Here is a 90,814-nt window from a genome sequence, read left to right as displayed (position 1 = left end):
TTATTTTTCTTATCACGGGCGGGCCTTCCGTTGCCTAGGGTTAGTTCATGCCTCATATTCTATACCGGCTGTCAATGCGTAAGTTCTAAAACATTATATACTGATCCTCTTATCCTAAAGACAAGATAGCCGATCAAAAAAAAGGCGACTCTCAGACTCCTGAGCGCCGCCTTTTTAGCTAAATAAAACTATCGACCGAATTTACAGGTCAAGATAACCGGTTTCTTCATGAAGGACTGTATCCAGGCCTTGAACTTCTTCATCTAGCGTCACCCGTAAGCCTATCCATTTATCCAATCCTTTCAAGATCAGGTAACTGAATAATCCGCTCCAGGCCGCAGTTACTATAATCGCCAACGCCTGAACGCCGACTTGATCCACGATTGAAACGCCCTCCGCCAAACCGAGGCCGCCCAAACTGCTGGCCGCGAATATGCCGGTCATCAATGAACCGGTCACGCCGCCCACACCGTGAACTGAAAACACGTCCAGAGAATCGTCGATTTGCAACGTGCGTTTAGCATATTGAGTCGCATAAAAACACACGGTACCGGCGGTAACGCCGATCACCAGCGCACCGAAAGGACCGACGAAACCGGAAGCCGGAGTGATCGTGCCTAAACCGGCAACCATACCGGTCACAATACCTAAAACACTGGGTTTGCTGAAACGTTTCCATTCGATGAACATCCAGGTCAACGCGCCTGAAGCCGCACCGATATGGGTCACCAGCATCGCCATGCCGGCGCGTCCGTCCGAAGTCAACGCGCTGCCGGCGTTGAAACCGAACCAGCCGACCCACAACATTCCCGCGCCGGTGACGACCATGGTCATGTTATGCGGCGGCATGGCCGTATTCGGAAAGCCTTTTCTTTTACCCAATACCAAGGCCGATACCAACGCTGCGACACCGGCATTCACGTGAATGACAATACCGCCGGCAAAATCCATCGCGCCCAAATCGGCTAACCAGCCACCACCCCACATCCAATGGCAGATCGGCAGATAGACCACAATCAACCATAAGCCGCTGAACCACAGCATCGCCGAAAATTTCATCCGCTCGGCAAAACCGCCGACGATCAGCGCCGGGCTAATAATCGCAAAAGTCATCTGAAACATAAAAAACAAGGTTTCAGGAATAGTTCCTTTTAACGATGCGGTATTTATATCGGGTAAAAATACCTTGGAAGCACCGCCGATGATTTTTTGCAGCTCACCGCCGTCGGCGAAAATAAAGCTGTAAACCCCAGCCAGCCAAAGAATGGAAACCAAGCAGGTAATCGCGAAACACTGCATTAATACCGACAAAACGTTCTTGCTTCTAACCAATCCGGCATAAAACAACGACAGCCCCGGTATGGTCATGAACAAAACCAAGGCCGTCGACGTTAAGATCCAAGCCGTATCGGCTTGATTTAACTGATCCGCAAAAGCCAGACCAGGGAACAGCAGGAAGCCTAAAACCAGCTTTCTATTTATTATTTTTAATGACATTTTTTTCCTTGTGCCTAAATGGCATCTTCTCCGGTTTCACCCGTCCTGATACGGATGACTTGTTCTAAGTTTGATACAAATATTTTTCCGTCGCCGATCTTGCCGGTATTAGCCGCATTAACAATCGTTTCAATAGCCTTATCCAGCACACTATCGGCAACAGCTATTTCTAGTTTTACTTTAGGCAAAAAGTCGACTACATACTCAGCCCCCCTGTACAGCTCGGTGTGACCTTTTTGGCGGCCAAAGCCTTTAACTTCGGTTGCTGTAACGCCTGCAACGCCAATTTCAGATAATGCTTCTCGTACATCATCCATTTTGAACGGTTTAATGATCGCTGTTATTAATTTCATGTTATCTCTCAGTCAAGTTGCAAAAAGTATTAAAAATATCCGCCGCAATCATAGTGAATTATCTATCAACATACAATTAAAGCTGAGTTGAGCAGCTGATCTGCTCAAACCCTACTTATGCCCTTGGTATAACAAGCCTGATAAAAACACGGGTCGAGGTATTTGTTTCCAGATTTTTTCATTTTTCTTCAAACGCAAAAACGGGCGCACTGAACAGTGCGCCCGTTTGTCTGAAGGATTTGTTTTTTAGGAACGTTACCTTATATTAAATGTGATACGCGGTTTCGCCATGCTCGGAAACATCAAGCCCTTCGCGCTCGACTTCTTCAGTGACACGAAGCCCGATTACCATGTCCACAATTTTATAAGAGATAAAAGAGACTACCGCCGACCAAATAATACAGGTTCCTACGCCCCATGCCTGACTGCCGATTTGGCCGAGCATGCTGTATTCGGCAACGCCATTGGCAACATAATCCCAAACGCCGGTGCCGCCAAGCGATGGACTGGCAACAATGCCGGTTCCAAGAGCGCCGACAATTCCACCAACACCGTGAACGCCGAATGCATCCAGCGAATCGTCATAGCCCAGAGCGCCTTTCAACATTGTGACCGACCAGAAACAAATCGCACCGACAGCCAATCCCAGAAAAATAGATCCCATAGGGCCGGCCCAGCCGCATGCGGGCGTAATCGCGACCAAACCTGCAACAGCACCGGAGGCACCGCCTAACATGCTGGGTTTACCACGCAGCAACCATTCAGCCCCGATCCATGAAAGCGTAGCGGCAGAACTAGCCAATAAAGTGTTTACGAAAACCAAAGCCGCAAGACCGTTAGCTTCCAGGTTTGAACCAACATTAAAACCAAACCAGCCTACCCATAATAAAGAAGCGCCGATCATCGTCATCGTCACACTGTGCGGTGCAAGCGATTCTTTTCTATAACCGATACGCTTGCCTATCAACAAGCAGCCCACCAGACCCGCAACACCGGCGTTGATATGCACGACTGTACCGCCGGCAAAATCCAATGCACCTTTTTGGAATAAGAAGCCTGCTGTAGCTCCGGCTGCTTCTGCGGCTGCGGCATCGGTATAAGCATCGGGACCGGCCCAATACCAAACCATATGCGCCATCGGCAGATAAGAGAAAGTGAACCACAAGAACATGAACAACAATACCGCAGAAAATTTAACCCGCTCGGCAAAAGCACCGACAATCAAAGCCGGCGTAATAGCCGCGAACGTCAGCTGGAATGAGACATAGATATACTCGGGCACGTAAACGGCTTTACTAAAAGTAGTCGCCAGCGAATCCGGGGTTATACCTTTAAGGAACATCTTGCTCAGTCCGCCAAAGAACGCATTACCTTCGGTAAATGCGACGCTGTAGCCGTAAATCGCCCACAATACCGCCATCATCGAAAAGATCACGAATACCTGCATCAACATGGACAACATGTTCTTCGCGCGCACCATGCCGCCATAGAACAATGCCAAGCCGGGAATAACCATTAGGATAACCAGCACAGTGGCGACGATCATCCACGCAGTATCGCCTTTGTTGGCGGCCGGAGGAACCGGAACCGTAGTTTCGGCAAAAGAGAATCCTGCATAGCCCAATAGAGCAAACAGGGCAAAGGTAGTTAAAAGTTGTTTCATAATTCCCCCTTGATATTAAAGCGCTTCTTCGCCTGTTTCCCCGGTACGAATCCGGACAACCTGCTCTAAATTGGTTACAAATATTTTTCCGTCGCCGATTTTGCTGGTATTGGCCGCTTTAGTGATAGCATCGACAGCCTGCTCCAGCATATTGTCAGCCACAGCCACTTCAATTTTGGCCTTGGGTAAGAAATCAACCACATATTCAGCGCCGCGGTACAGCTCGGTATGGCCTTTTTGACGACCGAAACCTTTGACTTCAGTAACGGTGACCCCGGAAACCCCTATATCCGAAAGCGCCTCGCGAACATCGTCGAGCTTAAAGGGTTTAACAACAGCAGTTATCAGTTTCATTTGAGCCTCTTATATAAATTCAATATCCAGTACGATCAAAAAATTCAGTAGGTTGCCGACTTGGTGATTACACCTGCATAAACCACGGCACGGAAAGGGTGAATGCAGGTATTGCCTGGAGCAAATTCGACTACCGTGGAAGACATCTATTTTTGCTCCTTTCATTAAGCTAGATTAAAAGTTGATGCCAAAATCAGTAGAGAACAAAAATTGATCCTGCTTGTTATTACCGAATGGACGATATTGACCGCCGGTTGCGGCATTCGTTCCATCCACCCAGTCATAGCGCACATTCGGGCGAATATTCAGCCATTTCAGTGGTTTCCAGTTCACACCCACAGTAATTCCGTAATAACTGGCGCCATTGCCGGCATTACAAGTCGAAGTAAAGTTACCGGCGGCAGCAAAACTACTACCCGCGCCATTGGTTGCGGCACCTACACGGCCCGGCGAACAAACCCTGAAACCGTTTTGATCGCGAAACCATTCCGCCCTAACACCCGCTGTCAGGTTGTCTTTAATATCGTAAGTCAAATGCGAATTGACGCCATACCATTCGGCATCGACATTTGGAACGGATGTCAACACACCATTGGCATAACCATGATCATGCTGCAAAACCAGATGGGTTTTATCGGTGATATTGTGTTTCAGCACCAAGCTATAAAGTCCCCAAGACTGGCTGCTGTGCTCGGATGTACCGCCGTATGTACCGCTGACATTGGCTGAAGTATTCTTATCATTGCTTGTCCAGGTAGCACCTGCCAAACCGGCCCAATTGCCCAACTGTTTATCCCAACCACCGTCCCAACCGCCAGTGGCGCTGCCTGTGGTCACACCGCCCATAACCGACCAATTTTGATCCACCGTATAATTTCCCATCACCCCTGTATGAGTAAACGGTTCGCCATATTGCATGGTATAAGCATGGGTATAGAAAAAATTATCAGGAGCAGGAACCGTCTCGTAACCGATCGGCGTATAAAAGTGACCGGCCTTGATATTCAAACCATTGCCGATAGGGACATAAGCTTCGGCATATGCTTGAGGCAATGCAATATCGTAGAAACGATTATCGTTGCTGCCGAGCATATTGAGATCCCAATGATTCCGGTTCAACGGTAGACCGGTATTTACGTCAAATGCAGGAACACCATAGGCTTGAGTAAAAATAGCATCCGTACCGAACATTACGTCAAAACGTCCGCCGAAATCCCACGCATCGCCTTCCGTTGCGACTGCACGTTGTACGAATAGATTTAATTGATTTAACTGAAATTCGCCGGAACGATCACCGAAAGTTACCGGACCATTAAAGTTATTATCCGGGCTTGCTGCGTTATAAGTAATACCGGCATTAGCCCAACCGCCAACTTTTAATCCAAGATTTTTCATGAATTGGCTTTCGTTAGGATCTCCTACCGTTTCAAGTAAGGTCGTAGCCTCAGTCAAGCTCTTTGCCTGCACAGCACCAAAAACAGAAATCAACGCCATTCCTAAAACCAGTGGCTTTAGCTTAAAACGATTATTGTTTAGATGGTTCTTCATAATTAAATCCTTAAGAATTGATTAAACTTAAAGCAAAATGCCCTCTAAACAGTCAAAAGCAAATAAAGTGCCAACTATATTTTCACGGTAAACATTTAGGCCATAAGACTCAAACACAGCAGGTTTATTTCTTTATTTTTCAGCATTATAAAACGCTCTCAACAAAAACAAGCCCTGCCAATTCCCTTTATATCCTTAGGTTTTTTATCAGCGAGTAAAAATAATCCGCACAGACATTGGGCAATATCGATTATTAAGGCACCATAATTGGGCATTGTCCGATTTATCCTTTTCCCTTGAGTCGTCATTTATTCCGTCTTGTTTTTTTAGTGGCTAATTCATCAAAAAAAATGGTATCGTTATACTGTTTGGCATAAAAAAATATTCTATACAACCTCCGAGGAGACGAAATAAATGTCTGCAGCAAAAGTACTTAAAATGATCAAAGAAAACGACGTAAAATTCGTCGATTTTCGTTTTTGTGACACACGCGGCAAAGAGCAGCATGTAACATTCCCTGCTCATACTATCGATGAAGATACCTTTGAAGAAGGCAACATGTTTGACGGTTCTTCAGTTGCAGGCTGGAAACATATCAATGAATCAGACATGATTTTGATGCCTGATCCATCCACTGCGGTTATGGATCCGTTCTTTGATGACAACACACTGATCTTGCGTTGCGACATCATCGAACCAAAGAACATGCAAGGTTACGAACGCGACCCACGCTCTATCGCCAAACGCGCAGAAGCTTATCTAAAATCAACCGGTATTGCGGACACAGCATTCTTCGGTCCTGAAAACGAATTCTTCATTTTTGACGACGTTCGTTGGGGCACCGATATGAGCGGCTCTTTCTATAAAGTCGACTCAGAAGAAGCCGGCTGGAACTCAGAAAAAGTTTACCCAGACGGTAACACCGGTCACCGTCCAAGCGTTAAAGGCGGCTATTTCCCAGTACCTCCAGTTGATTCTTTCCAAGACATGCGTTCAGCAATGTGCTTGACACTGGAAGAAATGGGCATGACTACTGAAGTTCACCACCACGAAGTAGCAACTGCTGGTCAGTGCGAAATCGGCGTGAAATTCAATACCCTGGTTAAAAAAGCAGACGAAGTTCTGGAACTGAAATACGTTGTTGCCAACATCGCACACGCATACGGCAAAACAGCGACTTTCATGCCTAAACCACTGGTTGGCGACAACGGTAGCGGCATGCACGTACACCAATCTCTGTCTAAAGACGGCGTTAACCTGTTCACTGGCGATTTGTACGGCGGTTTATCCGAAACTGCTCTGTTCTACATCGGCGGCATCATTAAGCACGCTAAAGCATTGAACGCTTTCACCAACTCATCAACCAACAGCTACAAACGTCTGGTTCCTGGTTTTGAAGCGCCTGTTATGCTGGCTTACTCAGCACGTAACCGTTCAGCTTCCATCCGTATTCCTTTTGTTAACAATCCAAAAGGCCGTCGTATCGAAGTTCGTTTCCCTGACTCAACCGCTAACCCATACTTAGCTTTCTCAGCAATGATGATGGCTGGTTTGGATGGTATTCAAAACAAAATCCATCCTGGCGATGCTATGGATAAAGACTTGTATGATTTACCGGCTGAAGAAGCGAAAAACATTCCACAAGTCTGCCACTCATTCGACCAAGCTCTGGAAGCTCTGGACGCTGACCGCGAGTTCCTGACACGCGGCGGTGTTTTCACTGACGATGCGATTGACGGTTTTATTGCATTGAAAATGGAAGAAGTAACTCGTATTCGTATGAGCACTCACCCAGCCGAGTACGACATGTACTACAGCTTGTAACGGTTAAGCCTGTTTCAAGCAGGCTCAGAGTTACCCAAGACCCCGCAAGTTATCCGGCTTCGCGGGGTTTTTTATATCCAGCCTCACCGTTTCATATAAAATAGTTTTCCGGTTTATTCATAACCGTTCTATCACTAAATGCCATTTCGGCAGTTAACCACTTAAAATCATTTACTTTAAGGTATATGCAATGAAAAATAGCGCCGCGTGGATCTTAGTTTTAAGCTTATGCTGCTTCAATACTGCATTCGCGATGAGATGCGGACATGACTTAGTCGGTATGGGCGATCGCAAACAAGATGTACTGGATCGTTGCGGCCAACCGGACTCAATTGAAACGCATACTGAAATAATAGGCAAGACAACGCGTTTCCCGTACAGAACCATCGATATACAAGAATATGAAGAGGTTCAGGTAGAAGAATGGGTATACAACCTCGGTTCTTTACGCTTACAACAATATCTTCGATTCGAAAATGGAGTATTAAAAGAAGTTAAAAGCTTAGGTCGAGGCCATTAAAAAAACGTGCCTGAACTGAACAGCCTCTGTCTTAGACTTGGCTCCGTTTTACTTTAAACAGATAGGCGACTGATTATAAGCGCTTGTCAAAACCGGACAATTGCAAGGATATTGAACGGGTCATCGCCCACTTTTCCAAATGGAAGCCATTAACCAGATTCCGCATGCGGTAGCAAAAGAATATCCCAGAAACCCGAACGCAGGCAGGCCGAATAATTTCGGCCCGCCTTCCACGGTCATAATAATCGATGAACCGATAATCAACGCGGCTGTAACGATACCCATCGTTAACCGGCTAATCGCAATATCGATATGATTAACATACTGGCCAAGACGCTTGACGTTAATATCAATCTGAAAAGCGCCTTTTCTCGATGCGCGCAGCAGTTTACGCAAGTCCCTGGGCAGGCTCGATAACAGATCGATAACGTTGATCAGGTTACGCCTGCCCCGTTTAACAATAGCTTCCGGCCTGTAGCGTTCCATCATGATTCTTCGAACATACGGAGCGGTAAAAACCAAGGTATTGAATTCAGGATTAAGGTGCCTGCCCAGGCCGTCCATCGTGATATAAGCTTTGATTAACAAAGCCAGATCGGCAGGCAAGATCAATTTATGATCCCTTAATATCGCCATTAAATCGCTCATCATGTTAGTCAGACTTAAGTCTTTTAACGACAACGAGCTGTATTGGTCGACGAAAGCTTCAATATCGATAATCAACACCTGCTCGTCGGTATAAATATTGTCCGACCAGTCTTCAAGTATCTCGGCAACTTGAAGCGGTAGATGATTGGTCATGCCGTACAGCAAGCTGATAACCTGGTCCCGGCGGTCTTCGGTCAGCCGGCCGATCATGCCGAAATCGATAAAGGCCAATTTATTATCCGACAAATAAAATACATTGCCGGCATGCGGGTCGGCATGAAAAAAGCCGTCTTCCATAATCATCTTCATGACTGCATTGGTACCTCGATCGGCCAGCAGCTTTCTATCAAGTCCGGCTTTATCCAGCGTATTAATATCTCTGCCCTGGATACCGTCAATATATTCCTGGACATTGAGCCTTTCGCTGGTCCATTGCCAATAGACCTTGGGAATCTTGATGTTAGGATCATCGACCAAATTGGCGGCTACCCGTTCCGCATTCCTGCATTCGGCGGCGAGATCAAGTTCCCGGTTCAACGATTGGTTAAACTGGCGCAGGACTTCTTTCGGATGAAACCGGCGAATCTCCGTCGATTCGGATTGCGCAATCTCGACAATGCGGGTTAAAAGCCGTAAATCGGCATCGATAATTTTAGACAGGCCGGGCCTGCGGATTTTTAAAACAACCGGCGATCCGTCTTTCAGCACGGCTTTATGGACCTGGGCAATTGAGGCTGCCGCAAGCGGTTGTACATCAACCTCTGCAAAAAATTCACCGATGCTGCCGCCAAGATCTTCTTCAAGCTGGGGTAGCAGTTCCTCAAAAGGCATCGGAGGAACCTGATCCTGGAGTTTTTCAAATTCGGCAATATAAGCGGGAGAGAATAAATCAACGCGTGTTGCAAGGATTTGCCCCAACTTGATGAATGTAGGCCCCAGCTCTTCCAGTACGCGGCGCAGCCGTTGCGGCGTATCAAGGCTGGAATAGTTTTCCGCATTCTGCCAATGCAGCACCCTGCCCGCCCTCTCCAAGGCCTTGCCGACGCCCAGACCGCGAACAAAGCTGCCGAAACCATAACGTATCAGAACGGTTGCAATTTCTTGAACCCTGCCCATATCCCTGGTTGCGCTTAGCATTTCCCATAACATGTATTTGCTAAATTTTATTTTTTAGAATCGGATGGTTGCAGGCTTTCGGCGATACCTGACAAAATACCGCTGGCTATGTTTGCTAACGTTGAAGCAGAAGTCACCGTACCGGAAATGATCGCGCCGGGGCTTATAGCCGACAGGTTGCCAAGCGCTTTCAAGGCGCTTACCGTTTGTTTGCCGACAGCCGTTCCGCTTTTATGAGCATGATCGATAAAATCGTTAACAATGTCGGCAGTGACCTGAGTGCTGCCTTTGGCGACTTTCTCCAATGTATCGATAAACAATCGTTCCATGCCCTGTATGTCTTTAATCGCATCCATAAAGTCATGTTGCTCGCTCACTTTGACAGCCGCCTCTTGAATAGCCAACGTCGATGCTTCCGTCGCAATCGCCAACGCATCGTCCAATGCCGTGACCGCACGGGTAAAATTGCCTTTGGCATGCTCATCCTGGCCCGATATGCCCTCATCAATCCCTCTGGCGACCGCTTCAGCCACATTTTTGATGTTTTTCATATCCAGTTCGCCTTTTGTCAGCGCTTTTAGGGTTATCTCCTTAACCCGCCGATGAACATCGTCTCCCGATTCAACCGCTTCCCGGACTGCATCTGTAACGTCTTGTTGTTGGTCTACTTCAGCCATGGCCGCTCTCCGGATCAGTAAAAAATTGTAACTACTCAACCTATGCCCAATAGAATCAGCGCAAAATGAATTGCCTGATCTGTAATAACTTTAATCCAGTCGCTTGGATTAAACAAAATCCGTGTCCAACACGATGCGATAACGCGCTTTACCCGCAGCCAAATGCTCAAGCGCATCGTTTACTTTGCTCATCGGGAAATGTTCGACTTGAGGTGCAATATGATGCCGCGCTGCAAACTCAAGCATCGTTGCAATTGCCGAAGGACTCCCGGTCGGCGATGCCGATACGCTCTTTTGCCCGAACATCAGGTCAAAAACAGAAATCTGCATCGGCTCAAGCACTGCACCTACGACATGCAGACGCCCATTGGGTTTTAACGTCTTCAACATCGCAGCCCAATCCAATGGCCTATTGACCGTGACGATCAATATATCCAGCGAATTTGCGATTTGCTGCATGGCCGCGCCGTCATGGCTCGATACGACATGATCAGCGCCGAATCCTCTGGCTTCGTCGGCCTTGGACGGGTTAGAGGTGAAAGCCGTCACTTCACAACCCCAAGCCTTGGCAAATTTGAGCCCCATATGACCCAGGCCGCCGATACCGACGATGCCGACGCGGTCGGCGGGTTTGACGCCGAACGTCAACAGTGGCGAGAATACGGTAACGCCGCCGCACAAAAGCGGGCCTGCGCTGCTAATATCGAGCGCCTCAGGCAGAGGGATTGCCCAAGCCCAATGCGCTCTAACCCTGTCCGCAAAACCGCCTTGATGGCCGACTATCGTCGGCACGGCTTCCGCACAGAGATTATTATTACCGGTCATGCATTCGCGGCAGTGCATGCAACTGCCGGCGGTCCATCCAAGCCCGACTTTTTGCCCGACCCGCAAGCCTTTAACATAATTGCCAACGGCAACGATGCGCCCGACCGCCTCATGTCCCAAAATAACCGGATACTGAGACAATCCCCATTCGTTATTGAGGATAGACAGGTCGGAATGGCAAAGGCCGCAATATTGGACCGCGATTTCAACCTCTTCCGGCCCGAGCGGCCCGGCATTATAGGTAAAAGGCTCAAGCTTCTGCTTCGCGCCGCGCGAAGCCCACCCACGAATTTCAGTCATTGCGATTCCCCTTTTTGGCTGCCAAAACACTTAATACTCATGTACCTTCTTTCCACGATGACAGGTAATTCTGCTGCTCCCTGCTTAATTTATCGATACTCAAGCGCATAGCCGCCAGTTTCATCTTGGCGACTTGCCGGTCAATATCGCTGGGTACCGGGTAAACAGCGTTTTTAAGGTCGGCGCCATGCTGCCATAAATAAGCAATGCTCAAGGCCTGGTTGGCAAAACTCATATCCATCACAGTTGCCGGATGGCCTTCCGCCGCGGCCAAATTAACCAACCGGCCTTCGGACAACAGCCGAACGGTGCGCCCGTTCTTAAGCCGGTAAGCTTCAACGCCTTTGCGCGGACGATGTTTTTTTACCGATAATTTCTCCAGCGCCGGAATGTTGATTTCAACGTTAAAATGACCGGCATTGGCGATCACGCAGTGGTCTTTGACCACTTCAAAATGCGTTTTATCCAACACATGCTTGTCGCCGGTCGCGGTAACAATAAAATCCGAGATTATTGCAGCCTCAAGCATCGGCATCACGCGATAACCATCCATGGCCGCTTCCAATGCTCTCTGCGGATCGACTTCGGTGATAATGACTTGCGCGCCATGTCCACGAGCCCGCATCGCAATGCCGCGGCCGCACCAGCCGTAGCCTGCAACGGTAAACGTCTTTCCGGCCAACAATATATTGGTTGAGCGGATAATTCCATCCAGCGTGCTTTGGCCGGTACCGTAGCGGTTATCGAACAGGTGCTTGGTCATCGCGTCGTTGACCGCAATCACCGGGAATCTCAATGCGCGGTCTTCGGCCATCGCGCGCAGGCGCATGACGCCGGTCGTGGTTTCCTCGGTCCCGCCTATAACCTCCGCCAACAGTGCGCTACGATTTTTGTGCAGTTCGCTGACCAGATCCGCGCCATCATCCAGCGTGAGCTGTGGTTTATGATCCAACGCTTGACCGATATGGCGGTAGTAAGCGCTGCCGTCTTCGCCGCAAATCGCAAAGGTAGGAATATGATAATGCTGTACCAGCACGGCGGTGACATCGTCCTGGGTGCTAAGGGGATTGCTGGCGCACAACACGACCTCCGCCCCGCCCGCTTTCAGCGTGCGCGCCAGATTGGCGGTCTCAGTCGTGATATGCAGACAGCCGCTGATCCGCGCTCCCGCCAACGGCCGCTCTTTAACAAAGCGGTCATGAATAGCGCTCAGCACCGGCATCTCGGTCAAGGCCCACTCGACACGCTCGCGCCCCTGACCGGCCAACGATAAGTCTTTTATGTCGAAAGATTTATCTATCATGAACATCACCCGAGGCTTTGGTTCCGTTGCCGTGCCTGCCGACAAGCGGCACGAAATTGACGTCAAGAATATTGCGGGACTCAATGCCGCCATTGGCTTTCTTTTCTATAAGCGTCAATTCCTGGTAGCTATAAGCCAGGCCTACCGGTATGACCAGCCGGGCGCCAATGGCCAACTGTTCAAGCAAGGCTTCGGGAACGTAAGATGTTGCCGCAGTAACAATAATGCCGTTGTAAGGCGCATGCTCAAGCCAACCGGAATGACCGTCTCCAGTCTTAACCGTTACGTTGTCATAGCCCATTTTCTTAAGCCTGAGGCGCGCTTTGTCGGCCAACTCGCCGATCACTTCAAGCGAATAAACCTGTTTAACCAGCTTGGAAAGAATAGCCGCCTGATAGCCGGAACCGGTGCCGATTTCAAGGATGGTATCGGTAGGCTTGGGATTCAATAAATCGGTCATCAGCGCGACAATATAAGGCTGGGAAATAGTTTGTCCCCACCCGATCGGTGCGGGGCTGTTATCGTAGGCAAGAGAACGAAAACCTTCGGGCAAAAACTTATGCCTCGGCACCTGTTTCATAGCCTCCATGACCCTGCCGTCCAGGGCATGCTTGCCAATCAAGTGCCGGGTCAGGTTAACTTCCATTTCAATATCGTCCAGCATGCGTTGCAAATTGCTCATCAATTGTACTCCCGAAATGCTTTTATCGTTCCGGCGGTATGGGTAGGAATGGGCTATAACAATTCACGGCATGGATAATTATTTCCAGCAACACGAACAATAATTCGAACATGACGCCCAAGAAGTTACAATTAGTTACATTACTTATAGCTTTGCCTGAAATGCAATAGCACAATCGAACAAGCTATTAGCCTGAACACGATTTAGAAAGATGATAAAGGCAGAGTTGGGCAGTCTCTTGAATAGATGGAGTCACAATCATGAAAGCCATGGTATTAAAAACGCTCTGCAACCTGAAAGAACATCCAATGCCGCTGAAACTAATGGACCTGCCGATTCCGATTCCCGGCGAACGGGAAATCCTGTTGAAAGTTTCCGCCTGCGCTGTCTGCCATACCGAATTGGATGAAATAGAAGGACGCACGCCGCCGCCCTATTTACCGATCATTCCCGGCCACCAAGTCGTCGGCCGCGTCGAAGCGGTCGGCAACAAGGCCGGCGCTTTTAAATTGGGCGACAGGGCCGGCGTTGCGTGGATTTTCTCCAGTTGCGGCACCTGTAAATTTTGCCTGGCAGGGCATGAAAATCTGTGTCCGCATTTCGCGGCGACAGGCCGCGACGCGAACGGCGGCTATGCCCAGTATATGACCGTCGCCGAAGATTTCGCCTATGCAATCCCGGAAACTTTCTCGGACCTGCACGCAGCCCCACTGCTTTGCGCCGGCGCCATCGGCTACCGTTCGCTGCATTTGTCGGGCCTCAAAGACGATCAACGGTTGGGGCTGACCGGCTTTGGCGCATCGGCGCACCTGGTGTTAAAGATGGTGCAACACCAATATCCGAACTCCGAAATTTATGTTTTTGCCCGTAGCGCCAAAGAAAGAGCGTTCGCCGAAGAACTCGGCGCAAAATGGACTGGCGATACGATCGAACGGGCGCCTCATAAACTGGATACTATCATCGACACCACGCCGGCCTGGCAGCCCGTTGTCGAGGCCCTGGCAAACTTGGAAGCCGGCGGCAGGCTGGTCATTAATGCGATTCGCAAGGAAGGCGACAAGCGCAGTCTGCTGAACCTGGATTATCCCGTGCATATTTGGCAGGAAAAAGAGCTAAAGAGCGTCGCCAATGTCGCCCGCAACGATGTGAAGGAGTTTTTAGACCTGGCCGCAAAAATGAATCTCCAGCCCGAAGTCCAGCTATTTGCGTTGGAACAAGCCAATGACGCATTGCTTGAACTGAAAGCCGGCCAAATTCGCGGAGCCAAGGTGTTGAAAATCGTTTGATCGAGGTTTTAACTCAATAATACCGCCCTGAAAGGCCGCCGTATTTGCTCGAACTCGTACAGAAAAGATTCGACATCAGGAGGCAAATATCTGTGCAGTGGAAAGATCATTTCCGAGTCCTAATTTTTCCATCAGCAATCAAAGGCGATATTGAATGGGCCCATTAAAATCAATCTTTGATATGACGAGGCTCTTATTGTCCTATTCATTTTTCTTCGGAACAAAATATCTACATTTTCTCAATACGAAAATAGCGCCATATCCCCTTATCACGGTCTTTGCCCATGAATTCCCCCACGATCATCCATCGTGATGACTTCGGCGTCGCTCAGCTTGGGCGTAACTTCCCGGCTGGTTGACAATGGTTCGGCGAATATCTTCTACACAGCAATAAACATAAAGGATAAAGTCTTCTACTGACACGGCCCTTCTCCTCATAAAATTGCTTTTGGTAAAACAACTCTACGGGAGTCGAGGCCTTGTCTTCAATTCATTTAAAGTCGGGCATCGCGTTTACAATGTAATTGCATGCAATTGTCTGCGGAGTGTCACTTAAGTGAATGAAAATGAGCTTGCTCGCTTTAAAATTTACATAGGGACCTGTGTATTTTTGTCTCCGCCTTGGTGATGTTTCCGTTGTTTTTTCAGATGCCGTTCCTTTTTCAACTCGTTGTATTTCGCTATTTGTTCGCTGGTAAGAACGCCTTCCATCAGTTTATGTTTTTCCTCGCGCAGTGCTTTTAATTTTTCGTGGTGTTGCTGGAAAATAGTTTCCAGCCGGGATTGTTGCTCAGCAGATAAACCAAGTTCCTTGGTCAATTGTTTTATTTTTTCGCCGCGCCGCCCTTCATGATTGCCGGTTTCGTTTCCAGCAGCCATTGCGGTAAATGGAAGTAGTACCGCCAGCGCTATGATTATGATTTTTTTATTCATGAGTCATTCCTTAAATATTGAGGGAAAAAAGAATAGAAATTTCTGTTATTGCGAAGACTTTAGCAATAAAAAATGCAAACAGTTTGAAAAAATTAGGGAAGAAATACTCCAATTTCCGATTCACATCTTTGCGCGTCAGAAACAGGCAAAATGCTAATGGCATTTCGCTTTAAATAATCGTTATTAATGGGTAATAATTTTTCCGTTTTGTAGGACTACATTTACCATTTTCCAATCGCCACCAAGAGCAACAAATAAAATGTGGGAATACCTCAGAATCTAATCTCGTTGATCTGTGATTTGTGGCGACACAACCCTGCTTCCTCCCTCGCGGCGTCAACCATCGTTTTGGCCCTCTGTACCAGCCTATCTCTATCGCCAATAGACGATAACATGTCGGCAGCGGCGTTGCCCAGTTCGGCTATCTCGGCCCAGTCGATTCCGTTGGCATTAACATCCGCTGCCGCTTGTCCCTCTCGTGCATCGGCGAAATTCAACGCAAGGCCGGTGCGTTGCCATAGCTCATGCTCGGCATGTGCCCGATAGCTTTGCTCACGAGCCAGTCTGGTCATATCCAGTACTAAATCTACAGTCTGCCAAGCGTGGAGATAAAGATAGAGATGCAAGCCCATAAACAGCCCAAAAGCTTCATGCTCCGGCAGGGAAAGCAGGGCGTCATAGCTGTCTTGTGTGCCGATCCAGTGATCGAGATTTCCCTCATTGCGGAATCGTTCGCTACGCGGCAAATAACGGTTGCATAGATAATTCATGAACGGTTCATTACTCCGGTTGGTCAGTAATGCCACGGTCTCGTAAAAAAATTCTTCTTTGCGATTTCTTAGCGATACATAAGATGCCCAATGTAGCCATAAGTTCCGATAAAGCATGATGTGGCAGCCGCCAAATGTTGATTTCAACGGCCAAACACGGCCAAGAGACCGGCAGAAGCCCAGGACCGGCTGACGCCCCCTACGTTGCGCTTCTTTCAGTAACAAAGCGACATATCGTTTCTCCTCTGTTCTCAAATCGCCACGCAAGCCCTGTGGCGGAAAAAACCATTTATAGGGTATGGAGGGGTGAAACCGTTTCATACCGCCTGACTGCCGGATCAGAGGCAGATATTCCAGGTAATACGGGTCTGTCGCGGAATGACCGGAACCCCAACTGGTGTAAGCGAACGAGGCCGCTTGCTGACGAGTCATATGATGCAGGAACATTGAGAATGGCTCGTAGAAAGCCTGTGTCTCAGGCAACTGGCGAAACTTCGCCCAGATCCAGGTACTCGATGTCCGCCAACTGGCATGAAGAAAAACGGAGGGGGCAGCAACAGTATCGTTATCTCGTTTGACTCGCGTCGTAGCGCAATCCGCTTTTCTGGAAGCGATCGCGACAGACTCGCCTAATAGCTGAATCGAAGGGGCTATCTGTTCATCCAAGGTTAAGTAACCGTAAATGTCGCGATTATCAAGGTATTGCGGTACTCCAGACTGGCGGGCGCTGTCGGAAAAAATCACATATTCGTGACGGTCGCTGCCGTCGGCATAGTGCAATTGAGGAATCACATCGCGACGGATCAAATAGGTGCAATGCACCACCGGGACTTCGATCAAACCCTTGACTTGCTGAAACAGGAGCCAGTTATAGGCTTCGCTGTTTAAGAAGTAACCATGGGCATCAACCTGCTGATGGTAGTTGGAGTACAGCCGCAGCATGTCCTGATAACGCAACAGCGGCGCCACGATAGGAAGGTTCGTTGCCAGCAGCGACCGCAAGGTATGCGGTTTTAGAAAATTATCGACATCGGCCACGAAGTAAAAATCGCAATCGTGACGCAGTGTCGCTTGTAAGCTGTCTTGCCGGATGGCTGCGAGTACCCGAAAGCGCATCGCATTCCATTCATGGACGTCAAACTGTTCTACCGGTTCGGGCGCATCAGCGGTTTCGTATTCCACATGGGCGTACGCATGGCCGACCCGTTTCAGCCAACTGCTGAGAATTTGCTCGGTCCTGTCGGTATTGTTATTCGTACGAACATAGAGAACGATTGAGGACTTCGGGTAATCGAGCGCATCAATACAGCTCAGATAAAAAGGCAGCACCGCCTCTTTTTGTTTTGCAAGAATCGCAATCAGCACACGAGGGACAGACTTTCCCCGCCGCCACTGCGCTATAGGCTGCATCAGTTTGCTGGGCGTTGCCGAAGCCTGGGATTGCGCTGACAGCCTATCGCTCGCGAATTTGGCATTCGTGGCGATCCGTTGTGCGTCTGCCTCCGAAAGATTGCCTGCCGTCAGAATTTTCAGGCACGCATCCAGACAGTCCTGAAAATGTCCCGACCAATAAGCATTGATCGCATACTCATCCAGTAAGCCTTGACTATAGATCCAGCGTTCGATAAACAGGCCGTCTTCGGGAATCGAAAGCGCTAAACCGCGTCCGGCAATCCGGTAGCCTTGCTCATAGCGTTCATGCAACCGGCAAAAACGGCTCGCGCCGTGCAAGGCTTCCGCCCGCGCCGGCAGTACGTCAGCAGCCCGAAGATAAGTGTCGATCACTTCCTGTTCGGGATGAGCAAGCTGATCCTTTAGCCGCGCCGCTTGATACAGGCTGATATAAATTTCTTCCTGCCAGAAACCAAGCTCCGACCGAGCCAAGTAATGTTTTAAGGCTTTTTCGGACTCGCCGCAGTCACGGCAACTCTGGGCCAAGTAGAATTGATACCGGGCTCGAAGGAACGGATCGGTTTCCTGCGATAACGCTGTTTCCAGCACCTCGGCGTCCCTATAATATTTTTCCGGGTCGCTACTCCTGGCGCCTTCCGTACCGGCCACAATCTTAATCGATTTGACGGAGCCGGGTGTTAATCGCTCACTGGGTACTTCGATATATTCATGCAGAACACCACGATAACGGTAAGGCTGCCGGGTGCTGCACAGTAAAATTCGTGCATAATAGACATCGTTTAATCTGATGGATACAAAATAGTGGTCTGCAGTCAGACCGGTTTTGAATTGCTCCGGATTAAAATCTTCTTCATATTCTATAAAATCATCGGCATCCATCATCATGGAATAATCGATGTTAGGGATACGTTGTAGCCTACTCAGTATGACGTTACGGTTATGGGCAAAATCGACCCATGGGTCGTCAAACACTGTCCCCGGTATTCCTGTATCCGTCAACCAGCCGCGAATCATGTCCTGCGTACCGTCGGTTGAGCCGGTATCGGAGACAAGTACATAATCAACAAGACTGCGTACACTATCCAGGCATCGCATAATCAGCGCAGCCTCGTTCTTCACAATCATGCACAGACCGATAGTTTTCACGCAGGAGTTCTTTTCCATATTCCGGTCAGCGAGATTGTCACGGGCAAGCTACCTGTGACGAGTAATCAATAAAACGCAACGTCGATGAGAAGGCGTCAAAGATCAGCCGTCTCTGCTCAATACTGGCCATAACCTCTGAGAATGGCGGCACTCCATATCGAAACCCTGATTTTTCTTGCGCAGACAGTGGCGCGTAGGGCATACCCGTCCTTGCCGATATATCCACCAACGAAGAAGCAAGTTCTTCATACCGGTAAATCTTATCGACCAGCAGAGTACCTTGCTGATCAACATACAAGGCGGTATCGACAGGAAAGAATCCTCGCTCCAGATAAGCTTCCCATGTGGCCGGATGTTCTGCTTTGCGATGCAACGGGGAGTTACGCAGCATCGCGAAATGCGAGAGGCACTTATCCACCGGATGCCGCTCGAAGCAGAACCGGAATGAGTTTGAGAAAGTCTCAGGACTAAGCTCACGGATACGGCTAGCCGGCATATGATTGAAGAAAGATGAAATATTTGCTTTGCCCTGATAGTTGCGAGGTGTGTGCCCTACAACCGGTGGATAGAGCGGCGTCACAATGTCTTCGTCCGCACATTGGTTGGCTAGATGCACTTCGACGGAAGTACCGGCCGTTTTCCGGGTTTTAATGAAAATAAAACGGTGCTTGAACGAGACAATCGTCATACTTCTTTTCTGATCATCAACCTAAGCACATTGCGACAGAGTTTCTATCTGTAAACAGCTGAAATTTGTAACGCCCGTTAACAAGCCATATTTTAAAAATGGATTCACGGCAACACTATCTTAAAGCCTTGAGCCTTGTTCAGGTCGGGATAATACACAAACAAGCGGCCATCGTCACCAAACCACCAAGCCTTGATTTTTTGGCTTTCTGCAACTTCCACCAACTCATAATCCGGAAACAAGTTGAAATGCTCTCCGTTGAGCGTCATCGATAAACTCCCGTTAGCATTTCCACGCAGCAGGGCCTTGCTGTCCAGCTTCTTTACTTCAGCCTCCAATATCGCAAAATCGGCCGCCACCGGATATAGCGTCTGCTGCTGTCCGCTGTCATCAGTCCAAGTAACGTAGCCATCAGACCCTGTGCCAAAACCTGCCGGGGGTTGATTTAAACGCAGTTCATACCCGGCCTGTCCGGCAAATATTTTACCTGTCAGCATCACCAGGTAAGTGCCGTCAGCCTGTTGTTTGACGCTACCTTGCATGGAACGGATGAATTGGGCAAAGGAAGCCGGATCTCGAAGCGTAGGCGCCACACGGAAGCTCAGAGGCCCTTCGTTTAACTCAAAATCCCCATTGCCCGGCGGCGCGAGCAGCTCCCGGCTGGTCTGGTTTGGGCGTACTTCAATCACCCCAACGGGTTCGACGTTAAAGTTCTGCTCTGCCATCTTCAGATACAGGCTGCCAAATTGCGTTGCGCTGCCGCTTAACTTAAGGCCGTGTTGCTTCAATCCGTTGAACAGCGTGGCTTCCACATCCTGCCCTGTTCGGGTGCTGATACCTTTTAAAATTGGCCCCGACTGATCCACTGCCATGCCATCCACGTTAGGCAGTACGAGCGTATCGCCGGCAACGCCGGCTCTACGCTCGACAGAACCCAAGCGAATCCGCTGCAATTCGCCCTGTAAGGTAAATTCCGCAGTTTCACCAGCGAGCACTTTGACGACAGCAGTACTTTTGGTGCTTCGAACATTGCTATTGTTGCACACGCCCAGCAGCCCTTCGCCTTGGAGCAAGCCCATGCTTATTAAGTTATCCTGACGGACGGTATTAAGCTGCGTGTTATCTGCACCAGAGGACACCGGCGTATGATTCACGGCCACCATCGGAGCGCAGGCGTTGTTGCTCTTGATACTGAGCATTCCTTCCTTCGGACTGGGCAGAGGAATGCTGACGCCGTTGACGACGACCGTATCGAGGCTGAAACGGACTTGCGTTGCCTCTGATGGGTGAGCTGCAACAAGCAAGGTATAGTCGCCAACCTTGAGTATGATTTGGGCCGAGGTATTATCAGTAGCCAACGGCAGAACGAGTTCCACGTTTTGGGTATCGGCACCGGGTTGGATAGTAATCGTGCTGTTGCCTTGAAGTGTGATGGTCGTCTGGCCGTTCTTCACGCTTGCGGTGGCTTGAGCACCGGCTTGGTTTGCTGTGACCACAAGGGAAGGAGTGTTGCTTCCGGCGTTGGCGGTAGCAAGGAGGTTCTGATTCGGAGCCGTAGCGGTAACGATCGTGGAGCCGGTTTCAACCACGGTAACGGGCCGGCCATCTACGATGACGGTTGTGCTGGTATTTCCCGTGCCATTTTCATAAGTAACCACCGGTTCAAGAACGGTTCCCGACGTCGAGGTGGAAGTTGGGTTATCGACACTACTCGACGTAGGGGTGGGAGTTTGGTTATCGACACTACTTGCTACTAACGATGCTTCAGGCCAGAAACCCGCAGTGAGTTCATATCCCCCGCCCAACATTGTACCAACTGCCGCTTGGCCAATTGTGGCAGTCAAAGTACTCGAGCCCAACGTAGCGCTGCTACCACCGGCTGCAACGACTTGATTCTTTATGGAAAACGCAAAAGCTTGGCTGGAATTAACCATCAGGAAACTAACAGAAAACAGTACTGAACAAAGAGGCTTTAAGATGCTTACCTGTGTTGGGGTTTGCAAGGCATAAGCCGTCATTCGCTCCCTTTGATAGCCTGTTGAGAACAGGTTGTTTTTCATGTTGGCCCCTTCATTCTGGCAATTCCGCACTAGATCACTTTAATCAAAACCGAAATCAAATCATGACAGCGTTTTTTAGCTGCCGAACTTTAACGCAAGTAATCAAGGCCCTGCAGGGCCTGTGGGTCCTGTAACACCTGTAGCTCCTGTTGCTCCTGTCGCTCCCTTAGGACCTGTAGGCCCTGCAGCGCCTGTGGATCCTGCAGCACCTGTAGGTCCTACAGCACCTGCCGGCCCTACAGCGCCAGCAGGACCTGTTGCGCCTTTTTCACCTGCCGCGCCGGTAGCACCTTTAGGACCTTGCAAACTAACGCCCGCTGGCCAGACACCATTTGATTTTGGGCCAAAGAGCATTTGACTGGTGCTTTGGTAATAGAAATCGCCATCTTGGCCTATGCTGTTTATTGGATCAGCAGCACCGGTAAGCATCGCTGCTGGAAAATCGGCGCAAACCCAACCATTAGCCGATTTTTTTAAAATCTGGTTATTTTCGCACTCAATTGCAATTTTTTTCGTTGTAGTCAGGCCACCGTCCGCGAGCGAACCCGCCGTCATCGCATAAGGGCTAGAGACCAATGGTTGAAGAGGGCTCAATATAGCACTACCATCGATAGAAACCCCTAAATAGTAGGGTTTATCAAATGGTAAATTAAGTTGGTTAACTGCTCCCAGTAATACTGAATAAACACCGTTGGAAATACTGACTTGCTGCACTTCTTGCCAAAGAACCGTATTTTGTTCATCATACAAAGTGAACGTCATCATGCGGCTACCTTCCACAGCAACACCGTTTTGTATCAAGCGCCCTTGCCAAGAAATCTTAGGAACCGGCGAAGCAGCATTGGCGTCAGAAAGCATAGTGCTATAACTAACGACGCCAGCCAGCAACAAAGCGGACAGACCTGTTTTTTGGACTCTAATTTTTTTCTTGTTTAATTTAACAAACGGTTTAGATTCTTCGTTCTTTTTTATTAGATTGTCTTTTAAGTGAGACATATTTAATATCCTTAGATAGCTAGTTTTAAATATAACCTAAACTAGGTTAATAATTTTTTTATATTAAAAGTCATAGCCAGCCTATCTGTCGGACAAAGACAAAGTTATCCTAATAAGAGCCACGAATAAAAAGTTGTTAAATTAATTTTTCTTGGATTAATTCTATTGCCATCGCAATTGTCGGCATATCCATTTTTCTGACATTTCATTACACCAAGTAAGATGGCAAAAATTCTTAAACTTTTATGCCAGTTGTGATCGAAGCAATTAATTCATAAAACATCTTTAAGATTTAATAATTTGTTGCAATAACTCAACGTTTGCCGTTATCAATAAAGAACCGTTTTTTATGGGCGGATTAAAACGCTCAATATTAAAAGTGTTTGGTGTTTTTCTTTGAAACTGGCTTAAGCTACTTGATGATCAGGCTAATTTTTACTTATTTTTTAGTGCTTTGCAAGCAAACACAATTGATAATCAGGGCGATCGCATTTGACTTTTAAATATTAATTATTCAAATACCTACATTTTAACTAAGTTTAATAAAAAAATAGTTTGCATTGATTCATAAGGTATTTTTGCTATAGCGCGATTACACTAAATTGATAAGTACTCATTCAAAAATAATCCGGCAAAATGTTAATTTGTGATTTTACCCAGGGAGATGGTCATGAAACAAATAGCCCCCTGACAAAATGAAGAGCAAAGAACACTACTCGACCCGTCCCGTTATGCGCCCGAATCCCGTTTTCGCCAACGGGCTCATGCCGTTTACCAGAACAGAAAAGGTTACCGAATTAACCAATTGGCCGATATTTTTGTGGTGAATAGAGATACCGTTTCGGGCTGGTTAGCCGCGTGGGAAGAAAAAGGCCTGCTGGGACTACGTGACCATAAGCGCCCAGCGCGTCCTCGACGGATTAACGAAACGGAATGGTTGCCCCCCCTTCGCGCTCGATTGCTTCCAGCGCAGCTTCATGAACGAACCGGAAAAACCGTAGCCTTTTCGACGATCGAGCGTTGGCTGAAAAAACGTTATTGGATTTGGAGCTGTCGGCAAAGTCTCAAGACCAAGCAAGATCCTGTTGCCTTCAAGGAAGGGCGGCGTGTACTAATAGCTCTGAAAACCAAAGAGGTCGGCGACGAGATTAATTTGTTTTTTCTGGACGAAAGCGGTTTCAGTGCTAATGCCTGTATCCCTTACGCATGGCAACCCCAAGGAAAAACGCTTGCGTTACCGGTGCATAGTCCAGACCGTGTGAACGCCATTGGATTGGTTAGCCGGCAAGGCGCCAGTTATTTTCATACGGTCGAAACCACAGTAACTTCGGCGGCTATCACCGAGGCCATGGCCGGTTTTATACGTTTCCGACCTGCTGAAAAATTGACGGCTGTGGTCATGGACAACCCGCCTATTCATCGCAAGGCTGAGCGGGAAAATCAAGCACTTTGATTGTTAAGTGGCGTGTGGGTCTGGTTTTTGCCGCCATTCGCCGGAGTCAAATCTTATTGAATTTTATGGAAGAAAATCAAATATGAATGGCTGCCCTGGAAGGCTTATACCTGTTTTCAAGCGCTTCGTTCCGCCTTGCTGGAGGTCTTGCATAACTATGGCCAAAAATACCGGGTTAATTTTGCATGAGCGCTTAACAACCCGCATGGATAGTGGCTCCACCTTGTCATAATCTTCTCATTTATCAGTAACAATTATGGCCCCCCTCTGTAGTGCTCAAAGTCGAAAAGCAGCCCAACCGTAAGGCGCTGTTGCAAGCCCCCCCCTTGGCGATTGATGTTTTGGAGCAACCTATCGGAACGCCCTGTCAAAAACCAGAAAGCCTACTACTCAGGAAAAAACGTCACACGATTAAGGCTCAGCTCGTAATCTGCCTGCTGACGCTAACCATCTTCTCCGTCGTTGTTGATAAAGGCGGACAACATGATTTTTCAATCTTCAAAAGCCGTTGCTTATTATTACATCCCGATACGTTGCTGTTGGCAGATTCGGGATATCAAGGGATGCACAAACATCATCAGAATTCGACCCTGCCGATCAAAAAGAAAAAAGGCCAGCGACTTTCCACTGAAGACAAAGCCCATAATAAGGCATTATCCAAACAGCGTATTTTCGTTGAGCATGTCAATCGCCGATGCAAAATTTTCAGGATTGTTAAAGAGGTTTATTGAGCAAGCACAAGAATTACTCGCTGACATGGCATTGAGTGGCTGCTCTGGTTAATTTGCGCAATGGCTGTATTTAGGAACGATGTCTATTCCTCTCTGGTTTGAGATTCAGTTCTTCCAACGCCGGAGTGCAGGCTTTGCCTGCATGAATGTAGGTAAGGGGCAGGAGCGGAAGCTTTGCATGCCTTTCAAACGGAGCTTGCACTCCAAACTTTAGTTAAAATTGGGTTAACCTCCGGTTTTGTTACCGTCACGCCGCATTAGCGCAATTCGAAATTTAAGATTTTAAATCATACAAAAACTCCACCCGACCACGGATGAATCCATGATTTCGTTTTCTGCGTAAGTCTTCAAACACCTCACGCAATTCTTTTTCCACTTCATACCAGGCATTTCTTTGCGGTTTAGTATCGCGTATCGGCTTGCCTTTCCTCGGCAAGCCATTGAGTTTACAGAATACTTCCTTTTCCCAGCCGCATTGCTCAAGAATAATTGGTATGACTTGCGCTTTCCCGGCATTCGACAGTTCAACCGCACGCTGGATTTCAACGCCACGGATATAGTCGGATGCCAAGAACTGGGCGCTAACCAACAGCAAAATGACGTCGGCCTGCTCAAGTTGTTTCTTGATTTCTCCGTCCCACTCCTCGCCGGGCGTAATCAGCCGGTCATGCCAACATTCGATTAATCCTGCACTTTCCCGCATCGGCTTAAGTCGAATCATCAATTGATCCTTCAGCTTGGCATCTTTGCTGGAATAGCTGATAAATACCCGCGCCCGCCATTGCTCATCGTCGCGGGCAGCGGGCTCGGACAAGCGGTTCAATTCAATGCTGGGATTAACGCTGATAGTGCCTTGGCGCGTCGATGCGGATGAATTTTGCTTTTTCGCTTCATCGGCTAACCTAAAATGCCGGGTATCTCAGTGAGCTGATTGCGCGAAACGTCGAGCTTCTGCAACTGAGTCAGCTGGCCCAAACTATCGGGCAACGCAGTAAGTTGATTATTCGAAACGTCGAGCAACTGCAACTGGGTCAGTTGGCCCAGACTGTCTGGTAAATATGCGAATTGATTACCCGAAACATAAAACCTCTTCAACCGGGTCAGTTGGCTCAAAGTATCAGGCAGTGTGGTGAGCAGATTGTGTCCAACGTAGATCATCTGTAACTGAGTTAGCTTCCCCAGACTATCGGGTAACACCTTCAGCCGGTTTATTCCAATCCAGAGAGCTTGCAACTGGGTCAATTGGCTCAAGCAATCGGGTAATGTGGTGAACAGATTTTGCGAAAGATCAATAGATTCCAACATCCCCAATTCCCTCAACCACTCCGGCAGCTGTGTCAGTCGATTTCCCTCAAGTTCCAACTGCCTAAGCTGAGGCAATTCCCGCAGTTGCTCCGGCAGGGTTTCCAAGCCTAGTCCTGATAAATCGAGCTTCTTGTCCCTCGTCGCCTTGGCTTCAGCTATCCGTTTCAATGCTATTTCATTCATAAATTTCCACCTATCCCAATTCCCATATATCCAACCACGCTACTTGGCCTTTCGCTTCCTCTACCATAGGCCATGTTCCTCGCGGCCCATAGCCATCACCCCACAACAAAACGCACTTTCTTCTACCCATCAGCTAGGGCCGTGCTATGCGGCCAAGGCTTAAATAACTTTCCAAGCCTCGCTAGACCCGCAACAGGACACTACCATTAAGTTAACCGCCAAAAGTTGTTGTAGTTGTAGGGTGGATAAGCGTAGCGCATCCACCCTACGCTTTTCTCTTAACTTAAGGTAGTGTTGCAACGAAGCAAACGTTCCTGTGCAAGCAGAGGCTTAACGCCATAGCAACGGTAGTTTAACGCGGACCTTACACAACCCAGATACTCAGCACATGCCGAACGCCACCTCGCCGATATTCGGCAAACCAACATAGGGCATCGCCTACCTAACTATTCAATAATACACCCTAAACGACCTTTGTATCTGCTCGAACTCGTACAGATACGGCTTAGCCACTTCGTAATTGGCCGCGACGATCAGCAAGTCGTGGGAGAAAACCGAGGTGTTGTACCAGTTGAAGCTGCCTTCAATAACGATATAGTCGTCGATAATGCAGTATTTGGAATGGATAGGGGAATACGGCACCGGATGATCGTCTTGTCCGTAAACTAAACCCACTCCAATACCGGCATGTTTTAAACGATCAACAGTCGGCAGCAACGGCCGGTTCAGTTCATCGTGCATCGACCGTTCGATGCCGACGCGTCCTTGTCTGGCAAGATGGCCGTTCAGCAACATATGCACGTGAACGCCGCGGTTCTTCGCGTTGATCAGCGCATTGACGACGCTGTCGTGATGATCGCCCAACAAATCGCCGATCAGGAACAACGACACCTTGATCGAATGCCGGGCGCGGTTAATTTCGGCCAATATCGCGTGATGCGGCCGATAAGACTTGCCGTTCAACATCACGTGTCGGCCGAACGTGTACAGCAGGTTGAAATGGCTCAGCGGGTCGATGCCGTATTTCTGGATCACGCCGCCGCGCTGGCTTTGGAAGATATTGTCCAGCAACCGGCAAATGCCTTTGGAGTGAAAGGTCATGCCGGATTCCCAATTAGCCCACCAACGGTCGAAGGTGATATTGAACGAACCCAGTATGCTGTCCTCATCGTTAAAAATGATGAATTTGGTGTGCATGTCCGGCTCGACTTCGATCAGGTGATGCTTGGGGCTGCAAAATACGCCGATCAATTCGATCCGCGAGCGCTTCAAGCGCGCATAGTTCTGGCTGTTGGTCAGCGTCATTTTGCGCCAATCGACGATGCACTGCACCAGTACGCCTTGGTCGCTGGCGCTGATTAAATGGGTCGTGAAATCATGGTCGTCAATGCAGTCCACGCTGACCTTGATCGTGCATAAGCGGCCGGGATTTTGATGCTTGCAGCGGATAACCTTGTCGATCAGGTCGTGGATATAACGTTTCGGATGATAAGGATGATGCTGCTGGCCTTTGGTAAATTTTGGCACCAGTTGCAGCGCTTCAAAATGATGGTTATACCAGTCGACGTCGTTCTGCAATTCGCCGGCATTCAATTCGTAAGCGCGATAGTGATTAGCCGTCGACCAATCCCCGCTTATTCTGCGGTATTGCGGCTGGTCGCCCTGAAGCTGGTGCCAATCCATGAAGATATATTCGTTCTCTGAAGCAATCGAGCGCTCATCCAGATGCACAATAAAGGCAAACTTAACGCAATTGATTTGACCGAAATTGCTTGAAAACGGATGAATATAAAAATCCCGCGTGCAGCGTTTGTGCCTATCCCAATGAATATCGTAAGCGTCGGTATCGACGATGTAGGTTTCGCAGATATGCTCGCGGTAGACTCTTAAAATAACCTTTACATTAGCCTGAACGCCGTGAAATACGTCAAAATCTATTTTTCCCCAGCGGACAAAGAATTTGTCGTTGAAATCGTTGACTCTTTGAAAGGAACCTCCCAGGTTTCCATGAGTGGGCGTGGCATAGTGTTCAGCTATCTGCATAGGTTTTGCTCCATAATAAAGAGAAGTTGCCGGAGTGCAGGCTTCGCCTGCTTGTAGCAGGCGAAGCCTGCACTCCTATCTTAAGTTTTAGGCTCAAAGACCATAAAATAACCGCAATGATCGGAAACCCTTCCATAATCCTGCTCGGTAAACAAAACTCTTGCCGACGCAACCTGTAGTTCGCCGGTTTTATTCAGGAAAATATAGTCGATACGATAATCGTCGCTGAGATAGTTTTGCCAATGCGGATCGTTGACCCTGAAGATTTTTTCAAACACGCCCTGCGAATTGGCCGCTAAATACTGGTCTTCGTATTCGTGACCATCAACCACCAGATGATAGCCGGTCGATCCGGCCGCAATATTAAAGTCGCCGCACAACAGCGTCGTCCTGACTTGGGACGATTGTTTAGAATCGGCCCACTCGCATAAACGATGAAACTGGTCGGCAAAGCCATCCTCCCACCAGCTTAAATGCGCCGAAAACACATTCACCCGGCCGATATAAGGCACCTTGACTTGCGCCATGACCACTTTTCTGGAGTGAATGCTGTAAACATCGTCGCTGTCCGACACATACTTCGCATCCTGCGTAATAAAAGGATATTTGCTTAAAATCGCAACGCCTTCGCGGTACTTGTCAAAGCCCAGATGCGACCAGTCGGTATGTAGGTAATAAGGAGCAGCGAGCCTGTCATTGATGATTTTGGCCGAATTGCTCTGCCAGTCCCCTGCCCCGCCGTTCCAGAGCTCGGCCACTTCCTGAAAACAAACCACGTCCGCATCCAGATCGTTAATCGCTTTCGCGATTTGGGAAAACTTGTAGTCCTGGTTGTCTTCCTGGTAACAGTGCAGGTTAAGAATCAACATTTTGAGCGGCTCGCGGCTAAGCGAATAGTTGTTGCCGTAATTATTGTCCCAAAAAACCTGGCCGTCGCGTTCGACGCAAATACTGTATTGCACGCGAAACGCCGCGCCGATCCGAAGCCAGCTTTTCCAGATTGCAACGCCGTACTGGTTTGGGTTCCTGGCATTGCTGAGCGCCACTTTGTCCCAATAGTCTCTTTTGAAATGACAAGGCGTTTTGCGGGTATGCCGCCAGTTGTCGGTTGTCCAATGCACGGTCACTTTGTCGGCATCGTTATATTTGTCGACCGCAACGGTGATCGGCACGTTTTTTTGTCCGTCGTCCAACTTGCTCGCAAAATCGATATTCAACACTGGCGCCGCACAAGCGACCATAACGCCCGAATCTGCCTGGCTGGAATAATTTGAACCGTTGTTGTTATCCCAATACTCGGCGTTAGCAGCCCGATAGCGCAAGCCGAAGCGAATATTGCCGGGCAGCGATTGCTCCGCAGTCAACTGAAACTGCATACGCGCCTGCCAATACTCCTTATCGTGTTCCAGCCGGCAGTGATAGTTTGCCGGCAGCGTCTGCCATACGCCGTCTTCGCCGGACCAAACCACATCGATCTGTTTATCGTAACTGACGTTTGCCGCCTGCATAAAAAAACTCAACGTCTGCTGGACGCCGGTTTTCTTTCGGGTAATCACATTTTCAACATACAGCAGTTCGATTTTGTTCATCCGTTGTCTCCGGTGATTACTATCCTGAAATACAGGTCAGAAGGAACGATAGGTCATTTCCATGAAATGAGCATAGCCAAATTATGCATTTTTTCTCACCACGAAGACACGAAGAGCCCGAAGAAAAAACGCATCTACTCAGCGTATGCTCAATAGAACACGGATGACACGAATTAAACGGATAAACACGGATTTAAAACTTGGCTTGGGCTAAAAATCCGTGTAAATCCGCCTTATCCGTGTCATCCGTGTTCCAGTTTTCTATGTACTGAATCGTTACGAAAAACATAAACTTCGTGCCCTTCGTGTCTTCGTGGTGAATAAAAAATCCAACATGCGGAGCTTTATTGGACATCACCATAAATCCTCTTGCTTATCTTTTGGGACGGCTGGGTTTGACTTTGGCAGCCGCATAATCGCGAAAATCAAGATCCGGAAAAATGTTGTCCATGATCTCCAGCGCCGTCAGGTAACGCTCATTAATCCTGTTCTTGCGAATACTGTCGTGCAAGTAGTTAAACCTGGCCAGATAATCGGTAACGCGTTTGCCGGCATAATCGATAGTCGTGCCCGATTTCAAAATGAACGGCCAATCGGAAGCCTGAGCCAGCAAGATTGAGCGTGCAGCCTGGTTTAAGGCGCGCTTCTGTAACGCGCTAAGCGCTAATCCCTGCAGATCCTGCGCCAATTTTTCCATCTCCCGCTCGGCTTTATGCAGCAATGGATAAATCCAGTCGTTCGTATCATTGATCCAATAAGCGGAATAGCCCTGATCGCCCCAGGTTGATGCGGAAGGCGTAGCGACCTGAGCCGGTGGCTGCTGTTGCAGATATTCGCCGCAACCGCTCAGCCGGACGCCGTTGGTCTTTTCGCCGGCCAATCTCAGTACGCATTCGAGCCAGTGCGTTCCTTCACACCACCAATGCCCGAACAACTCGGCATCGTAAGGCGCGACAATAATCGGCGCGCTATCCATGGCCGCGCCAAGGCGGTTGATTTGCTGCTGCTTCTTATCGATAAAATCCAGCGCATGTTGATAGGCTTTGGCCCTTGCCTGCCTTGGATCATAGATGTCCTTCGGCAGATTCCGGCCGGTCACGCGGTGGTATTTGATACCGGTATTGATGCGGGTTTTCCGGTCGAGAATATAAGGCGCAATATAATCCAGGTCGCGCTCGAAACCGATATCGCTATAGTATTCGCGGTAATCGTAATCTCCGGGATAGCCTTCCGTTGCGCTCCAGACCTGGTGCGACGACTCGGGATCGCGTGCAAAAGCGGCGACGCCGTTGCCGCAATCGATCGGCGCATAAACGCCGTCGCGAGGCCTTGGCACGGCATCGGTAACGCCGTGGCTGTCGACGAAGAAATACCGGATCCCGGCATCGGCCAATAGCGTTTCCAAGCCCGGATAATAGCCGCATTCCGGCAGCCAAAAACCGGCCGGCGCGTCATCGAAATTGGCTTTAAACGTTGCAATGCCGGTGTTGATTTGGTTGCGGACCGCAGTTTCGCTGACGTTCAGCAAAGGCAGGAAGCCGTGAGTCGCGGCCGTGGTTATCAATTCCAGCTTACCGGTGGCCTGGTGTTTCTTAAACGCCGCCAATAAATCGCCTTGGTAGCGGTCTTGATAGATATTTAACGCGTTCAGGAAAAAACGCCGGTAAAGCCGGGCCAGTTTTTGATATTCGGGTTGCCGACGCGTTTTGGCGATTTCTTTTTCAGCCAGTTCCAAGCGGCTGTGCAGATATTTCAGGTAACGCGTTTGCAGCAAGCTGTCGCGCAACATGGTCATCAAGGTCGGCGACAACGACAGCGTCAGTCGGTAATCGACATTATCGGACTGTAGCCGGTCAAGCACGCCGATCAGCGGCAGATAGCATTCGGTGATGGCTTCGAACAGCCAGTTTTCCTCAAAAAAACTGTCGTGTTCGGGATGGCGCACATAAGGAAGATGCGCGTGCAGAACAATGCTCAGGAAGCCTTGCCGATAAGAAGAGTGCTTTGTTGTCACGCTTGTTTGCTGATTCCTTGGCCTGAGGCGTTTTTACCCTGGCAATAGGTGGAGTTTTGATGAATTCGCTGCCGTGCCGCTCCGCCGTGAGGGGCATGAATAATGTTCGAATGCGCGAAAACAATAAAGCCGTCGTCTTCGCGGTATTTACCAATCGCAGCGGAATAAACCGAATCATCAACCGGAGCGGGCAAGGAAACCTGCTGCCCGGCATTGGGGCTGTCAATTGCAACGTCAAACCATGATGCGGCTTCGCTTGCAGGCGTATCTTCATCGGTTTGCGAATAGATTCTTAACGTGAGCCGGTCTTCATCGGGCCTGGAAATACCCGGCTTGTCGCCAAGGCTCCAGTAAGCATAAAGATGTCCGGGATCAACCGGTAACAGCGTAACTTCAGCATCGTTAAAAGACGCTTTCGGAGCAAAATCCCGGCCGATCCGTTCAACAATATCCAATAGTTCGTTTGCCGAGAGCCTGATTTTTTTGACAAGCTCCGGCATTCCGCTTGAAAAACAGGGCGTGAAATTCCGGCTAATTTCCTGACTTATTTCCAGCATTTCTTCCGCCGACAAATTGATTTTAGAATTGTTTCCCGAATGCAAAAACGTCATTACCAGCCTTAAATGCTACGATTGCCCTATCCAAATTTCCGCTAAAAATGACCTGAAAAAACAAGTCCATCCAAGTATACGTAGTAAATTCCGCAGGGTCTAGCCGCGGATTTAATTACTAGGGAAAGCAGCGGCATTTGCCGAGCGATATGTCGACATTTTTCCCGGCAAGCGCCTAAATTTTTATATTGCGATTCCTAGGTGACACCCGCGGCAGAAAGATCGTCACGATAGGTCGGCTCCCCGCTCGCCGGTACTGATATGCCCGCCTTCATCGACATTAATGATGTAAACCTTACCGGCGCCATGCTGATGAGTATTGGCGACGGTCATGATCGCATTGAAAATAATGCCGACCAATTCATCCCTGGCAAAAATCTCGATACGTTTTTTCGGCATAAACGGCGAGTAGTCTTGCCGTTCGATAACTTTCTCGCTGCCAAAGCCTTCGCAATCGGATACGCTCATGCCTGGAAAGTTGGGTATTTCGAGCAAGGTTTGAGTCAGTTTAGCTAACATAAAGGGCTGAATATAAGCCCGAATTTCTTTCATGGCATGCCTCAAATTTCATGTTGTTCTTCAAAATGACGGTACAGCGCCGGTAACATCGTTAACGTTAATAATGTTGCGGTAATAAGTCCGCCGATAATAACCACCGCAAAAGGTTTTGCGGTTTCCGAACCGACGCTGGTTGACAGCGCCGCCGGTAACAGGCCCAGTATAGCCATTAACGCCGTCATCACCACCGGCCGCAATCGGCTGACGGAACCTTGCAGGATAGCGTCTCGCAACGGAATGCCTTCGCGCCTGAGATGGTTAATCTGGGTTAACAGGATAACACCGTTTTGCACCGCAATCCCGAACAACGCGATAAAACCGACCGCCGCCGATACGCTCAAGTGGATGCCGGTCAACAGCAAGGCTACCAAGCCGCCAATCATTGAGAAAGGCACATTCATCACAATCAGCGACGCATTTTTGAGCGACTGGAAAGTCCAGAACAGCAGGACAAAAATAAGCGCCAAACTGATCGGCACGATGAACGAAAGCCGCTTCATCGCGCGTTGCTGATTCTCGAACTGCCCGCTCCAAACAATCCGGTAACCGGGCTCCAACACAACTTGTTCATTAACTTTTTGCTGCGCCTCGTCGACAAAACTGCCTTGATCGCGCCCGATCAGGTTGCACTTAATCGCGATGCGGCGCATGTTATCTTCGCGGCTGATACGCGAAGCGCCCTGATTGATCTTGATCTCGGCCAGTTCCGCCAACGGAATGCGGCTACCGTCCGGAGACAGCACGGTAATATCCTCTATCGCTCCAACCGAATCGCGCGCCTGCCCGGCTAGCCGGATCGTAATATCGAAACGGCGCTCGCCTTCCAACATTTGCGTCGCGGACTTACCGCCCACGGCCATTGTAATGATATCTTCCACGTCATTGATATTGATACCGTAACGGGCGATTTTAGCGCGGTCGATCGCAATAACCATCTGCGCGAGCCCCGATTGCTGTTCGGCTGCCACATCGGTAGCACCTTCTATCGAGCGGAGAATACGGGTGATCTGGTTGGCCTTATCTTGCAAAACTTTCAGGTCTTCGCCGAAAATCTTGATCGCAATCTCGCCTTTAACGCCGGAGATTGCTTCTTCGACGTTATCCTGGATGACCTGGGAAAAGTTGAACTGCAAACCGGGAAATACCGCCAAGCGTTTCTGCATCGCTCCAACCAGTTCGTCCTTGTTTTTATAATGCCAAGTGTCCTTGGGCTTAAGATCGATAAGGACTTCCAAATTATTGAAACCTTTCGGATCGGTACCGTCCTCCGGACGTCCCAATTGGGTCAGTATCGATTTGGCTTCGCTAAACTCGCGCAAGTGCCCGCGTATATCCTGTTCCAGCACTTTGGCTTTAGCCAACGAGACCGGCGTCGGCAGCGTAATAGTCAACCAGATGTTGCCCTCGTCCAGCTTGGGCATAAATTCGGTACCGATCAATGGCGTTGAAGCCAACGATAAAGCCAAGGTCAATCCTGCACCGATGAACAATTTGCGAGGATGGCGCAACACGGCTTCCAAAGCCGAGCGGTAGCGCCGCTCCATACCTTCCACCAGCGGATTGTGCGATTCGATCAAGCGGGGGCCGATCAAGTAACTGAGCAGCACCGGCACCAGCGTTAAACTGATGATCAACGAGCCCAACAGCGCGAAACTGAGCGTAAACGCCATCGGTGAAAATATTTTCGCCTCGACCCGCTGAAAGGTAAAAATCGGCAGAAAAGCAATGATGATAATAGCCTTCGAAAACAGGATAGGCCGCGCCAGATCCACAGCCGTCATCAGCATGGATTGACGCATATGGGCGACGCTGGCCTTTTGCGCCATCTCTAAAGTCACTTTGACCATGATCGCCTCGACCAGCACCACGGCACTGTCGACGATAATACCGAAGTCAATCGCACCCAGCGAAATCAGGTTCGCGGAAACATGCTCGGCATCGATCAAAATAAACGCGAACATCAGCGACAGCGGGATAACGGTAATAACAACGGCCGACGCCAGCGCCCGGCGCAGGAAGATAACCAGGATGGCCAGAATCAGCGCCGCGCCTTCCAGCATGTTGTGCTCGACGGTATGAACGGTATGCTGCACCAGTTCGGTGCGGTCGTAGATAGGAATTATCTTGACGCCGGACGGTAGGATATGGCCGTTCAGATCGCCGATTTTTTCCTTCACGCCCTGCAACACATCGATCGCATCCCTGCCCTTAATCAGCAAAACCACGCCTTCAACGACATCGTCGCGCTCGTTGTAACCGACGATACCGTTGCGCGGTTGCGGCCCCACCGCGACCGTAGCGATATTTTTGACCAACACCGGCACACCGTCCCGGCTGGCAACAACGATGTCGCCGATTTCATCGGCGGTCTTTAACAAGCCCGCCCCACGCACTACCAGCGCCTCGTAGCCGTGCTCGATATAACCGCCGCCGGTATTGGCATTATTGGCGGCAACGGCTTGGTAAACTTCGGGCAACGTTAATTTGTAATCCCTCAACTTGTCCGGGTCGACCTCGATCTGATATTGCTTAACACCGCCGCCGAAAGCCACGACATCGGCCACGCCCTGCACGGAACGCAACGTCCGTTCGATGACCCAATCCTGCAAAGCGCGCTGTTCTATCAACGGATAAGTAGGCGCTTCAATACGGTAACGGTAAATTTCACCTACGCCGGTGGTCAACGGCCCCATCACAGGCTGCGCTCCATCCGGCAAGCTGCTGCTGACAGCTCTTAGCCGCTCAACAACTTGCTGCCGCGAGAAATAGTCCTCCGCCTCATCATCGAAGGTTAACGTGACCACGGACAAACCGAAAATGGACACCGAACGCATATTGATCAAATGCGGCAAGCCGTTCATTTCTTTCTCAATCGGCAAACTGATCAGCTTTTCCACTTCTTCCGGAGCTTGACCGGGATACTGGGTCACCACTTGCACGAAAACATTCTGTACATCCGGAAAAGCCTGCACCGGCAGGCGTTCGAACGATATGACGCCGATCACGGCCAATACTACCGACGCGCCGATAATTAACAGGCGTTGCTGTAGACAAAACGCGATAATTTTATGAATCACAATCCGCCTTCCCCACTTTGCTGCTCGGAGTCTTGTTCAGTGCGTAACAGCAAGGCGCCATCAAGCACCAAATGCTCACCCGGCTTTAAACCTTCAAGAATCACCGCCCTGTCTTTAAGGCGCAGACCGGCTTTAACAGGCCGCTTTTGATAATGGTAATCGCCAACATCGACATACACCCAATCGGATTCCTCTTCGGTAAATAGCGCCGTTAACGGCACCACCACAGCATCGTCATTCGGGGCGCTTTGCACCTCGATCGCCGTATACATCGCAGGCAGCAAACGGAAATCGTCATTAGACAGCGTGCAGCGAACTTTAACGGTGCGCGTTGTCTCTTCGACGACTTGTCCAATGTAACTGACCGTAGCGGTAAAAATCTCGCCGGGATAGGCGGGTACTCGCACCAACACCTGCGCTCCGGCATGAATTAAGCCGATATCCTTTTCGAAAATATCCATCTGTACCCATAACTTGCTCAAATCGGAGATCACGAACAGCGGCGAATCCAGATCGGACCTGACTTCCATGCCGGGATTAATATTACGCTCGGTGATTGTTCCGGCAATCGGCGCATGCAGTCTAAAACGGTTATCGGTTCCTCCAGTACGAATACCCAGATTCGCCAGCCTAAGCCGCGCCCGCTCCGCTTCGCTACGGGCACGGGCCAAATTATCTTGCGCCTGTTCATGATCCTTGCGTGGAACGATGCCGTTTGCATAAAGCTCCTGCATACGCTGGAAAGCCCGGTTTGCCAAATTCAGGTCGGCCTGTGCGCCGGCATAATCCGATTGCGCCTGCCCCAGTTCAGGACTATCCAGTTCTGCCAACGCGTCCCCAGCCTTAACATGGGCGCCCAATGCCGAAATACTGCCGATCACCCGCCCGGCAATCGGTGAGGACACGCGGGCCGTGCGGGTTTCGTCATAAGCGATCGTACCCGTTACCGGATCCATTAACGGCCGTCGCACTAATTCGACGACGGCTTCCTTGATATAGTTACGCTTGGGCGAGTCGGGACTGAGTATCACATCATTTTTAGGAAGTGCCGCGGCTTGCTGTTTCGGCGCATCGTTGTGCGGCTGACAGGCCAGCAAAAATAAACCCAGCAGGCCGGCAGCCAAACGAACCGGGGCAAAAAACTTTATATTCATAATTTGACTTCTTCTCCATAAGCCATCAACAAATCCGCCCAAGCATTGCTGCGATTCGCCAAGGCGGTGTAATAATCCAGCATCATTGCCCTGTAGTTACGCTCTGCGTCAATCAAATCCAGCAGACCTACGGCGCCTTTCTGGTAAGCAATTTCCTGCGCTTTACGCAACGTTTCAATGCGATTCACCACTGCTGTTTCAAAACGCAGCGCAATCGCATTTGCGCTTTGCCACGCGGCCAAGGCCTTCATTACTTCCGCCTGTACACCTTGTTCAGTCTGTTTCAGCGCCAGTTCGGCCGAACTTAAGCCGACACGCGCCTTGGATATTTCACCTTCCTGGCGATAGAACAACGGCAACGGCACACTGATGCCGACGCCGCCGCTATCGGTAAAAAAGTTGCCGGGGTCGCGCTGGTAAAAAGCGCTGACGGTCACGTCGGGAATGGCCAGCCGGTTCGCCAAGGTCAGCATTTTCCCGGCTTGTTCAATACGCACCCGGGCCGCTTGCAAGTCCGGCCTCCGCACCAGCGCTTGTTCGGCCAATTGGTTCTGCCCTGCTTTTGCGATTTCGGGTTTTGCTTCGGGCCATGTCTCAACGGCGGAAATTTCCAGGCTGTTTTCAGGCCAGCCCAGCAATAGCAGCAGATCGGCACGCGCCTGGTTTAACGCCGACTTGGCCTGGTCTTGATCGCCTTGAGTCTTAAGGCTTTCAACTTCAATACGGGTAAAGTCTGTCGCGGAAATATCTCCCACTTTAAGCCTGATCGCATTGACCCGCAGGATTTCACGGAAGCGCTCGAAATTGTCGCTTGCGACCTGCGCGACTTTTTGCGCCAACAGCAGACTGTAATAACTGCGCCGAACCGCATTGGTCAGCACTCGCGCGGTATCTTTTAAGTCCAGACTTACCGCTTCGGTCGCCAGCTCGCTGCTTTCTATCCGTAGCCGCCGTTTACCGGCCGTCTCGATCAATTGCTGAATCTGCGGCGATACCGCCGGCAGCGGCGCATTGTTGTACGGCTGACGGGCCATATTCGGATTCAGCGACGAAACGGTAAAACTGAACACCGGATTCGGAATCGCGGCCGCAATAATTTCTTGCGCCTGAGCGTCGTTAATATTGAAATTTGCCGCGATCAAATTGAGGTTTCGCTGGTAAAACAACGCGATGGCTTGCTGTTCCGTAACCTCCAGCCCGGTCCCGGCTTCCGCCCGTAACGCCATTGCCGATAACGAAAAAACCAAGCACATCAAGGCCTTAAAATTTAACATTTTCATAATCTTTCGCTAAGAAAGTAAGTCTCAACGATTTATTCTTCGTCGAGTGGATTTACATTTTTTGTGTTTTTATAAAATGGTGTTTCAAGATATTTGTCGCTTGCGGAACAATACCTTCGATGCATAGTTTCGATTCAGTTTCGGCTTAATCTCCGGTATTAATTTTTAGCGATTTCGGCACAGTTGCGACGAAGTTCAGATATCGTCTACCTGGAATTAGGCTTAAATAACCGTTAAGCGCCCAATGTTTGGGCAAACCGTAAAACGCAAGCAATTCTCAAGCCAGAATCCACACATCAAAATAATATCTATAAAAATCAGATGGCAATATAAATAAGCAGGCTATTAACACGGGTGAAAAAGCTGCTAAAGGGTTAAATGAACCATATCTAAAGGGTTCATTTCCTAAGCCTAACGTAAGCTATTGAGACGCTGATCCCGCCTAGCAAGAACTGCAAATGATACCAGCCTGGAATGGTCTGGATTATTACAGGACGCCATTTGATTGCGTTTTTTAATATAAGTTTCTTAAAAAAAAGCGTCCTGTTTTGATTGCCGATTACAACGGAACCCGGTTGAATTATTCAATCAAGTTCATTCTCAAAAACCACTACTGTCCGGGAATTTACCGGATAACTGTTGCCGCGCACCTTTTTTTGATCCTGCGGAAGCGCAATATCCTGCTGCGATTGCAGCGACGTATCAACAGCCAGGCACCATGTACGGCCGGGAATAACCGGCAATTCAATCACCACAGGCCGGTCCGACATGTTCATTGCAACGTGCAAATCCGCTTCATCGATCTCTATGCCTGCCAGCGTAAAAGCCAGAAACCGCGCCTCATAATCATCCCATAACGGCTTATCGATTTCGGTGCCGTGCCATTGAATCTCGGGTATGCCTCGGGTATTGGTCGGCTTTCCGGTCAAAAAACGCCGTCGCATGATCGACGGATGCCTTTTGCGCAACGCTATCATCAGGCGCACAAAACGCAGCATGTCGGCATTTTGCTTTGTCATGCTCCAATCGATCCAGGACAATTCGTTATTCTGGCAGTAACAGTTATTATTGCCGTGTTGGCTGTTTAATAACTCGTCGCCCGCCAATAACATCGGCACGCCGTGGCTGAGCAGCAACATCGCGAAAGCGTTCTTCACTTGTTTTCTGCGCAACGCCAAAATGCTTAAATCGTCGGTTTCTCCCTCAATGCCGCAGTTGAAACTGAGATTATTATTGCAACCGTCCTGGTTGTATTCGCCGTTGGCGTAATTATGCTTTTCGTTGTAACTGAACAGATCGTACAACGTCAAACCATCGTGGCAGGTTACGAAGTTGACGCTGTTAATCGGCAAGCGGCCTTTGTGTTCGTACAAATCGCTACTGCCGCAAAGACGGGTTGCCAACTCGCTAACCAGTCCCTTATCGCCGCGCACAAAACGCCGGATTACGTCGCGGTATCTGCCGTTCCATTCGGCCCAGCGGTAACCGGGAAAGCTGCCGACCTGATAAAGTCCGGCCGCGTCCCACGCTTCGGCAATCAATTTGGTTTTGGCCAGCTGTTCCGAAAGTTCGATGCCCCACAGCAACGGCGGGTCTTGCAGCACTTCGCCATCCTCCCCGCGCGCCAATGCACTGGCCAGGTCAAAGCGAAAACCGTCGACATGCATTTCCCTGACCCAATATTCCAAACAGCTGATAATAAAATTGGCGACCAAAGGATGATTGGCGTTTACGGTATTACCGCAACCGGTATAGTCGTGAAGAATGCTCTTATCGAACTTGTCGTGATGATAAAAAATATCGTCGCCGATGCCCCTGAAATTAATGATCGGGCCGTCCGCGCCGGCCTCTGCGGTATGGTTGAACACCACATCCATAATCACGCCGATGCCGGCCCGGTGCAACGCTTTAACCAAGTCGCGAAACTCCTGCACATGCGTACCCTGCTCCGGCGTTACGCAATAGCCCGGATGCGGACTGAAAAAACTGTGCGTGCTGTAACCCCAATAGTTCCTCAAACCCAGATCGGCGGTATGCCTGGGCACATCCTGCTCGTCGAACGCCATGACCGGCAACAGCTCAACATGGGTAATGCCGAGTTCTTTCAGATAAGGGATTTTTTCGATTAATCCGGCAAAAGTGCCAGGATTAACTACGTTTGCAGAAGAATGACGGGTAAAGCCGCCGACATGCAGCTCATATACGATGGCTCTCTCGCTACGGATACGCAGCGGCACATCGCCTTCCCAATCGTAATTATCGTCAACGACCACGCAACGCATCGCGGTGTCTTTATTATCGCCCGGTGCACACGCCGCCTTGCGGCTCCAACGTTTATGGCTAACTGCACGCGCGCAAGGATCAATCAGTTGCTTGTTTTTATCGAAGTGCAATCCTGCTTCGCGGACATGATTAGGTCCGTCCATGCGCCACGCATACCATGTGCCGACCGGCAAGCCGACCACATAAACATGCCATGAAAAAAACGTACGGTTAATGTCCGGCTGCAACACGATGGTTTGAAAAGGTTCATCGCAATCCGACGTTTCAAAAAGCAACAGTTCAACATGGGTTGCGTAACGGCTGAAAATGGAGAAATTAATCCCTTTCATTTTAGCCCTGGCGCCGGAGGGATAGGGATTTCCCGGCCTTAACTGGTATTTGTTCTGCATATCCTCGTCTCACGCTTTGCTATCGCAAAGCATCATTAAATAACCATGCGTGTCTTCAATTGAAAACAGGAAAACTTATAGTCGTTATTATCCTCTGAATTAATGACAGAGAAGTTTAAAAATTTACTCATAAACACTATTTGAAGGCATTACCGATATTAAGCGTTTAAATTGAACCCAATAGAACATTTTCTAAAACAGGCGCCATGCTTTCCAGCCTCTAAAACTTAAAGAAGGCGCAATAAAAGTCTTACATTTCCGCAACAATATCCAACGCTTCGGAAAGCGTGGCGACGCCGTGAATCTCCAAGCCATCAATCGCTTTTTTAGGCGCATTGGCCTTCGGAATGACCGCCTTTTTGAAACCGTGTTTCGCGGCGTCGTTCAGCCGCGCATGACCGTTCGCAACCGGCCTGATTTCGCCGCTCAAACCGATTTCCCCGAAAAAGAAAGCATCGTGCGGAATGATCTTGTCCCGCAAGCTGGAGACAATGCCGACCACGATTGCCAAATCGGAACTGGTTTCGGTCACCTTGATGCCGCCGACCACGTTCGCGTAAATTTCATCGTTTGCAGTAAAAATGCCGCCATGCCTGGACAGTACTGCCAGCAACATTGCCAGGCGGTTCTGGTCGAAGCCCACCGCCAACCGGCGCGGATTGCCGTATTGGCATTCGGTCACCAGCGCTTGAATTTCCACCAGCAACGGCCGCGTTCCTTCCCACAGCACGGTCACCACGCTGCCTGACGACGGTTTATCGGGCCGGTTTAAAAACATCGCCGACGGATTTTTAACCTCTTTCAGCCCCAAGCTGTCCATCGCAAAAAAGCCCAGCTCGCCGACGCTGCCGAAGCGGTTTTTGTCCGCCCTCAGCACCCTGAAGCGGGCATCGTCGGTCGATCCCAGCATCACTTGCGTATCGACAATATGGCTCAAGGTCATCGGTCCCGCCAGCGATTGATCCTTGGTGACGTGGCCGACCATGAAAATCGATACGCCGTGTTTTTTCGCATATTGGGTCAAATAACTGGCCGACTCCCTGACTTGCGAAACTGAGCCCGGCGCCGATTCCGCCTCCTGGGTATGCATGACCTGAATCGAGTCGATGACCAGAATTTGCGGTTTGACGTCATCCAATACATCGCAGATGCGTTGCACCGACGTTTCGGCCAGCATCATGATTTTGTCCGCCGGCAGTTTCAGCCGGTGCGCCCGTTCGGCAATCTGTTGCAGCGACTCCTCGCCGGACACATACAGCACACTGACGCCGCGCGCGGCAATATTGGCGATAGCCTGCAGCAACAGCGTACTCTTACCCGCACCGGGCGCGCCGCCGATCAGCACCACGCTGCCGCAAACAATGCCGCCGCCTAAAACGCGGTCGAACTCTGAAATCCCGCTGGAAATCCGCTCCGCCTGGGAAAGATTGACATCCGATAATAATTTGACCTCGGAGCGGCTGCCTGCATAACCGGCCGAGCGGCTATTGCGCTCCGCTCCGCCCAGCCTGACTTCCTTAATCGTGTTCCATTCGCCGCAACTGGTACATTGGCCGGTCCAGCGAGGATAATCGGCGCCGCATCGATCGCAGACAAACGCGATCTTGGTTTTCTTACTCATACACTCTGAAAAATATCGTCAACCATTGTTAAATCGCCTGGAGTGTCCTGCATCGGCAAATGCCGGTATTGAACCGCGTTAGGCCGCCCCTGTAAATACGACGCACCCGGATTGATAATGAACTGTTTATCCATCGCCGTGCGTCCCAACAACATACGAAAACTCATACTGTCCCGATTGGTCAGCGTCATTTCGGCCGTGATGACCGACTGCCCCAGAACGATCTGCGTTTCTATCACATAACGGCGCTGTTTGTGTCCGCCGGAATCCATAACCAGCCTACGGTCTTTAACTTGTGCATGACATTCGACCACCACATCGCAATTTTTCTGCAACGGATGAATCGCAAACATCACCCAACGCTGGCCGCCTTTTCGATACGGATCGATAGCAAACGCATGCAATGCCGACGACCTCGCCCCGGTATCGATTTTTGCCTTAATCTCGGCCAGCTTGAGCTCCGGCAAAGCCACCCATTCGCGCCAGCCCAATATTGGTTTGTGTATCATCAGCGTAACGCCTTAATCCCAAATTTATACTTCGATGCCGACTAAACTGCCGGAACACCTGTAAAATGTCCGCCATTATCCTTGAATCCGGCAAGGGGATAAAAATATTTATAACCTTTCAACAATTAACTTGAATAATAGAACGCAGATGACGCTGATTTGGATCGATATAAGCTAATTTGGTAACTAAAAATAGAACACGGATGATACGGATAGGACGGATTTACACGGATTTTTTAGTCCGACCTTAGTTTATTTGCACTTTTAAATCCGTGTTTATCCGTCCTATCCGTGTCATCCGTGTTCTATATAGTTACCGGGTTTGCTAAGCATCTGCCCCCCGTATGCCCCTTTTCTTAACCAAGGATAAACCATGTCTGAATCGCTAAGTTCCGCTTCCGAAAAATCGGGGCTTCCGCCCGGCTCGCTGGTGCATGTCGGCGAGGTGCATAAACACGAACATAAAATCACCGTCATCGATTACAACAAATCGACGCTGACCAGGCGCACGATCAAGAACATTGAGGAACTTCCGCCCTACCAAACCACCGATACAGTTACCTGGGTGATTATCGACGGCCTGAAAGACGTGTCGATTATCGATGCGATCGGACAACATTTCGATATTCATGCACTGGTGCTGGAAGACATTCTTAACACCCATCAGCGCCCGAAATTCGAGGAGTTTGACGATTACTTATATATCGTCATCAAAGCGATTTCGCTGGCCGCAGATGAATTCAATATCGAGTATGAACAAGTCAGTCTATTGCTGTTGGATAAATTCGTTTTTACGTTCAAGGAAAAACCGGATGCGCTATTCGACCCGATCTTCAGCCGATTAAACAACGATAAAAGCCATCTCAGGAATCTCGGCGCCGATTACCTGACCTATATCATCATGGATACCATCGTCGACGAGTATTTCTCGTTGCAGGATACTTTCGACGAGTTGATTGAAAGTGTTGAAGATGAGTTGCTGAACAATCCGTCGGCGCAAACCCTGAACACTATCCAGAAAATCAAACGCGAACTGATTTTCCTGCGCCGCAGCGTATCGCCGTTGCGGGAACTGTTGGCCGCCGTTCAACGTAGCGAATCGCCGCTGCTGAATGAAAAAACCAAGCGCTACTTCCGCGATATTTACGACCACGTCATCCGCGTCAGTGAAGCGATGGAATCCTACCGGGATTTGATCGCCGGCATGCTGGACATTTATTTGTCCAGCGTCAGCAACAAAATGAACGAAACGATGAAAATCCTGACCGTGTTTGCGTCGATCTTTATCCCGTTAACGTTTATCGCCGGCGTCTACGGCATGAATTTCGCGTACATGCCGGAACTGCAATGGAAATGGGGCTACCCGGCGTTATGGGGCGTGTTTATCGGCGTATCGGTATTTTTGCTCAGGTTTTTTAAGAAAAAGAAATGGATTTAGTCAATGGCATCGACGGCTTCAAGCCAAGGCGGCCAAGAACGTCCAAAGATGCACGGCGACCAGCGCTCGCCACGGCGAAAATGGGGCCAACCATTGCCGGGCTTGCTGCTCGCCGACCGGTTCGGCAATGGCCAGCAGCTTTTGCAAACCGCGCCGCACGGCAATATCGCCGTGCAGCGATCCGTCCAGCCAGCCGAAACCGCGCAACAACGCATAATTGACAGTCCAAGGGCCGATGCCGCGTATACGCAGTAGCTGTTCGCATACCCGGTCAACCGGCAATTCATCGACGCTATATTCCAGCTCCAAATCGCCGGCGGCGATCATCCGGCTCACCGCCAGCAAGCATCGAGCCTTGCTTTGTGAAAATCCGGCTTGGCGCAAATCGCTTTCGCTAAAATCAGCCACATGCCGTGCGTCCGGATAACAATATAAACCGCCTGAATAGCGCAACGCCGCCAATTGAATCAATTTGCGCCGTATCGCTACCGCGGCCCTGACGCTGATTTGCTGGCAGATAATTGCCCAGCTCAACGCTTCGAAAATCGACGCCGTGACCGGCACCCGCAAACCGGACTGGCCGGCGATTAAGATGCCCAACTGCGGATGATCGCGATAACGCTGTTCGAATTCCTCTATCGACTGATCCAAACCCAGCATGCGTTGCCCCAACTTACGCAATGTTTCGGCATCGCCGGCAACCGCTATGCCGTTAATCGCCAATTCCACCTGAGCGCAGGACGTTTCAAAACGTATGCTCAAACAAGCCGGTGAACCGTTCCAAAGTATGCCTTTGCTCAAGCTACCGGCATCTACACGTTCGGCAACCGCCAATACATCGCGCTGATGAAACTTCAACATATCGTCGGGACGGAAATCATCCGGCAACGGTAACGAACAATTGACTGTATTCATACTTTGCTTTCCCGCCGCAGCAATTCGGCCTTGCGTTCAATGCCCCAACGGTAACCCGATAAATTGCCGTTCAATCGCACCACGCGATGACAAGGAATCGCCACCGCCAAACTATTGGCCGCACAGGCGCTTGCTACGGCCCGCACTGCTTTAGGCGCTCCGATGCGTTGCGCAATGTCGGTGTAACTCGCGGTTTGGCCGATCGGAATTTGCCTCAGAGCCTGCCATACCTTGCGCTGAAATTCGGTACCGCGAATATCCAACGGTAAATCAAGCTCCAGCACCGGAGCTTCGACAAAACTGACGACTTGAGCGAGCCATTGTTCGCACTCGCTATCATCAATTATTAATTCAGTTTGCGGAAAGCGGTCTTGTAAATCGAGGATCAGCGCCTCAGGGTTATCGCCCAGTAAAATCGCACAAACGCCCTTTTTGCTGAGAGCAAGCAAAATCGCCCCCATTGAACATTTACCCAAAGCAAAGCCGATCCGGCCGCTAACAGCCGGTTTGGATCGAGCGCGCGAATCGGCCATTGTTTGCAATCTTAATACGGTTCATGTTGGCTCCTGAAAGGATAGTCATGCCGGATATTTTACCGATTCGTAGGATTAGTCAACTGCGGATATTGCTTTCGACCCCGGACGTTCGGCGTAAATTACTGGCTTTTAACTTATATTTATCGACTTCGGTTTTTACGGCAAGTAAAGCCTAAACCTGGCGCCGCCAAGCCGGCTGTTATTATCGGTTTCAATAAAACCTTGCTTGCCGGCATTCGCATGAAGTCGCGCAATGGTTCTGGTAAAAAACAATCCCAAGCCTGTATTGCCGGTCCCCAGATCAACCTGAGGAAGTTGTTGTTGCCCATCGGACGACATCAGGCTTTCCGGATAACCCGCGCCATCGTCTTCAATGCTGAAAACTACATAATCCTGTTCCTGGGACGCGGAAATCAGGACTTTGCTTTGGCAATAGCGATGCGCATTATTGACTATCGTACAAAGCGCATTGCTGATCATCGCGCTGTCGCAATAGCACATCAAATCGCTATCGCATTCGGTAATGAGTTCAACATTGCCTAAAGACAGTAATGTGGAATGCTGGTCGACAATATCTTCCAATATGTCAACGGCGTAATTCTCGTCTATGGTTGGAGTACATTGCGATAAACCTATTTTATAAAGCGTCAGCAACTGCATGAGATTGTTGTTCATCCGGTTCGCTTCAAAATTTAACTGTTTTAATTCGTCAGGCTTTTGCTCCGGAAAGAAACTCTCAAGCTGGCAAATAAGCTCCCTAAGGGCATGCAATGAGTTCTTCAGGTCATGCACTGAGGACGCCAGAAGCGCGGAAAAATCGATAGGCTGCATAGGAGTATTAGACATTTTGACGATGTATTAGTTGATTGTAGAGAGAATAGCGTCCAGCTCTGTCTGGATTACACTGACTTTATTGTGCGGGATGCCTAATTGAATGGCTTTGTTGATATAGGATTGAGCATGCATGACTTTTTCCTGGTCGGGCTTGGATGTTTTCATTTCATATATCAACGTTTTTACCAAATTCAAAATAATCGTGTGATTATCCGGCATTAACGTTAACGCTTTTTCGAACAACGCAATAGCTTTCCGGATGTTGCCTTCCTGGAACAGGCTAACGCCTTTATTGTTGATGTTGACGAGGTCTCTTTTTACTTTCTGGACCAATATTTCCGCATGATTGTCACCGACAAAATCGCCGCACATTGTTAACAAATCTTTGATAAAAAGCTTGTCATCGATATTAGCGGTGACTAAATCGTTAAGCATCTCATTGCTGGTTTCCGTATCGCCGCTCAAGTAACACTCTCTTACCATTTCCATGCGCAGCTCCCTGGATAGCTGCTTATTGAATTGCTTATTTAATTTAAAAGCTTTTTCCTGGGCTTGCAGGGCCAACTCCATATGGCCTTTGGTTTGATAAATATCGGCTTCCAACAAGGCAGACCTGATCATTGCTTCAGGATCATTATGAAATTGTTGATTTAGCTCGCGCACCACTTGCAGCGCTTTGTCGCTGAAATCGGTTTTTAAATAAATATTGGCCAAACCGGAGTAATCGGTCGGCGATTTGTGTATGGAGTTTTTACCCAGTTTAATAGTGGCCATATAGGCTTTTTTGGCGATAAACAGATTGTCGGTTTTGTCGGCCAGCACAGCCAATTTTTTTTGTCGCAAAATAGACCTGGGCGACAATTCAACCGCCGAATTAACCGACGATAAAGCCTGCTCATCGTCGCCGATCAATTCATAGGATTTTGCCAGCAAGTCATAAGCCTCCAACATCATCGGATGCTGCTCGATAACCTCATCAAGAATTTTAATCGCCCGAACATAATCGCCACGATGAAAAGCGACCACTCCTAGCCCCAATTTAGCCCAGGGAAATTCTCTTTGCTGTTTAACGTCGAGGTAAATTTGCTCGGCCTTATTAAGATCGCCGACTTTAACCAACAATTCCGCCTGCATTTTCAACAGTTGCATGTGCATTTTCTTGTCGTCTTGCCGAAGCAATTTTTCGCACTGATGAATGGCTTGATAAAGGTTGCCTTTATCTATCTCGTTTTCAACGCAGGCCAAGTAATCTTTGCGGACTTGGCATTTTTCAATACGGCTTGATAATTGTTTTGCGCTAAAAGGTTTAATTAAATATTCGTCGGGTTTATTGTCGACAGCGCTCAACACTAATTCCAGGCGATGTTCGCCTGTAGCCATGATAAAGATGGAGCTGAGCGGCAATAATTTAAGGTAGCGGGCCTCTTCCAGAACTTGCTGCCCGGTTTTCTCGCCAAGCAGGTTGTAATCGCAAAGCACAATATCGAATTTGTGATTTCGCATCGCGACTATCGCATTGCTGCCGGATTCTTCAGTAACAATAAACCGCGCTCCCAATGAACCCACTATCTGCTTGATAGCATCGCGCATAGGCGCTTGATCTTCGATGATCAATACTTTTTTCGAAGAGAGGTCTACTGCCATAAGCGGATTAACTTTAACCTTGTCTTTATTTGTGTGCCGGGGCTCGAAAAAGCCGAAATTCCTAGTTTCAACGCTAATCTTATACTTAAAGCTTGTGCTTAGATAGTAATAAAAGCCAAGCATGTAGTTGAAAAATATAGAAAATTAACGACCAAGCTAATTCAAAAACTAACATTGCCAAATCCGTGTTTTGTATATTTTCAATTGCCTACCGCGATTGTTCGCCCGAATTCACGCATCATCTCGAGCATAAAAAATCGCTATAATTTTTAATGAGCAGCGCTGCCATTTATCCGGCTGATGTCGAGAACAGGATGCATTGCTTGCGATAGGCTGGTATTTTATAAGCGCGCTAATTCGTTAAGGTACACGGATAGGCGGCTAAAAGAGAACACGGATGCCACGGATAAGTACCTGAATATCAGCTTCCAATCCTCGTTCAAAACCGGAGTGCAGGCTCTGCCTGCTTTGCAAGCAGAGCTTGCACTCCAAAATACCGGAAAACTTTAGCGAGATAAATTAAGAAATGAACACCGTAAAAATCCGTGTCAACCCGTGTTCTATCGTTAAGATCATTGCCGCCTGCCATTATTGATGCCGCTTAATTAGATTAGGCTTTTAAGTAACTTTTATAAAGATTCGTTGGAGTACGCGCCATTGGAAAATTTGCAGATACAACAAAATTACGGTCAAGTTATCGGCACCATCGTGGAAGTGCATGGGCCGGTCGTGATTATCGACTGCAGTTCTCTGCCGCCGCTACATCAGGCATTATGTACCAGCTTCGACCACTCGCTGTATCTTTTCGAAGTCCATCAACATCTTGACGAACGCCATATCCGCGCTATTACGCTGCACGGTACGGCCGGCTTAAGCCGCGGCATGACCGTCTACGATACCTGCGCGCCGTTGCACATCCCGGTATCGGAGCAATGCCTGGGACGCTTACTGAACATATTCGGCGAACCGTTGGACGGACAGGCCTCTTTGCCTAAAACCGAATTCCGTAATATTCACGCCAAACCGCTGCCCTTATCCGAAGCGATCGGTATCAGCGGCATTTTGGAAACCGGCATTAAAGTCATCGACCTGCTCTGCCCTTTTGTAAAAGGCGGCAAAACCGGGTTATTCGGCGGCGCAGGCGTCGGCAAAACCGTGCTGGTCATGGAATTTATCCATGCGGTTTCTGCGATCCACAAAGGCGTTTCGGTGTTCGGCGGCGTCGGCGAGCGCATCCGCGAAGCGCATGAATTATGGCGGGAAATGCAGCAGGCCGGCGTCATGAAAGACACGCTGATGGTGTTCGGGCAAATGGACGAATCGCCCGGCGTGCGTTTCCGGGTTGCGCTATCGGCGCTGACTTACGCCGAATACCTGCGCGACAGCCTGCGTAAAGAAGTGCTTTTTGTCGTCGACAACGTGTTCCGCTTCGTCCAGGCCGGCAGCGAAATCTCCAGTTTATTGGGCCGGATGCCCGCGACGGTGGGTTACCAGCCGACCTTAACCTCGGAAGTCGCCGAGTTGCAGGATCGTATCCTGTCTACCCGGCAAGGTGCGATTACCTCGGTGCAAGCGGTCTACGTACCGGCCGACGACATGACCGACCCGGCGGTCAGCGCAATCCTGAGCCATCTGGATACTACGGTCATCCTGTCCCGCGACCAAGCCAGCAAAGGTATTTACCCGGCCGTCGACCCGTTGCGCTCCAGCAGCAAACTGATGGATAAACATACCTTGGGCGAGCGCCACTATACGGTTGCCAAAGGCGTTCGCGAACATCTGGCGCGCTATCATGAACTGGAGGATATTATCGCGATGCTCGGCATTGAAGAGTTGGCCGAAGCCGACCGTAAAATCGTCACCCGCGCCCGTAAATTGCAACGCTACCTGACGCAGCCGTTTTCGGTTTTGTCCGAGCATACCAAGCAAACCGGCGTTTCAGTGCCGCTGGAACAAACCTTGACCGACTGCGAAGACTTCCTGGCCGGAAAATATGACGATCTAAGCGAACAGCAATGCTACATGCGCGGCTCGATGCGGGATAGCGCATGAACCTGGAAACGGCAATTTGTCCGCGAAACCAATCATTCAGGCTTTAGATAAGAGCCTACGATGTCCATGAATCCGACAACGTTTCGGCCTGCTTCATGATCAATTCAACCGCTTCCGCCGCCTTGTCCGGCGGATACTTGTAGCGTTGCAACGTGCGCCGGACCAATATCTTTAGCTGGGCGCGCACGCTGTCGCGCACCTGCCAATCGACGGTCGTTGATTTACGCAGCTTTTCGGTGATCTCGACCGCTATTTTCTTTAACGTCTCGTCGCCCAATTCGCGCACCGCGCTTTCGTTATTCGCCAGCGCGTCGTAAAAAGCCACTTCATCCGGCGTTAAACCCAGCTCGGCTTCACGCGCCATCTCGGCCTGGAAATCCTTCGCCATCTGGATCAGCTCTTCAATGACCTGCGCCGTTTCAATCGCCCTGTTATTGTACTTGCGTAATGTTTCCTGCAAGCGCTCGGCGTACTTTTTCTGTTGCACAACGTTATTGCGGGTCTTGGCTTGAATACCGTCTTTCAGCAGTTTTTCCAACAGCTCCACAGCAAAATTGCGTTGCGGCATGCGCCGGACATCCTCCAAAAACTCATCCGACAATAATCCGATATTCGGCTTATCCAGACCGCACAATGCGAACACATCAGCCACGCCTTCGGCAATAACCGCGTTATCCAGAATTTGCTTAAGCGCGGAATTCTTCTCTTCCTGCGTGCGCTTTCTGTCGACGCTGGTGAATTTAGCGATAGCTGCCTTCAGCGCCGCATAAAACGCGATTTCCTTGCGCAACACCTTTGCTTCATCGAGCGTGCCGCATAACGAATAAGCTTTCGTTGCGGCCAATACCAAATCAAGAAAGCGCTTCTTGCCGTCGTTCAAGCCCAGTATGTAGTTGGCCGCAGGCACCAACAGCCTGTGCGCCTGGGTTTCAAAACCGCCGATGTCCAAACCGTCGGCTTGCGCCGTCTTCGCAAACAGGCCGCGCAGCGCATCCATTTTTTCGGCCAGAACCGCATAAGCTTCTTCGGCGCGCAAAGCCGGTTCGCCTTTGCCTTTCGCGTCGGTATAGATTTTCAGCGCTTGCTTCAGTTCATTGGCAATGCCGATGTAATCGACGACCAAACCGCCCGGCTTGTTTTTAAACACCCGGTTGACCCGCGCAATTGCCTGCATCAGGTTATGGCCTTTCATCGGCTTGTCGACGTACATGGTATGGCAACACGGCGCATCGAAGCCGGTCAGCCACATATCGCGCACGATAACCAACTTCATCGGGTCGTTCGGATCCTTAAAACGTTTTTCCAAGCGCTTCTTGGTCTGCTTGTTGTAGATATGCGGCTGCAACAACGGCTTGTCCGACGCCGAACCGGTCATCACGATTTTGATTACGCCTTTCTCCGGATCGGGATCATGCCAGCCGGGACGCAGAGCGACAATTTCATTGTACAAATGCGCGCAAATATCGCGGCTCATGCCGACGATCATCGCTTTGCCGTCCATGCTCTCGGTGCGGGTTTCAAAATGCGCGACCAAGTCGGCGGCAACCTGTTTCAGCCTCGGCGTTGCGCCGACCAGCTTTTCCAGGCGGCTCCATTCGCCTTTGGTTTTTTCGCGCGCACCGATGTCTTCGTCGTCTTCGACCAGTTCTTCGACTTGTTCGGACAGCGCGTTAATTTCGGCATGATTCAAGTCCAGCTTCGCCAAGCGGGACTCGTAATAAATCGGCACCGTCGCGCCGTCCTCGACCGCATCCTGAATGTCGTAAACGGACACGTATTCGCCGAATACCGCGCGGGTATCTTTATCTTCCTGCGCAATCGGCGTGCCGGTAAAACCGATAAACGACGCATTCTTCAGCGCATCGCGCATATGCTTCGCGTAGCCGAATTTATACGCGCCCTCTTTGGTTAACACGGCTTTCAAACCGTATTGGCTGCGGTGCGCTTCATCGGACATCACCACAATGTTATGGCGGCCGTTCAGCAACGGATGTTCGGATTCGCCATCAAGCAACGCGAACTTTTGCACGGTGGTGAAAATAATGCCGCCCGATTCGCGTTCCGCCAGCAAGCGGCGCAGTTCGTCGCGGTCGTTGGCCTGCACCGGCGTTTGCTTTAACAGCTCCTGCGCATTGCAGAACGTTGCGTACAGTTGCCCGTCCAGATCGTTGCGGTCGGTGACTACCACCAAAGTTGGGTTGTTCATTTCCGCTTGCTGCAATAATTTACCGGCATAACAGCACATCGAAATACTCTTACCTGAGCCTTGCGTATGCCAAACGACACCGGCTTTTTTGCTGCCGGACACTACTTCGTCGCCGTAAGTCGCGCGCTTTTCGGTGACGCCCTGAACCTCCCGCGCGGCAATCACCGTGGCTTTGACAGCTTCGCGCACCGCATGGAACTGGTGGTAACCGGCGATTTTCTTGATGATGGTCTCGCCATCGCTTTCAAACAGGATAAAAAAACGCAGGTAATCAAGGAATAATTCGCGATCGAAAAAACCGCGCACTAAGGTTTCCAATTGCCACTCCAACCGCGGCTTGTCGTCTTCATGCTTGATCGTGCGCCAAGGCAGGAAACGCTCTTGATTGGCGGTCAGCGAGCCCACCCGCGCCGTGAAACCGTCGCTGACCACCAAGGCTTCGTTACAAACAAACAGGTCCGGGATTTCATCTTTATAAGTTTGCAATTGGTTGAACGCATCCCCAATATCGGCGTTCTCATTGCTTGGGCTTTTCAGCTCCAGCACCGCGAACGGCAAACCGTTGATAAAACACACCACGTCGGGGCGGCGCGGCTGCTTGCTGCCGGTCACGGTAAATTGGTTAACCGCCAAAAAGCGGTTTTGCCCGACTTTATCGAAATCCAGCAAAAACGCATGATCGTAGACCGGCCCATCATCGCGCTTGAATTCGACCGGAATCCCTTGCAACAAAAAACGGTGAAAAGCGCGGTTATTGGTCAGCAAATCCAAGCTTCCCGGCTTATTCAGCTTAGCCAAAACCTGCTCGAAACAACCGGCCGGCAAATGCGGATTAATGCGGGTAAAAGCCGCTTCCAACTCGGCTTCCAGCAACACCTCGCGGTAATCGCTGCGCATCGGGTTATCGCTGTCCGGGGCTATGTCCGGGCCGTAAACCGTCTCCCAGCCAATATCCCTGAACCATTCCAGACAAAGCTTTTCCAGTTGTTCTTCGTTCATTGTTTTTATTCCGTTTTGTTTAATTCTCTGCATAGCAGCGCATTAGCCGATATGGCTGTAATTTGCTTTGGCGTTAATCAAAAGCTTAACAACTTGGGGGGTATCTTGTGGGCTCTCATGGGGGGTATCGCATGAAATCCGCACTACCTCGTTTTACTCATCGGTCTGTCCTGTAACGTTTAAGACTTGCCAATAGCCGCCCTTGTCAGCGCCGACCCGCACTATCACGCCGACCTGCTGCAAGCGCTGCAAATGGTATTTCACGCCATCGGCGGTAAGGTCTCCCAACGCGTCGGCAATCTCTACCCTGGACGCATGAGGATTGTTTTGTATTACTTCCAGAATCGCCTGCTGCCTAGCGATAGTTTTCTGGGTAGTCTTTTTCTGGGCAGTTTTTTTCTGGGTAGTTTTTTTCTGGGTAGTTTTGGCTGGGCCTGCTCGCTCAATCCGTAACAGCGTCTGGTCGTAAGGTTCGAAGGTATCGGTTATATCGACCTTAAAACCGGCATTCTCCCAAGCCGCCCGTACTTTCGGCAACCCCGAACCCGCGCGCTCGCCCAAACCCAGCATCAAAAACATCTGGTGCAGCGTACGGTTGCGGCAATCGCTTTCGCCCCGTTGCCGTCCTGCCCCGCTGCCAGCTTGCATTCCAGATCGACAGATTCGGACAGTGCGGCAATGTCTTCCAGCGTATTAATCATGGTTGGGTTCGGATGATACATTTTCGGCTTGGGGTAGGGTTAGTTCGCCGGATAGGAGTTTGGGAAGGAGAGTGTCTCGCAAGTTAGATAAAATACGGGAGTCAATACAATTTGATTTCATATTCTCAAGAATGCTGGCCACTGATTTTGTAAATGTCTCAATAACTTTAAGGCTAGGAACTAAAACTATCTGATTTCGTAGAATATCTGTTTTTAAATTCGTGAAAACACTTCCATTTCCTTGAGCAATCAATTCCCCCCTAATCTTTAAAAATAAAAAATATAAGTACGCGTCTGAAAAAACTCTCTTTTCAGGGAAATAAAGCCAACCATCATGTATACAAGCATCTAGTTCAAGAAATTTAGGTAATCCTGGAGTTGCACTATTTGTAAGAATTAGCGCTCCTTTTTTAAGGTAAACCGTTTTTTTCAATCCTTTCTCTTTTATAAACTCTTTGGTTTCAAATAAAAAAGGACTTTTGTCAGCAGTCGCATCTGCAATTTTTACCCATGGATAACCTGTAGGCACCATAAAGTCTTGAATAGGCCGAGGTGATCCGCCACGTTTTATCTCCAAAAAGTACCCCAAAGCTTTGGCTTCCCAGCCCTCCGGTATCTCGCCCAATTCCGAATCCTGCATCTCGGCGGGGAATAAGCCGGCGGTTTGGGCGAGTTCGGCGTAGGCGTCAGGTTGTTCGGTTTGCAGTTGGCTTAGCGCGGCTTCGTCTTTACCGGAAATCGCAGACATCGCGGCGCGTTCGGCATCGACAGCCGCGCCGCCCGCTTCCAACACCGCCATTTTGGCTTTGACCGGCTCAAAATCGACAAACCAGCTTTTAAAGATCGCTTGGGCAATGGCTTCCAGGGTTTGGTTGGTTTGGGTGTTGAGGGCGATTTTGTCGTCTATAGATTTTAGAAAAGCGCCTATCTGCCTACGAGTTTCTTTAGGCGGAAAATCAAACTTAAACTCAGCAAGTGATTGCCATGATACACGTTGCCTACCTGATGTGCCTTCCATCCGCGCCTGAGCATAAGAACGAAACTCGGGTAATCTGGCTAAGTAATAGACATAATCTTCATCGTAAATTGGGTCTTTTGCTGCCATCACAATAAATTCAGTTGATCCATGTGCGATAGCTTTATCTGATAAACCTGATATTTTTGCAGTTTTACCGTTTTCTAAACAAGGGGTAATACGAGCAAATAATGTGTCACCATTTTTAAATTTTGCCCCGCCACCATTAAACTGTCTTTCATCAATTACACTGATGTCCCGACTATCAACTGACAATGCAGCCATGTCAACAAAAGGTGCAATATGCCCTTTCTGAATTAATCTCTTGGGATTGAAGTCAACAAGATCCGTTATTTTCTCTGACCTATCGATGCTCATAGCCCCCCCCTCTCGAATTCTTTACCCAAGCCGGACGAGGCATGCTGCCCCGTCCACAACGTTTGCGCTAGTTCCCAAGCTTCAGCTTGGGAATTCAGTGCAGGAAGCTCCAGCTTCCCGTCTCGCAAAGCTGAAGCTTCGCCACCTGGGTTCCCAAGCTGGAGCTTGGGAACCAGCGTGAAGAAGTCTCGCACCAAGCCGAACTGGGCATGTTCTCTCGTTCCCACGCGTTGCGTGGGAATGCCGTGCCGGACGTGCTGCGTCCTGTATACACAAGATGTTGGGCGTGACTCGCGGCGTAGCGCACCTTGACTGCATTCCCGCGCAACGCGTGGGAACGAGGTGGAATATTCTTTTAATCTGCCGGTTAACCACGCCATTTTTTCGGATGTCATTGCTTTACCTCCCAGTAGCCGCGTGTACCGCCGATACGACGGATATAACCGGCCTCTTTCAGCTTGTTAAGGTGCTTTTTTAAGGCGGATTCATTGATCCCCATACACTCAGCCATTTTGCGGTAAGGCATTTGGCTATCTGCTTTGATCAAGGCTAATACCTGTTGTTGCCGTTCGGTTAAATCGGCCTCATCGGGTATTGAGCCACCTATTGAGCCACCTATTGAGCCACCTATTGAGCCACCTTTCTCTACCTTTAGACCGGCTTCAGAAATCGCATTGTCAAAATGCTCTAAGCGATAAAACTCCCAATCGACAAAATCGCCGCGTTCCTGAATCTTCGGCTCCGCGTTGCCCGCTTCCCGGCACATCGCTTTAATCCGGCCAATACCGCTGCCCCATTGCTCAATATATCCCAGTTCCTTGAATACTCGGGCCAAGACGCGGTTGCGGATTTCGGAACGGCCTTGTTGCAGGTCGGCTTCTGTCAGGCCGTTGGGCAGGCCGCCGGGGGATACGACATTCAGCATGTCGTCATAAATCCCTACTTTTATATCGCGGCCGAAATTGCTGTAATCGCGATGCAGCACGGCATTGACCAAGGCTTCGCGAATTGCCGGCATCGGGATTTCGTAACTTTCAGTGCGTTGCAGGCCAAGAATTTCGGCTTTAAGGTGCAGGTGGTTTTTGATAAACAGCTCGGTTTGCTCAAGCTGATAAAAGAGGTCGCCGCGATACTCTTTTTTATCGAGGAACACGGCCATGGTGTTGCCTTTAAATCGGCTGCACTTGGTTTCTACATGTTCATAACGGCCCAACAAGATCAACAAACCGTGCGTTGGATAATCCCGGCCTTGTTCACGCCGGATCAGGCGCAAGTTCAGTAGTTTGTCATCGTTTAATACTTTACCGGTTTGGCTAAATCGCACTTGCAGCGACGTGAGGTCCAAACTTGCCAAGGACTGGCTGTAATCGATCTGTTCGTCGAAGCTAATGTTAAGCCTCTGGCGTTCCAGTTCCTGGATGTAGTCCAACGAGGCCTGCCTGTTGGTTGCACCTAAACGGATATAGGTGCCTTGCTCGCGCCCTTTGGGCTTTAGGTAATACGGCAACAACGCGCCGCGGGACACTTCGACGACCAACAGTTCTGTGCCGGTTACATTTTCAATGTAGATTTCGGGCAACAGATTAGGACTGCAAAGCTCATGGACTATTGAGGCTATTTTGTCTTGCAAGTCAAAGATGTCCGCATTACGCAAGCCTACCAGTTGCTGGTTGTTATCGACGCCGATGACCAGTTTCCCTCCGCTGGTATTGGCAAAGGCAATCAGCGTTTTAGCCAGTTGATCGCCTTTGGGCAGTTCCGCTTTGAACTCCAGGATTTTGCTTTCGCCTTGCAAAATTTCCGCCAGCAGCGGATGCTTAGAGCTCATAACCCAATCCCGCCAGATTCTTTTTGATCTCCGCTTCCAGACGATCGCTTTCGGCAAACTGGGTTTTCAACTGTGCGGTTAAGCGCGCCATTTTTTCAGCAAACGGTTCGCCGTCGTCTTCTTGCTCGGCCGCGCCGACATAGCGGCCCGGCGTCAGCACGAAGTCGTGTTTTTGGACGTCTTTTAGTTCGGCCGAAAAGCAGAACCCGGGTTGATCCTGATAGCCTGAACCGCGCTGCCAGGCATGGAAAGTCTCGGCAATTTTTGCAATGTCGACTTGGGTGAAGTCGCGCAACACGCGGTCTTTCATATAACCGAGGCTGCGGGCATCGATAAACAAGGTACGGCCGCGACGGTCCGCTTTACTGCTTTTGTCTTTGGTCAAAAACCAGATACAGGCCGGGATTTGGGTGTTGGTAAACAATTGCCCCGGCAATGCGACCATGCATTCGACTAAATCGGCTTCGATCAAGGCTTTGCGGATTTCGCCTTCGTTGTTGGTGTTCGAGCTCATCGAGCCGTTCGCCAGCAGCAAGGCCATGCTGCCGGTCGGTGCCAGATGATGCAGCATGTGCTGCATCCAGCCGAAGTTGGCGTTGCCTTGCGGCGGCGTGCCGTATTTCCAGCGTACGTCGCCTTCCAATTTGGCGTGCCACCAGTCTTTGATGTTGAACGGCGGGTTAGCCATCACGAAGTCGGCGCGAAGATCGGGGTGCTGGTCGTCCAAGAAGGTGTCGGCATTCTTTTTGCCGAAGTTAAAGTCGATGCCGCGAATCGCCATGTTCATCGCCGCCAATTTCCAGGTGGTCGGGTTGCTTTCCTGGCCGTACACAGAGATATGTTTTTTCTGCTCGGCCGGGTTGTAGTGTTTTTCCTTCGCGTGTTCTTCGATGAATTTGTCGCTGGAAACAAAAAAGCCGCCGGAGCCCATCGCCGGATCGTAGACACGGCCTTTGTAGGGCTCGAGCATTTCGACGATCAGTGTGACGATGCTTTTCGGGGTGTAATATTGGCCGCCTTGCTTGCCTTCGGCCAATGCAAACTGGCCCAAGAAGTATTCGTAGACATGGCCGAGAATGTCCTTGCTGTGCAGTTCCAGTTTTTGGCCGCGGTATTCCGGGGTACGGAAGCTGGTGTCGGAAAAGCTGTTGATCAGGCCGATCAGTTTGTCGTTGTCCAGTTGGTACTGGCCGATGCGGTTCAGGATGCCTTTCAGCTTACTGTTGGCTTTTTCGATTTCATCCAGCGCGTTATCGACCAGCCAGGAGATAGAGCGTAGCTTGACGTCTTCGCCCTGCTCGTTTTGCCAAACGACCGAACCTATCGGCAAAGCGGCGGCGCTTTTTAACGTGCTCCAGCGGGCCGTTTTCGGCACCCAGAAAACGTTTTTTTCCTGGTAGTAATCCAGCAGCTCCAGCTCGTCGGCGATGGCTTGTTGGTAGTCTTCGTCGGAATCGTAATCTTCGCGCGGCATGAAGTAGATGTTGTCGTCGCGGTCTTTTTGAAACAACTCTTTCAACTCGTTTTGTCGCTCTTCAAACGCGTCGGAAACGTATTTCAAGAAAATAAGGCCAAGCACGACATGCTTATAGTTGGCTGCATCCAGGTTGCTGCGCAGTTTGTCGGCGGCTTTCCAAAGCTTATCGTCAAGCGCGTTTAAAAATTGCTGTTCTGAGGTATTCATGGTTTTCTTGATTGTTAAGCAAACGAAACAAGTCGTATCATATCATTTCATACCATACCTTTCCCTGAGGCGTTGATTTGCAATACCGGCCCACTCTCTAAATCATCCGAATTGTTTGCTATACGGGCACATTTTAAGTAAATTTCTATCAAGACTCGTTCCGATACGTTGGAGTAGCTTCTTTTGAACAGTTTGCAGATACAACCAAAACACGGTCAAGCCACCGGAATAATTACCGAAACGCATAACCCGAAGAGGGTTATCGTCCACATCTTCTTCCTGTCTCGATGAACCGATTCGTACTCAACCTGTTTGACGCCAGCCATGAACGGCGCATCAACGGCGTGACTTCATTTGTCGGCGAGGATGCTTCAGGCAGTTTCGGTATTAAAGCCCACCATGCGCGCTTCATGACGACGCTGGTTTTCGGCTTGGCGCGCTTTCGCCTGGACTCCGACGATTGGCAATATCTGGCTCTGCCGGGCGCGGTCGCCTATTTCAATAACAACGAGTTGACAATCAGCACCCGGCATTTCCTGGTCGATACCGACCTCGAGCGAATCAGTACCTTATTGGAAGAGCAATTGATCGCCGAAGAGGAAAATCTGCGTGCGACAAGGGAAAGCCTGCATCGAATGGAGCAGGCTATGATAAAACGCATGCTGACGCTAAAACGTAAAACCGGATGGCAGTTATGAACAGTCAACAACTCAAAAACAAGATTGAACGCCAGGTCAAACGCATCAGGAAGGCAGAGCGTAATCATCGCCAGAGCCTGCCGTCGGTTGGCACATTAGGCTTGGTAATGATATTGCCTATTATCGGCGCCGTATATTTAGGCCATTGGTTGGACGATAAGGTGGAAGGTTATTCGACGCACTGGACAATCAGTTTATTGTTTGCCGGCTTAGTGATTGGGATTTTTAACGTGTATTTTCTAATTAAAGAGTAAGGTCTCGGTTGAATCATGGAAAACCAATTTACTTTTGCTATCGGCCCAATAATCATAAGCGCATCAGTCATTACCACCTGGGGCATCATGCTGGTCATTGCTGTATTAGCCTGGCTTTCAACCCGGCATCTGGAGATGCTGCCGGGTAAGTTGCAAGCCACTGTTGAAGGCATTGTCGTGACGATTGACAAGGCCATCCTCGCTGTCGCACCGGAACACGGACGAAAAATTCTGCCTTTTATCGCGACGGTTTGGCTGTTCCTGATCGTTGCCAACCTGCTCAGCTTAATACCGGGCTTGCATTCGCCAACCCGCGATCTTTCGGTGACCTCGGCATTGGCAATCTTGGTATTCTTCTCGGTACACTGGTACGGCATCAGAACCCAGGGCTTTAAAAATTATCTGCGCCATTATTTGCATCCCAGCCCGATTTTGCTGCCTTTCCATATTATCAGCGAGTTTACCCGCACTTTGGCGCTGGCTATTCGTTTATTCGGCAACATGATGAGCCTGGAAATGGCGGCAATGTTGATATTATTGGTAGCGGGATTCCTGGCGCCGATTCCGATTTTAATGCTGCATATCATTGAAGCGCTGGTACAGGCCTATATTTTCGGCATGCTGGCGCTGATTTACTTAGCCAGCGCCATACAATCCCAACATTTAAATTCACAGGAGTAACTTATGTCAGACATTGCCTCGATTGTCCTTGGATCCAGCATCGCTGCCATTATCGGCATTGCGTTGGGGGTCATGCTGCCCGCGCTGGCGATGGGCAAAGCCATCGCCAGCGCGTTGGAAGCCTTGTCGCGGCAGCCGGAATCGGAGCAGTCGATCATGCGCACCTTGTTTATCGGACTGGCGATGATCGAGTCATTGGCTATTTATTGTCTGGTTATTATTTTGATCGTGCTATTCCGGAATCCGTTGCTTGAATATATTGTTAAGTGATTGGGATGGAACACGGATGACGCGGATTTGACTGATAATCACAGCTAATCGGGGATTTTTTCAGTTTCAAAGCAGCACTAAAATTCATACCCTTATTGAAAAACCCGTGTAAATCCGTCCTATCCGTATCATTCGTGTTCTATTTATCACCGACTAACCAAACAAGCCAATAAAGCGCATATGGAATTCAACCTGTCGACATTTTTTTTTGAAATCATCAATTTCCTGGTCCTGATCTGGATTTTGCAGCGGCTTTTTTATAAGCCGTTGCTGGAAGTCATTGCCAAGCGTAAGCAGTTCATCGATCAATCGCTTAACGATGCAAAAAGCCTGAAACAACAAGCGGAGCAACAATGCAGCCTGTATGAAAACCGGCAAAAATTATGGGAACAAGAAAAACAGGCTGCAATCACCGCCCTGCACCGCCAACTCGAGGCCGAAAGGAAAGCCCATCAGGAAAAGCTGAATGCCGATTTCGAACAGGAACGGCAAAGGGCCAATGTGTTGCTGTCAAAACAACAACGGGAGTTGCAAGAACAAAGCGAAAAACAGGCCTTGCTGAACGGCGCCAAATTTGCCGCGATGTTGCTGAGCCAGTCTGCAGGGCCTGAATTGGAAGCCCGTTTATTTACGCTGCTGTTGGACAACCTGACAACCTTGCCGGAAGCGTGCAGGCAATGTTTGACTGCGCAGGGAAACAAAAAATCGGTAGCTGTCAAGATCACCAGCGCCTATCCGCTGTCTGCCGAAATGGGCCAACAACTGGAACAAAAGCTCGGCGCATTAACCGGCAACTCCCTCAATTTTCAATATCATCAAGATAATGCACTGATCGCGGGCCTGCGTATCGACATCGGCGCTTGGGTATTGAATGCTAACTTGCAACACGAACTGACAGGCTTTGCCGAGATTGCCAATGGACAGGATTGAAAACGCGCCTACCAGCCTACTGGACAAACAGGCCGAGTGGCTGGCCAATTATCAACCGGGGCTGCGCATTGCCGAACAAGGCACGGTCGTTTCGGTCGGCGACGGCATCAGTTGGATCAAAGGCTTGCCCTCCGCGGCTATCGAAGACATCCTGGATTTTGCCGACGGCAGCCGGGGCATGGTTTTCGACCTTAACCGCGACCGGATCGGCGCAATTTTACTGTACGAAACCGAAGCGCTGACAGCAGGCACGACGGTTCATCTTTCCCGGCACTCGCTTAGCATACCGGTCGGCGATGAATTTTTAGGCCGGATTATCGACCCGCTGGGAACCCCGCTGGACGGACAGCTTCCGCCCGTGCAGACAGCACGCGAAAGCATGGAAAAAGGCTCGCCGCCGATCATCACTCGCGATTTCGTCCATAAGCCGCTGTATACCGGCATAAAAATTATCGACACGCTGATTCCGATAGGCAAAGGGCAACGGCAGCTGATCGTCGGAGATGAAGGTCTGGGCAGAACGTCAATCGCTATCGACACGGTCGTCAACCAAAAAGGCAAAAACGTATTGTGCATCTATGTGCTGATCGGCCAGAAGCGCTCTGCCGTTGTCAACACGATTGAAACATTGAAAAATCACGGCGCATTGGACTATACCGTTTGCGTGGTCGCCGAGGCCAGCACCCTGCCCGGCTTGCAATATATCGCCCCGTTTGCCGGCTGCGCGCTGGCCGAATATTGGATGGCGCAGGGCCGGGATACGCTGATTATTTACGACGATTTATCGACGCATGCCAGGACTTACCGGGAATTGTCGCTATTGCTGCGAAGGCCGCCCGGACGCGAGGCTTATCCTGGCGATATTTTCTTTGTCCACTCGCGCCTGCTCGAGCGTTCGACCAGCTTGAATGCCGAAAACGGCGGCGGCAGCATGACCGCATTGCCGATCATCGAAACCAAACAGGGAGAAATTGCGGCTTATATTCCGACCAACCTGATTTCGATTACCGACGGGCAAATCTATCTGGATAACGACTTGTTCGTATCGGGATTCCGCCCGGCCATCGACATTACCCGCTCTGTATCGCGAATAGGCGGAAAAGCCCAGGATATGAGCATTCGCGATCAAGCCGGACAGATGAAATTGGATTACCTGCAATTTTTGGAATTGGAAGTCTTCACCCGTTTCGGCCAGCGCCTGGAAGCGTCGATGGAAGCAAGAATCAAACGAGGCCGGTTGCTGCGGGAAATACTGAAACAGGACCGGCTGACACCGCTCAGCAACCTGTTTCAACTGGCTTGGCTGACCGCATTTAACGCCGGACTGTTTAACCAAGCCGTTCCTGAAGACATTCCCAAGATGCTGGCTAGCATTGATGAAAACATTAATAGCACTGCACTGACCTTGGACAGCAGCCCCGAACAATGGCAACAGGCCGTCAACGAATGGCTTAATACTAAAGCTGAGTTAAGCGGCTGGTCCGCTCAAACGAAACTTATGCCCTTTGGGTATAAAACGCTATGAGCCTGAGCCGCGAACTGCAACTGCATATCGGCCAGTTGAAAGAGATACGCAGTATTCTAAATTCGATGAAAATGCTGGCTTTCATGGAAACGCATAAATTACAGCGTTTTAAAACCATGCAAAGCCAGGTTGTGGCTAATATCGAACATGCTGCGCTGGATTTTCTGAACTTTTATCCAGGACTTGAAACGCCGAGCGATCATGCCGCGAAGTTTTGTATTCTGCTGGGCTCGGAACGCGGATTTTGCGGCGATTTTAACGAAAGCCTGATTAATGCCGTCTCAGATCAAGCTTATACCGGCATCATTGCGATCGGCAGCCGGCTTTGCAGCCGGCTCGAAGACGGCCTAAACACCAAGACCGTCGCAACCCTCGAAGGCGCGAATGTGGCCGAAGAAGTCCCTACGATCATTAATCGGCTGATCGACACGATCGGCACGTTACACGGCAAATCCACATTACAACTGACTATTGTTTATCACGATAACGGCGCCAATCAGATCCGCCGGCGGCAGATCTTTCCGCCTTTTACCGAACGGGATAAAAATACCGTTCATTACCGCAACCCGCCGGTACTGAATCTGGAACCCGGCGGATTCTTCGCAGACTTGATCGAGCATTATCTGTTTGCCGCGCTGCATCAGATCTTTTATATCTCGCTGATGGCCGAAAACAATAGCCGTCTGCAACATTTGGAAGGCGCGGTGAATCATCTGGACGATCAAACAGTAAAGCTGCAAAGAAAATCGCAAATTTATCGCCAGGAAGAAATTACCGAAGAAATTGAAGTTATTTTGCTGAACACGGAAAATCTGTAGCTTACGGCATAATAGTCCGCCGCCCCGCTCCGGTGAAACGCCATAATAAATGTTGTCTTCCTGAAAAAATAGGCAGATAATAGTTTCGTATCGCTATCTTTTTCCAACCAACGTTCTTTTGCAGGCGGGCAATCCATGAAGATGAAAAGCATATTAACTTACCTGGCCGTATTAACCTTGTCGTTTAACGCTTTCGCTGCTGAAGTTCAGGAAGAACCGAAGATTACTACGCAGGACAAAATAGAGCTGAATCCGCAACATTCACCGCTAACTCGTCTGGCTACCGAAAGCGTCAACAGCCATACGATTCCTCAAGCTTCAGCCGAGAAACCCAGTGAATTGATGACGGCTCTCAGCGTCTATTTAATTATCATCGTTGTTTATTCGATTTATGGAATGCGAGCTAACGCGAAAAATGCCGGAAACTGATAGGTCGATACAAGCAAAATATAGCTATTTACAGATAACCTTCATCGTTGATAAACGATGAAGGTTTTTTTAAGCATCGGCAGTCAATGGCTATGATCCTATATTTTGGCTATGTAAAAAAACTCTTGTTTTAGCCTCCCGCTGCTGTTCGCGCGGAGCGACTTTCGCCAACTCATTCATCTCCTCTGCCAGAAGATCCAGAATATCATCCGCCGATACAATACCTACCAGTCCTTTTTCCTCATTAACCACAAGAACACGACGGATTCCATTGGTCCGCATCAAACGAATGGTTTCAAACACACCTTCCTGCTCCTGTACGCTGACCAGTTGCGGGCCCATAATATCTCCGACGCAGAACTCGTTAACATCCAGGGATTGTGCAATAACGCCGACAACCATATCGCGATCGGTAATAATGCCGACCGGCACCCGTTGACTATCAAGCTCGTCGACTATCACAAGATCGCCGACATGATACTCGCGCATCAGTTTCGCCGCTTCGGGTAAATTCATCTCTCTGGTCGCGAACACGACTTCGCGATTGCAAAACTCACCAATAGACATCGTCATATCCTCTGCTGAGTTAAGATAGAAGTGTTCAAACAAAACGGCGTCCGGAATAGGCGTGCCGCCCTCTTTCTTTCCAACTGCGCCTAATTTCCGGCAGGGGCATTCTATTTTAAAATCCGCGCCGCCAGAATCGGCAATTGTACGTAAGAAGCCGGTTTTATTAGAAAATCAGGTATCTACTCCCCTATCAAAATTTATACCCAAAGCGCATAAGTAGGATTTGAGCAGACAAGCTGCCCAACTCAGCTTTAATGGATGTAGGCGGTTGATTGAAAAGGCTTCTGTAACAGGGATATATTCACGCGCCCGTTGTAATTAATGACCTATACCCCATTTCAAAACGGAATCAGGGAATCTTGAGCCCATTCCGCAACGGGCGCGTCAGCTGTGGTTTGCGGCTATTTTCTGTAAGCGATAAACCAGCGTGCCGTATATTGCAATATTGATCAAAACGACCAAGCCAGCCATCCCGAATTGAATGTCTCTGGTGAGTCCGGCCTGATAGATGACGGGTAAAACGTAGTGCTCAATAAAACTGCCGGAATAGCCGGTATCGCCGGCAATCCGCCTGAGCCTGACTTCCACCGCCGTAAGCGGGCACAGTCCTCCGGCCAATTCGATATACGCTCCCCAAAGGGCCGCCGGTATGTGGGCTAATACAAGCCAGCGGCAACGAAACGCAAGCAAGCCGCCAAAAATAACAAATACAATAAACAGGAGATGAAAAACAAGGACAAAATCCGCCAGGAACCGATAGATCATTTGGAATATAGAAATATATTTGGCTTACGCAGTCAAGGCGTTCTATTTTAAACAGAATTCGCGTTATCATAATAGATAATTGTACTTATTCGGACAGGTTTTACTATGGAATTGCTTTGGGTTGGGACTGCTTATCTGGCCGGTTTAATCGCCAGCCGATTATATTTACCGCCATTGGTCGGCTACCTAATGGCCGGGTATATTTTGAATATTGTCGGCGTTGAAGCTAACGAAACGCTAACGCATTTAGCGGATATTGGGATTGAGTTGCTGCTGTTTACAGTCGGGCTGAAATTAAAACCGTCCTCACTATTACGGCGTGAAGTGCTAAGTGTCGGCAGCTTGCACTTGCTTATCGTAACCGCAGTTTCGGCACTGGTTTTCTTTGGCTTTAACGGACAAATTACCGGAGGGCTGGTAATCGGCGTGAGTTTGGCTTTCTCCAGTACAATACTTGCAATAAAGGTATTGGAAGATAGCGGCGAACTTTCCACCTTGTACGGCCGGGATGTTCTGAGCATATTGATTTTACAAGATATTGTTGCCATCGGCCTACTGGCTGTCGCCAATAACAAACAACCCTCACCCTGGGCGCTGTGCCTGTTATTATTGCCTTTTCTTCGCCCTTTAGCGTATCGCTTGCTTAGCGCCAGCCGCGACAATGAGTTGAAATTATTATTGGGCGTAACACTGGCGCTGGCGGGTGGCTTGTTGGCGGTAAAGGTCGGCATTTCCAGCGATATCGGTGCATTGCTGATGGGGGTTATGTTGGCCGGACATACCAACATAGACGAACTTTCCCATAAACTGTGGGGATTAAAGGAAACATTTTTAGCTGCATTTTTCCTTCAAATCGGCTTGGCCGATTTGCCGGGTTATGACGAACTTTTGCAGGTGTTGGAGCTACTATCCCTATTGCCATTGCAAGGCATACTTTTCTTTGTGTTGTTTTTGCTGGTCGGGTTACGGGCGCGGACGGCTTTCGTTTCTTCGCTGGCTTTGACGACCTACAGCGAGTTTGCGTTGATTACCTCGAATGTCGTCGTCGAGGCAAATCTGCTCCCCCCCGTTTGGGAATCTATCATCGGTCTGGCGGTAGCGCTTTCCTTGGCTGTTGCAGCCCCCTTAAACCGATTTTCCCACCGTTTGTTTTCCTTGCTGGAACCCGCCTTGGTGCGTTTTGAAAGAAAGGTCGAACATCTGGACAGACTACCCAGCAGTATCGGGGGCGCGGAATGGTTGGTGGTAGGCATGGGACGCACCGGTATTTCCGCCTATCGCTCTTTTAACCAACAAAATATTCGCGTATTGGGCTTGGACGCCGACCCTACTGTGTTGCAAAACTTGCTTGCCGACGGAAAAAGAGTAATTTACGGCGATGCCGAAGATTCCGAGCTATGGGAAAAACTACCGTTGGCAAAAGTTAAAGGGATTATCCTGACCATGCCTGGCTTCGAAGCCAGATCTTCATCGATAAAACAACTGAAAAACCTGCAATTCAACGGCTGTATCGGTACGCTCTGTTTTCATAGCCATGAGGAAAGCGAGCTTTATCGATTGGGAGCTACTTTTGTAATTCATCCGTTCATCGAAGCGGGAAAACAATTGGCCGAACATATGTTGGACTCAACCTATGAGCTTGACTTGAGTGAATTAAAGCTGGAATCAATATCTTCAATGGAAGCGGAAAATATTAAATAGCGCTGTTCTTTTCACCCTTTCAGGTGTCTTTTTCATACGGAAAAGAGGTTTCATCTACCCCCATTATTGGGCTTACGGAGCGGGGTTACCGGCAGTTAATCACCCGTGAAATGTTTGACGGAACCCATATAAGCAGTACGCCCAGCACCTGTGCTTCATCAATATGCAATTAGGCTTTGGGAATAGCCCATTGAGCAACGCCGGCAAGCGCATCGATAATTAAATTTACCGACAGCGCGGCAAGAATTATTCCCATAATACGCTCCAATATCGCCGCTCCATTCGTCCCGATAATGCGCAATAGATGCTCTGAGAGAAGCATTAATACGCAGGTAACCGCCAGAATGCAAAGCATTACAGCAGCGGTTATCGCCTGTGCGGCAATGGAGTGAAGATGGTTATCAGTGAGCAAAATTACAACCATGATAGTCTCCGGCCCCACAATGGAAGGTATTGCCAACGGAAACACCGCAATATCATGTCCAGCCTCAGGCTGACTGAAGGTAGCCGCCATCCGGCCGAAAACCATTTGGAGGCCGAACAGAAACAGAATAATGCCGCCGGCGATTTGCAATGAAACAAGCCTAATACCCATCGCCGTAAGGATGATTTGCCCGACAACGATTGCGCAGAGCAAGATGATAGCCGAATAAACCGTCGCCATTATTGCAGTTCTTCTGCGTTCTTTTGACGAAAGCCCGGCAGTAAGCGCCGCAAAAAGCGCAACGCTTCCAATCGGTTCGATAGTGACCCAAATCACGATTGCGTCGTAGATTATCTTATTAATCACATGCCCTCCTTTATTGCCTTAATATCTACGTCCGAATATAAAATGCCCCCCGATTACTTACAATCGCGTCATGGTATAGTCCATTTTTCGCAGCAGTTATATATGTTTGTTTTATTGCATTATCGATTCAAGCTGTTTTTGGGAAAGAAGCAACTTATACAATTGCTTATTTTTGCCAGGCAGGACAAACATCAATGCAAACAGGATTTTTTGCCCGCTGCTTATAATTTGACCCCATATAATAGTGCCGCGGCAACGATTATAAACCTTTATCCTTATTTATCAGTGACTACGGCATAGACGACATAAGCGACAAAGATTACTGTTGAAATATAAATGATTGCAGACATGTTTTATCACCTTAAAATGAATTGTTTATAATTTCTTTTAGGGAAGCGCTGAGCAAGTTGATTCCATTCATTATTTAACAAATAGAATCAAAAGCTTACCATTCACCCCGAACCTGTCGAAGAATCTAATCAGCACTTCTTTAAACAACCGGTACGAATTTATTAAGAATATACCACAAGTCATTTGAAGCTATTATCCAACATCGAAAATAAACGGCGGCAACATGCATGCACATATTGCCCTTATCAAATTACCCAAATCAATCCGTAACTGTCTGCGTTTTATTGCCTTTAATTGAGGACTAAGCTTATGCCTACCGATAATCGCCTGAGAATTATGTTGGCCGTAATTGTTGCCGCCATAATCGCTGTTTTTAACGTCGATCCGATTGCCCAAAATCCAGCTTATCATGACTTTGCCGACCAACGCCGAATCTTTAACATAGACAACTTCTTCAATGTGCTGACTAACTTGCCGCTTGTCATTGCCGGCATTATCGGAATCCGGCTGGTTGCTTCCGGCCAGGCGCGCGGAGGCTTAGCCGAATTGAAGACGATGTATCTGGCGTTTTTTATTGGGGTATTTTTAAGCGGCCTTGGCTCCGCGTATTACCATTATCAACCCGACAATCAAACCCTCTTTTGGGATCGCCTGCCGATGACGATAATCTTCATGGCTTTGTTCGCTGTTATTATTGGCGAATATATCTCGACTCAACTGGCACGAAAACTATTCGTCCCGTTACTGATATTGGGCATTACATCAGTCGTTTATTGGCAAATAACGGAACTGAACGGTCACGGTGACTTGCGCGCTTACGGGCTGGTGCAATTTTTACCGGTTTTGCTGATACCGCTGATTTTGCGACTGTTTGACTCGAAATTGGATAACGATAAGTCTATTTGGGGCGTACTCGGCATTTATGCTTTAGCAAAACTGATGGAGTTGCTCGACATCCAAATTTATAACATTGCAGGCTTTAGCGGACACTCGCTAAAACATTTAACGGTTGCGTTCGCAGCGTTAATCTTTTATTGGGCATTACAGGAACGCACAACGACCAAAAAAGACTAAGGAAGTACACGGGCATAAAAAAAGGTGCGTCGAAACCGACACACCTTTTTTGAATCCGATTTTACGAAAAAATTAAGCTTTTACTGCGTCAGCAATTTCGTTAAATGCTTCAATTCTGGTTTTGCTGGTTTTGATCAAGTCGACGCCTGCATCAACTATCATTTTGCAAAGTCCTGGTGTTTTGTAAACCATTAAACCTAAATATCCAACCGCAGGAATTGCGATAAAGGCTGCAATAAAACCGTTCAGGCCAACAACTCCCATCAATTTTATCAACAATACAACAGCATCCAGAGGCAATAAAACCATGGCTCCGAAATAGACGATTACCATAAATACGGAGACTACAAAAACTACAAACTGAAGTAGCCTGACTAACGCAACGTTAACTTTTTTCATATTACTTTCAATTTCCTGATTGAACTTAAAGAAGTATTTTTAGCCAGAAAGACGACTCCTGACCCTAGAGTGTTGTCAAAAACACCAGTCTTGAAGCGGCAAATTATACCTTAACAATGTCAAAATAATTCATTTTTTTCGGCCGAATCTTTACGGACAAATAGTCGATATAAGAAAGAACCGGCAATAAAACCACCCAAATGAGCCCACCACGCCACGTCAACAGCAACCCCGCCAAATATCATCGCCGTTGTAGCGCTATATAATTGAATCAGCACCCACAATCCTAAAAAAGCAATCGCCGGAATATGAATCACTATCGGTAAAAACAGTATCGGAACCCAGACCACAACCCGCTCAAGCGGATATAGAAAAAAATAAGCGGCCAATACGCCGGCTATAGCACCCGATGCCCCAACAACAGGTATGGTAAGGGTTGGATCGAAAAACCATTGTAAAAAAGTAGCCAATAATCCGCAGATTAAGTAAAAAATCAAAAAAGGCAATCGCCCCATCCTATCTTCAACATTATCGCCAAAAATCCATAAAAACCACATATTCATAATAAGGTGCAGCCAGTTCCCGTGTAGGAACAGGCTGGTCAAGAAGGACAAATAGCCATCGAAAGGCAACCCGTAATAGGGGTTTGTGTAACGGATCGGCACCATGCCGTAAAGATTGATGAGCCGGTAACTTAACGGATCGGGCATCAATTGCATCGACACAAAAACAATTATGCAAATTGCCATTATTCCCCAGGTTACTATGGGCGTTGAATGACAGGGGGCTGTATCTCTAATTGGTATCATGATTTATTCCTGATATTGTCGACTCAAAAGAGTTATCCCTAATGTTTAACCTAGCTTAAAAGTTAAAAAAACGATTTGCAACGAATAGTTATTTAATCATGATCTTAATTGCAAAAAGTTTATAATGCGTAAGCAAATCGCTTATTACTCCTTACGCTACAACCTCTCTTAAAGACTTCATGCATCCTAATCCAATAGAAAAAGTTCCTTCATTTTCAGACCTGTCCCTAGACGAACAACTGCTATCGGCAGTTAAAAAGCTCGGTTTTGAACTGCCTACGCCCGTACAATCTCAATCTATCCCCTTTGCTCTGGAACACAAAGACCTGTTAGTCAGCGCCGAAACCGGCAGCGGAAAAACGGGAGCGTTTTTGCTGCCTACATTGCACAACTTGTTAGCCATACCTTCAAGAAAAGCCGGTGTGCGCGCATTAATACTGGCTCCTACCCGAGAACTGGCTCAGCAGATCTTTAAGCAATGCCAACAATTGGCCGAATCCACTGGTCTGAGAACGGGCCTGATTACCGGTGGCGATGATTTTAGGCTCCAGCAAAATATGCTCCGCAACAACACTGAAATTGTTATTGCAACCCCGGGCAGGGTATTGGAGCTGATGGATCAGGAAATACCGAATTTTACCAACCTGGAAGTGTTAATACTTGATGAAGCCGACCGTATGTTGGATATGGGCTTTAGCGAAGACGTACTGACTATCGCCAATAGCTGTAACGAACAACGGCAAACACTGCTGTTTTCAGCCACGCTGACGCATTTCGGCGTCATCAAAATGGCCGACAAGCTATTGAAAAATCATGAAGTCATTGCCTTGAACACATTGCATGACGGGCACCGCAATATCGAGCAGCAAATTGTGCTGGCCGACGATAATGACCATAAACAAAAGTTATTAGCTTGGCTGTTACAAAATGAAACTTACGATAAAGCGTTAGTCTTTACCAACAGCAGAATTCAGGCGGACGCTCTTCGCGGACCGCTTCGCGGACAAAAACTTCGCGTTGGCGTTCTGCATGGCGAAATGGATCAAAAAGATCGCAACCGAATGATGCAATTATTCCGCGAAGGGGCAATCAACATTATGATTGCTACCGATCTCGCCGCTCGCGGCCTGGATATCAAAGGTATCAATCTGGTCATTAATTTCGATGTGCCGAGAAACGGTATCAATTATATTCACCGCATCGGCCGGACAGGCCGCGTCGATGAACTGGGCCTGGCGATTGCTTTGGTAAAACATACCGAATGGAACTTAATGTCCGGCATCGAACGTTTTTTGAAACAGAAGTTTAAACATCGCAATATCAAGAAATTGGAAGGAAAATACAAAGGCCCGAAAAAGCTTAAAGCATCGGGAAAATCGACCGGCGGCAAAAAGAAAACGGAACCTAAAAAAGCAACCGTCGAAAAAGTTAAAATTCGCCATAGGGACAAAAAAAATATCGGTAAACGGCGCGTACCCACGGTCAAGCCCAACATAGAAATCAGTCAGGCATAAAAAAAGCCCCATTCGCAATCAAACGTTGCAAATGGGGCTTTTTTTATTTATCAGTTGACTTAGCAAATCAGGAAAGTTTGCTTATAACCTGTTTAATCAAGTTATCCGGTTTAAAAGGTTTAACAATATAGGACGTTATTCCTGCAGTAATGGCTTCCTTGACCTTATCCCCTTCAGATGAAGATGTCAGCATTATCCAAGGTGGAGCTTCTAACTTAGCGTCGTTTTTCACAGCCTTAAACAAGTCCAGTCCGCTCATTCCCGGCATATTCCAATCGCATACCACGATATTAATTTTTACTTTTCTCATCATTAACAATGCTTCTTCCCCACCCGGCGCATCAAAAACATGGGTAAACCCTGCTTCGCGCAGAATAGCTTTTGTTAATGTCCGCATTGAAGCTGCATCATCTACAATCAGAATTTTTTTCTGGAGTAATTCTTGTGATATTTCCATTATTGTTCCAAATTACACTTATTATCAGGACTGCAGTACTTAATTGGCACATTCTACAAGAACTCAAGATGCCCGACAAATAGAATGTAAAAATAATGTTAACCAGTTCACTATTTACGAAAAAAGAGGTTCACAATTAGCGTTAAAATAATGCTGACAATAAGCATTGATGTGATCGGGATAAATATAAACCGATGTTCATTTTCAATGCGAATATCACCGGGTAACTTACCAAACCAATTAATCAGCCAAGGCGCGTAACTGACAATAAGCCCAATAATGACAAAAATTACGCCAATTGCTGCCAATAACTTTCCGAGTGTCATTTTGTAGCCCTCACTATCGATGTTTAAGTCACAATCTTGTGTCTCGCTAACAAGAAAGAACTCATTCAGGTAAAATAATAAGCATTTTCCTACACCCCTTCCAGCAAAACAGCCCGTTCTGTAACCTATCGGAATAAACTACATGTTGAGAATCACTGAACTTAAACTCCCGCTCGATCACCCGGAAAACATGCTTAAAACCGCGATATTTGAGCGGCTTGGCATTAGTCCAGCAGAACTCATCTCCTACACAATCTTTCGGCGCGGCTACGATGCGCGCAAGAAAAACGCCATCCTGCTTGTCTACACTGTTGACGTTGAATCCGCTAATGAATGGGCGATTCTTAATCGTTTAAAAAACGACCCGCACATTTCTTTAACGCCGGACAACAATTATCGCTTTGTCACTCAAGCACCGGAGCATCCGGTTCAGCGTCCTGTAGTCATCGGCACCGGACCTTGCGGGCTGTTTGCCGGCTTAATCCTGGCACAGATGGGCTTTCGCCCGATTATTCTGGAACGAGGCAAACAAGTGCGCGAACGCACCAAAGATACGTTCGGGCTTTGGCGCCAACGCGTGTTTAATCCGGAATCCAACGTACAATTCGGCGAAGGCGGCGCCGGTACTTTTTCCGACGGCAAGCTTCATACCCAAATCAAAGATCCCAACCATTACGGCCGCAAAGTTTTAACGGAGCTTGTCAAAGCCGGAGCGCCAGCCGAAATTCTCTATGTCAGCAAACCTCATATCGGCACGTTCAGACTGGTTAGCGTCGTTGAAGAAGTACGGGCAACGATCGAATCGTTAGGCGGCGAAATACGCTTCCAAAGCCGGGTTGACGATATTGAGATCGACAATGGACAAGTACGCGGCGTGGCGCTCGCCAACGGCGAAACCATCCCTACCAACCATGTGCTGTTGGCGGTCGGGCATAGCGCCCGTGACACGTTTAAAATGCTGTACGACCGGGGCGTTTATATTGAAGCCAAACCTTTTTCGGTCGGCTTCCGCATAGAACACCCGCAATCATTGATCGATACTTGCCGATTCGGCCAGAATGCCGGGCATCCTTTGTTGGGCGCCGCCGATTATAAACTAGTGCATCACTGCAGCAATGGCCGTTCCGTGTACAGCTTTTGCATGTGCCCCGGCGGCACGGTTGTCGCTGCCACTTCGGAAGCGGGACACGTCGTTACGAACGGCATGAGCCAATACTCGCGCAACGAGCGCAACGCCAACAGCGGCATTGTCGTCGGCATTACGCCTGACGATTATCCTGGACATCCTCTAGCCGGCATCGATTTCCAGCGCCGCCTGGAAGCGAACGCATTCAAACTGGGCGGGGAAACCTATGAAGCACCGGGGCAACTGGTTGGCGACTTCCTGGCCCAGCGCCCGTCTACGGAGCTAGGTTCAGTGCATCCATCTTATACGCCGGGCGTGCATTTATGCGACCTCAGCACAGCTTTACCGGAATACGCGATCACCGCGATACGCGAAGCCATTCCGGCTTTCGACAAGAAAATCAAAGGTTTTGCGATGAACGATGCGGTATTGACCGGCGTTGAAACCCGCACCTCGTCACCTATCCGCATCAAACGCGACGAGCTTTACCAAAGCATGAATATCAAAGGGCTTTATCCGGCAGGAGAAGGTGCCGGATACGCCGGGGGAATTCTTTCGGCGGCAGTAGATGGCATTAAAGTTGCTGAAGCATTAGCTTTGGATATGAGCAAATAAGCGGCCACGTATTTGCCGAAAAACATGCGGGAACGGCCTCAATAGAGCCGCTCCTGCAATAGAAGCCAACTCATTCCCGGACTTATTTCGAGCGTTTTGAAGTGTTAAAGACAAAAGACGCAACAACGCCCCGTTTATCAAATTTAATCACTAAATCCTCACTACTGCCATCGCCAAACAGCGTGTAATAGTAGCTACCATAAGTCCAGGTTTTCATACCGTTATCAAGCCCGGTCCGCCACGGATTCCCGAATGTGGTATAGACATCGTTCTGGGTCGTTTCGCCTATTTTGATGCTTGATACCTGGCCTGTCGGAAACTCATGCCCCACCGTAGCGCATCCTGAATTCAACAGAAATATCGTTACACCCAGGCCGCAAACTATTTTCCGTAGCAACCCGGCAAAATACGCCGAACAAAAAAATTCACTTTTCATTTTTTACTCGCACTCTAAATTAAAAGTTTTATAAAATTTAATTGAAACACTGATTCGCCTTTTTTAACCACTGCTCGAAAAATTGCTCCTCAGGCAATGGCTTGCTGAAATAATAGCCCTGATAGCAAAAACATCCATTTTGCTTTAAAAAATCCAGTTCCATTTTCAATTCAACGCCTTCCGCAACGACGCCCAAATTCATATGCTGGGCTATCGCAATAATCGTACCGACAAAAACAGCGTCGTCTTCATTTTTAGTAATATCCTCAACAAAAGATTTATCGATTTTTAGCTGATCTACCGGCAAATGTTTTAAGTAGCTCAACGACGAATATCCGGTACCGAAATCGTCTATTGAAAAGGTATAACCTAATTTTTTCAACTGCTTGATCTTATCAATAGCGGCATCGACATCGTTCATCAATAAACCTTCAGTAAACTCCAGCATGATTCTTGACGGACTGATCTGGTATTGCTTAACGAATTTGCCAAGTATGCCCATAAAGTCAGGATGATAGAATTGTCTCGGGCTAATGTTTATTGCTAAATGAGGCAGATGCACTTGCCGTTTATCCCACTGCCTAAGATGAATAAAAGACCGCTCAAGCACCCAAGTACCCAACGCTTGAATCAATCCGCACTCTTCCGCGATTGGAATAAACTTGTCGGGCGGAATAAAACCTTTTTTTGGGTGATTCCAGCGAACAAGGGCTTCGGCCCCTATAAGATTGCCGTGATAATCAACCTGCGGCTGATAATATAAAGACAGCTGGTTTTCATCCAGAGCCAGCCTCAGCTCCTTTTCGATCAGCATCCTCTCCATAACCGCTTCCTGCATACTGTGCTCGAAGAATTGCAGCATGTTGCGGCCGCTTTCTTTTGCACGATACATGGCGGTACCGGCCTGTTTAAGCAAATCGTCCGGCATGCCGAATTGCTCGGGAAACATCGCAATACCGATACTGGAAGAAATATACAGTTTATGGTTCATTACCGAATAAACTTGGCAAATCGAATGCTGCAACTTTTCCGCAATATGCCGGGCCTCATTGCACGCCGGCTCTATCTGCTCACTCAATTCAGTTAAAATGACAACAAACTCATCGCTGCTAATACGGGCGACTGTATCGCAGTCCCTGACGCATATTTTTAACCGATAAGCGACTTCGACAAGAACCCTATCCCCAACCGAATGTCCAAGGGTTTCATTAATATTCTTGAAATGATCAAGATCGATAAAAAAAAGCGCCCCGTTCTTTCCCGATCTTACGGTAACCGCCTGCTCTTGAACCAAGCGATCGATTAACAAACGGCGATTAGGAAGTTCAGTTAAGGGATCATAAAAAGCCAAACGCTTAATTTCTTCCTCATCACTTTTTAACTGGCTAATATCGCTAAAAATAGCCGCGTAATTGCTTATCTGATCCGTTTCGTCATCGCGAATTTCAGTGATGGTTAACAATTCGGGATAAACCTCGCCGTTTTTACGCCGGTTCCAGATTTCGCCCTGCCAGAAACCATGTTTATTGATTTTGTCCCACATCGCTTGGTAGAACTTTTTGTCGTGCCGGCCCGAACTGATAATCGCCGGGGTTTTACCGATCACTTCCGCTTCCGTGTAACCGGTAATCCTAGTGAACCCGGTGTTACAGGTCTGGATGACGACATATTTGTCAGTGGTGATGACGCCTTCCTGGGTATTATCGATAATCTTTTTAGCCAATCCCAGGCTCTTCAGCGAATCCTTTAACAATGCGTCCCTATGCGCCAACGATTCTTTAAGCTCTTCGACATAAGTGCTGCGGAATCCGGCCAAGATGTCGCTCAGGTTAATGATGCCAAGCAAATTGTTCTTATTGTCGGTGATGCCAAGATGCCGGAAACCGTGCTTAAGCATAATTTTTTTGGCTTGATACAGGCTCTCGTGCTCGTTAACAGTAATAATATTAGGACTGGCGTAATCGGCAACCAGAGGATTCAGCATCACAGAAGCCAGCGCCTTAACCATGTCCCGCTCGGTCAAAATGCCGATCGACTCATCGGGAAACTCGACCCTGATAGCATCCGAATGCGACGAATGCATCAACTTGCCGGCTTGCGCCATGGTTTGCGTCGACTGGATAACCGGCGGGATAGGCTTCAACACGCTGCCTGCCGTTTTTAAGACCAGGAAAAACTCAAAATTGTGTTTGTTGATCACATCGGTTTGGGAAATGATGCCTTGCTGTTTGCCTTTATCGTCAACGACGACATAATGGCGCACGCCGTCTTTTTTGAATTTAAGCGAGACTTCTTCGAGACTGATGTTTTCGTTGATACAAATAACCGGGCTGCTCATGCCTTCGGATACCGGCCTCAAGCGCGCCCCGGACGAGGAAAAATCCAATTTCAACACATCCCGTTCCGTCCAGATACCGATAATTTGATCATTGACCGTGATTAGGATAGCGCTGCAATTTCGCTCCACCATTTTAACCGCCGCCTCATGCATCGTTTCATCGGGTGAGCACGTCAGCAACCGGGTCTGGGTAATATCTTTTATCGAAATGGCGTTAAAATCGAAATTGCTCATGAATTCTAGTGTATGTGCGGGTAAACCGGACGATAATATCATCAACACGCAATTAACAAAAACCCGGCGTCGCTCCTCTCATACACTTTTCCAAATTTCGTGTTTATGCCGCAATGCTTCCGATTCTCAATAAATCCGAAGCAAATCTGGCAATAAAAGCCCGTTCAAATTAAAATAACCGACTTATTTTATGAGCGCATTCAAATAAATGTGGCGCAATCCCCAACCAGACGGACTTTTAATGACTGACTATAAACTGACCCACCTTAAACAGCTGGAAGCTGAAAGTATTCATATCATTCGCGAAGTTGCGGCCGAGTTTGAACGTCCGGTAATGTTGTATTCAATCGGCAAAGACTCCGCCGTGATGTTGCATTTGACGATGAAAGCCTTTTATCCCGGCAAGCCGCCTTTCTCGCTGCTGCATGTGGATACCACCTGGAAATTCAAGGAAATGATCGAGTTCCGCGATCAAATGGTCAAAAAGCTGGGGCTCGAATTACTGGTTCACATCAACCCCGAAGGCGTAGAACAAGGCATAGGCCCTTTTACGCACGGCAGTAAAAAGCATACCGACGTAATGAAAACCGACGCGCTGAAACAAGCGCTGGACAAATATCAATTCGACGCGGCCTTCGGCGGCGCACGCCGCGACGAAGAAAAGTCGCGCGCCAAGGAACGGGTTTATTCGTTCCGCGACAAAAACCACCGTTGGGACCCGAAAAACCAACGCCCCGAATTGTGGAACATTTATAACGGCAAAATCGACAAAGGCGAAAGCATCCGCGTATTCCCGCTATCGAACTGGACCGAGCTGGACATCTGGCAATATATCCATCTGGAAAACATTCCGATCGTACCGTTGTATTTTGCTAAAGAACGTCCTGTCGTTAACCGCGACGGCATGTTGATCATGGTCGACGACGAGCGCATGCCGATACTCCCGGACGAAAAAGTCGAAATGAAAATGGTCAGGTTCCGCACACTGGGCTGTTACCCGTTGACCGGTGCCGTCGAATCGACCGCGACGACGCTGCCGGAAATCATCCAGGAAATGTTGTTGACGACTACTTCAGAGCGCCAAGGCCGGCTGATAGACCACGACCAAGCCGGATCGATGGAGCAGAAAAAGCGTGAAGGGTATTTTTAAAAGCAGGTAAAAGGTCCAAGGAGCAAGGTTCAAGGATGGAACGTTATGCGATTTGAAGATTTGGACGTATGGAAACGCGCATGTAGATTGTGCGTGGAAATTTATAAAACCCTTTAAAGAATGCCGGGACTCCGGTTTTAAAGACCAAATTACCCGTAGTGCATTATCTATACCCAGCAATATTGCCGAAGGTTATGAACGAAATACAAACAAAGATGCAACTAAATTTTTCTATTACGCTAAAGGTTCCGCGGGCGAGCTACGCACCCAGATTTATATCGGCATGGAAATTGGCTATATCCATAAACAAGCCGGATTAAACTGGATACAAGAAGCCCAAGAAATATCGAAGATGCTATCAGGCTTAATCAAAGCCCGCATACATTACAAACCTTTTACCTTGACCCTTTTATCTTTTACCTAACTCATGTCCCACCAATCCGATTTAATCAGTACCGACATCAACGCGTATTTAGCGCAACACGAACGCAAGGAATTATTGCGCTTTTTAACCTGCGGCAACGTCGACGACGGCAAAAGCACGCTGATCGGCCGCCTGCTGCACGACTCCAAAATGATCTACGAAGATCAACTGGCCGCGGTCCAGGCCGACAGCGCCAAATCGGGCACCACCGGCGCCGGCAAAATCGACTTGGCGTTATTGGTCGACGGTTTGCAGGCCGAACGCGAACAAGGCATCACTATCGACGTCGCCTACCGCTATTTTTCCACTTCGACGCGCAAATTCATCATCGCCGACACCCCGGGACACGAGCAGTACACCCGCAACATGGCGACCGGCGCCTCGACCTGCGACTTGGCGATCATCCTGATCGACGCCCGCTACGGCGTGCAAACCCAGACCAAGCGCCACAGCTTTATTGCATCGCTGTTGGGCATCCAGCACATCATCGTCGCGGTCAACAAAATGGACCTGGTCGATTACAGCGAAGCGACGTTCAACAAAATCAAACAGGATTACCTGGATTTCACTAAATCGCTGAACCTGCACGATATCCTATTTATCCCGATGTCGGCGCTGGACGGCGACAATGTGGTCAACCCCAGTCCGAACATGCCGTGGTTTACCGGCAAGCCGCTGATGGAAGCGCTGAATACGATAGAAATCGCCAACGACCGCAATTTCAGCGACGCCCGCTTCCCGGTGCAATTCGTTAATCGCCCTAACCTGGATTTCCGCGGCTTCTGCGGCACGGTCGCATCCGGCGTGTTTAAAAAAGGCGACCTTATCACCGCGCTGCCCTCCGGCAAAAGCAGCAAAATCAAATCGATTGTGACCTACGACGGCGAGCTGGAACAGGCATTTTCGCCTATGGCCGTGACCTTGACGCTGGAAGACGAAATCGACATCAGCCGCGGCGACATGATTGTCGGCGCCGACCAATCGCCGACAACCGTCGCCGACAAATTCAAAGCCACTATCGTCTGGATGGCCGAAAATGCGCTCGCGCCCGGCCGTCAATATGTGATCAAGCTGGCTACGCGTAGCGTGCCGGGCTCCGTCTCGATGATCCATCATCGTATCGACGTCAACACACTCGAACATCACGACGCCGGCGAACTGCAATTAAATGAAATCGGCTTATGCACGGTTTCAGTCAACGCGCCGGTGGTTTTCGATCCTTACAAAGCCCATAAAGGCACAGGCTCGTTCATTGTCATCGACCGGCTGACCAACGGCACCGTCGGCGCCGGCATGATCACCGGCAGCACCGATGACGAAATATTGCGGCCGGTCAGCCCCGAAGAGCGCGCAGCCCGCTTTAGCCAAACCGCGACAGCAATTGCTTTGAATGGCGCAGCCGCCCGGGAGTTCGCGTACCAATTGGAAAGAAAACTGTTCGATAACGGCCATGCCTCGACAGTCTTGGAAACCCCGGATAGTTCACTAATAACCGCAATCAAAAATGCCGGCCTGCTGTGCTTGTGCGTCAATTACGATGCCGGCCAAGCCGACATCGGTTTCGATTGCGCCACTAAGACTCTGGACGATATTTACTGCGCATTAAAGGATCAGAAAATTATTCATTAACGCCAAAACCGATAACCGCGGAGCTTTTTGTTCCAAACAATAACTATATGACCCAAGCTTGAACATCATTATCCGAAAATGAAAAATTCCGAATTCTCGAAAATAAGAACATCAGGCGTGGGTTATTTCATCAATAGCATCCAAACCTTATTTGTCGGCTTATTAAGAATTTGGACTATTCCTATCGTCTTGATGTTGAGCTTGGCGACAGGATTCACCACTTACTACGGTTTGTCCCATTTCATCACTCATTGGATTGCGCTGATAATCACCATCGCGATCCAATCCATTATCGTAATTTCTTCATTGGAAATTGCCGGCATGCATTGGCGGGCCAACCGTGTCCGCTACTTTTCCGTAGTTTGCTCCCTGTTGGTTGCAATGACGGCTTCAATTTCCTTCTCCTACTTTAAATTTTACGAAATTTCCCAGCAGGGCAACCTGCATATTAACCGTTTAAATAAAATACGGGCGGATGCCAAAACCTATGTAGATCGCATCTTGACCCTTAAAGGCGAAGTTTTGAAGCAACACCATGCCGAGCTGGAAAAAGCATCGCTCGATGTCTCCCAAGCTTATTTCGGCACCCATGCGCAAATTGCCGAAGGTTATAAAAAGCAAGTCGGCGAAGGCCCATTCTGGAAACATTACAACCAGATTTACCAAGAGAAAAAACAGCAGCAAGCCAAATTCGAACATGATTTTTCCGAATTGGACCAGGACATTCAAAAGCTGCAAATCAGTATCAACGAACTGGATACGGCAAAAAACATTGAGAACACTTATGCCGAGATGCTGGCAAACTTCCAGAATGTGCAATTAAGAACCAACCTGTTATCCGGCATGATCGGCCAACCTGTCCCGGAAGCGCCGTTATTGACGACTTACAAGCAATTTACCGCCGATATCCAACCCTCTTTCGCGATGTGGACGGACGACTTCTCGCTATTCGCCTTTCTTTGCGCGGCGCTGGCCGATTTTTTCACCTTCCTGTTGTCGTACCGCCTCGAATTTACCGCGCCGGGCCCGTTGACGGCCGAAGAGGAAGACCTTGTTTTCGAATGCCTGCGGCAATTTACCGAATTCAGGATCAATAAAAACGACGAACTGGAAATGAGCATCGAGAAGACCGAACTGGAGCGGGCGCGGCGTTACTCCGACTGGTCCAGGATGTTCGCCGTGGGCTTACTGTTAAGCCGCGGCTTCCTAAGAAAAATCGATGATAAAACCGTGGAGTTCGCGCCCAACCTGTATCCATTGATCGCCGAGAAAATGGGCGCTAAGATCAATAAACTCAAAGCCGAATCCAACATTGCCGGACAAGCCGATGCTAACAAACAGCTCCAGAACTGAAATCGATACATGGTTCATTGAAGGTAGCCTGGCAGGCAGCGATCTTGCTGTTCCAGAGACCTGGGAACCCATATTCGACGCCGACCGCCAGCTTGTTCACACCAAAATCGGCCCTTATTGGCGATTGTTTATTCGTCCCGAAAGCTTTACCAAACGCTTTTATCACCACGTTTACCCGTTAGCGGTCGAGAACTGGCAAATTACCCGGCAAATTCAACTGTACGACGGTTTTTGTACAATCGATGTAGAGCTGGACATTCGTTTCCAGGCCACGCTCAAATACGCGCTGAACAACATGGACAATTTGTCCGGCCTTAACGATCATATCAAAGCCGCCTACGAAGATTTGCTTATCAACCTGATAGACAAAGAGTTGCTTAATTTATCGGATGGCGCTTGGGTGCAAAAAGGCGCAACCGATATCGAAAAAAAGATTTCTTTCGCGGTTAGCGAAATGCTGATATTGCAAAACATCCAATCGCAAACCTTATGCTCAATAAAGCCATGGTTTGCAGACTTCCCCGATGTGCAACTGGCTAAGGACAATGTCTATTTATGCGTTCTTAAAAAAAGCTTTGAATTTAATGAAGCGAAAAGAACGGAATTATTTCGCCAGGAACAAGAAACAGAAAAACAAAAACTGGAACATAAACGCAAGCAGCTCGAACAACTCAATCGCGACGGCGAGCTGGAACGCTTGACACAATCCCAGCAAGCGTTAAATAGAAAGTTGCTGCTTGAAGAAAAAGAACAACAGCTACTGGAACAGTTTGAAATTGAAAAACGGCTCCATGCAGCGCAAATTGCGCATGACAACAGCATGAAAGAAATAACCCAGGAAGCCGAGTTGCAAGAGCAACAAAAACATGACGCCCGCCAAAGAATTGCGGAGCAAAACGCCCACCTGGAGGCGTTGACGCACCAAGCCAAGTTGAAAGCCCAAGAGCTGGAAGCCGAAATTGCCGAATATGAACATCAACAAGCCAGATGGCGCGAATCCAGGGATAAAGTACACGCCGAACAAATAGCTCTCGAACAGCGCCAAAAACAACTGGAATTCGATACCGAAACAGAAAACCAGAAACGCCGCGAGCGGAAGCGCCTGGAAATACAAAAAGAAAGTTATGACCAGAAGAAGGAAGCCGATGTTTACCTGCACCGGGAAATCGAATTACTGGCGCTCGAAAAACAACGCCTGGAGCTGCAATCGGCAATTGAAAAAATAAAATAAAACCAACAGTAGGCGGCGCTTCTTTTAATACCCTCGGTAAAACCGGCTCCGTTTGGGAAATTGATTTTATACCCAAAGGGCATAAGTTTCGTTTGATCGGACAAGCCGCTCAACTCAGCTTTACACATCCATGATAAACATCGGAATGCCGTAAGTTAAAACAAAATAGCTAAACGCTAAAATGACGCTGGCGCTCATCCTATAAGAAAACAATTGCCGCAAAATGTAGCTGACAATCGCCAGATACCAGACAACCAACAATACGGCCAAACTGATCGATATTTCTTCCCGGTACTCTTCCTTATTCATCACCATTATAAAATCCAATGCTTCGGCAGCAATCGCCAGCGTCATAATAAAATTCTCGCAAACAAAAATAGCCGTGAACAGTTGGTTGAAATACTGCCACTTTTTGATGACGAGCAATAACGTAGCGATAGACGTAAATGCCATGATTGTTCGCATCAAAACTTCCAGTGTGCCGTCGGCCGGATCGGCAATCAGGCTTTCAACGATAATGCCGGAAACCAGGTAGAACACCACTGTTTTCCACATAAATGATTTTGGGGGGACTAAATCGGCAGGGTTATTGATGAACCAGCAAAGCCCAAGGTATTTGATTAATAAACTCATGGTGAAAATTTTTATACTTATAGTAAAAGCCGGAATGTTGTAACGGGTGTATAGCTTCTTACAAAAAAAGTTCCGGGAGAGCAAACGACCCAATCGTTTGCTCTCCGCCTAACGTTATCCAACTACGCTGCTGTTGTTACCACTGGGATTCGCCGGTTTCAGGATCGTACATTTCGTGGACAATTTTGTGCCGATTGGCGATTAACTCGTCAATGCTCGGCGAGTTGCTCATCGCACGGGAAATAGCCAATTTCATCGCTTCGTAATTGGTACGGTACAAATCTTTGCGATCCAGATCGGGATTGGTCGCACATTCAGGCGCAATCCACAGCATCGCAATAATGCACAAATCATTCGCCTGATCGGCAGGAATAACCCCTTCGATAACGCTATCCAGAACCGCATCCGCAACCGCCGACTGCACAGGGCCGCCGAACAAGTTCACGTAATCGGTGGATTTGATCGTGACCTTGGGGACCATGATCGTCGCCGGCTTTACTTGCTGATTGCAGGCGCGAATAGCAAACATACGGGTATGACCTTCGGTCTGCCCCATCAGGTTGGCGAACGCGGTGCCGGCAGGCCCTTTCACGCTGCCTATCAATATCTCGGGCATTGCGTCCGTGCCCTGACCGTCGCTGGAAAACACCGTCGCTTCGCCGGTTCTGAACCAAATTGTATCTGACATGAAATAACCCTAAAAAAAATAAAAGAGCGGCATTCTATGATGACGGAGTCAACGGCGCAAGGCTCAAAGCTAAGCTTGGCGTTGCACGCCAAGGCCGCGGGGCAAAAAGAATTCTATGCTAAAGTCAACATTGATATGTAGTGCGAAAAACATTTAACCTAAAGTAAATCTGTCAAAATAGAATTGACTGAACATCTGGACACCCAACATAACTCGATCACCGGAGAAAATTCATGCGTAAACGCTCTATAGCAACTGTTTTCAGCCTATCGCTGCTGTTTGCAGAAAACAGCATGGCCGACCCGCTCAGCATACCGTTGCAAATCGATTACAGCCTTATTAAAAAAGTACTCGTTTCCCAACTGTATACCGGCAAAAACAATACCGCGGAATTGTGGAATGACCGTCAAGGATGCAGTTACCTGAGACTTTCCAATCCCGACGTTAACGGCAAAAACGGCCAAATCCAACTTTTAAACGAGGTTCAGGCCCGCTTCGGCACCGGCTTCGGCGGACAATGCGTAACGGTTCTGGAATGGGCCGGCGTATTGGAAACTTTTCAGCAGCCGATACTCGATTCCGGCCATTCCGTACTGAGTTTTCCGGTCACCAGCGCCACCGCATACGACCGGGAAGGCCGTCATCTGACGATCGACAAGCTCCAGGATTTAATCAAACGCTTTGCCGAACCCAAAATTGCCGCCGTAAAAATCGACTTAAACGAGTCCCGCGGCGAGATTGAGCGAACGCTGGCGCATTTTCTACCCAAAGAGAATGCCGCCGAGGTTAAAGAAACGCTCAAATCGCTGAAATTCAGCAGCATCAATGCCGGAGATAGCGGCATCGACATTAAACTAAATCTGAATGCGCCGGCCAAAAAAATCGTCGCCAAACCGGTTCCGGCTTTCAGCGAAGCCGAACAAAAACAATGGCAAGCCGCCTGGCAGCAATGGGATATCTTCCTGACCTCAGCGATTAAACAGGCCAGCGAAGACACAAAATCACCTGAACTGCGCGAAACTTTAATGGAAATTTTAACGAACTCACGGGCAGCGTTTCAGGCCGGCTTAAAAGAGCATGATCCGAACAGCGATCCGGTGCGGGTATTTTTTACCGAGACCTGGGATCGTCTGGCGCCGGTATTAAAAATCATCGCCAAAGAATTGCCGGCTATTCAAGGCCTGCGCTATATCACCTTTATCGCGGCAACCGACGTGATTTACGAACTTGAGCGGATAGGCGCGCCGTTTGGCCTGGATATTTCATCCGACGGACTACGCACGCTGGCCCGCATGCTGATAGCGGGCAGACAGCCTTAACTCTACCTTTCGTGCCGGATCCCTTGGCTGTGCTCTGGCCGAAAGATTTACGTTAGTTCATAAGTGCTTGCTTGAGAGCCAGCGTAATTAAAACTTGTTCCGTTTGTCCTGATTCTTCGACTACGCTCAGGACTAAAGGTCTTGTCGAGAGGCGGGTAACATGCTCGGCTAAGTATATGCTTGTCCGCAGGCCGGAAGAATCTATAACTCAAATTAGAAACGCTATAATAGCTCTGGATCTTCATCAACCGGCACCATGAAAGTTATATACAGGATAATCGCATGACATCAGCCCATACCTCCGTGCCCCTCAATAATCTTTTAATGTGCCTATCGGCCGGAGTATTGGCTTCCGCTCCTGCTCTCGCTACCGGCCAGCCCCCCGAAGATAATAAAACCTCACTTCCCCCGATGACTGTTTACGATGACAGCGTTTATGCTGAATTAATCGAACCGCCGCGCATGCTGACTGAATTAAACCGGGATGCTTTGCAAGCTACAGAGATGTTCGACCTTAACGGCGTATTGCGAAGTCAAACCGGCCTAATGCTCAATCAAGGCAGCGGCCAGATGATGACCGGCCTCAGCTTGCGCGGCGCCAGCGGCAGCGGACAGGGAATGGTCACTTTAGACGGCGTGCCTTTATTCGGTAATTTCGCCGGCCTGTACTCGTTGAGTCATTATTCGCTGGATGCTTTGGATCGAATCACCGTAACGCGCGGCTCAGGCGGTGAACGGCACGGCAGCCGCTCGCTCGGCGGCGCGATTCATTTGCAAACCCGGCAGATGCAGGAAAAGGATAACTTTTTGCGCGTTGAAGGCGGCAGTTACGACAGTGTACGCGGCGCTATCGGTAGCGGCTTGACCACCCAAGCCGGTAATTTTTCGGCAGTCGTCGGACGTAGCGATGTTTTTAACGGTATCAGCCAGGCGCAAAACGGTTCCGAACGCGACGATTTCGGCATGACCCACGCATCGGGTAACTGGACTAAGAATTTCGATAAGGGCCGCTTGAATGCATCGTTATATTTTGTGCGCTCCGATGAAGATATCGATGGTCCCGGTTTTGTTTTACCAAGACGCACTATAGGCTGGGTGGACGATAAGCGTGGCCGGCTATCCGATGAAACCTGGGTAGCTCAACTGCAAGGCCAATATGACTTGACACCGTATTGGAACAGTTCGCTGCAATTCGGCTTTACTCAAGACCGGCAGAAAATGATGGCTACCTTGATCAAACCCTTTGCAATGACCAGCCAGTTATTGATGCTGGATTGGAAAAATACCCATCGCTTGCCGCTGAGTACGACAAATCAAAATCAGGCGCTACTGGTATGGGGAGTCAATACGCAGCATCAGAAGGCCCTGAACACGCTGGCCGGACAAACCGTCGTCAGCCCCAACGTCAGGGGAGAATTGATGCTGGGCGCCTGGCAATGGAGCGCCGAAACCCGTATCGACCAGGGCGATACTTACGGCAACCATCAAGTGTTTTCGCTGGGGGTCAATCGGTCGTTACCGCAAAACATGAGCATCTGGGCTAACGGCGGTACCGGCTATCGCCAACCCGGTGTCAGCGAGTTGATGCACCCTGTATTCGGAAACCCGAATTTAAAAGGCGAAAGTAATGCCGGAGGCGAAGTCGGATGGCGCTGGCGTCCATTGCCCCAGAGCGAAGTTAAGGTCAGCGCTTATTATCAAAATTACCGGCAGATGATCATCATGCAGTTGGATTCAAGAACCGGCACAACCAGGGCGAATAATTTACAGGAAGTCGACGTTTGGGGGGCTGAAATGCAGTCGGAGCACCGCTGGAACAGCGCCTGGGAGAGCGGCTTGAACTACAGCTATATGCATACCAAGAATCCGCTGACGCAGTTGCAAGTACCGGCCCGCCCCGAGCACCAAAGCATGCTCTGGAACGAAGTAAGATTGTTGCCGCCGTTAAAATTACGCGTGGAGTTTACCGTTCATAGCGGTTTTTGGTTTGATGCGGCCAATAAACTGAGAGCTCATTCCGCACCTCGCATCAACGCCTTACTGAAATACCAGCTAACGCCGAAAACGGAGTTGTATTTGCGCGGCGAAAACATCACCAATGAACGTACGCCAGAAATTTATGACTTTAATTTTAACGGCGCGGCAGTTTATTTAGGACTGCGTACCGGTTTTTAAAGCGCTTTCACATTACACTAAAGCGGATACCCCAAGAACAGCGCTCACAATCAGGCATTTTTTTAAAAACTTAAACCATGAAGTTTGATTTATTAACAATCCTGATGGCCTATCTCATCGTTGATGCGGTTTTCGCCATAGCTTTTGCGATAACGGTGCGCCGGCATCCTAATATTGGCGGACCGCGCTGCTGGCTTGGCGCCTGTATAGTTTGCTTTACCGGATTTTTGGGCATCAGCCTGCGAGGACTTATACCGGACGTTGTATCGATTGTTATTGCAAACTCACTGATTATTTCCGGCGGCGTTTGCATTTGGCTAGGCGTTCGTGATTTTTTTGGACTTCGATGGCATTGCTCGTCATTGGCTTTGTTCGTGCTGCCGGCTGCCGCATTACTCAGCTTATTTACAGTAGTCTGGCCATCGATATCCGCCCGGCAGATAACCATATCCTTATTTATCATTGGAATTGGCTTTCTGATCATTCGCGACATCCTGCGCCAACGCAACCTTGCATTGCTGATGGAAACCAATCTGCTGATTGGATTTATCGGTGCTGAAGCCATTCTTCATGCTATACGCCTAATCACCGTCATAGTCATGCCGGCATCTACAGGCAGTTACTTATTGTCCCCGGATCAGCCGGACAGAATATTTTTCATGTTGGCGTTCATTACCGGCACCGCCCGGATGCTTATTATGGTGACGTTGATCAGCGCCCGGCTACAGGATGAACTCAACCAATTGGCGACGCAGGATCCATTGACGCAATTGCCTAACCGGCGCTTCCTGTTGGAACGCCTAAAGCACGGTATCGATGTCGAACGGCGCGGCGGCAAGCAACTGGCATTGTTAATGCTGGACCTGGACCGCTTTAAAGCCGTTAATGACAGTTTGGGTCATGCGGCCGGAGATGAGTTGCTGCAACAGGTTGCCGGACGTATCCAGGTCCGTTTGCGCGATGTCGATACGGTGGCTCGTTTAGGTGGCGATGAGTTTATCGTGCTGTTGGAAGACATTGCCCATACGGAAGATGCCGCACGGGTCGCGGAAGAAATAGTCGGCGATTTGAGCAGACCGTTTCAATTGCTTTGCAATGATCGGGACGACCATGATCTGGGCCGTGAAGTACAAATCGGCGCCAGTATCGGCATCAGCTTATATCCCCAACATGGCAATAATCCGGAACTCTTGATAGAACAGGCCGATACCGCGATGTATCAGGCCAAGGAGTCCGGACGAGGCTGTTTTGCCTATTTCTCCGAAGACTTGACTATTGCCGTTCGTAAACGGATAGCCATGGAAAACCGCCTGCGCAGAGCCATTGTTCAGCAAGAATTACGCGTTTATTATCAAGCGCAGATCGATATTGCCAGCGGCGGAATTGTCGGCGCCGAAGCCCTGGTACGCTGGCACGATCCGTCCGAAGGACTGATTTCCCCGGCCGACTTTATCCCTCTTGCCGAAGAAA

Annotated in this window: 75 protein-coding genes and 2 pseudogenes (1 of these 77 cut by a window edge); 27 read left to right on the top strand and 50 right to left on the bottom strand. The window is 49.0% G+C overall.

The genetic code is table 11. The features are described from left to right. Window positions 1-201: 201 nt before the first annotated feature. From EKO24_RS01895 to EKO24_RS01875, 5 genes are all read right to left on the bottom strand, one after another. On the bottom strand, window positions 202-1,497 hold the full coding sequence (locus EKO24_RS01895; protein ID WP_127027273.1) for an ammonium transporter: 1,296 nt from the start codon (window positions 1,495-1,497) through the stop codon (window positions 202-204). A gap of 14 nt (window positions 1,498-1,511) precedes the next feature. Then, complete coding sequence (locus EKO24_RS01890; RefSeq protein ID WP_127027274.1) at window positions 1,512-1,850, bottom strand: P-II family nitrogen regulator; 339 nt, start codon at window positions 1,848-1,850, stop codon at window positions 1,512-1,514. 265 nt (window positions 1,851-2,115) lie between these two features. Further along, a complete protein-coding gene (locus tag EKO24_RS01885) occupies window positions 2,116-3,513 on the bottom strand; it encodes an ammonium transporter (protein ID WP_127027275.1) in 1,398 nt (465 codons plus the stop codon). 15 nt (window positions 3,514-3,528) lie between these two features. Next, entirely contained in the window at window positions 3,529-3,867 is a 339-nt protein-coding gene (glnK, locus tag EKO24_RS01880) for a P-II family nitrogen regulator (RefSeq protein WP_127027276.1), read from the bottom strand. 174 nt (window positions 3,868-4,041) lie between these two features. Continuing rightward, the gene (locus EKO24_RS01875) at window positions 4,042-5,415 is read right to left on the bottom strand and encodes a porin (protein ID WP_127027277.1); all 1,374 of its coding nucleotides are present in this window, start codon (window positions 5,413-5,415) and stop codon (window positions 4,042-4,044) included. A 414-nt stretch (window positions 5,416-5,829) separates the two neighbouring features. On the opposite strand from EKO24_RS01875, the gene glnA reads away from it, so the two are divergent. Further along, window positions 5,830-7,239 carry a glutamate--ammonia ligase gene (gene glnA / locus EKO24_RS01870; protein WP_127027278.1) on the top strand — a complete coding sequence of 470 codons (1,410 nt, stop codon included), beginning with the start codon at window positions 5,830-5,832 and terminating at the stop codon, window positions 7,237-7,239. Between the two features lie 190 nt (window positions 7,240-7,429). Then, window positions 7,430-7,759, top strand: a complete 330-nt coding sequence (locus tag EKO24_RS01865) for a DUF2845 domain-containing protein (protein ID WP_127027279.1) — start codon at window positions 7,430-7,432, stop codon at window positions 7,757-7,759. Between the two features lie 120 nt (window positions 7,760-7,879). Here EKO24_RS01865 and EKO24_RS01860 read toward each other — a convergent pair whose 3' ends face one another. The 5 genes from EKO24_RS01860 to EKO24_RS01840 form a co-directional block, all read right to left on the bottom strand. Next, window positions 7,880-9,556 carry an ABC1 kinase family protein gene (locus tag EKO24_RS01860; RefSeq protein ID WP_127027280.1) on the bottom strand — a complete coding sequence of 559 codons (1,677 nt, stop codon included), beginning with the start codon at window positions 9,554-9,556 and terminating at the stop codon, window positions 7,880-7,882. A gap of 14 nt (window positions 9,557-9,570) precedes the next feature. Then, the gene (locus EKO24_RS01855; RefSeq protein WP_127027281.1) at window positions 9,571-10,200 is read right to left on the bottom strand and encodes a DUF6781 family protein; all 630 of its coding nucleotides are present in this window, start codon (window positions 10,198-10,200) and stop codon (window positions 9,571-9,573) included. Window positions 10,201-10,308: 108 nt separating this feature from the next. Continuing rightward, window positions 10,309-11,325 carry an NADPH-dependent aldehyde reductase Ahr gene (gene ahr, locus EKO24_RS01850; protein ID WP_127027282.1) on the bottom strand — a complete coding sequence of 339 codons (1,017 nt, stop codon included), beginning with the start codon at window positions 11,323-11,325 and terminating at the stop codon, window positions 10,309-10,311. Between the two features lie 37 nt (window positions 11,326-11,362). Beyond that, window positions 11,363-12,628 (bottom strand): adenosylhomocysteinase, encoded by a 1,266-nt coding sequence (gene ahcY / locus EKO24_RS01845; RefSeq protein ID WP_127027283.1) that lies wholly within the window; start codon window positions 12,626-12,628, stop codon window positions 11,363-11,365. Next, complete coding sequence (locus EKO24_RS01840; protein ID WP_127027284.1) at window positions 12,618-13,310, bottom strand: protein-L-isoaspartate(D-aspartate) O-methyltransferase; 693 nt, start codon at window positions 13,308-13,310, stop codon at window positions 12,618-12,620. Before EKO24_RS01840 ends, ahcY begins: the two co-directional genes overlap by 11 nt. Window positions 13,311-13,570: 260 nt before the next feature. Between EKO24_RS01840 and EKO24_RS01835 the strand changes: the two genes are divergently transcribed. Further along, window positions 13,571-14,596: a zinc-dependent alcohol dehydrogenase family protein gene (locus tag EKO24_RS01835; protein ID WP_127027285.1), complete on the top strand. Its 1,026-nt coding sequence runs from the start codon at window positions 13,571-13,573 to the stop codon at window positions 14,594-14,596. Between the two features lie 244 nt (window positions 14,597-14,840). Here the strand turns inward: EKO24_RS01835 and EKO24_RS23370 are convergent. The 6 genes and pseudogenes from EKO24_RS23370 to EKO24_RS23365 all read right to left on the bottom strand — a co-directional run. After that, window positions 14,841-15,019 (bottom strand): annotated as a pseudogene (locus tag EKO24_RS23370) (IS982 family transposase); the annotation flags it as partial. A 165-nt stretch (window positions 15,020-15,184) separates the two neighbouring features. Beyond that, complete coding sequence (locus EKO24_RS01830; protein ID WP_127027286.1) at window positions 15,185-15,529, bottom strand: Spy/CpxP family protein refolding chaperone; 345 nt, start codon at window positions 15,527-15,529, stop codon at window positions 15,185-15,187. Between the two features lie 272 nt (window positions 15,530-15,801). Next, window positions 15,802-18,858, bottom strand: a complete 3,057-nt coding sequence (locus tag EKO24_RS01825) for a glycosyltransferase (protein WP_161990549.1) — start codon at window positions 18,856-18,858, stop codon at window positions 15,802-15,804. 37 nt (window positions 18,859-18,895) lie between these two features. After that, complete coding sequence (locus EKO24_RS01820; protein ID WP_127027288.1) at window positions 18,896-19,546, bottom strand: hypothetical protein; 651 nt, start codon at window positions 19,544-19,546, stop codon at window positions 18,896-18,898. Window positions 19,547-19,650: 104 nt separating this feature from the next. After that, window positions 19,651-21,606, bottom strand: coding sequence for a hypothetical protein (locus EKO24_RS01815; RefSeq protein ID WP_127027289.1), 1,956 nt, complete (start codon window positions 21,604-21,606; stop codon window positions 19,651-19,653). Between the two features lie 102 nt (window positions 21,607-21,708). Further along, the gene (locus EKO24_RS23365; RefSeq protein WP_161990548.1) at window positions 21,709-22,602 is read right to left on the bottom strand and encodes a collagen-like protein; all 894 of its coding nucleotides are present in this window, start codon (window positions 22,600-22,602) and stop codon (window positions 21,709-21,711) included. A gap of 757 nt (window positions 22,603-23,359) precedes the next feature. Here EKO24_RS23365 and EKO24_RS01805 point away from each other — a divergent pair. Both EKO24_RS01805 and EKO24_RS01800 read left to right on the top strand, forming a co-directional pair. Continuing rightward, window positions 23,360-24,055, top strand: a pseudogene (locus EKO24_RS01805) (IS630 family transposase); the annotation flags it as partial. Between the two features lie 272 nt (window positions 24,056-24,327). Then, complete coding sequence (locus tag EKO24_RS01800) at window positions 24,328-24,786, top strand: transposase family protein (RefSeq protein ID WP_127027291.1); 459 nt, start codon at window positions 24,328-24,330, stop codon at window positions 24,784-24,786. A 274-nt stretch (window positions 24,787-25,060) separates the two neighbouring features. Here EKO24_RS01800 and EKO24_RS01795 read toward each other — a convergent pair whose 3' ends face one another. The 13 genes from EKO24_RS01795 to EKO24_RS01735 all read right to left on the bottom strand — a co-directional run bounded on the left by EKO24_RS01795 (window position 25,061) and on the right by EKO24_RS01735 (window position 43,402). Continuing rightward, entirely contained in the window at window positions 25,061-25,609 is a 549-nt protein-coding gene (locus EKO24_RS01795; protein WP_206667191.1) for a toll/interleukin-1 receptor domain-containing protein, read from the bottom strand. A gap of 74 nt (window positions 25,610-25,683) precedes the next feature. Beyond that, the gene (locus tag EKO24_RS01790) at window positions 25,684-26,274 is read right to left on the bottom strand and encodes a leucine-rich repeat domain-containing protein (protein WP_127027293.1); all 591 of its coding nucleotides are present in this window, start codon (window positions 26,272-26,274) and stop codon (window positions 25,684-25,686) included. A 450-nt stretch (window positions 26,275-26,724) separates the two neighbouring features. Continuing rightward, window positions 26,725-28,317, bottom strand: coding sequence for a phospholipase D-like domain-containing protein (locus EKO24_RS01785; protein ID WP_127027294.1), 1,593 nt, complete (start codon window positions 28,315-28,317; stop codon window positions 26,725-26,727). 80 nt (window positions 28,318-28,397) lie between these two features. Beyond that, a complete protein-coding gene (locus EKO24_RS01780; RefSeq protein ID WP_127027295.1) occupies window positions 28,398-29,906 on the bottom strand; it encodes an endonuclease/exonuclease/phosphatase family protein in 1,509 nt (502 codons plus the stop codon). A 373-nt stretch (window positions 29,907-30,279) separates the two neighbouring features. Then, entirely contained in the window at window positions 30,280-31,920 is a 1,641-nt protein-coding gene (locus tag EKO24_RS01775; protein ID WP_127027296.1) for a glycoside hydrolase family 57 protein, read from the bottom strand. After that, window positions 31,917-32,531, bottom strand: coding sequence for a DUF4912 domain-containing protein (locus tag EKO24_RS01770; protein ID WP_127027297.1), 615 nt, complete (start codon window positions 32,529-32,531; stop codon window positions 31,917-31,919). Before EKO24_RS01770 ends, EKO24_RS01775 begins: the two co-directional genes overlap by 4 nt. 225 nt (window positions 32,532-32,756) lie before the next feature. Further along, window positions 32,757-33,083: a P-II family nitrogen regulator gene (locus tag EKO24_RS01765; RefSeq protein WP_127027298.1), complete on the bottom strand. Its 327-nt coding sequence runs from the start codon at window positions 33,081-33,083 to the stop codon at window positions 32,757-32,759. A gap of 8 nt (window positions 33,084-33,091) precedes the next feature. Beyond that, window positions 33,092-36,166 (bottom strand): efflux RND transporter permease subunit, encoded by a 3,075-nt coding sequence (locus EKO24_RS01760; protein ID WP_127027299.1) that lies wholly within the window; start codon window positions 36,164-36,166, stop codon window positions 33,092-33,094. Beyond that, window positions 36,163-37,320, bottom strand: coding sequence for an efflux RND transporter periplasmic adaptor subunit (locus EKO24_RS01755; RefSeq protein ID WP_127027300.1), 1,158 nt, complete (start codon window positions 37,318-37,320; stop codon window positions 36,163-36,165). The genes EKO24_RS01760 and EKO24_RS01755 overlap by 4 nt, the downstream gene beginning before the upstream one ends. Further along, complete coding sequence (locus EKO24_RS01750; RefSeq protein ID WP_206667190.1) at window positions 37,317-38,600, bottom strand: TolC family protein; 1,284 nt, start codon at window positions 38,598-38,600, stop codon at window positions 37,317-37,319. The genes EKO24_RS01755 and EKO24_RS01750 overlap by 4 nt, the downstream gene beginning before the upstream one ends. Window positions 38,601-39,184: 584 nt before the next feature. Further along, window positions 39,185-41,272: a glycogen debranching protein GlgX gene (gene glgX / locus EKO24_RS01745; RefSeq protein WP_127027302.1), complete on the bottom strand. Its 2,088-nt coding sequence runs from the start codon at window positions 41,270-41,272 to the stop codon at window positions 39,185-39,187. Between the two features lie 250 nt (window positions 41,273-41,522). Continuing rightward, window positions 41,523-42,893, bottom strand: a complete 1,371-nt coding sequence (gene radA / locus EKO24_RS01740) for a DNA repair protein RadA (RefSeq protein WP_127027303.1) — start codon at window positions 42,891-42,893, stop codon at window positions 41,523-41,525. Next, the gene (locus tag EKO24_RS01735) at window positions 42,890-43,402 is read right to left on the bottom strand and encodes an ATP-dependent zinc protease family protein (RefSeq protein WP_127027304.1); all 513 of its coding nucleotides are present in this window, start codon (window positions 43,400-43,402) and stop codon (window positions 42,890-42,892) included. The genes radA and EKO24_RS01735 overlap by 4 nt, the downstream gene beginning before the upstream one ends. A 373-nt stretch (window positions 43,403-43,775) precedes the next feature. Between EKO24_RS01735 and corA the strand changes: the two genes are divergently transcribed. Then, a complete protein-coding gene (gene corA, locus EKO24_RS01730; RefSeq protein WP_127027305.1) occupies window positions 43,776-44,840 on the top strand; it encodes a magnesium/cobalt transporter CorA in 1,065 nt (354 codons plus the stop codon). Window positions 44,841-44,858: 18 nt separating this feature from the next. Here corA and EKO24_RS01725 read toward each other — a convergent pair whose 3' ends face one another. The 4 genes from EKO24_RS01725 to EKO24_RS01710 all read right to left on the bottom strand — a co-directional run bounded on the left by EKO24_RS01725 (window position 44,859) and on the right by EKO24_RS01710 (window position 48,769). Next, window positions 44,859-45,755, bottom strand: coding sequence for a DNA-3-methyladenine glycosylase family protein (locus tag EKO24_RS01725; protein ID WP_127027306.1), 897 nt, complete (start codon window positions 45,753-45,755; stop codon window positions 44,859-44,861). Next, entirely contained in the window at window positions 45,752-46,288 is a 537-nt protein-coding gene (locus EKO24_RS01720) for a methylated-DNA--[protein]-cysteine S-methyltransferase (protein WP_127027307.1), read from the bottom strand. Before EKO24_RS01720 ends, EKO24_RS01725 begins: the two co-directional genes overlap by 4 nt. Before the next feature lie 159 nt (window positions 46,289-46,447). After that, window positions 46,448-47,137, bottom strand: a complete 690-nt coding sequence (locus EKO24_RS01715) for a sensor histidine kinase (protein WP_127027308.1) — start codon at window positions 47,135-47,137, stop codon at window positions 46,448-46,450. Between the two features lie 12 nt (window positions 47,138-47,149). Then, window positions 47,150-48,769 (bottom strand): tetratricopeptide repeat protein, encoded by a 1,620-nt coding sequence (locus EKO24_RS01710; protein ID WP_127027309.1) that lies wholly within the window; start codon window positions 48,767-48,769, stop codon window positions 47,150-47,152. 657 nt (window positions 48,770-49,426) lie between these two features. Between EKO24_RS01710 and atpD the strand changes: the two genes are divergently transcribed. After that, window positions 49,427-50,821 carry a F0F1 ATP synthase subunit beta gene (atpD, locus tag EKO24_RS01705; RefSeq protein ID WP_127027310.1) on the top strand — a complete coding sequence of 465 codons (1,395 nt, stop codon included), beginning with the start codon at window positions 49,427-49,429 and terminating at the stop codon, window positions 50,819-50,821. A 55-nt stretch (window positions 50,822-50,876) separates the two neighbouring features. Here atpD and EKO24_RS01700 read toward each other — a convergent pair whose 3' ends face one another. The 6 genes from EKO24_RS01700 to EKO24_RS01675 all read right to left on the bottom strand — a co-directional run bounded on the left by EKO24_RS01700 (window position 50,877) and on the right by EKO24_RS01675 (window position 59,632). Then, window positions 50,877-54,026 carry a type I restriction endonuclease subunit R gene (locus EKO24_RS01700; protein WP_127027311.1) on the bottom strand — a complete coding sequence of 1,050 codons (3,150 nt, stop codon included), beginning with the start codon at window positions 54,024-54,026 and terminating at the stop codon, window positions 50,877-50,879. A 153-nt stretch (window positions 54,027-54,179) separates the two neighbouring features. After that, window positions 54,180-54,674, bottom strand: a complete 495-nt coding sequence (locus EKO24_RS01695) for a winged helix-turn-helix transcriptional regulator (RefSeq protein WP_206667189.1) — start codon at window positions 54,672-54,674, stop codon at window positions 54,180-54,182. 45 nt (window positions 54,675-54,719) lie between these two features. Continuing rightward, entirely contained in the window at window positions 54,720-56,120 is a 1,401-nt protein-coding gene (locus tag EKO24_RS01690) for a restriction endonuclease subunit S (RefSeq protein ID WP_127027312.1), read from the bottom strand. Next, the gene (locus EKO24_RS22265) at window positions 56,117-56,347 is read right to left on the bottom strand and encodes a hypothetical protein (RefSeq protein WP_154671567.1); all 231 of its coding nucleotides are present in this window, start codon (window positions 56,345-56,347) and stop codon (window positions 56,117-56,119) included. Before EKO24_RS22265 ends, EKO24_RS01690 begins: the two co-directional genes overlap by 4 nt. 164 nt (window positions 56,348-56,511) lie before the next feature. Next, window positions 56,512-57,948: an ATP-binding protein gene (locus tag EKO24_RS01680; protein WP_127027314.1), complete on the bottom strand. Its 1,437-nt coding sequence runs from the start codon at window positions 57,946-57,948 to the stop codon at window positions 56,512-56,514. After that, on the bottom strand, window positions 57,938-59,632 hold the full coding sequence (locus tag EKO24_RS01675) for a class I SAM-dependent DNA methyltransferase (protein WP_127027315.1): 1,695 nt from the start codon (window positions 59,630-59,632) through the stop codon (window positions 57,938-57,940). The genes EKO24_RS01680 and EKO24_RS01675 overlap by 11 nt, the downstream gene beginning before the upstream one ends. Before the next feature lie 287 nt (window positions 59,633-59,919). Here EKO24_RS01675 and EKO24_RS01670 point away from each other — a divergent pair, with 287 nt between their 5' ends. From EKO24_RS01670 to EKO24_RS01635, 8 genes are all read left to right on the top strand, one after another. Beyond that, window positions 59,920-60,330, top strand: coding sequence for a F0F1 ATP synthase subunit delta/epsilon (locus EKO24_RS01670; protein WP_127027316.1), 411 nt, complete (start codon window positions 59,920-59,922; stop codon window positions 60,328-60,330). Continuing rightward, window positions 60,327-60,584 (top strand): AtpZ/AtpI family protein, encoded by a 258-nt coding sequence (locus EKO24_RS01665; RefSeq protein ID WP_241674359.1) that lies wholly within the window; start codon window positions 60,327-60,329, stop codon window positions 60,582-60,584. The genes EKO24_RS01670 and EKO24_RS01665 overlap by 4 nt, the downstream gene beginning before the upstream one ends. Before the next feature lie 15 nt (window positions 60,585-60,599). Continuing rightward, entirely contained in the window at window positions 60,600-61,265 is a 666-nt protein-coding gene (locus tag EKO24_RS01660) for a F0F1 ATP synthase subunit A (protein WP_127027318.1), read from the top strand. A gap of 3 nt (window positions 61,266-61,268) precedes the next feature. Then, the gene (locus EKO24_RS01655) at window positions 61,269-61,535 is read left to right on the top strand and encodes an ATP synthase subunit c family protein (protein ID WP_127027319.1); all 267 of its coding nucleotides are present in this window, start codon (window positions 61,269-61,271) and stop codon (window positions 61,533-61,535) included. Between the two features lie 180 nt (window positions 61,536-61,715). Next, window positions 61,716-62,465 carry a F0F1 ATP synthase subunit delta gene (locus tag EKO24_RS01650; protein ID WP_127027320.1) on the top strand — a complete coding sequence of 250 codons (750 nt, stop codon included), beginning with the start codon at window positions 61,716-61,718 and terminating at the stop codon, window positions 62,463-62,465. Then, window positions 62,452-63,990 (top strand): F0F1 ATP synthase subunit alpha, encoded by a 1,539-nt coding sequence (locus EKO24_RS01645; RefSeq protein WP_127027321.1) that lies wholly within the window; start codon window positions 62,452-62,454, stop codon window positions 63,988-63,990. The genes EKO24_RS01650 and EKO24_RS01645 overlap by 14 nt, the downstream gene beginning before the upstream one ends. Next, entirely contained in the window at window positions 63,987-64,808 is an 822-nt protein-coding gene (locus EKO24_RS01640; protein ID WP_127027322.1) for a F0F1 ATP synthase subunit gamma, read from the top strand. Before EKO24_RS01645 ends, EKO24_RS01640 begins: the two co-directional genes overlap by 4 nt. 135 nt (window positions 64,809-64,943) lie before the next feature. After that, window positions 64,944-65,237, top strand: coding sequence for a hypothetical protein (locus EKO24_RS01635; protein WP_127027323.1), 294 nt, complete (start codon window positions 64,944-64,946; stop codon window positions 65,235-65,237). Window positions 65,238-65,327: 90 nt separating this feature from the next. Here the strand turns inward: EKO24_RS01635 and EKO24_RS01630 are convergent, their stop codons facing one another. Both EKO24_RS01630 and EKO24_RS01625 read right to left on the bottom strand, forming a co-directional pair. Further along, window positions 65,328-65,804: a CBS domain-containing protein gene (locus EKO24_RS01630; protein ID WP_127027379.1), complete on the bottom strand. Its 477-nt coding sequence runs from the start codon at window positions 65,802-65,804 to the stop codon at window positions 65,328-65,330. A gap of 387 nt (window positions 65,805-66,191) precedes the next feature. Beyond that, window positions 66,192-66,572, bottom strand: a complete 381-nt coding sequence (locus EKO24_RS01625; protein WP_127027324.1) for a DUF2784 domain-containing protein — start codon at window positions 66,570-66,572, stop codon at window positions 66,192-66,194. A gap of 105 nt (window positions 66,573-66,677) precedes the next feature. Between EKO24_RS01625 and EKO24_RS01620 the strand changes: the two genes are divergently transcribed. Continuing rightward, entirely contained in the window at window positions 66,678-68,273 is a 1,596-nt protein-coding gene (locus EKO24_RS01620; RefSeq protein ID WP_127027325.1) for a cation:proton antiporter domain-containing protein, read from the top strand. Window positions 68,274-68,442: 169 nt separating this feature from the next. Here EKO24_RS01620 and EKO24_RS01615 read toward each other — a convergent pair whose 3' ends face one another. Next, window positions 68,443-69,063, bottom strand: a complete 621-nt coding sequence (locus tag EKO24_RS01615; protein WP_127027326.1) for a MarC family protein — start codon at window positions 69,061-69,063, stop codon at window positions 68,443-68,445. Window positions 69,064-69,723: 660 nt separating this feature from the next. Between EKO24_RS01615 and EKO24_RS01610 the strand changes: the two genes are divergently transcribed. Beyond that, complete coding sequence (locus tag EKO24_RS01610) at window positions 69,724-70,488, top strand: ceramidase domain-containing protein (RefSeq protein WP_127027327.1); 765 nt, start codon at window positions 69,724-69,726, stop codon at window positions 70,486-70,488. 72 nt (window positions 70,489-70,560) lie between these two features. Here the strand turns inward: EKO24_RS01610 and EKO24_RS01605 are convergent, their stop codons facing one another. Together EKO24_RS01605 and EKO24_RS01600 are read right to left on the bottom strand one after the other, a co-directional pair. Continuing rightward, complete coding sequence (locus tag EKO24_RS01605; RefSeq protein WP_127027328.1) at window positions 70,561-70,887, bottom strand: hypothetical protein; 327 nt, start codon at window positions 70,885-70,887, stop codon at window positions 70,561-70,563. Between the two features lie 119 nt (window positions 70,888-71,006). Further along, window positions 71,007-71,696, bottom strand: a complete 690-nt coding sequence (locus tag EKO24_RS01600; RefSeq protein WP_127027329.1) for a rhomboid family intramembrane serine protease — start codon at window positions 71,694-71,696, stop codon at window positions 71,007-71,009. Window positions 71,697-71,875: 179 nt separating this feature from the next. Here EKO24_RS01600 and EKO24_RS01595 point away from each other — a divergent pair, with 179 nt between their 5' ends. Further along, window positions 71,876-73,210: a DEAD/DEAH box helicase gene (locus EKO24_RS01595; protein ID WP_127027330.1), complete on the top strand. Its 1,335-nt coding sequence runs from the start codon at window positions 71,876-71,878 to the stop codon at window positions 73,208-73,210. Between the two features lie 67 nt (window positions 73,211-73,277). Here EKO24_RS01595 and EKO24_RS01590 read toward each other — a convergent pair whose 3' ends face one another. Next, window positions 73,278-73,667: a response regulator gene (locus tag EKO24_RS01590; protein WP_127027331.1), complete on the bottom strand. Its 390-nt coding sequence runs from the start codon at window positions 73,665-73,667 to the stop codon at window positions 73,278-73,280. Between the two features lie 110 nt (window positions 73,668-73,777). Beyond that, window positions 73,778-73,993 (bottom strand): DUF2905 domain-containing protein, encoded by a 216-nt coding sequence (locus tag EKO24_RS01585; protein WP_127027332.1) that lies wholly within the window; start codon window positions 73,991-73,993, stop codon window positions 73,778-73,780. 142 nt (window positions 73,994-74,135) lie between these two features. On the opposite strand from EKO24_RS01585, the gene EKO24_RS01580 reads away from it, so the two are divergent. Next, the gene (locus EKO24_RS01580) at window positions 74,136-75,734 is read left to right on the top strand and encodes an NAD(P)/FAD-dependent oxidoreductase (protein ID WP_127027333.1); all 1,599 of its coding nucleotides are present in this window, start codon (window positions 74,136-74,138) and stop codon (window positions 75,732-75,734) included. An 82-nt stretch (window positions 75,735-75,816) separates the two neighbouring features. Here the strand turns inward: EKO24_RS01580 and bamE are convergent, their stop codons facing one another. Continuing rightward, window positions 75,817-76,170: an outer membrane protein assembly factor BamE domain-containing protein gene (gene bamE / locus EKO24_RS01575; RefSeq protein ID WP_127027334.1), complete on the bottom strand. Its 354-nt coding sequence runs from the start codon at window positions 76,168-76,170 to the stop codon at window positions 75,817-75,819. Window positions 76,171-76,207: 37 nt separating this feature from the next. Beyond that, on the bottom strand, window positions 76,208-78,742 hold the full coding sequence (locus tag EKO24_RS01570; RefSeq protein WP_161990545.1) for an EAL domain-containing protein: 2,535 nt from the start codon (window positions 78,740-78,742) through the stop codon (window positions 76,208-76,210). A gap of 241 nt (window positions 78,743-78,983) precedes the next feature. Here EKO24_RS01570 and cysD point away from each other — a divergent pair, with 241 nt between their 5' ends. From cysD to EKO24_RS01545, 5 genes are all read left to right on the top strand, one after another. Beyond that, window positions 78,984-79,892: a sulfate adenylyltransferase subunit CysD gene (gene cysD / locus EKO24_RS01565; protein ID WP_127027336.1), complete on the top strand. Its 909-nt coding sequence runs from the start codon at window positions 78,984-78,986 to the stop codon at window positions 79,890-79,892. A 52-nt stretch (window positions 79,893-79,944) separates the two neighbouring features. Continuing rightward, window positions 79,945-80,316 carry a four helix bundle protein gene (locus EKO24_RS01560; RefSeq protein ID WP_241674358.1) on the top strand — a complete coding sequence of 124 codons (372 nt, stop codon included), beginning with the start codon at window positions 79,945-79,947 and terminating at the stop codon, window positions 80,314-80,316. A 3-nt stretch (window positions 80,317-80,319) separates the two neighbouring features. Continuing rightward, on the top strand, window positions 80,320-81,945 hold the full coding sequence (cysN, locus tag EKO24_RS01555; protein ID WP_127027337.1) for a sulfate adenylyltransferase subunit CysN: 1,626 nt from the start codon (window positions 80,320-80,322) through the stop codon (window positions 81,943-81,945). Window positions 81,946-82,023: 78 nt separating this feature from the next. Then, window positions 82,024-83,298, top strand: a complete 1,275-nt coding sequence (locus EKO24_RS01550; protein WP_127027338.1) for a hypothetical protein — start codon at window positions 82,024-82,026, stop codon at window positions 83,296-83,298. Beyond that, window positions 83,273-84,529 carry a coiled-coil domain-containing protein gene (locus EKO24_RS01545; protein ID WP_127027339.1) on the top strand — a complete coding sequence of 419 codons (1,257 nt, stop codon included), beginning with the start codon at window positions 83,273-83,275 and terminating at the stop codon, window positions 84,527-84,529. The genes EKO24_RS01550 and EKO24_RS01545 overlap by 26 nt, the downstream gene beginning before the upstream one ends. Window positions 84,530-84,649: 120 nt before the next feature. Here EKO24_RS01545 and EKO24_RS01540 read toward each other — a convergent pair whose 3' ends face one another. Together EKO24_RS01540 and fae are read right to left on the bottom strand one after the other, a co-directional pair. Beyond that, on the bottom strand, window positions 84,650-85,162 hold the full coding sequence (locus EKO24_RS01540; RefSeq protein WP_127027340.1) for a hypothetical protein: 513 nt from the start codon (window positions 85,160-85,162) through the stop codon (window positions 84,650-84,652). A 136-nt stretch (window positions 85,163-85,298) separates the two neighbouring features. Beyond that, a complete protein-coding gene (gene fae, locus EKO24_RS01535) occupies window positions 85,299-85,850 on the bottom strand; it encodes a formaldehyde-activating enzyme (RefSeq protein ID WP_127027341.1) in 552 nt (183 codons plus the stop codon). Between the two features lie 233 nt (window positions 85,851-86,083). Between fae and EKO24_RS01530 the strand changes: the two genes are divergently transcribed. The 3 genes from EKO24_RS01530 to EKO24_RS01520 form a co-directional block, all read left to right on the top strand. Next, window positions 86,084-87,169 carry a hypothetical protein gene (locus EKO24_RS01530; RefSeq protein WP_127027342.1) on the top strand — a complete coding sequence of 362 codons (1,086 nt, stop codon included), beginning with the start codon at window positions 86,084-86,086 and terminating at the stop codon, window positions 87,167-87,169. Window positions 87,170-87,451: 282 nt separating this feature from the next. Continuing rightward, the gene (locus EKO24_RS01525) at window positions 87,452-89,344 is read left to right on the top strand and encodes a TonB-dependent receptor (RefSeq protein ID WP_127027343.1); all 1,893 of its coding nucleotides are present in this window, start codon (window positions 87,452-87,454) and stop codon (window positions 89,342-89,344) included. Between the two features lie 77 nt (window positions 89,345-89,421). Continuing rightward, a protein-coding gene (locus EKO24_RS01520) for a putative bifunctional diguanylate cyclase/phosphodiesterase (protein ID WP_127027344.1) crosses the window boundary here: on the top strand, window positions 89,422-90,814 show its 5' portion. 626 nt of this gene lie beyond the right edge of the window; the window shows 1,393 of its 2,019 coding nt (coding positions 1-1,393); it begins with the start codon at window positions 89,422-89,424; its stop codon lies off the right edge, out of view.

It is taken from the genome of Candidatus Methylobacter oryzae (assembly GCF_003994235.2).
Lineage (GTDB): Bacteria > Pseudomonadota > Gammaproteobacteria > Methylococcales > Methylomonadaceae > Methylobacter_A > Methylobacter_A oryzae.
The sequence above is the reverse complement of the archived record's forward strand: the minus strand, read 5'-3'. Positions and strand labels throughout refer to the sequence as shown.

Bases quoted from the DNA above. Each gene is read 5' to 3' on its own strand.
- EKO24_RS01860 (WP_127027280.1), bottom strand. From the start codon at position 9,556: ATGTTATGGGAAATGCTAAGCGCAACCAGGGATATGGGCAGGGTTCAA.
- EKO24_RS01680 (WP_127027314.1), bottom strand. From the start codon at position 57,948: ATGAGCTCTAAGCATCCGCTGCTGGCGGAAATTTTGCAAGGCGAAAGC.
- EKO24_RS01600 (WP_127027329.1), bottom strand. From the start codon at position 71,696: ATGATACCAATTAGAGATACAGCCCCCTGTCATTCAACGCCCATAGTA.
- EKO24_RS01630 (WP_127027379.1), bottom strand. From the start codon at position 65,804: ATGTCTATTGGTGAGTTTTGCAATCGCGAAGTCGTGTTCGCGACCAGA.
- EKO24_RS01715 (WP_127027308.1), bottom strand. From the start codon at position 47,137: ATGTCTAATACTCCTATGCAGCCTATCGATTTTTCCGCGCTTCTGGCG.
- EKO24_RS01875 (WP_127027277.1), bottom strand. From the start codon at position 5,415: ATGAAGAACCATCTAAACAATAATCGTTTTAAGCTAAAGCCACTGGTT.
- EKO24_RS01595 (WP_127027330.1), top strand. From the start codon at position 71,876: ATGCATCCTAATCCAATAGAAAAAGTTCCTTCATTTTCAGACCTGTCC.
- EKO24_RS01590 (WP_127027331.1), bottom strand. From the start codon at position 73,667: ATGGAAATATCACAAGAATTACTCCAGAAAAAAATTCTGATTGTAGAT.
- EKO24_RS01780 (WP_127027295.1), bottom strand. From the start codon at position 29,906: ATGAACAAAATCGAACTGCTGTATGTTGAAAATGTGATTACCCGAAAG.
- corA (WP_127027305.1), top strand. From the start codon at position 43,776: ATGTCTGAATCGCTAAGTTCCGCTTCCGAAAAATCGGGGCTTCCGCCC.
- radA (WP_127027303.1), bottom strand. From the start codon at position 42,893: ATGAGTAAGAAAACCAAGATCGCGTTTGTCTGCGATCGATGCGGCGCC.
- EKO24_RS01790 (WP_127027293.1), bottom strand. From the start codon at position 26,274: ATGAATGAAATAGCATTGAAACGGATAGCTGAAGCCAAGGCGACGAGG.
- EKO24_RS01865 (WP_127027279.1), top strand. From the start codon at position 7,430: ATGAAAAATAGCGCCGCGTGGATCTTAGTTTTAAGCTTATGCTGCTTC.
- EKO24_RS01885 (WP_127027275.1), bottom strand. From the start codon at position 3,513: ATGAAACAACTTTTAACTACCTTTGCCCTGTTTGCTCTATTGGGCTAT.
- EKO24_RS01545 (WP_127027339.1), top strand. From the start codon at position 83,273: ATGCTAACAAACAGCTCCAGAACTGAAATCGATACATGGTTCATTGAA.
- EKO24_RS01700 (WP_127027311.1), bottom strand. From the start codon at position 54,026: ATGAACGAAGAACAACTGGAAAAGCTTTGTCTGGAATGGTTCAGGGAT.
- EKO24_RS01530 (WP_127027342.1), top strand. From the start codon at position 86,084: ATGCGTAAACGCTCTATAGCAACTGTTTTCAGCCTATCGCTGCTGTTT.
- EKO24_RS01840 (WP_127027284.1), bottom strand. From the start codon at position 13,310: ATGAGCAATTTGCAACGCATGCTGGACGATATTGAAATGGAAGTTAAC.
- EKO24_RS01710 (WP_127027309.1), bottom strand. From the start codon at position 48,769: ATGGCAGTAGACCTCTCTTCGAAAAAAGTATTGATCATCGAAGATCAA.
- cysD (WP_127027336.1), top strand. From the start codon at position 78,984: ATGACTGACTATAAACTGACCCACCTTAAACAGCTGGAAGCTGAAAGT.
- EKO24_RS01815 (WP_127027289.1), bottom strand. From the start codon at position 21,606: ATGAAAAACAACCTGTTCTCAACAGGCTATCAAAGGGAGCGAATGACG.
- EKO24_RS01525 (WP_127027343.1), top strand. From the start codon at position 87,452: ATGACATCAGCCCATACCTCCGTGCCCCTCAATAATCTTTTAATGTGC.
- EKO24_RS01665 (WP_241674359.1), top strand. From the start codon at position 60,327: ATGAACAGTCAACAACTCAAAAACAAGATTGAACGCCAGGTCAAACGC.
- EKO24_RS01670 (WP_127027316.1), top strand. From the start codon at position 59,920: ATGAACCGATTCGTACTCAACCTGTTTGACGCCAGCCATGAACGGCGC.
- EKO24_RS01750 (WP_206667190.1), bottom strand. From the start codon at position 38,600: ATGAAAATGTTAAATTTTAAGGCCTTGATGTGCTTGGTTTTTTCGTTA.
- EKO24_RS01635 (WP_127027323.1), top strand. From the start codon at position 64,944: ATGAAGATGAAAAGCATATTAACTTACCTGGCCGTATTAACCTTGTCG.
- EKO24_RS01650 (WP_127027320.1), top strand. From the start codon at position 61,716: ATGGAATTCAACCTGTCGACATTTTTTTTTGAAATCATCAATTTCCTG.
- EKO24_RS01770 (WP_127027297.1), bottom strand. From the start codon at position 32,531: ATGACGTTTTTGCATTCGGGAAACAATTCTAAAATCAATTTGTCGGCG.
- EKO24_RS01765 (WP_127027298.1), bottom strand. From the start codon at position 33,083: ATGAAAGAAATTCGGGCTTATATTCAGCCCTTTATGTTAGCTAAACTG.
- EKO24_RS01620 (WP_127027325.1), top strand. From the start codon at position 66,678: ATGGAATTGCTTTGGGTTGGGACTGCTTATCTGGCCGGTTTAATCGCC.
- EKO24_RS01585 (WP_127027332.1), bottom strand. From the start codon at position 73,993: ATGACACTCGGAAAGTTATTGGCAGCAATTGGCGTAATTTTTGTCATT.
- EKO24_RS01645 (WP_127027321.1), top strand. From the start codon at position 62,452: ATGGACAGGATTGAAAACGCGCCTACCAGCCTACTGGACAAACAGGCC.
- EKO24_RS01735 (WP_127027304.1), bottom strand. From the start codon at position 43,402: ATGATACACAAACCAATATTGGGCTGGCGCGAATGGGTGGCTTTGCCG.
- EKO24_RS01785 (WP_127027294.1), bottom strand. From the start codon at position 28,317: ATGCAGATAGCTGAACACTATGCCACGCCCACTCATGGAAACCTGGGA.
- EKO24_RS01830 (WP_127027286.1), bottom strand. From the start codon at position 15,529: ATGAATAAAAAAATCATAATCATAGCGCTGGCGGTACTACTTCCATTT.
- ahcY (WP_127027283.1), bottom strand. From the start codon at position 12,628: ATGATAGATAAATCTTTCGACATAAAAGACTTATCGTTGGCCGGTCAG.
- EKO24_RS01580 (WP_127027333.1), top strand. From the start codon at position 74,136: ATGTTGAGAATCACTGAACTTAAACTCCCGCTCGATCACCCGGAAAAC.
- EKO24_RS01820 (WP_127027288.1), bottom strand. From the start codon at position 19,546: ATGACGATTGTCTCGTTCAAGCACCGTTTTATTTTCATTAAAACCCGG.
- EKO24_RS23365 (WP_161990548.1), bottom strand. From the start codon at position 22,602: ATGTCTCACTTAAAAGACAATCTAATAAAAAAGAACGAAGAATCTAAA.
- EKO24_RS01835 (WP_127027285.1), top strand. From the start codon at position 13,571: ATGAAAGCCATGGTATTAAAAACGCTCTGCAACCTGAAAGAACATCCA.
- EKO24_RS01550 (WP_127027338.1), top strand. From the start codon at position 82,024: ATGAAAAATTCCGAATTCTCGAAAATAAGAACATCAGGCGTGGGTTAT.
- EKO24_RS01690 (WP_127027312.1), bottom strand. From the start codon at position 56,120: ATGAGCATCGATAGGTCAGAGAAAATAACGGATCTTGTTGACTTCAAT.
- EKO24_RS01755 (WP_127027300.1), bottom strand. From the start codon at position 37,320: ATGAATATAAAGTTTTTTGCCCCGGTTCGTTTGGCTGCCGGCCTGCTG.
- ahr (WP_127027282.1), bottom strand. From the start codon at position 11,325: ATGACTGAAATTCGTGGGTGGGCTTCGCGCGGCGCGAAGCAGAAGCTT.
- glgX (WP_127027302.1), bottom strand. From the start codon at position 41,272: ATGCAGAACAAATACCAGTTAAGGCCGGGAAATCCCTATCCCTCCGGC.
- EKO24_RS01660 (WP_127027318.1), top strand. From the start codon at position 60,600: ATGGAAAACCAATTTACTTTTGCTATCGGCCCAATAATCATAAGCGCA.
- EKO24_RS01570 (WP_161990545.1), bottom strand. From the start codon at position 78,742: ATGAGCAATTTCGATTTTAACGCCATTTCGATAAAAGATATTACCCAG.
- EKO24_RS01605 (WP_127027328.1), bottom strand. From the start codon at position 70,887: ATGAAAAAAGTTAACGTTGCGTTAGTCAGGCTACTTCAGTTTGTAGTT.
- cysN (WP_127027337.1), top strand. From the start codon at position 80,320: ATGTCCCACCAATCCGATTTAATCAGTACCGACATCAACGCGTATTTA.
- EKO24_RS01540 (WP_127027340.1), bottom strand. From the start codon at position 85,162: ATGAGTTTATTAATCAAATACCTTGGGCTTTGCTGGTTCATCAATAAC.
- EKO24_RS01720 (WP_127027307.1), bottom strand. From the start codon at position 46,288: ATGGCCGATTCGCGCGCTCGATCCAAACCGGCTGTTAGCGGCCGGATC.
- EKO24_RS01725 (WP_127027306.1), bottom strand. From the start codon at position 45,755: ATGAATACAGTCAATTGTTCGTTACCGTTGCCGGATGATTTCCGTCCC.
- EKO24_RS01675 (WP_127027315.1), bottom strand. From the start codon at position 59,632: ATGAATACCTCAGAACAGCAATTTTTAAACGCGCTTGACGATAAGCTT.
- EKO24_RS01890 (WP_127027274.1), bottom strand. From the start codon at position 1,850: ATGAAATTAATAACAGCGATCATTAAACCGTTCAAAATGGATGATGTA.
- glnA (WP_127027278.1), top strand. From the start codon at position 5,830: ATGTCTGCAGCAAAAGTACTTAAAATGATCAAAGAAAACGACGTAAAA.
- EKO24_RS01895 (WP_127027273.1), bottom strand. From the start codon at position 1,497: ATGTCATTAAAAATAATAAATAGAAAGCTGGTTTTAGGCTTCCTGCTG.
- EKO24_RS01640 (WP_127027322.1), top strand. From the start codon at position 63,987: ATGAGCCTGAGCCGCGAACTGCAACTGCATATCGGCCAGTTGAAAGAG.
- EKO24_RS01695 (WP_206667189.1), bottom strand. From the start codon at position 54,674: ATGCAAGCTGGCAGCGGGGCAGGACGGCAACGGGGCGAAAGCGATTGC.
- EKO24_RS01855 (WP_127027281.1), bottom strand. From the start codon at position 10,200: ATGGCTGAAGTAGACCAACAACAAGACGTTACAGATGCAGTCCGGGAA.
- fae (WP_127027341.1), bottom strand. From the start codon at position 85,850: ATGTCAGATACAATTTGGTTCAGAACCGGCGAAGCGACGGTGTTTTCC.
- EKO24_RS01625 (WP_127027324.1), bottom strand. From the start codon at position 66,572: ATGATCTATCGGTTCCTGGCGGATTTTGTCCTTGTTTTTCATCTCCTG.
- glnK (WP_127027276.1), bottom strand. From the start codon at position 3,867: ATGAAACTGATAACTGCTGTTGTTAAACCCTTTAAGCTCGACGATGTT.
- EKO24_RS01655 (WP_127027319.1), top strand. From the start codon at position 61,269: ATGTCAGACATTGCCTCGATTGTCCTTGGATCCAGCATCGCTGCCATT.
- EKO24_RS01610 (WP_127027327.1), top strand. From the start codon at position 69,724: ATGCCTACCGATAATCGCCTGAGAATTATGTTGGCCGTAATTGTTGCC.
- bamE (WP_127027334.1), bottom strand. From the start codon at position 76,170: ATGAAAAGTGAATTTTTTTGTTCGGCGTATTTTGCCGGGTTGCTACGG.